Raw genomic sequence first — 115343 nt, forward strand, 5'->3', positions numbered from 1 at the left:
TCTTGAAAAATTGACTTAATTGTTGGGAGCATTGTTCTGCTAACACGCCCGATGTTATCTCAACTTTATGGTTCATTCCTGGATGCTGCAAAATATCAATAAATGAACCCGCGGCTCCAGTTTTTAAATCAGACGCACCATAAACGACTCTTTTTACTCGACTATGTATAATTGCTCCCGCACACATCACACAAGGTTCTAACGTAATGTAGAGTGTTGCATCAAGTAAACGATAATTTTCCAAATGCTTTCCCCCTTTGCGCAATGCCATTATTTCGGCATGTGCAGTAGGGTCGTTATCAATAATCGAGCGATTCCATCCTTTAGCAATGATTTTATTATCAACGACTAATACAGCACCAACCGGAATTTCACCTATCTCTTGGGCTTTTTGGGCTTGCTCAATCGCTTTATTCATCCAATAAATATCATCTTTAATTTCTTTCACAAGGATATCTCTTTATTATCGTATAGCAGCGTATTGTACCCTGTTTTCTATTGATAACTAAAGATATCACATTGATTTCTTTATTATGACAATATGACCGTTTAGCCTTAGCCCGCTCGAGATTCTGTTACTAATTTAATCGCCAATACACCTAAAATAGTTGCCATAAACCAACGTTGAATAAGAGCCCAGCTAGGCCTGTTAATAAAGAAGCTCGCAATAGATCCGGCAGCCACAACAATCAAAGCATTCACTGTAATACTAATAATAATTTGAATACTACCTAACACTAATGATTGATTTAAAACGCTACCATTATCAATGGTAATAAATTGAGGCAGCAGTGATAAATACATCAGTGCGATTTTGGGATTTAGTAAATTGGTAACAAATCCCATAACAAAGAGTTTTGTGGTATTACCTGACAGAAGCCTCTTGGGATGAAAAATAGAATGTCCACCGGGCTTAATTGATTGCCAAGCGATGTAAATCAGATAAATGGCGCCACAAATTTTTAAGGTATCGTATGCATAAGGCACTGCCATAAAAATAGCAGTAATACCAAATGCCGCTAATAACATATAAAATACATAACCAACAGCGACACCAAATAGCGAAATAAACCCCGCTTTTTTACCTTGTGATATTGAGCGAGAAATAAGGTAAATCATATTCGGGCCCGGCGTTAACACCAATCCCAATGATAAAAGCGCAAATGTCCACATATTAAACAGCGTTGGCATAGATATCCCCTTATTGTTATTGCCATTATTTAACATCAATAACAAAGTGATATGTGTGTTTACTACCACAAAATATGCCTATAATAAAAAATATTTTTTTACAGCTGATCTGCTATTTTACGGCAAGCAGGATAAATGTTACTCTTGTGAGGTTTTTACTCTGCAAAATATACATCTATTAAATAGAACCACTAACAATGCAGAAGTTTAAGATAAATAAATAAATGCAATAACTAATTTGTATTAGCAATAATTCTACATGTAACATATAAGTGCAAGATATAAGTTACTGAAATTTAATAATTTATATACTAAGTGACTGATATGGCTTTACTCATTACGAAGAAATGCATCAACTGCGATATGTGCGAACCAGAGTGCCCTAATGATGCTATTTCAATGGGGGATGAGATATATGAAATTAATCCTGATCTTTGCACAGAATGCGTAGGCCATTACGATAAGCCAACTTGCCAGTCGGTTTGTCCTATTACCAATACGATCATTACTGACCCAACTCATACTGAAACTCAAGATGCGCTCTGGGAAAAATTTGTTTTAATTTATCACTCAGACAAGATCTAACCCGTCATATATAAAAATGATAAATTACGGGCGATAAATTTAAGATGGTTATTATTTCAGAGTGACTGTTGATAGTTACTGCTAAGCGTTACTTCTCTAAAATAACCGTTGCACAGGCATAACGTTGTTCATCTGCCAATGTGACATGAATAGAATTTATCCCCGCTTTATCTGCCATCTCTTTAGCCACCGCTAAAAAATGTAATGTGGGTTTTCCTAGTTTATCATTGCGCACTTCAAAATGATTAAACGCTAAACCTAAACGAATTCCTGTTCCTAATGCTTTTGCTGCGGCTTCTTTTACTGCAAAACGTTTAGCAAGAAAACGAATCGGTTGCTTATGTGATTGGTAGATTTCCCACTCACTTTCAGTGAGAATACGCCGAGCAAGGCGTTCACCAGAACGCCCTATTATTTCTTCGATACGAGATATCTCAACGATATCCATACCAATGCCAACAATAGCCATTAACGACGCGCTTCTCGCATTAAGCGTTTCATTTCTTCAACTGCTGACGCTAATCCGCTAAATACCGCCCTACCAATAATCGCATGGCCAATATTCAATTCATAAAGCTCAGGTAATGCAGCAATACGCTGCACGTTATGATAATGCAAACCATGACCAGCATTCACTTTCAGGCCTTTAGATGCAGCATAAGTCACAGCGTCGCGAATACGCATAAACTCTTTATCTTGTTCCATTTCATCTTCAGCATCTGCATAAGCACCCGTATGAATTTCAATAAAAGGAGCGCCGACACGATCTGCTGCGTTAATTTGCTCATGGTCAGGATCGATAAAAAGAGAAACTTTAATACCAGCAAGTGATAAACGTTTAATCGCATCAGCTATTTTAGCTTCATTGCCAACAACATCTAAACCGCCTTCAGTAGTTACTTCTTGGCGTTTTTCAGGTACTAAACAGCAAAAATCAGGTTGAGTTTGGCAAGCAATCTCAATCATCTCTTCTGTTACTGCCATTTCCAGATTTAATCTTGTTTGGACAGTTTGGCTTATCAACATTAAGTCACGATCAGTGATGTGGCGTCTGTCTTCACGTAAGTGAATAGTGATACCATCTGCACCCGCTTGTTCCGCGATAAAAGCGGCTTGAACAGGATCGGGGTACGTTGTGCCACGGGCATTACGAAGGGTGGCGATATGGTCTATATTAACGCCAAGTAGAATATCAGACATGCTCTTCTCCTGAAAAATAACGTTGCATTACCATAGTTTACACATTCTATAGAGAAGAAAAAGACAATATTATTGATCCGCGATTAACACCTTTTTTTTCGGTGCTCTTTTAATGGCAAATTGCCTAAAAAGTTCTCTACTCTTTAATGGTTTTCCACCTAAATAAGGCTTTAATGCCATACGTGTAAATCGTTTAGCCGCTTTTAATGTGTCTAAAGTAGGAAATTCGCGACTTGCCAAGGATTTTAATTCAAATCCAGTAAAACTATTATGATCAACGACTAAACTCGCAATAAAACCTTTTTCTTCACGATAACGATAAGTCATTGTATCAGCAACTGGCTCGCCACTTCCTGCGCAATGCAGAAAATCTAAGCCATAACCAAGTTGCGCAAGTAATGCCAGCTCAAAGCGTCTTAATGCCGCTTCAGGAGTGGTTTCACTTGCAGCAAGAATTTGTAAACAAGAAAGGTATTCAAAAAAAAGGACACTATAAGAAGTGCCATTTTCTAATACGCGAGAGAGTAACTCATTAAGATACAGACCACTGTAAAGAACAGTGCCTGAAAGAGGTAGTGCTAAAGAGATTGGCTCTGCATCACGTAGAGTTTTTACTTCTCCTCGCCCACTCCAACGAATGAGCAAAGGAGTAAAAGGTTGAAGTGCGCCTTTTAAAGGTGAGCGTTTACCGCGTGCGCCTTTAGACAAAATGCGAACTCGTCCTTCATTTTCAGTGAAAAAATCCAGTAATAGACTCGTTTCACTGTAAGGACGAGCATGGATAACAAATGCACGTTGCCAGCCATCCACTTCAGTTACCTATTTTAAATCGTCCACATAGCCAAGGCTACGTAACGCACGTTCATCATCAGCCCAACCCGCTTTTACTTTCACCCAAAGTTCTAAATGCACTTTGTTTTCAAATAAATTTTCCATATCCATACGGGCTTCCGTACCGATTTTCTTGATTTTAACGCCTTGATTACCGATAACCATTTTTTTCTGGCCTTCACGTTCAACCAGAATTAATCCATGAATATCATAGCCACCACGAGCATTAGTAACAAATTGTTCAATCTCAACCGTGACAGAATAAGGTAATTCTTCACCTAGAAAACGCATCAGTTTTTCACGAATAATTTCTGACGCCATAAAGCGTTGAGAACGGTCAGTAATATAATCTTCAGGAAAATGATGTGTTGCTTCAGGAAGACATTTACGCACTATTTTCGCAATAGTATCAACGTTCATATCTTTTTCTGCACTGATTGGAACAACATCAAGAAAATCCATTTGTTGGCTTAAAAAGCCAATGTGAGGCAGTAGCTTGGTTTTATCAACCACGTTATCTACTTTATTGATCGCCAATAAAACAGGACAACGTAATGATTTCAGCTTATTTACGACCATTTCATCGTCTGCAGTCCAGTTAGTTCCTTCAACTACAAAGATAACGAGTTCTACATCGCCGATAGAACTACTTGCTGCACGATTCATTAAACGGTTAATTGCACGCTTTTCTTCAATGTGCAATCCCGGTGTATCGACGTAAATTGCCTGATATGCACCATCAGTATCAATACCCATGATACGGTGACGCGTAGTTTGAGGTTTACGTGACGTAATAGAGACTTTCTGCCCCAGTAATTGGTTCAGTAGTGTTGATTTTCCCACATTTGGGCGACCAACTATCGCAATAAATCCGCAATAGGTTTGTTCTTCGCTCATTCAAGCTCCAGTTGTATTAATGCCTGTTCAGCAGCGGCTTGTTCAGCTTTACGACGGCTTGTACCCATCCCCTTTACAGGTTGCTCGATGCCGCTTATCTGACAATGGATCGTAAACTCTTGATCATGGGCTTCACCACGAACCTGTACCACAACATAAGCAGGTAATGGTAAATGACGCCCTTGCAGATATTCCTGCAAACGAGTTTTAGGATCTTTTTGCTTATCGCCGGGGCTGATTTCAGCCAAGCGATTCTCATACCATTTTAAAATGATATTTTCGATGTTTTGAATATCACTATCGAGGAAAATTGCACCAATTAATGCTTCAACAGTATCAGCAAGAATAGATTCACGGCGGTAACCGCCACTTTTTAATTCACCCGGACCTAAGCGTAAACATTCACCTAATTCAAATTCACGAGCTAACTCAGCAAGTGTATTTCCGCGAACAAGGGTTGCTCTCATGCGGCTCATATCGCCCTCATCAACACGAGGAAAACGATGATAAAGCGCATTTGCAATAACATAACTTAGAATTGAATCACCTAAAAATTCTAAGCGTTCATTATGTTTACTGCTAGCACTACGATGCGTTAATGCCTGTAGTAATAATTCATTTTGTGTAAAAGTATAACCCAGTTTTTTTTGTAACTGGTTTACGAGTAAAGTATTCATGTGCGATCAATTTCCATTACTTAATTTGAAGCACACGCAACAAATCTGTTTAAATCAACGGGAAAAATTATCGGGTTGGATAACAGAACTGTTGCGTTTGCACTGGCTCCTGTTTATTACAGGAGCCAATCATGTTTAAAGAAGTGACATATTCTACACTGAGATAAATCGGAATGCTGTAGCTATTTTGTTAATAATTACTTTATGCCGCCAATACGGCTAAAACGAATACCCGTTGGCCATTCATTCTCTTGTTTTTCAAAGCTCATCCAGATAGTTGTTGCCTTACCAACTAGATTTTGCTCAGGAACAAATCCCCAGAAACGGCTATCAGAACTACCATCTCGATTGTCACCCATCATAAAATAATGACCATCCGGTACTATCCATGTGCCTACAGGTAAGCCCGGTTGGATAAATTCAGGCATCGTCATATCACCAGGAATAGTCATAATACGGTGTGATACTTTACCAATTGTTTCTACTCGCTCTTCTTGGCGGAATTGCGTCGCAGTAGAAATAGGATCTTCAATTGGAATAGATTTCATACCATTAATACGTTGACCACCCGGCACATTTTGTAAAAGCAGAGTCCACTCGCTCGGATAAGCAGTACCATAAGTCACTGAAATCTCATCGTTACACATTGCTTTATCACAATTAGGGTAAATATGTACTTTTTTAGCCATCATGTCATAAACAATTTTATCACCTGGTAGACCAATAACACGCTTAATAAAATCAGTAGAAGGATCTCGTGGATATTTGAAAACAGCAATATCACCACGTTTTGGCTTCCCTGTATTTATTAAGGTTGTTTGTGTAATGGGATCTTTTAGCCCATAAGCAAATTTTTCAACCAAGATGAAATCACCAACCAATAAGGTTGGCATCATTGAACGAGAAGGTATCTGAAACGGCTCATACACAAATGAACGCAGAATCAAAACAATAATCAATACAGGGAACAGAGAAGCAAGGGTCTCAATCCAACTTGGCTTATTGATTGATTTTGCTAACTCTTGCTGATCCCCACTGCCTTTCGCCATCTCTTGAAAGCGCTTTAATTTTGCCATACGAGCAGGTTTAAGCTTAAAGCGCTCAATTCCCCAAAGAATGCCCGTAATTAGCGTTGCCAGTGTTAGGATCAAGGCAAACGTGTTAGCCATGTTTTCTCCTTAAATTATTTATCTTTACCAACATGAAGAATGGCTAAGAACGCTTCCTGTGGTAACTCTACGTTACCTATTTGTTTCATGCGTTTTTTACCATCTTTCTGTTTCTGTAATAGTTTTTTCTTACGGCTAACGTCACCACCATAGCATTTAGCTAATACGTTTTTACGTAGCTGCTTAACCGTTGAACGAGCAATAATATGGTTACCAATAGCAGCTTGAATAGCGATATCAAACTGTTGGCGTGGAATAAATTCTTTCATTTTTTCCACTAAGTCACGGCCACGGTAAGGCGCATTATCACTATGGGTGATAAGAGCTAAAGCATCGACTCGGTCACCATTAATCAAGACATCAACACGAACCATGTTTGAGCCTTGGAAACGAATAAAGTTGTAGTCTAAAGAAGCATAACCACGAGATGTCGACTTTAAGCGGTCAAAGAAATCAAGCACTACTTCAGCCATCGGTATTTCATAGGTTAGTGAAACTTGATTACCATGATAGACCATATTTGTTTGCACACCGCGTTTTTCAATACATAAGGTAATAACGTTACCTAAGTATTCTTGCGGCAGTAACATATGACACTCAGCAATAGGTTCTCTAATCTCTTCAATATTATTCAGTGGTGGCAGCTTAGATGGACTATCTACCAATACAATTTCACCACTAGTTAATTCAACTTCATAAACTACTGTTGGCGCGGTTGTAATCAGGTCGAGATCATATTCGCGTTCTAGACGCTCTTGAATGATCTCCATATGTAAAAGGCCTAAGAATCCACAACGGAAACCAAATCCTAATGCAGTAGAGCTTTCTGGCTCATAAAATAATGATGCGTCGTTAAGACTTAATTTACCTAATGCATCACGGAAAGACTCATAATCGTCAGAACTAATCGGGAACAATCCCGCATAAACCTGAGGTTTTACTTTTTTAAAGCCCGGTAGTGGTTTATCCGCCGATTTTTGTGCCGAAGTTAAAGTATCACCAACTGGAGCCCCTAAAATATCTTTAATACCACAGACAACCCAGCCTACTTCGCCACAATTTAATGACGTAGTATCTACTTGTTTTGGTGTAAAAATACCAATGCGGTCAATGTTATAAACTTGTCCCGTACTCATTACTTTAATTTTATCACCCTTGGAAACTTTACCGTTTTTAACACGGATAAGTGAAACAACACCAAGGTAATTATCAAACCAAGAGTCAATAATCAGTGCTTGTAATGGTGCTTCAGGGTCACCTTCTGGTGCTGGGATCTCTTTGACCAAACGCTCAATAACTTCTTTAACACCAACACCTGTTTTGGCAGAACAACGCACAGCATCTGTTGCATCAATACCAACAATGTCTTCAATTTCTTCAGCGACACGTTCTGGCTCTGCAGCAGGTAAGTCAATTTTGTTTAATACGGGTACGACTGTTAAATCCATATCCATCGCGGTATAACAGTTTGCTAAGGTTTGAGCTTCAACCCCTTGCCCCGCATCCACAACTAATAAAGCACCTTCACAAGCAGCAAGAGAACGAGAAACTTCATAAGAGAAGTCAACGTGGCCTGGGGTATCAATAAAGTTAAGCTGATAAACTTCACCATCATCAGCTGTAAAATTTAGTGTGACACTTTGCGCTTTAATAGTGATACCACGTTCACGCTCAAGATCCATAGAATCAAGAACCTGCGCAGCCATTTCACGATCAGTTAAGCCACCACAAATTTGAATAATTCGATCTGATAATGTCGATTTACCGTGGTCAATATGCGCGATAATGGAAAAGTTACGTATGTTTTTCATTCTGAAATTATTTTTCTCTGTTGCCTTGCTCTATAAATCTAGCTTTGGATACATTCATGAACACAAAGCGAAAACTCTATATTGCAGATGAGTTATGATTGATGACGCATTCTACACACTAGAGACATTATACTCAAAGAAACGTTCATCAAACACAAACATTTACGCTAAGAGTTACATTTATTTGTAATTTTTTGTTGATGTTTTACAGATATAAAGAATGATTGATTTATAAGAAATAGAAGATAAATAACAAAAAAACAAATTAAAAAGGGGCACTAGCCCCATTTTATAGAAAATAGTTATTATTCTTGATATTGAATTTTTAACTCATTAGGTGGAAGCCCTATTTGTAGAATAACAGGCTCAAAACCTTCGTCTTTACTCCACAGCGTTGCCACTTTTTTGGCCAGTAAAAAACCTATTACACCACCAACAAGCCCACTACAAAAAATAGCAAACTCGCTAGAAAACCAAAGAGTCGAAATGCCTGCAACAATAAATAACCCCAGCAATGGTGTTAAGTAAACTAACATCGCAGAAAGCAATAAGTTATTTTCCGGAATACCGACTTCTACTTTTTGTCCTTCAACTAAAGGTTGCTCAACAGGCAGCTCCAACTGATGTACAGTTTCAGGACCGATTTTATTAAGTAAATAAGAGCCGCAAGCAGCGCGAGCCTGACAACTACCGCATCCCGCAGAAGAACCATAACGTAATAAAGCTCGCCCCTCATGCCAATGTATGACGGTTGCCCACTCTTTAACCATAATTTACACCTGCTACTTTTTCGTAAAAACAACGCTATTTGCTATATTTTGCGCCGTAGAAAATGGTAATTGACCAATAAAGGTTATCTCTTTTCCTTCTTTGTCATAGGTATAAATAGTATTACGACCATACCTTAATAATTTATCACGTTCGAGGGAATTTGCTTGGTGCCCACTTTTATTCACATAAATAGAGAAATCAAATAATCCATCGCTAAATAAAATTGACTCGCTAAATTCAGTCTCAGAAATTTGATGATTACTACGTTTAACTTCTTTAAACCCTTCAGGTAACGCCGTTACAGACCAGCTATATGTGTTCTCTTTTGCTTTAGGCACAAGAAGCAATGGTGGCATATTCACCGCTCGTAACGCACTTAATGCAGTGACAATATCTTTATCATTTTGATTTGCAGTAATTACCCTAAACTGCTCAATTACATCACTATTTTTATCTAAAAGATCAACTCGTAGTGGTAAATACCTGACTTCATCAATAAATAAAACATAATCATAACGATCATTATTTTTTGATAGTACTCGCACAACACGACTCGAGATATCTCCAATATGAGTTCTACCGCCATCAATGAAATTATAATATTCAGATAATTCATTGAAATCTTGATAAATTATTGACGGAATATAATCGACGATATGATCATTTCTTAAACTAAAAGCATCTAAACCAGGTTCGAAATAGCTGATTTCATCACCACGCTGAACAATTTCACGTCGTGTGCTATCCATTTGCATTAACTGTGCAAGTGGTTCTCCATCAAGCAATGTATGACGATAACGAATGGGAACAATACCTTGAGAATTGATATTGATAAAAGATAATTCATAGGTAGAGGTCTGAGCTGTATTACCCATCTTTTGCAACAAAGCCTCGACACTACCTGTTTGAGGTTGTGCCAAGGCTTGTATTGACATCGATAGGCTGCCCACCAGCAATGTGGTAGATAACCATGATATTTTCATTACGACTGTTTTATTCCTACAGGTTAGGATTTTTCACACTGTTACTTTTGCAGCTGTTGCTGAGCAGATCCCTGCATCTCTGCTGTCGCTTCATTTTGTGGTGCATTATAAATACGACGGTCTAACTCATATTGTTGCAACATCAAACCAAGACGCTGATTACGCTCTTGTAAACGTGTTTGTTGCTCACGGCCAAGGTTATCATTTTGAAGATTTAAACTTACTGGCGCACCACTGCCCATAATAGGTTGCGTGTTGAATACAGGTGAATCAACTTGGAAATCGTCAGAACTACTATTTCCGTTATATTGCTGAACACCAACAATAACAGCCAATGATACACAAGCCGCGACCCCGATTTGAGTCAACTGACTTGCCCAAGGACGTAATGTCTGTAAGAAAGAGTGCTGACGCCATTGTGATGGCGCAGGTTGCTGTTCTCTTGGTTGTTCAGGACTTATGCGGACTGGCTCATTTTCAAGTGCTAAAGCAACGCGACTCGCGATATCAAAGTGAATCACTTCACTAACATCACCCCGCATTGTGTCTCGAACTAAATGGTAACGTTGCCATGTGTCTTTCATTGAATCATCATGCGCTATCGAACCAATAAGTTCTTTATCAAGAACTTCGCCATCCATAAATGCAGAAAGTTTCTCTTTTTGCATGTAAAAGTACCCTTCAGTCAATGATGGTTCACCCATGATTATAAATCTTGTATCAATGGTTGAACCTTATTATCAATAGCTTCTCTCGCCCTAAAAATACGTGAACGTACTGTTCCGACTGGGCAATCCATAATGACCGCTATCTCTTCATAGCTCAGTCCGTCAAGTTCCCGAAGCGTTATAGCAACCCTTAAATCTTCAGGTAATGACTCTATGGTGTGAAAAACTACTCGCCGTAACTCTTCAGACAACATTAAGTTCTCAGGGTTCGAAATTTCTTTTAATGCATTTGATGTTTCAAAGTTTTCAACATCACTTGCATCTAAATCATTTGAAGGCGGACGTCGCCCTTGCGCAACCAGATAATTTTTTGCCGTATTTACTGCAATACGATAAAGCCATGTATAAAAAGCACTGTCGCCACGAAAAGAACCGATAGCACGATAAGCTTTAATAAAGGCTTCTTGCGAAACATCTGGTACATCACCCTGAGGTACATAACGGGAAATCAGGCTTGCTACCTTGTGTTGATAGCGGATAACCAATAAATTAAATGAATTTTGGTCACCTTTTTGTACCCGTTCAACCAACATTTGGTCCGTTAACTGCTCGCTCATTAGAGATGGACTCTCCCGAAGTCAAGCTTCGCACTATTTATTGATGACTCCGTCATGTTACTCTCGTTATTCCTTCTCGTTTTTATGAGCTACAGGACTTGGAGTATGAAAATAGTATGAAGTTCAATTCAATCATTATTATAAGAGATGAATCACAAAAAAATCGTTGTTGTAATCACCAACCAAAATGCAATTTGCCAATAAAAACACGACAACACAATGATATAATTAAAAAATATACTTTTATTTACAACAATATATAAAATCTTAAATAAGGTAATAATAAATATACTTTAGTAATATAAATAAAAATCTGTTACCCATGTTCGAAACTCATCTGTGTAATGACCGTCGCTATTACGAATAATAAGCTCATCAATACTACAGTTTATTGTTTCTCGGTTTTGTCGCTGAAATGCTAATAATATACGATGATAAGGTTTATCCGCACTATCTTTAACATTGACTCGATTAACTAAAACCCACTCTTTTTTTTGTGCTATTTCAATAAATTGCTCGCCAATAAAATAAGGCAAGACCACACAAAAAACACCATTTTCAGTAATCAGTGCTTGAGCGCTGTCAAGCAATCCGTCATGAGTCAATGTTTTGGTATAACGTGCTTGTTCTCGCACATCATCACGGCACGCAACAGCAGGCTCAAAATAAGGAGGATTACTTACTATTAAATCATAACTTTTATCTGTTTGCTGAGCATAATGATAAATATCACAATGATGAATATGAATAAGAGGATCCCACAATGATCCTTGCGCATTCTCCATTGCCTGTAAAGCTGCTTGTTCATCAAGTTCAATACCGTCAATAAACTCTGCTTGAACCGCTCGTTGAGCAAGCATCAAAGTAATAAGCCCGCTACCAGTTCCAATATCCAGTATTGTTTTTACTCCTTCGATAGGTGCCCATGCTCCAAGCAAAACGCCATCAGTACCCACTTTCATTGCACATTTATCATGAGCAACAAAAAATTGTTTAAAGGTAAAGCCACCTTTACGTAACCCTTCTTTTTTTACTTTTTTATGATTCATTTATTTACTCTGTTTATTCTTATAGCTTTCTCTTTATCCATCCTTATCATTCCATGTCATTGGAAAAGAGATATATGGTAAGATAGTGCTTTATCTTGTCGCTATCTTAACATTAATATTTTTGTATACGTGTCTGGTTATTTACATTAAGCCCAAAAACATCGAATACCATTAGCAATCTCTATTATATAATGTGATAGCGGTAAATCCTCTGGCTTTTAGCGGGGGATAATGTCAAAATCCGCGCCCTAAACAGAGGTATACAATGACAGCCACTACATTTTCCAGTCTTGAACTTGATGAAAGTTTATTGACCGCACTAGAAGAAAAAGGATATCACCGTCCTACCGTAATTCAGGCAAGCGCCATTCCAGCAGCAATGGACGGCCGTGATATTTTAGGTTCTGCACCAACAGGTACAGGTAAAACTGCGGCATTCTTATTACCAGCAATTCAACACTTGCTTGATTATCCTCGTAAGAAATCAGGCCCGCCACGTATTCTTATTTTGACACCAACTCGTGAACTAGCAATGCAAGTTGCAGATCAAGCAAAAGAATTAAGTGCGCACACACATTTAGACATCGCAACCATTACTGGCGGTGTTGCTTATATGAATCACGCTGAAGTATTTAGCGAAAACCAAGATATTGTTGTTGCAACAACAGGACGCTTATTACAATACATCAAAGAAGAAAACTTTGATTGCCGCGCTGTTGAAATACTCATTTTAGATGAAGCAGACCGTATGTTAGATATGGGCTTTGCTAACGATATCGAAACTATCGCGGGAGAAACACGCTGGCGTAAACAGACTCTACTGTTTTCAGCAACCCTCGAAGGCAATGCTATTGTTGATTTTGCACAACGTATCCTGAATGAACCTGTTGAATTAAACGCCGATCCATCTCGTCGTGAACGTAAAAAAATCCAACAGTTTTATTATCATGCCGATAATGTTGAGCATAAAACAGCATTACTCGCACACTTACTCAAACAAGAAGATGTCAAAAAATCCGTCGTTTTTGTTCGTAAAAGAGAGCGAGTAAGAGAGCTGGTCACCGCATTAGAAAAGCAAGGTATAAAATCAAGCTACCTTGAAGGTGAAATGGCACAAACACAGCGTACTGATGCCATTAAACGCTTAGAATCAGGTCAGATGAATGTACTTGTTGCAACTGATGTTGCTTCTCGTGGACTTGACTTAGACGATATCACCCACGTATTTAACTTTGACTTACCACGTACAGCCGATGTTTATTTGCACCGCATAGGTCGAACTGCTCGTGCAGGACGTAAAGGTATTGCGATTTCATTGGTAGAAGCTCACGACTATCCATTACTGGGTAAAATTGGTCGTTATGTGCAAGAACCCATTAAATACCGTGTTGTTGCAGAGCTACGCCCTGAGACTAAAGCACCGGCTGAAAAGACCTCGTTTAAACCGTCTAAAAAAGTGCTTGCTAAACGCAAAGCCAAAAAAGACGAAGAGAAAAAAGCCCCTAAAGTTAAAGTGCGTACTCGTGATCGCAAAAATGTTGGTAAACGCCGCAAAGCATCTAACGAAGTTTCAGCAAAAGAGGCTACTGTCGTAACCAAACAAAATACTGAAACAGAGTAAGTTTACAACTAAGTAACTCAATTACCTCTTATTAAAAGCCGTAACTATTCAATAGCTACGGCTTTTTTATTACTTACTATTACGTCAATAAAAATTAATCGACATATTAAAACGTAAAAAACCCGATATTATTCATATCGGGTTTTATTTAGACTGATAGCTATTTGCTATTATTGTGCAGTAAATTACAGACTTTCTGTGAAAGTACGAGTAATTACATCACGTTGTTGTTCTGGAGTCAGTGAGTTAAAACGTACTGCATAACCAGAAACACGAATAGTCAGCTGAGGATATTTCTCAGGATTATTTACAGCGTCTTCCAATGTTTCTCGGCTTAATACGTTAACGTTAAGATGCTGACCACCTTCAACACGTACAACAGGTTTAGATTCAACCGGTACTTCACGGTACTCGATATCACCTAGCTCTTTACGGTTAATCACTTGGCCTTCTTCAAAGCCTTTTTTAGCACAGATGCAACGAGCTTCGCCGTTCTCATCATCTAATAACCAGAAAGAATGTAATAAATCGTCGTTATCTGCTTTAGTAATTTGGATACCAGTAATCATTTCGACCTCCATCATGGGCACAAAATCAAATTCCGAACTCGTATCAGAACTTGGGTATTTGGTCTAACCAATGTTTCTTCTTACTTATATACCAGTATAAATAGCGTTATTCTTTGATTAATATCAATAAAATTCATAAGTGTTTTATGGATGCAAGCGCAAAGTCTTGTTTTAAATCAATAATCACTTTCTGTGTATTTGAAATTTTTTTGTAAATTTCCAAAAAAAAGTTGAAGAAGTAATAAGTTTTAATTTTTATGCGGGATTGTTTTCTTTCCACTTCTGAAGTCGGTAAGCTTAGTAATAAGATATCAATAAGGATTTTATATTATGACTACACCACTAACCTGGCACGATGTTATCGGAACCGAAAAAGAAAAACCGTATTTTCTGCAAATATTGACACAGGTCTCACAGCAACGAGAAGCAGGGAAGATAATTTATCCACCACAAGAAGATATTTTTAATGCTTTTCGCTTCACACCTTTTAATAACGTTAATGTGGTTATTTTAGGGCAAGACCCTTACCACGGTCCTAATCAAGCTCATGGTCTCTCTTTTTCTGTACGTCCAGGCGTGCCAGCCCCCCCTTCATTAGTAAATATGTATAAAGAATTAGAAAAAGAATATCCTGATTTCAAACGCCCTAATCATGGTTATTTGGAAAGTTGGGCACAACAAGGTGTTCTACTACTCAATACCGTATTAACTGTTGAAAAAGGCCAAGCACATTCTCATGCTAATTTTGGCTGGGAAATTTTTACTGATGCTGTTATTGAACAAATCAATCAACGCAGAGAAGGTGTTGTTTTCTTACTTTGGGGGGCTCATGCTCAGAAAAAAGGTCGTTTTATTGATACAGACAAACATTTTGTCTTAAAAGCACCGCACCCATCACCATTATCGGCTCATAGAGGTTTTTTAGGCTGTGGCCATTTCAAACAAACAAACGACATACTACAGCAACAAGGCCGAACCCCAATTAATTGGTTTTTAGATCCCATCGCTTAATAGCTACAGCCGCACAATATTAAGATCATAGATATTGTGCGGCTTTATTCATTGATATTATTTAGAAACAATAACCATAGCTGGACGTAATAAACGACCGTTTAAGGTATATCCTTTCTGCATGACATCAACAACATGATTAGCATCATGAGCTGGGCTATCAATTAATGTCATCGCTTGGTGTACTTCAGGGTTAAAGACCACATTTTTTTCGTCAACCACTTCAATACCAAACTTATGAACAGCATCTAAGAATGATTTTAAGGTTAACTCTAAACCTTCAATCATTGGTTTTAACTGTTCATTGTCGTGATCAGCGGCAGATAATGCACGCTCTAAGTTATCTAGTACTGGCAATAACTCATTAGAAAACTTTTCAAGTGCAAATTTATGCGCCTTTTCGACATCTTGTTGTGTACGACGACGAATATTTTCTACTTCAGCTTGAGCGCGGATCATCGCTTCACGTTCTGTTTTTTGCGATAATTGCAGTTGCTCTTCTAAATCAGCAACACGCGCTAACGCAACAACTAACTCGGCTTGTGCATCAAAGTCAGCCTGAGTTTCTTCTGTTGTTGCTTGTTCTTTCGGCTCATTCATTGCAGATTCCATTCCTTCATTTTCTTTTGAGACTTGCTCTTCATGTACATTTTGTTCTTTACTACTCATGAACATCTCCGCGTAGTTTTAGTATTCATCTTCATATTTAGTTTATTATGGGGATCAATAAACGGGTTTCAAGGAATTGGCGCAAAACGAGGGTAAAAAAATGCCAGATAATACCGTAACGGAAGAAAAACACTTTAAATGCATTGGCATTGTCGGACATCCCCGCCATCCTGAAGCACTTTCAACTCATGAAATGCTTTATCATTGGCTTAAAGATAAAGACTATGAGGTCATCATTGACACTCAAGTGGCTCAAGAGCTAAAGCTTGAAAATGCATGGATGGGCGATTTAACCCAAGTTGGTAAAGCCGCAGACCTTGTTATTGTTGTTGGTGGTGATGGTAATATGTTAGGCGCTGCTCGTGTATTGTCACGTTATAATATCAAAGTTATTGGTGTTAATCGGGGTAATTTAGGCTTTTTGACTGACCTTGATCCTGATAATGCCTTACAACAACTTACCGATGTATTAGCAGGCCATTACCGTGAAGAAAAACGTTTTTTACTTGAAGCTCGCGTTTGTGCGGCAGGAGAAAGAACACGCATAGGCACAGCTATTAACGAAGTTGTTCTTCATCCCGGAAAAGTCGCTCATATGATTGAATTTGAGGTCTATATTGACGACCGTTTTGCCTTTTCACAACGTTCTGATGGCTTAATTATTGCGACACCGACAGGCTCTACTGCCTATTCACTTTCAGCTGGAGGCCCTATTCTTACACCAAACCTTGATGCAATTGCTTTAGTGCCTATGTTTCCACACACCCTATCAGCTCGCCCTTTAGTTATTAGCAGCGATAGCCAAATTCGGTTGAAATTTTCTCAAACCAATATCGATTATGAAGTCAGTTGCGATAGCCAATTAGTTTTACCTATTAAAGAAGGTGACGAAGTCATTATTAAACGTAGCCGGCAAAAACTAAATTTAGTACACCCTAATGATTATAATTATTTTAATACTCTCAGTTCAAAATTAGGCTGGTCAAAAAAAATGTTCTGATTTTTGTGCCTCACTACTTTACTGTATAAAAAACCAGTTTATACTGTATGCAATTACAGTTATGTTTTTATACACAGGAGAGGCACTATGCTGACTCAATTAACTATTAGTCATTTTGCCATAGTCCGTGAACTTGAAATCGATTTCTCTGGTGGAATGACCACAATTACAGGTGAAACAGGCGCAGGTAAATCTATCGCAATAGATGCTTTGGGTTTATGTCTAGGAAACCGTGGTGATGCTAATATGGTGCGCTCTGGAGCTACCAGAGCCGATTTATGTGCGCGCTTTTCACTCTCCGATACACCATCAGCGAAAAAATGGTTAGAAGAACATCACCTTGATGATCATAACGAATGTCTACTCAGACGAACTATCTCTACCGATGGCCGTTCTCGTGGTTTTATTAACGGTACCTCAGTACCACTCTCTCAATTACGAGAACTCGGTTCGCTGCTCATTCAAATTCATGGCCAACATGCTCACCAACAATTATTAGAGCCTCGTTATCAAAAACACCTTCTTGATATTTATGCTAATGAACCCGCATTACTGAAAAAAATGAAGTTGTCTTACCAAACATGGCACCAAAGCTGCCAAACTTTAGCTGCGTTTCAGCAACAATCATTAGAACGAGAAGCGAGGCAACAGCTTATTGATTACCATTTAAAAGAACTTAATGAGTTTCAACCTATTCAAGGCGAATATCCAGAATTAGATCAAGAATATAAACGACTATCAAACTGTGGGCAGTTTTTGAGTTTAAGCCAAAATAGCTTACAAATTTTAAGCGAAAATGAAGAACAAAATATTCTTAGTATGCTTAACCTCGTTAAACACGAAATAACAGAGCTGACCTCAATGGAGAGCCAATTTAATTCGTTACTTGATATGCTAGAAGATGCCACTATCCAAATTAGCGAAGTAAGTGATGAACTACGCCATTACAGTGATAAATTAGAAATGGATCCTAATCGTCTCTTTGAGCTTGAAAAACGTATCGCAAAATATATTAGTTTGTCTCGCAAACACAGAGTCACGCCAGAAGAACTGTATGAGCTCCACCAGCAACTTATTGAAGAAAAAAATGCACTATTACGCCAGAACGATGATTGCGAGATATTAATTGAACAAGTAAAGCACGACCATATTGCTGCATTAGAAGTTGCCAAAGAACTACATCAAGTACGCCAGCAATACGCAAATGAACTAAGCAAACTAATCACAAATAGTATGCACCAACTATCAATGCCTCATGGTTATTTGACTGTCGATACTTTTTTTGATGACACATCACTACAAATTGATGGTGCAACCAAAGTTGAATTTAATGTCACAACCAACCCAGGACAACCACATCAAGCGCTTTCAAAAGTGGCATCTGGTGGTGAGCTTTCGCGTATCGCATTAGCAATCCAAGTGATTACTGCAAAAAAAATGGACACACCAGCACTTATTTTTGATGAAGTTGATGTCGGTATTAGTGGCCCTACAGCAGCAATTGTTGGTAAATTATTACGTGAACTTGGTGAATCAACGCAAGTTATGTGTGTAACCCACTTACCTCAAGTTGCAGGCTGTGGTCATCAGCACTATTTTGTAAATAAAGAAACAAACGGTGAAGAAACAGAAACCTCTATGAAACTGTTATCTAAAAAAGAGCGTCTTCAAGAGTTGGCTCGTTTATTAGCAGGCAGCGAAGTAACAAAAAACACCTTAGCAAATGCAAAAGATTTGTTGGCAGCGTAACGATTAACAAACTTTTATTGATATTTAAGGTCATAGGCAGAGCGTGAAAGGTTTTCAATTGCTGCGTTGTCGATTATCATCGTCACTATGACCCTAAAAGGAATGTAATAACCATGCGTTTTAAACTGTTAAAAGTTGCCGCTTTATCTTTAGTCGTAATGACTTCAGGTTGCTCTATGTTTGAGAGACTGGTTTATCACCCAGATATCAATCAGGGAAATTATTTAACGCCAGCTGAAGTTGCAAAAGTTCAGCAAGGAATGACACAACAGCAGGTTCAATTTGCCCTTGGCACACCAATGCTTAAAGATCCTTTCGGAAGCCAAATTTGGTATTATGTTTTCCGTGAAGAACCTGGCCATGAAAAAGTACGCCAAGAAACGCTCACTTTGACTTTTGATAGCAATGGCATTCTGACGAAGATAGAAAAACAAGGAAATATGCCAAGTTTTTCAAATCAGGCAGGCAAAGAGTAATATTTAAACGATAGTAATCGGCAAAATGAATTGCACCCCATACGTTAATTAACGATGGGGTGTGTTTTATTGCAGATAATTAATTATTTAATCAATAAAACTAAAACACAGAACACCACTAACAAAAGCATTATTACAATAATCTATTACTCTGCTTTTTGGCGTGCTTTTTCTGCGCGTTTACGGCGCATTTCTTTAGGATCTGCTATTAATGGGCGATAGATTTCAACTCGATCTCCCTCTCTCACATTATCCGTCAATTTAGCAGGGCGACTATAAACGCCTACTTTATTCTTTTTTAAATCAATATCATTACAAATCATTAAGATATTTGATGCGATAATGGCATCTTCAACAGTATCCCCTTCTGTTAATTCAACAGGGATAAGATACTGTTTATCTGGTAACGCATAAGTTACCTCGACCCATATTTTAGTCACGATAGATCTCTTTCGCTCGTTGAGTAAATGCCTGCACCATATTATTGGTTAATTCTTTAAAAATACGACCAAAGGCTAACTCAACTAATTTATTTGTGAACTCAAAGTCTAACTGAAACTCGACCTTACAAGCATTATCATCTAATGCGGTAAATACCCATCCTCCCGTGAGTTTACGAAAGGGGCCATCAACAAGACGCATATCAACTCGTTCATTTGTCTTTAAAAAATTATGGGTAGTAAATGTTTTACTGATACCCGCTTTAGAGACCTGAACTGATGCAATCATTTCTTCTGGTGTGCTTTTGATCAGTTTACTTCCAACGCATCCTGGTAGAAAATCAGGATAAGTGAGAACATCATTCACCAGTATAAACATTTGCTCTGCGCTAAAAGGGACTAGAGCAGATCGGCTAATCTGAGGCATAGTTATTCCTGTACGACAACACTGTGTGGGATCATATCATTGAACAGTGGCTAAATAAAAATCTAATGGAATATAGCTCAATTTTTATGCAATTGAAAAGAAAACAGTCGGTTAAATGATTTCTTTCTGTTGCTCATACGGTATAATGTGGACATTATGACAAAGAAAAAATCACACAAACCTGGTTCTGCGACTATTGCGCTAAATAAACGTGCTCGCCATGAATATTTCATCGAAGATGAGATAGAAGCGGGTCTGTCGTTACAAGGCTGGGAAGTTAAATCACTGCGTGCGGGTAAAGCAAACATCAGTGATAGCTACGTTGTTATGCGTGATGGCGAAGCTTATCTTTTTGGTGCCAATATCACACCGTTGAATGTTGCATCAAGCCATGTAGTTTGTGATCCAACACGTACTCGTAAACTGTTATTAAAACAACGCGAACTTGATTCACTTTATGGTCAAATAAACCGTGATGGTTACACCGTTGTTGCTCTTTCGCTTTATTGGAAGAATGCGTGGTGTAAAATTAAGGTTGGTGTTGCTAAAGGTAAGAAAGACCACGATAAGCGAGACACGATCAAAGATCGTGAGTGGAAATTAGACAAAGCAAGAATTATGAAAAATGCTAATCGCTAAATCACGTTAAGTACTAGCTATTACAAGTATTTTTCTGATATACTTGCGTTTATCAACTTGGGGCTGATTCTGGATTCGACGGAATTTGCGAAACCCAAGGTGCATGCCGAGGGGCGGTTGGCCTCGTAAAAAGCCGCAAAAAGATAGTCGCAAACGACAATCAGTACGAAGCACTAGCAGCTTAATAACCTGCTTAGAGCCCTCTCTCCCTAGCCTCCGCTCTTAGGACGGGGATCAAGAGAGGTCAAACCCAAAAGAGATCGCGTGGAAACCTAGCTTGGGGTTGAAGCGTTAAATATAATCAAGCTAGCTTATTTGTGGCGTGTCTGTTCGCAGCAAGTAAGTGAAATTAAAGACAGACTAAGCATGTAGTGCCGCGGATGTAGGAATTTCGGACGGGGGTTCAAATCCCCCCAGCTCCACCAAATATAATATCATTGATGTTCAGTGATGATTAAAAAAGCCTTCAATATCATAGTTGAAGGCTTTTTTTATGTGTGTTAATGGTCAGTTATGCTCAGTGACAAGCAAATTTTTTAGTTATACGCCTTTTAGTTATATCCCTTATGTATAACTAAAAGGCGTATAACTATATGGCGCGTACAACAGTACCACTCAGTGATACCAAGCTTAAATCAGCAAAACCCAAAGATAAAGATTATACGCTGCAAGATGGAAATGGCTTATATCTGCTAATCAAAACAGCTGGATCAAAAATATGGCGCTTTAACTACTACCGCCCTATAACCAAGAAACGAGTACTTATCAGCTTTGGTAGCTATCCTACAGTTAGCCTTTTAGATGCTCGGCTTAAACGTGAAAACGCACGAGAGCTTCTAGCTAAAAATATAGATCCACAAGAACACAAAAAAGCTGAAGAACAACGCCTATTTGAAGAAAAAAATAATACTTTTGAAAAAATAGCTCAGCAGTGGTTCGAAATCAAAAGTAAATCTAGTTTGCAAGAATCAACCTTGAAAGACATTTGGCGTTCTCTTGAGTTACATGTCCTCCCTCATGTTGGTGATATAGCAATAGCTGATTTAAAAGCCCGCCACTTTATTAGCGCATTAGAACCTTTAAAAGCACAAGGCAAACTAGAATCATTTAAACGAGTAGCGCAACGCATTAATGAAGTGATGTTTTATGCTGTGAATGTGGGCTATCTTGATGCTAATCCTGCTGCAAAAATTACCGCCGCTTTTGAAAACCCAGTTGTAAAAAACATACCTGCATTAAAACCTGATCAGCTTCCTGAATTGATGGCTGCAATCCAAGGAGTCAACATTGAGCGACAAACTTATTGTTTACTGCAATGGCAATTATTAACTATGACTCGCCCAGCCGAAGCGGCATGGTGTGAGATCGATCTCGATAATAAGCTTTGGACTATCCCACCAGCAAGAATGAAGATGAAAAGAGAACATATCATTCCTCTCTCTCCTCAAGCATTGGCAATATTAGAAACTATGAAACCTATAAGCGGTCATAGGGAACACATTTTTCCCAGTATGAAATCACCACACACTAAACCAATGAATAGCCAAACAGTTAATGCGGCTATCAAGCGTGTTGGCTTTGCAGGTCGCCTTGTAGCACATGGATTCCGTTCAATTGCATCAACTGCATTAAATGAGCATGGATTTCAACCTGATGTGATTGAAGCAGCTTTAGCCCATATAGATAGCAATGAGGTAAGACGTGCTTATAACAGAGCTATTTATCTTGAACAAAGGCGTGAAATGATGGATTGGTGGGGAGAGTTTGTTAATAAGGCAATCAATAAACGTTAGTGCACAATTAAATTTAATTGTCTGTTTTGTGCCAGGAGCGGACCTTACTAAGTTCACACAACATTGATTATTGAAGATTAGGTCAGAAATATATACGTTATTTTGCTAATTTGTTACGTTAGAACACCGCACTGCACAAAGTAAAAAATAAGGAATAATATGACTCGGAGTGAAATAAACGTCTGGGATGTGAGACGAGGCACCAATAGTCCTCGAGTTGAGGAGATTCGATCTGAAGCTCAGCGCGACCTTTCTCGATTGATTCACTCGTCTCCTTTCAGACGATTGCAATCCAAGACACAGGTTCTTGGTCTGGGTGAAAGTGATTTCTACCGCACACGACTGACTCATTCTATGGAAGTCGCCCAAATCGGTTCAGGTCTTCTTGCTAAGCTGAAAATAAAATATAAAGGTAAAGAGGAAGAGCAATTTTTACCAGATAACGATCTGATGCAAGCAGTATGTCTCGCACATGATATTGGACATCCTCCATTTGGTCACGGCGGTGAGGTAGCTCTTAACTACTGTATGCTGGATTACGGTGGTTTTGAAGGAAACGGCCAGACGCTTCGCATTCTCTCGAAACTAGATAAGTATACCTTAGAACACGGACTCGATCCTACACGCAGACTTCTGCTAGGCATACTGAAATATCCGGTTAAATACTCGGATCTAGTGGTTAAAAAAGACAGTATCCCGGCCACTATCGGATCGCCGAACTGGCTCTTTAAGTCATCTGATTTTAAACCTCCAAAATGCTATCTAGATTCAGAATGCGATATTGTAGAATTTGCTCTCTCACCATTTACTGAACAGGATCGGAGGCTTTTTACTTCCGTTGAATATGGTCAAACCAAATCCGATCATAAAAAAGCTTCTTATAAAGCTCTCGATACAACCATCATGGATCTTGCCGATGAAATTTCGTATTCGCTGCACGATTTGGAGGATGCTATTTCTCTCGGAATGGTGACACGAGCAATGTGGATGGAGCATTTCAGTGGACATGAAACCCTATTTACTGACTGCCATGGAAAAACATTTGCCGGAACATGCGAATCTGTCGCGGATAGCCTTTTTGGTAAAAGTTACAAGAGAAAAGAGTGCATCGGGATGCTAGTTCACCTGATGATTACAAGTGTTGAGCTGAATACAAAGAATGCAGCATTCGAATGTGGCATGCTCAAATATAATGCGGTCCTTCCGGATGCGGTCGAAGCACTAAGGTTGAAAATTTTCAAACTGGTCAAAAACAAAGTAATTAAGCATGAAAATGTACAGCAGCTTGAATTCAAGGGACAAAAGTTGATTGTTGAGCTTTTCGGTGTACTGGCTAACGATCCGTGTCGGTTTCTACCTGCCTCAACGAGGGAAATTTACGATCAGCAGATTAGCTTAGGCGAGAAGGCTGGTATGCGAGTCATTTGCGACTATGTTTCAGGGATGACTGATGACTATGCAACAAAGCTTTATGAGAAAATCCTTATTCCACGTAAAGGGTCTATTTTTGACCATCTCTGACGCGGCAAGAATGATGCTCTGAGTTCAATTGACCTATAAACATTAACCAAGGCATCTACCAGGGGGATATCAAATCCCCCCATTCTGAATTTGTTCGTGCAGAATCGGTGAACGTTCTCATCTGAGCGTTAAGCGCCAGTAATCGTTGATCTATACTGTTCAATAATACACCTTAATATCAGCAGCGTCTTACTCCGTTATGAGAACAATCGCGAACTTCCGCTCTTCGCTCATAGCAGACTACTACCCTATTAAATTTGACGCAGATATAATTAATATCACTCAAATAGCCTAAAGCCAATGTAACAAAGGCCTTCCAGAAATAACTAGAAGACCTTTAATATAATACCTTACTGATTGAACAGTTAACTTACAACATCTACTTTCAAGCAGTAACGGCGGCTCAATTTCACACCATTAACCTTACACTGACGAGTGCTTTTGCCTTGGGCATCAGTCAGTAACTTCCCTTCTGAGACCAACTGATTAATCACTGATTTTTTGTTCCCAATAATATTATTATTAAAAAATAATGGGTTTACAGCTGCATAATGTTCTCCCTTGATTTTTAAAACAATAACATCTAAGTTATTTAGCTCGTCCTTGTCGACTAGACTCTTTTTCGGTTTGCAGGGATTTTTCAATGTATCTAATAGCTTTTGAGTGAAAACAACCTTTTTAATAGGGTTTTGATCTATAGCTTTCAGATAACAATGTGTAATTCCATCAAAAACTTCCTTCTCAGTAAAGGGGAGAACCTTAGTTTTAATACCTAGGATCCCACTTGCGTATGCTAAGGCAAAACGAGTAGCTATGCGTTTTTCTAATCCATTAGAACCTACACCATTCTTCTCTAAGAATTCGGCAATATAATCTTTGAGCTTATTAGTAATGTACTCATAGGACTTTTGATTGACCTTTGCCAGTATCTTCCATACGAATGCATCCCCAGCTGTACCATAATAGTTATTGCAATTTTCTTTCAAACCTTCTGCATATTCAGCAGATGACGATACACCTTCAGGTAATGAACTAAAAATACCCATATCATTATCACAATCAACAGGAACATCTATGAATCGAGCTATTTCACCATTCTTACGACTCATTAGACCAGAGCTGGCATGTTGACTTAAAGCTTCTTCTCCATTGCTTAAAGCGACTAATTGCCAACTTGCCGAACGTTCTTGATAGATATGACTTCTTGACTTACCAGTACCAGAACCAAGCATATACACAAACTTTTGCATTTTTTGGGCGGCAGCTTGGCGATTAGAGTCTATTAAAATAAGTTCGTCAGTCAATAATAAACCATGATTACGAGACTCCGCTTGCTGCTCAAATGCAGCCTCAGTTATATTCCAATCAAGAATGTATGAGGAGTCTCCAAATACAGAAGCTGCTGATTCTAACATTGTACTTTTCCCAGAAGAACTCTCACCATGAGCATGAAATCCTCCTGATTCTATTTTTGTAAAATAAATGCACATGCCAGCAAAAGCTGAACATAAGCCAAGCATAATATAAGGACTATATTTAGCAGTTTCTGCTACCTTATTCTTCCATTGTTCCAATGTCCCTTTAGCCTGACATGAGTAATACCGTTATTCACTGAATTATCATTGGATACACAATCCCTAGAATACCGTTGCTTGATTCAGGCTATCGTCTGGCAGCGTATTGTAGTCTGGGTTGAAGAAATCGAGATCGAGAGCGGTACAACCAATATATTGAAATCTGTTTCTCCGTTTGAATACCTGATTGATACCCACAGCGATGACATTTATCAGGATACGCTCCGCAACAACGCCAGTTCTTACCGTTTTCTTGCTACGTTGCGCCCTGAAACCCCATTGGATGTGCTACGGCAACATGGGCGCATTAGCTATCAACCCTGCTGGAAGCTACCTCGTATAGTACAGGAAGAATGGCAAGGCTTATGGGTACCGAATGAGGCTGGCTGGGAAAGTCTATGTGAAGAAAATATTCATCAGCCAAGAGGGATTGGTGAGTGGCCTGACTTACCCAATAAAAGCATGAAACCGTTGGTGCATGGGCTGCAAGATATAAATAACCGAGTATAACCACATTAATATTTAGAGGAATAATGTGAAATATTCATTACTAGTCATTGCCACTGTAACCATATTCTTATCAACAGCACATGCTGCAAATTCACCTTTCCAAAATCCCGCAGAATACAAAAGCAAACATGGAATACTAGAAATAACACCAAGCCAAAATGATGCGCCAAAGTTCGATTTCCAGATTAATGCCAATGTTGATATGTATGTCTGCGAAGCTGAAGGCACAGCCTATATTACAGAAAGAGACATCTCGTCAAATACTTGGAATGCTACAGCGCTAGTCAGCACAGATAGTGACTATGGAGACCAATATTGTAAAATGGAGTTTTCTATGGATAAATCAGGAAAGATAGCAATCAAAACAAATTTTGGTTGCTCGGCTCAATGCGGTATAGGGGCTGTCGAGGCAATGGATGATACATACAAAAAATAACCTTCTTGAGATAACACTAAGTAAATAATGTAATAAATACATTACGATAAATAAGCGATTTAAATTACAGTCTCTGGGAGCATTTTGCTCCCTATATTCAACACTAGCTATGGTAAGTCTATATTTTCTCTAAGTGATTAACTTGACTCTTACTGATAAAAATGGACTTCTTAACCTAAAATTCTTATTGCTAAATTAATCAGATAAGGCTGGTAAAAAGACTTTCCTCAATGGCACAAGCAATTTAGTCTCAATATCAACATGCTCATAATATTCAATCAAAGTGCGAACTAAATCATCGAGAGTCCAAAGAGATAACGGAATTTTTGATCGTTCAGCTTCGTAACGTGCATCCTTTGTAAAGCCGCCAGTACTGACATATAAGCCACGATCATCGTGATGACGCCCACCGATAAATCCTCTTAAATCTTGACTGCCTATTTGCCCTTTGCGATGCTTAACTTCAACCACAATTCTTGGGTTTTCAAATCCAAAACCGTCAGGTGATGCGATAATATCTTTGCCTCTATCTGAGCCACTATTTGGCGAAACTTGGGTTTTATATCCCATCCCACGCAGAATACCGGCAACTAATAATTCCATTTCATCTGCATCAAGGGTAATTATTTTATCTTTAATACGTTCTAACGCTTGAATTTCCATATCCTTTAATGGATCAGATACAATTTCTTCATCGTCTATATTTGAAATATTAGCGTTTTTTCCGCTTTCAGATAATGGTTTATTACTCAATAAGTCTTTCACTGCAAAATCAGGAAGTTTAAAAACGGTCAATGTAGAACCTAGGGTATTTTTGGTTTTAGTTGATAAGGTATCCCGATCAATCTCATCAGTATTCCATTTAATCTGACGCGCAATTCCCATCCCCATAGAACAAAGATCAGCACGGTATTGAAACTCAGAAACAACCTGCCCTAATAAATAGGTACGGTTAGCAGGTGAATAAGTGATTACCCAATCGCTAACTTTAATTTCATTAACAAAACGCCATACTTGAGATGCACCAGAACGCGCTGTACCAAGTTTCGTTGCTGGGTCTACTTGACGGTATAATTTCAGTATCTCTTTTCTTGATTGCCCTATTTTCAATAATGGTGCTAAGCCAGACCAGCCTAAACCAACCAGTTCTTTTTCTCGAAAATCATCATATAACTTCCCTGAATCACCACGTACCATCCACATTTTATGACTCATTAATCTATTCCTGCGTTAAAGATAAATCGGTTAAAGTAAAACCCACTAATTTGATTTCAACAATTCATTCGATAGCAGCTCCGCTTGTGCCAAGACAGTTTCTGTTGCCAATGCAGACATATCAGGCGGATAGCCATAACGGTTAAGTAACCGTTTAACGATAACGCGTATTTTTGCTCTTGCAGACTCTTTGATAGTCCAATCTAATGTGACGTTATTACGGATCATTTCAGTTAGTACAACCGCTAATTCCCTTAGTTTTGATTTTCCGATTAGTTCTTGAGCACTATCATTTTCAGCCACAGCCGTATAGAAAGCATATTCATAAGGTGATAAATTCAGGGCATTCGCTTCGGTATCAACCTTATTGATATCTTTCGCTAATTTAATTAGCTCATCAATAACTTCAGCTGCCGTCAAAATTTTATTTTGATAGCTTTTAATCGCCCCAGTGAGCATATCCATCAATTTTTTACCTTGAATAACGCTCATTTTTGTTCGCACATTGATTTCATCTGCTAACAATTTTTTCAAGGTTTCCAACGCGATGTTTTTATGTTGATAATCCTGCATCTCCATTAAAAAGTCATCCGAAAGGATCGATATATCTGGTTTTTTAATCCCCGCAGCATCAAATACATCGACTACCGTATCAGTCACTAAGGCTTGATCAATAGTCTGTTTAACGCGAACTTCCATGCAGTCATCACCGATAATGCCACTTCCTCCAGTTGAATCAAACTTGTTCAATCTGGCTTTTACCGCTTGGAAAAAGGCTATTTCAGGTGCTACCTCCATCGCTTCAGAGTGTGGCGTTGCTAATGCAAAGGCTTGAGATAAAGCGGTTACCGCTGTTAAAAAACGCACTTTTCCCTGACCTTCATCAATCCCTAAAATAAAATCTTCTGCTTCTAAAATAATGGCTAATTTACGAGATGTGGATGCGGTAAAATATTCACGATAATCAAAACCAAAGAGCATTCCGTCAAGGATGTCTAATTTCTCTTTCATTACCTCAACGGCTTTTTCTTGGGTAAGTGCAGGATCACCTTTACCACCCGCATCTGAGTAAAATGATAATGCTGATTTTAAATCCGCCGCAATTCCCAAATAATCGACAACCAAGCCACCTGATTTATCTTTATAGACTCGGTTAACACGGGCAATCGCCTGCATTAGGTTGTGCCCTTTCATCGGTTTATCGATGTATAACGTGTGCATACTCGGTGCATCAAACCCCGTTAACCACATATCACGCACAATGACTAATTTCAGCTTATCATCTTCATCTTTCATGCGATTAGCGAGTACTTGCCTGTCTTTCTTCGTCGTATAGTGTTTCGCTATATCAGGGCCATCAGATGCGGAAGACGTCATCACGACCTTAATCACACCATCATTGAGATCATCACTGTGCCACTCAGGTTTGAGTGCCACGATTTCCTCATACAATGCCGCAGCAATCCGACGTGACATAGCAACGATCATGCCTTTACCGTGATCCGCATTCGCCACTAACCGTTCTTCAAAGTGAGTGACTAAATCTTTAGCGATCACTTTAATACGCTCTTTACTGCCAATAATACTTTCAACTCGCGCCCATTTAGCCCGTTGTTGTTGCGTCAACGTTAGATCTTCATCAGTGAAACCTTCATCAAACGCCTCGATCAGTTCACGGCCTTCATCGCTAATTTGGACTTTTGCTAAACGGCTTTCATAGTAAATAGGCACTGTTGCCCCATCTTCTACAGCCTGAGCAATATCATAGATATCAACATAATTACCAAATACCGCGGGAGTATTTACATCTGTTTTTTCAATAGGCGTGCCCGTAAAGCCTAAGTAAGTCGCATTTGGTAAAGCATCACGCATATATTTGGCAAAGCCATAAACGGTGCGCTTACCGACAACATTACCCTGCTCATCTTTCACATCCACTTCTTTTGCGGAAAAACCATATTGAGAACGATGTGCCTCGTCAGCAATGACAATAATATTGCTACGATCAGAAAGTAATTCATAAACACTACTGCCATCATCAGGTTGGAACTTTTGAATAGTGGTAAATATCACGCCACCTGAGCCAACTTTCAGCAATTCTTTTAATTCTTCTCGATTTTCAGCTTGTTTCGGGGTTTGACGTAACAGTTGTACCGCAGAAGAGAAAGTACCAAATAATTGGTCGTCTAAATCATTACGGTCAGTGATCACCACAACCGTTGGGTTATCGAGGGCTAAAACAATCTTACCTGTATAAAACACCATTGAGAGGGATTTACCCGAACCTTGGGTATGCCATACCACCCCCGCTTTTCTATCGCCTGCTTTTTGTTCTAAAACAAGGTGCTGTTGGCTTCTGCCTTGTTGTCGTAGCGCCACTTCCGCAGAAGGTGAATTCGCATTGACATTCGAGGCGCGAATGGTCGAAAGAACCGCCGCATTCACCGCATAGTATTGGTGATAGGCAGCCATTTTTTTGACGGTTTTAATCGAAATGATACCGTTGTTATCTTCCTGTTTGCTGGATTCAAACACGATAAAATAGCGGATCATATCTAGTAGCGTAACGGGATTAAGCAAGCCTTGAATTAACACTTCCAGCTGTGGCTGAGTATTTTTTGCCTCAGTCATGCCATTATGGGTTTTCCATGCCATAAAGCGGCTAAAATCGGCAAAAATAGTCCCTGATTTTGCCTCTAATCCATCAGAAAGCACGCTAAAGGCATTGTAAGTAAATAATGAAGGGATTTGTTGCTGATAGGTTTTAATTTGATTATATGCCCCTTCAATGGTGGCATTTTCATCAATCGCATTTTTTAGTTCAATCACGACCAAGGGTAAACCATTAATATAGATAATCACATCAGGGCGACGCTCTTTGCGATCTTCCCGAATAGTGACCTGATTAACCACTAGAAACTCATTATTATCAGGCTGATTAAAATCCACCAGCCACACATATTCCCCTTGAGTATTGCCATCTTTACTGACTTCAATGTTAATACCTTCTGTCAATAAACGATGAAAACTCAGGTTATTTGCCATTAAATCAGGCGAGTTAATTTGTGTGACTTGTTTTAAGGCTTCCTCACATTTATCTTGTGTTAAATGCGGGTTTAAGCGTTGTATCGCTTCTAATACTTTTTGCTGAAGAATGACTTGCTGATAAGCTCGTAGAGGTTTAACACCTGACGGCTCAATATCAGGACCATACACATATTCATAACCTAGGGCTTGTAACTGCTCAATGGCCATAATTTCAATATCGGATTCTGTCATTTTTGACATTATTTTGTCATCCTTTAGCAAAAGGGAATAAAAAAAGCAGCGCCAAAGGTACGCTGCCTAATTCGATTATTGTTTTATTTCTTCTGGTGTATAGTTAACGCGCACTTCTCCACTCATTAATTTAGGGAGTAACGTGTCACGAAGGTTTTCTAGGGTTTGGATTTGCTTTTGATTTTGATTAATTTTATTCCACATTGCTCCCACAACATTATGATAATCATTTAATTTTTCTTTAGGAGGCAATGCGAATGATACATTTCCAATATCTTCAGGTTTCAATGATGGATAAGTCGATGTAGAACCTTCAGCTATAGAATGCAAATATTCAGTCATATCTTCGGATGTTAATAAATAATAGACAAAATATGGTGTAATCGTGTCACAAGTTATCGTACAAAATCCCGTTGATACCACTAAATTTGCTTCAGGTTTAAAGCAAAAACCATAATGACACTGGTCAGGTCTTACTGTTGAAATTAATATATCAAGATGTTGGACTAATCTTTTAGCTCGACTAGGTGCCTCTGATAGAATTAATGGTTTCAACTCACTAATATAGCCTTTCGTCAGAGAGCTTGTATCTAAATATAGAATACTTTGGTGATCATATTTTTTAGTTATCGAGCTTTTATTTAATGTTACAAAATGACTAACTTTAACCTCTTCCCAATCGTCCTGCACTTCCTCTACAAACCACTGACGAAAAAGGGTTTCAGCCATTGATTCTAAGGTTTTATTTTGACGATGGAGTAAGTCTATTTTGTCATCTAATGAGGAGAGAACTGAGGCAATAGCTTTTTGTTCTTGAACACACGGGATAAATAGTTCAAGATTCTCTATATCAGATTTAGATATATTAGCCTGATTAGCACTCCCTGATGATTGATTCGCTAAATACTCATGCACCGATTCATCTTTTAAATAATAATAAATGAAATCATCTATAGATAACGTGGGTAGTGAAGATATTTTTGCTACACGTTGATTTATATATAATTGTTGATTTATTTTCTGTTTAGATACGGCCCCAACAACTTGAGTAAGTGCTTGTGGGTGATTTCCAGTCATAGCAATAAGTATATCTCCTTTTACTGAAATATACTTACTTAGTTTTTTATCAGTTTTATGGTATTGAACATTATCTAAATTAACATCTCCATTAGCAACATTTCTTATCTTTACTACGGGTAATGAACCTTCTGAGAAAACATTACTAAAGTTTATAGACTTAAAAGCATAACCATTAGTAATTTCAACTATTTTCCCTAATAACGTTTTATGCCACTCACTCATATCATCACCTTTGCCAAATTCTCAGCAATTGCTTGATTAAGTTTTGCTTCTTCTTCTAATTGTGCTTCAAACTCGGCTTTTAGTGCGGTAAAACGCTCTTTAAAATCAAAATCATCCTCTTCATCAGCAAGACCCACATAGCGACCTGGTGTTAGCACATAATCCAGCTCAGCCACTTTCTCGATAGCGACAGAAGCACAAAAGCCCGCAACATCTTCATATTCGCCACCTTTATTACGCCAATTATGATAGGTATCTGAAATCAGTTTAATATCTTCATCCGATAACACTTTAGTGCGGCGATTAATTAAATGACCAAGATTACGTGCATCAATAAACAGAATTTCATCACTGCGATCTTGATAAACCGAAGAGTTATTACGATCACGGCGCATAAACCATAATGCAGCAGGGATCTGCGTATTTAAGAATAACTTAGCAGGCAAATTAACTATGCAATCAATCACGTTAGCATCTTTGACTAATGCCGCACGGATATCGCCTTCACCGGAGGTTTTCGAAGTTAACGCCCCTTTAGCCAGCACAACACCCGCTTGCCCCTTTGGTGACAAGTGGTATAAGAAATGCTGCATCCACGCAAAGTTTGCATTCCCTGCTGGTGGAATACCATTTTGCCAACGGGCATCTTTACGTAATTGTTCGCCAGACCAATCAGAAACGTTGAACGGCGGGTTCGCAATAATAAAATCCGCACGTAAATCTTTATGGGCATCATTTAAAAACGAGCCTTCATTGTTCCATTTTACTTGCTCAGAGTTAATACCACGAATAGCCAAGTTCATTTTCGCCAAACGCCATGTGGTTTGGTTAGACTCTTGACCATAAATAGAAATGTTATCAATATTCCCTTGGTGGGATTCAACAAATTTTTCTGATTGAACAAACATACCGCCAGAGCCACAGCACGGGTCAAAAATACGCCCTTCATAGGGTTCTAACATGTTAACAAGTAAGGAAACTATCGATTTCGGCGTATAGAACTGACCACCCTGTTTACCTTCTGCTAATGCAAATTCACCTAAGAAATACTCAAAGACATGCCCTAGCACATCCGCAGAGCGTGATTTAGCATCACCTAGTGCAATATCTCCCACAAGGTCAATTAACTCACCGAGTACCGTTGCATCAAGATTTTGACGTGCATAAACCTTTGGTAATACCCCTTTTAATTGCGGGTTATCTTCTTCAATGGCTTCCATAGCGTCATCGACCAATTTACCGATATTGGGCTGTTTTGCATTATTGAGTAAATTTGTCCAACGTGCTTTTTCAGGCACAAAGAACACATTGTAAGCAAGATACTCATCACTATCTTCGGGATCTGCCCCTGCAAACTCGCCTTGACCCGCTTTAAGCTTTTCATAGTGAGACTCAAATGAATCAGAAATATACTTTAAGAATATTAATCCCAGTACAACATGCTTGTATTCTGCTGCATCAATATTCTTACGCAATTTATCAGCGGCTTTCCACAGGATAACTTCTAACGGTTCAGATTTGGTTTCTTTCGGTTTTTTAGCCATTGTTCCATTACTTACATCAGTAAAAATAATGGAACTATTGTTACCGATTTATAGCCAGAAATCTAATAGAACAGGCTGATAACTTGCGATAGTTATCAAAAGGATGGATTATCAGCAAATGTCATGTTTAATACTTCAACACTGCTTTCAAATTATGAGTATTAGATAATAATTTTTTCTCAATATCTCTTGAGGCAATAACTGCATCAAGCTACTATGACTAATCATTTTCTCTTTCAAAAATCACACTAAACTTACCGTTAAAAGGCTCACTTTTCTGCGTAGCTCTACACTCTATTTATTTCCACTCAATGTCTATAGCATAAACTTGTAGTTATACGTTTAGTTATACATAAATTTCATTAAAATAAAATGTAATTAAAAATCAATTAAGTAGATATCAGATTCAACTTACGCCAGCCCACCAAAATTCTCCATCAATGATTACCAGAGTCATTTGATGAAGTTCAAAAAAACTCGTAAGGCGAAAGCTCTACGAGTTTTTTTGTATCTGCAATTTGTCAAAAAATCCAAGCTAGTAGTTACTTTTTCTCGATACCTTATAAAACATTATTATTTTTGATATAGCTAAACACAATGGAACATCAAAAATAGTAAGAAAAACCAACCCGTTATCAGTAAAAAGATCAATGCAGCTAAGCTCGAACAAAGTGATTATGTTCTCTATAATAATGATGAGCTAGAGAGCTATTGGTTAAATTTAATGGCAGTAAGCTATGGTCATTTCGCTACATTCGCTCACTCACTAAAAAGCGGAGCTAAAAAGAGCTTTGCTTCTTACCCTGCCGTCAACCTTGCTAATACACGTAGTTATCGCCTTGAAGCAAGAACGAAAACGCCGCTCACTAAACAGATAGACCCACAGTTCACTAGAAAGAGCAAACTCACAACATGTTAAAAGCGAAGGGAAAATATCTTTTAACTTGTCATCTTTTATTTGGTATTGCAAAAAAGCAAGATTCAATTGCATCTAACTCTTGGGGGAAAGCTGGGCTCCGATATGTAAATAAATAGTCGAACCACCACACCAGATCCCCCCCAAATAATAATCTGTTTTAATTAGATAACTTAGAATATCGACTCTATTCCAGTTAATACAGATCACCCCAACTGATATTTTTTAAAATTCTCGGCTTGTTCCAGCACATTTTTATACACTTCGTCATTGGCCACTGGCGGAAAACCATAGCGGTGTAATAACAGAATCAAATCAACTTTCAATTTGGCCTTAATATCATCACGGTTACTCCAATCCGGATACTGAGTGCTGTCATCAACAATCAGCTTCATATCCTTTGCAAGTGCCAACATTTTGTCGTCATCATAGGTAAAATCGTATTTCTGGCACATATGCAGCAAAATATCGAGAAAGGCCTTCTCTTCCATATCGATACCAATATCCTCAAACGACATCATTTCTGCCTTAATGTCATAAATCATATCGGCCATTTGCTGCGTGAAATCATCGAACTCTTCACCATTAAGTACATCATTTTCTTTGCGTTGATTGTACTGCTCCACTAACGCTTGGAATCGCTTAGAAAAATTAATCCCTTGCAGTTGGTTGATCTTTTGAAAATCACTAATGGCTTTCTGTAGCATCTTTTGCAGCAGTTGCATTTTAGTGTTTGGCAACTTGATTTTATTGATGCGCGCCATGTACTCATCATCAAAAATGTCGATGGTTTCCGCTTTGTCGTCCCCTAAAGTAAAAATCTCTTCTACCCCTTCGGCTTTGAGGGCTTCAGCTATCATTTCACGCACTTTTTGGTTCATCTGCGCCGTATCAGGCGCATCGCCTTTGGTTAATTTGTAGACAATGGAACGGACTGCCAAATAAAAATGGATATGCTCACGTTCATCTTGAGCTATCTCTTCACTGCCAACACAAACATCATAAGCCGCTTTCAATCGCTTCACTAATCCCATAAAGCGCAGTTCAACTTTCTTGGTTTGCAGAACAAATTCAGCCGCCCTATTAAGGCAGTCTAATTGCAGCGTTGGCGAGCCTGAAAAGTAATCACAGCTATCAAATTTATGGAATACTTGAGAAAGCAAGTTGAGGTGATTACGTACTTCGACGATGGATTGCTGAATATCTTCAAAGTTAGATTTGTCAGCCTTCGAGTACATCGCCAGCGCCATATTCATACGGCTCTTAATCCCAATATAATCAACAACCAATCCCTTTTTTTTCCCTTCAAAACGGCGATTCACGCGGGAAATAGTTTGAATAAGGTTATGCTTTTGCAACGGCTTATCGATATAAATAGTATCCAACTCTGGCACATCAAAGCCCGTCAGCCACATATCCACCACTATCGCTATCTTGAAGTTAGATTTTGGATTTTTAAATTGCTTATCTAACTCTCTGCGGTAATCTTTCGTCCCTAATAGATTGTACATGGTCTCTTGATCATCTTTCCCTCGGGTCATCACCATATTAACCCTCGGCAAACGCATCAATTCGCTTTTTTCTTGCTCAGATAGAGAAACGCCGTCTATTGCCTGTTTCGCTTCAAACCACTCTGGACGTTGTAATTTCAGGCTCTGATAAAACGCATAAGCTATTTCACGACTAGCGCAAACCATCATCGCTTTCTCTTTGATGGTCGATCCTTCTTCCACTCGTTTTTCATAATGTTGAGCAAAATCTTTCGCTAGCGCATCAATACGGTCAGGATCACCCAGAATAGAGTTCATATTGGCTGTGGCTTTTTTGCTCTCTTCTATCTGATATTCGCTAGTGCCTTGCGCCTCACACTCTTGGTAATAGCGTTCGATTTCTTCTAATTTGCTGTTATCAAGCGCGATTTTAGCCGCACGTCCTTCGTACACAATGCGTACTGTGATTTCATCATTTACCGACTCAGTCATGGTATAGCTATCGATGGTTTCCCCGAACACATCTAGCGTGGCATCAATAGGCGTGCCGGTAAAGCCGACGTAAGTGGCATTAGGCAATGAATCATGCAGGTATTTAGCAAAGCCGTAAGACTTTTTAACCGTGCCGTCTTGTTGGTTAATTGTGATTTTTTGGTCAAGGTTAATTTGGCTACGGTGGGCTTCATCAGAGATACAGATAATATTACTGCGCTCAGACAGCAATTGAATATCTTCGGTAAATTTATGAATAGTGGTCAGGAACACCCCACCACTAGCACGCCCTGCGAGCTTATCGCGCAAATCTTGTCGGCTTGATACTGGCTCAATAATGTCATCACCAATAAATTTAGTGGCATTACAAAATTGTTTCGCCAGCTGTTCGTCAAGATCAGTACGATCAGTAATTAAAATGATGGTAGGGCTGGAAAAATCGATGCTTTTCATCAATAGGCGCGTCAAAAATTGCATGGTGTAACTTTTGCCACAGCCTGTTGCACCGAAGTAGGTGCCCCCTTTCCCACTTCCGCCGATATTTTCACCAGCTGCAATAATCTGCTTACGCTCTTTTTTAATGTTGTAATACAGCTTACGGGCAGCATAATACTGCGGATAACGGCAGCACACTTTCACTTCATACTTGCTAGTATCTGGAAAAAAAATAAAGTTCTTCAGTACATCCAGCAAACGAACGGGATGGAATAACCCTTCTATCAGGGTATACAGACCATTGATACCTTGTTTTTCCGTTGATTCGTTGCCGTTGACTTTGCGCCATGCGTAATAGAATTCATAAGAGGCAAATAGGTTGCCCATTTTGTTATTCACGCCATCGCTAAGAATACACAGGGCGTTATAAACAAATAGTTTAGGAATATCACGACGATAGCGAACGCAAAGCTGTGTCCATGCATCAAACAAAGTTGCCTCTTCACCACGCACTGCCGATTTGAATTCAAACACCACCAGCGGTAACCCATTGACGTATAAAATTGCATCAGGGATACGTAGTTGTACCCCACCGTCTCGGGCTTGCCCTTCTATTTCTAATTGGTTAACTAACCGATAGCGGTTATTATCTGCCTCTGGTGCGACTTCGTTCTGCGAAAACAGCCTAGCTAACTGGCTTGGTAACGCTTGGGTATCCATCAGTTCGATATACAGGTCTTTTTGCTTGCGGTCTTCACGCTTAAGTAAAAAGCCATTACTAAGCCAATGGCAGAAAATTTTGTTGCTTTGGTATAGATCACTGGCAGGCAACGCCTGTAGCTGATGTATAATTGAGTTAATTTCACCTTCTGTGATGCCATCCTCTTGATACTGACTAGCGAGATACTGACGTAAGTCATCCACTATCAACACTTCGCTATTGTCTTTGCGCGGGATGGTGTTGCCAGTAAAATGCGGATAGCAAAGCTGGCCTGCATTATTTGCATGTTGTCCTAGCAGTTCAATAATCGCCTGCTCCAGCTTAGCTTCGGTGAAAATATAGCTCATATCAGTGGCTTCTTATTTGTTTTATAAATTGTTTTTTATCGCGTTTTTTAATTAAGCTAGTTTAATTGATTAGATAAGAAAAACCGCCTCACAACAATAAAAATGTGAAGCGGTCGAATGAATTAAATAAGCGTTTCTTCTGGAATGTCTATTTTTAACTCACTTAATGATAGCTCGCCAGAGATTAGTTTGGGGAGAAGTGTATCGCGGAGTTTTTCTAACCCCACCCTTTCTTTCGTATTTAACGTTACTTTATTAAGATAACTTTTAATTGTAACTGTATAATTCTCAATCACCTGAGTATCAGGTATAACCATTGAGATACTCTTAAACGTTTTCTTACTGATTTCAGCAAAAGTTGTACCACCAGCGATCCCTTTAATTTCATCCATCGAAGAATTCAACCAATAAAGGATATATTCCTGTGAAAGCCTTTTTGCTGTAGTAATTGCAATATATCCCTGATTAATCGCAACTGGAATTTTTGCCATGGTAAGGTAGCCAATAGGTGCTCGTGAAGACATCAATACCGTATTGATGGGAAGTAATCCAGATGTGATTTTTCTTAGCCCAAGTTCAGTGATTTTCCGCTCAGTATCGAGCATTATTTTCTCTTGGCTACCTGAAAGATCTTTTGGAGATGTCCAGTGAATATTCCCCCGCTCCCAAAACTCTGGATTTGCAGTGCTTGGTGTGGAACCACCTTTTACAATAAGTTCATCATCTACTGTTGATACTTCCCACCCCTTCGGCACCCATCCCCCAAGCCCTAATGTAGGCTCTGCACATTCTTCAAAAGCATTAGGAAATAACTGCCGAATATCCTCTGGTAACGGTTTAAAATTATCACTTTCTCGCACAGCTTTACGCACTTCAACTCGGCGTAGTAATTCTTCAGAGAAAGCTAAATCCTGCTCAAAAAAGCCTGTATCGAGTGCATTATCGATAACAGGGTCAAAATCTACAAACCATGATTTAAATAAGGTCTGAGCCATTTGCTCTAGGGTTTGATTGATTTGGCAGTTGAGGGTGATTTTATCATCGAGATTTTTCAAAATGGCAGCAATCTTTGCCTGTTCCATTTTTGGTGGGTAAGATATTTCAAGTCTCCCGATCATTCCATTATTGAGGCTTGCGCGTGTTGACATAGTTGAAAATGCAAGCATCGCTTGTCTAAATATAGAACTGCGCAGGTAATACCCTACATATTCTGGTAATAATTCACTCTGCTGAGTAGGGCGAAGACGCTTACAAAAACCATTGAACGTTGCGTTTTCATAATCTTTAAGAGCCACAGAACTCATCCCTAGTTCATGCATTGTTTCGCTAGTCCGCGTTAAAAACACATCACCACGTTTAACAGAACAATTTTCACGTTCCTTGTCATTAGACTGCACTAGGTCACCGAGTTTATCAGGAGTAAAATAATTATAAAAAACATCTTTGAATGTCAGAAATGGATATCCACTCCCAAAGTCCTTTGCTGGCTTAGATAAACCTGAACGAATCTCATAATGTTCAAGTAATTTAGTTGTTTTCCACTCACTCCCCATAACCCAGCGCCTCCATATTTTTACGGATAGCCTTATCTAACTCAGCGGCTTCATCCATCTGGCGATAAAGGGTTTGGGTCAGTTTCTGCATCTTGGTTTCAAAAGGAATACCATCATCCTCAATATCCGCAGCCCCCACATAACGCCCCGGGGTTAATACAAAATCATTGGATTTGATATCGTCAAGGGTGGCAACCTTGCAAAAACCTGCCCTATCTTGATACTGCTCAACACTGATTTCTTTAGCTGTTATACGACGTTTCAGTTCGCTTTCACTACTGCGCCATGCGTGGAAGGTATCGGCGATAGTGGCGATATCTTCCGCTGTAAGCTCTTTTTGGGTACGGCTGATCATAGTGCCAAGGTTACGGGCGTCGATAAACAAGGTTTCCCCTTGGCGGTCACGATAGCCATATTTGGCACTCGCTTGCTTACTTTTGCTGATAAACCACAAGCAAACGGGGATTTGCGTGGTAAAAAACAACTGACCAGGTAAGGCAATCATGCATTCAATGCGATCATCTTCAATCAGTTTTTGGCGAATTTCCCCTTCACCACTGGTGTTCGAGCTCATCGAACCATTAGCTAACACAAACCCTGCAACACCGTCTTCACTAAGCTTAGACAATATATGCAAAATCCACGCATAGTTAGCATTTCCCGTCGGCGGGGTGCGGAAACCAGCAAAACGTGGGTCATTGGTTAATTCTGCGTCATTACGCCAATCTTTTAAGTTAAACGGCGGATTCGCCATAATAAAGTCGGCTTTCAGATCAGGGTGCTGATCGGCAAAAAAGGTATCCGCAGGGCGTTCCCCTAAGTTGCCCGTAAGCCCCCTCACCGCCAAGTTCATTTTTGCCAGTTTATAGGTGGTACTGGTCAACTCCTGCCCATAAATCGCAATATCTTTACTTTTACCTTGGTGACTTTCCACAAACTTCAACGATTGTACAAACATACCACCCGAGCCACAGCACGGGTCATAGACCTTACCTTGATAAGGTTCCAACATTTCAGCCAGCAATGTTACTACCGATTTCGGGGTATAAAACTCACCACCGCCTTTACCCTCGCTGGCAGCAAATCGTCCTAAGAAATATTCGTAAACGCGACCCACAAGATCCTCTTCCCCTACCCCACACTCCGAGGCAAGAGTATTGATGTTTTCAATGCTGTCGATAAGTGAAGCGAGCTTTTTAGGCTCTAACCCTTGGCGGGAGAAATAGTTATCAGGTAAAGCGCCCGTTAGCGATGCGTTGCTTTTTTCGATAGTGGATAAAGCCGTATCAATAATGACTGCAATATCATCTTGCTTTGCACGCTCTTGGACATAAGACCAACGGGACTGTTGCGGTAAAAAGAAAACGTTATCTTGTTGATAAAAAACATCCATATCAACAAAGGCTTCCTGACCATTAGCAATTAACTGGCTACGTTTAGCTTCGAATTTATCACTGATAAATTTCAAGAACACCAAACTGAGTACCACATGCTTATATTCGGAAGACTCAACACTGCCACGCAGTTGATTAGCCGTATCCCAAAGGGTTTCTTCAAAGCCTTTACTTGGTTTCTTAGCGGGTGATTTAGCCATGTAAATAGATTCTCTTTTTTTATTAGTCATTATCGCAGAGCACGGGTTAAGGGCTAAGTTAGCGCGGATTATTTTTATGCCAACTGCCGATAAAATATGCAAAATAGGTTTAGATAGGATTATCTCATAAAATCAGGAAGGTTTGGGCTGCTAAAACTAAAATTGTATCAGCCTTTTTTAACGCAGTATTAAACAGTACCCAATACTACTGCATTCGCAGCTGAATATAAGCCTAGTTAAGTTAAGTAAAGGAGGAGAAAACGGGTCATCAACAATATATAAATCAATAACGTCAGTATTTGTTATAAACTATACCATTCCTGTATTTTTCTGAGTTTTTAAGTTTTTAAGTTTTTAAGTTTTTAAGTTTTTAAGTTTTTAAGTTTTTAAGTTTTTAAGTTTTTAAGTTTTTAAGTTTTTAAGTTTTTAAGTTTTTAAGTTTTTAAGTTTTTAAGTTTTTAAGTTTTTAAGTTTTTAAGTTTTTAAGTTTAGAGCACCAATGCAAAGTAATTTCCATCGTTCAGTATCAATTTCTTTTATTTATATACCGTAGTCACATAGTCCAAATCGACTAATGCTTGGTGATGTATTTCATATTTAACAAAAATTCAGATCTTCACGAAATAGATAGCAAGCACATTATTTTATTTATGAATTAAATTTATATGCGCTATCAAAAGCCCATATAAGATAGCTGACGGGTACATCTTGCCATAGCAAGAGAATGGCGAGATGCGGTCAATCGATATGGGGGTGATGTGGTCGTTATCCATTTACCTAAAATTGGCATTAAAGGAAATACCTATTTTCTTTTTTCAGATCTGAACAATATTCAAATTGCTCATTTAATTAGCCAGTTTCTTGAGCAAAAAAATCCACAGTAATTCACTTCTATTATGAGCAGAACCCATTATTTATGAATTCTGTTCATAAACCCTAGAAAACTAGGGCCTCTAATCTAATCAATAAATCTACGCTATGCTTTATTCCAACAAGGATAAAAGGAGCACATTATGCAAACGGTTAAGTTAAACAATGGGATTGAAATACCGCTGTTAGGCTTTGGTGTCTTTCAAATGACAGATGCGGCCGAGTGTGAACGCGCTGTACTTGACGCTCTTGAAACAGGCTATCGATTAATTGATACCGCAGCATCTTATCAAAATGAGACTCAAGTCGGAAACGCACTCAAGCACAGCGCAATAGCGCGAAAAGATTTATTTATAACCACAAAATTGTGGCTACAAGATACCAACTATGAAGGCGCGAAGGCGCAATTTGAGCGCTCATTAAACCGCCTGCAACTCGATTATGTAGACCTCTATCTTATCCACCAGCCTTATGGCGATGTCCACGGTGCATGGCGTGCAATGGAAGAGCTCTATCAAGCAGGGAAAATCCGAGCGATAGGTGTCAGTAATTTTCATCCTGATAGATTGGCTGATCTTATTGCGTTTAATAAAGTGATACCCGCAGTCAACCAAATCGAAGTTAACCCATTTAATCAGCAACTACATGCTGTGCCGTGGATGAAAAGTAAAAATATCCAGCCAGAAGCTTGGGCGCCTTTTGCTGAAGGTAAAAATGGATTATTTCAGCATCCCAAATTAACGGCTATCGGTGAAAAATACGCCAAGAGTGTTGGACAAGTCGTTCTACGCTGGTTATTTCAACGTGGGGTTGTGTCACTGGCTAAATCAGTTCGTAAAACCAGAATGGAAGACAATATAAACATCCTGGATTTCACTCTAACCGATGATGAAATGCTGCAAATCACGGCAATGGATACTGCAACAAGTGCATTTTTCTCACATCGCAACCCTGCGATGGTCGAATGGCTTACTAACCGCAAGATAGATGTGTAGTCATACCAACAATTTCTAGTTAATTATCAGGATATTAATCATGAAAAAACGTTTTCTCGGTAATTCAGATCTTGAGGTTTCTGCGCTTGGATTGGGTTGTATGGGGCTAAGTCATGGTTATGGTCCAGCCACAGATAAACACCAAGCCATTGAATTACTTCGTGCAGCAGTAGAACGTGGGGTGACTTTTTTTGATACCGCAGAAGTCTATGGACCATTTTTAAATGAGGAAGTGGTAGGTGAAGCATTAAAACCTTTTAGAGATAGCGTCGTTATTGCGACAAAATTTGGTTTTAACTGCAGTAATGAAAACAAACAACAGCTTTTAAATAGCCGTCCAGAACATATTCGTAAAGCCGTCGAAGGTTCATTACGTCGGCTCAAAACTGACGTTATCGACCTACTGTATCAACACCGTGTTGACCCTGATGTACCGATTGAAGATGTGGCAGGTACAATAAAAGATTTAATTTCAGAAGGTAAGGTAAAATATTTCGGTCTCTCTGAAGCTAGCGCGCAAACAATTCGCAGGGCACACGCCATTGAGCCTGTCACTGCACTGCAAAGCGAATATTCTCTTTGGTAGCGCGAGCCTGAAGATGAAATATTACCTGTGCTCGAAGAATTAGGCATTGGATTTGTGCCCTTTAGCCCATTAGGGAAAGGATTTTTAACGGGTGCAATTAGCGCAAATACCACATTCAACGACGATGATTTTCGTAGCAAAGTCCCACGCTTCAACCCAGAAGCTTTAGAGGCGAATGCACAACTGGTCACTCTGTTAGCAGACCTCGCTAGCCAGAAAGGCGTCACTTCAGCACAAATCGCGCTGGCTTGGCTATTGGCACAAAAGCCGTGGATTGTGCCTATTCCGGGTACAACGAAACTACATCGTTTAGAAGAGAATTTAAGTGCCGTAGATATCATACTCACTGAGAATGATTTGCAAAAAATTGCTCACGCATTAGAAGCAGTAAAAATTATCGGGGAACGTTATCCCGCAGCGTTACAAGCACTGATTAATCGCTAAATACATCTTAGGTTGGTGGCCGCCAATTCATTTATCTCACACTGCCAACCTTTATTTCTCATTTTCACTCACTATAACGCAGCTCATCAATCAATAATGCAAACGCGGGAGGATGCTGTTTGCGACTCGGATAATAAAGGTAATAACCTGAAAACGTCGGACACCAATCGCGCAAAACTTGAATAAGATCTCCTGATTTTACTGCACTTTGAATGGTATCTTCAGGGACACAAGCTACACCAAACCCAGACAGCGCTGCATCAATTCGCTCAGATAATAAATTAAAGGTTAATTGTCCCTCTACTCTTACTCGTAACGATTTGCCCTCTTTTTCAAACTCCCAATGATATAACCCTCCTGCGGTAGGAAGACGCATATTGATGCAGCGATGATGCTGTAACTCATGAGGGGTTTGCGGTATGCCTTGAGATTCAAAATAACTTGGTGAGCCAACAATCGCTAAGCGCATATCAGGACCAATCCTAATAGCGACCATGTCCTTATCAACACTTTCCCCCAAACGTACACCCGCATCAAAACCGCCATCGACAATATCAACAAATCCATTATCAACGACCCGTTCGACATTAACATCGGGGTATGTACGCAGAAAAGGTTTGAGTTTAGGCCAAAGAAGACTACGTGCTGCATGCTCGCCCGCTGAAAGACGGATATTGCCAGATGCTGTGCCATTCAGCTGAATGATAGCCTCTAATTTATGACTAAGATCAGTCAGTTGAGGTTCAAGGCAGGCAATCATCTTTTCGCCCATTTCTGTAGCAGCAACACTTCGTGTTGTTCGTGTTAATAGTCGTGTGTTTAAACGCTCTTCCAATGTTTTAACTGCATGACTCAGTGCTGATTGAGAAACACCCAGTTTAGCTGCCGCTTTGGTAAAACTTCTTTCCTTTGCAACAGCAAAAAAAATTTGTAACTCATTAAAGTTATCTTTTAGCACAATGTATTCCTTAATATAGCTTTAAATTTTGTATCCTTTCTAGCAAACCACAGAATGCCTGAGTGTTATTTTTCTACATTTTATATATTTCGGTAATAGCTACTCCGTAGCAGCGTAGTAAGCTTGTTCATATAAATAGATAGCTGAAGTACAGAGTTGCTATATCGCCCTGCAATCACTGAATGACACAAAGATCCTTTATTTTCTGGTGATCAGATGCGGCTTTTATTTCACGATGACATAGTCATAATCAAATCTCCTAAATATAAGAGTTTTAATTATACTTTTGTCCTGAAAGAGCAAAAAACTGAAGTTTAGATAATTATTTATACTATGTATTTTCGCGTTAATTTTAATTCTTTCACTGCAAAGTGTGGATAAAACCGCCATTGAAATTTGGTATCTAAAACAGAATCGATGCGATAATCAACAGCAAGTAAACGTGAAGGATAAATTGTAGCGTTCAATTTGCCTTAAACCTTAAATTAGGCACTAATAATCAAACTATCTAAAAATTTTAGGTAATTATACTGCAATAAGTCCTATTTTATGAAGATATTAGAAATATTAAGATGTTCAAGGAGACGAAGAAACGTATAATGGAAAAACTCATGGTAAAAATATCAGCATTTTCATTGAAAAACGAAGATAACTTTGAACTAAACTCAACATATTGTTGAAATAACGCCAAACCACAAAAATAGCGAGAATCTAAGGATATAAAGGGCATGACGATAAAGAATAAAAAAATAAAGATAACCATACTTATCGTTATAATAATGGTGTTATCTGCTGGATTTATTTTATCTCACTCTTCTGAACATGAGATATTAGAAGGCATTGTTGATACAGATGAAATCAATATCACAAGTAAAGTCACAGCAAGAGTTGATAGTCTGCATGTCAAAGAAGGAGATAGCATTCATAAAGGACAATCCTTAGTCAGCTTATATGACAGACAAACCACTGAAAATGCGCTACAGACAAAAGAAGCGCTAGCTGCGGCTATAGCTAATCAGGATAAAGCATATAATGGGGAACGCTCAGAGTACATTGAATCATTAAAAGCCAACTGGATCAGTGCTCAAGCGGATGAAAAAAACCTCAAAATAACCACTGATCGAGTGGTAAAACTTTATGAAAAGAGCAAAGCCGTCTCGACCCAAGAGCGCGATGATGCCATTGCCAAATATAATGTTGCTAAGCAGAAAACAAATGCTGCCTATGAGCAATATATGCAAGCTAACCGAGGTAACCGAGCAGAAGACATTCGCATTGCAGATGCTAACGTAAATGCAGCTAAAGCCGCGTTTGAATCAGCGAATTCACTAGTCAGCGAACTCAGTGTTCTCTCAAATAACGAGGGAGAAATTGCCAAGCGTTTTGCCAATCAAGGTGAGCTGGTTTCTGCGGGTAAGCCAATATTCAGTATGATTGATTTAAACAATCTATGGGTAACCGTTAATTTACGTGAAGATCGTTTCAACGCATTAAAAATAGGTGATGTGATTGAAGGAACTATTCCTGCACTGAAAGATCAAACGGCGAAATTTGAAGTGTTTTTTATTAATCCCAAAGGTAATTTTGCCACCTGGCGAGCAACTCGTCAGTCAAGCGGTTATGACGTCAGAACATTTGAAGTACGGTTACATCCTATAGATAAAATCGAAGGAATGCGTCCGGGTATGTCTGTTATTTTTGATTGGCCTATTGGTAATGATTAAAAATACCTTTTCGAAATTTTCAGCTTCATTGATAGATGAAATTAACTTCATCTATCATGATCGCTATATGAAAATTTTACTGTTTATTGTGCCGATATTTTTGTTAATTTTTGTCAGCGCAATGTTCAGTAATGGTGTGCCTGAAAAGATACCCGTCGCACTGGTAGATCATGATCATTCCTCATTAAGCCGAGAAATAATCAGGAATATTGAAGCATCAAAAAGTATTGAGCTAATCGAAACACCGATAAATGTTACACAAGCTCAACGCTTGATGAAAAGCATGAAAATCTATGCATTTATCGAGATACCAAGCGGTGCATCGGGTTCAATTCTCCGCCAAGATGATAATGCGGTAGTCATTCGCTATAACGGGCAATTCCGGTCAACGGGTAATGCCGCCTCTAACGGATTACAATCAGCAGCAAGTGATGCCTTTAGCTCACTTAAAGACAGGAAACTATTAGGCGTTGAGCATAAAGGTGCGAGTGACCTATCGCTAAACATACAAGTGGTTAATATCAGCAATCCACAAAATAGCTACGAAAGATTCTTAACGCCAATTGCAATACCCGTGTTGCTAAGTATAGTTCTGAGTAGTGCTGTAATTTGTGCTATCGGACGTTTTTTTGAAAATGATAAACTCTACGCCAGTTGGGTAAATAAAAGCAGAGCCTGCCTATCAATTCAGATTATTGCTCGCATCCTACCCTATATAGCCATTATTTTTCTCTGGAACTTAATATATAACGTCTGGCAAACAGTGGGACGAGGCTGGCCAATTTTAGGTAATTCATGGATTTTAATGCTGGCGATATTTATGCTGTGTCTTCTTACTGCATCTATTGCCATTATGTTTATCTCAATAACACGAGGCGTACTCACCGCATTAAGTATTTCAACGGTATATACTAGTGCTGCATTAACCTACTCTGATGGCACACTATCTATTTTGAATGCCAATGGCTGGGCTCAGTTTTGGAGTAACTTTCAGCCATTTACTCACTATTATCGCATACAGCTTGAGCAAGTTAATCTTGGTAGCGATATTACAACAAGCCTTCACCAATTTGGTATTTTGTCACTTTATATCATCATACCTCTAGCTGTTTCTTTTATCCTGTTGGGTAAACACAAAGATAAACAGTTACCCGCTGCGTTCCAAGAAAATATAAATTTTAATGGTATTACACAAAGCTTTATCAGAACTCTGACATCAATAAAAAGATCTCAGCCTATATTTTCAACGGCTGTTATGTCATTAATTCTCTACAGTATCTTCTACCCTAGTGCTTATAAAGCGCAGGTTAACCTCAAACTCCCTGTCGCAGTTGTCGATTTTGATCAATCATCCTTATCACGTAACTTAATCGATAATCTACAAACCACCCGTGAAATTGATGTCACTCATGTTGATAGCTCTTTGTCTAATGCATTAAATTTATTGCGCAATAGAAAAGTTTCTGCCGTGATAACTATCGATAATGATTTTAAAAATAATCTTATCCGAGGTGGAGATGCAGGGGTTGATATACACCTATCCGGTGGCTATATGGCTGTGGCAGCAGATCTGAGGTTGGCCGTAACTAATGCAATAAGCTCTACGACAGATGTCAATAGATTAGCACCACAAGCCACTAATAATATTATCTCGCTTCCGCTATATAACCCTACGTTAGGATACGAATCTTTTATTATGCCACTGGTGTTTATTATCATACTTCAACAAACACTTATTTTTGCTAGTTCTATGCTCATTGCACTACGCAACAGCATGGGTTTAAGCAAAATAAATGTATCACAGTTTATTGGAACATTTTTTGGCTTGTTTATCGTTGGCTTTTTCGGGGCAATATTTGTGTTTGGTTGGGTTTATTACTTACAAGGATATCCCAACGAAGGTAATATATTTTTGCAGCTCTATCTGATTATTCTGTTTTCTGCTGCTGTAAGTTCAATGGGTATGTTACTTGGTAGTTTTATGGATAATATTAATCGCCCTATGCAAATTCTATCTGCTACTTCGATGGTTATTTTTTATGCCTCAGGCGCCTCGTTCCCTACGTTTAATATGCCTGGCTGGGTTGTGACAACGATGGAAATCTTCCCTTCGAGTACAATGGTGAGTGGATTTACCATGCTAAACTCTCAGGATGCGAATATCCAAGAGTTAATACCGGTGATCATAAAAATAACGTTGTTAGCAACTATATTATTTTTACTGGCAATGTATCGGCTGGTTTGGCGGACACCCAAAGTCGCCTGATATTACTCAGCGCTGATGATTTAGCTAGCTATATTCTTTAACCAAAAAACACACTAATTTACTCCACTTATTGATTATATTAGAGGCTAATATAATCAATAAAGCTGCGCTATTATTTATATCAGTAAACAATTATGTTATTAACTAATTCATTCAGGTTAACCGATGATTAAAAGCGACAAATCATTACGAAGGACATAACTAAAAATGTATTTTTCTTACACCAAACCCCGGTGATAGTTGCCCAGTGTTTTTCCGTATTCTTTAGTCGAGCATCCTATATCATATCCACCTTATTTATTTTATAAATAATAAAGTTAACGTAAAAATTAATATTAAATAGTTATTTAAAGAGTTTAAGGTAATAACAATGAAAATACTCTTAATTGAAGATCATCAAAAAACAGCGAGTTGGGTTAAAAAAGGACTAGAGGAAGCGGGATATACTATTGATACCATAAGTGATGGTCGAGATGGCCTTTATTTGGCGTTAGAAAATGATTATGACTTGGTTATTCTCGATATTATGCTGCCTGGTATGGATGGTTGGAATATTTTAAAAATATTACGCACATCAAAATCTGTTCCTGTGATTTGTTTAACAGCAAGAGATGCCGTAGGTGATCGAGTAAAAGGATTAGAATTAGGAGCAAATGATTATTTAGTAAAACCATTTTCATTTTCAGAATTATTGGCCAGAGTTAAAAATCAATTACGAGTACAAAAAAATATTTCACCCATTATTGAGATTGCGGATCTAAAAATTAATTTGTCTCGCCATGACGTTGAGCGCAATGGTATACAAATCCCAATGACACGCCAAGAATATTCTTTATTACTATTTTTTGCTTTACACATTAATGAAATATTACCAAGAACATTGATTGCAAGTGAGATTTGGGGAATTAATTTTGACAGTGACACAAATATTGTAGATGTTGCTATTCGCCGTTTACGAAAAAAAATTGATGATGGTTTTGATATTAAATTAATCGAAACGGTTAGAGGCATGGGTTATAGACTAAATGGGATCAATAATGAAAAAAAAATCATTGAGATTTAAGATTATTTCTTTATTTATCATACTGATGGTTGTAAATGCAGGGTTTATGGCTTTAACGCTTTATCAATCACTCAAAAATGAATTAATATCCCGTGATAATACCTTACTGGTAAACCGAGCAGATCAATTAGCTAAATTAATTAATAGCGGAATTGATATCCAAACTTTACCAATCTATTTCCAGCGTATGATGGATATGCAGCAAGATATTATTTATATTACCGATGCCCACAATAAAATTTTGGTTGATACTAACTCAGATATCCTATTTTCAAATCACCTGAAAACTGTTGATGTGCAAAATATAGATTTAAACGCAGTTACCTATTGGGAAACAACATCAGGTGTACCTGTTTCTGCCATTAGCTTTACAATAGAGTCACCAATAGGCGCATTAAATGTGGTGATAGCTAAAGCTTCCTTTGTTCGGATCAGTATGCTAAGTGAATACTTAAGTAAAATCATCGTCATCTCATTAGCGTCTATTTTATTTATGGGAATACTAAGCTTCTGGTTAATTAAACATGGACTGAGTGATATCCGTTTTCTTAGCCAAATTACGGCTAAAACAGATATATATACTCTTAACCAAAAAATAAATATTTCACGACTACCTAATGAGCTTAAAAGCTTGGGGGAATCATTAAATATAATGAGGGAAAGGCTAAAAAATGATTTTATAAAACTAACTCAACTAGCAGATGACTTAGCCCATGAACTTAGAACGCCCATTAATGCAATAAAAGTTCAAAATGAAATTATGTTACAACACTCTCGCTCCACTGAGGAATATCAATCAATTATTATTAGTAATATTGAAGAATTAGATAAACTGGCAAAAATTATCGAAAATGTTTTATTTATAGCCCGAGCTGAAAATAAAAACATTATATTAAATAAAGAAAATCTGGCTTTATCAGACCTGATCGATAAAGTTTATAATCTATTTTCATTTTATGCCGAAGAAAAAAATATTGAGCTATTAAAAGAACCAACAACATTAGTCATCAACGCAGATCATCTGCTACTTACTCGCATATTAATGAATTTAATTTCAAATGCGATTAAGTATTCACCTGTTAATACACAAATAACTACTCAATGTAAAAAAGAACATAATCAACTCGTTATTTGCATAAGTAATGTTGGAGAAGAGTTGAATCCACATGAACAGATATTTACGCGTTTTTGGCGTGGTGATAATGCAAGAACAACGGACGGAAATGGTTTAGGTCTGTCGATAGTACAAGCAATTATGACATTGCATGGAGGTAAAGTGAGTTATCAGTATATAGACGGACACAATCTATTTTATTTAACTTTCCCATGCTAAATACGTCACATGACAAAATTGTCATCATAATGTCAGCTTTTTTTTAAAATATCTCAGCATAATGAGCTTATTAATCGAATAGACTTTTTAAGGATCTATACGTTTTTTAATTATGCAGAGGTAACATAATGAAAAAAAATAGAAAAAGTAACCTATCAGAGATTACACCTGAATCTATCTTTATGATGAAACGACGAAATTTACTAAAATTATTAGGCGTTGGAGCAGCAGGGATAGCCGTCTCATCGGTTGTAAAAGCGGATTTATTTTCATGGTTTTCTGAAGATAACAAGCCTACAACGCTCAAGTCACCTTATAAAGACTTACAATTTATTCAACCGAATGAATACAAATCTTCATTACCATTAACTCCTGAAGATAAAGTAACGGGATATAACAACTTTTATGAGTTTGGTCTTAATAAATCTGATCCTGCCGAATATGCACATACAATGAATACAGATGAGTGGACATTAACCATTGATGGTGAAGTAAACCGACCACTCACCTTAAATTTAGATGATATTAATCATAAATTTCAATTAGAAGAACGTATCTACCGTATGCGCTGCGTTGAAGCGTGGTCTATGGTGATCCCTTGGGTAGGATTTCCATTAGCAAGTTTACTTTCTTTGGCTGAGCCCACTAGCCGAGCAAAATATGTTGCCTTTGAAACACGTTACGCACCACAGGAAATGCGAGGACAAAATAGTCGCTTTATTGGTGGTGGTTTACAATACCCTTATGTTGAAGGATTGAGATTAGATGAAGCAATCAATCCCCTCACCTTATTAGCAACAGGGGTATATGGAAAATCACTACCAAATCAGAATGGTGCACCAATTCGCCTGGTTGTTCCTTGGAAATATGGCTTTAAAGGGATTAAATCCATTGTCAGAATTCGTCTAACAGAATCAATACCACCAACAACATGGAATCTTTCAGCACCAAATGAATATGGTTTTTATGCCAATGTTAATCCGGATGTTAGCCATCCTCGTTGGTCGCAAGCAACAGAACGATTTATTGGTGCCGGTGGTTTAGGTCAAGTCACCAGACAACCAACATTATTGTTCAATGGTTATAGCGAGCAAGTAGCGCATTTATATAAAGGGTTAGATCTACGGAGAAATTTTTAATGCAACCACAACATGGAATAGACGTTAAGTTATTAAAAACCATATTCCATCTTATTGGTTTATTGGCTTTTATTTGGCTTATTTATGCTCTCTATAATCAACAATTCAGCGCAGATCCTGCAAAAGACATTCAGCATTTCACAGGGATCACCGCATTACGTTTATTGATTCTATTAGCGCTAATCCCTATGGCTGCCGATTACTTAAAATTAAACGCATTATTTCAGGTAAGAAAACTATTAGGATTATGGTGTTTTTTTTGGGCGAGTTTACATTTAACGAGCTATTTATTACTGGAAATCGGTTGGGAAAATATGGCTCTCTTTTTTAATGAGGTTTTTTCCCGAACTTATCTAATTATAGGCACCATATGTTGGGTAATTTTATTCTTGATGGCTATCAGCTCATTCAAATGGTTACAAATAAAATTTAACAAGTGGTGGAAAAAAATACATAGTCTGTTTTATCCACTTTTGCTATTAGTTTGTATTCATTACCTTTTATCGTTGAAAACACTAACACCAGAACCTATTATTTACTTATTAATGATTGGGATCACCTATTTTTATCGTTTTTTGCAACAAAAAAACAAGAAATAAAATAACGAGTTTTAGTGTATGGAATAAATAACATCTCAGGTAATAACTTATTTAATCTCAGTGAGTAAAAATATTTTTTATTATATAAAAATGATTAAAAAACATCACACCATCTATATAAACATAAAATCACAAATTAAAGTAAGGTATCAAAAATAAAAGTAGAATTATTAATCATTAAAAACCAATAAAATGCATTTATCACGATAAAGTGATTATAAAGTGTAAACACAATTCTCTGAAACTCCATTTAACCCTTGTTGTCTCTGTTCAAATAAAACGCTTTTACCCCCTTCTTCATTTCGGATTATTTTTAAAATATAAATACTATCAAAGTCACTACTTTTCCACTTCGGAATTAAATCAGGGTCTCCACCTTCTTGCTTCATTATCTCTTTAGTCACTTTAACTAAATTATCATGTTCCCATGCAATAAAAATAACTGTATTTTCATATTGGTTACTCAATAATTCTTCTTTCAACCCTTTTATTTCTTTTGCATGAAAATTAAGGTGAATAGGTAGTGAGACTCGAATTGCCGTTGGCGTTATTGTTTGCAAAGAACGTAATGAATTACCTAACTTACTCTGCTTAGGTGCAGCGGCAAACAGTGCATTAGGTTTACCAAATTGATTAATAAGTACATCTGGCAGAGATAAAGCACGGTTTAAACCTTTGCAGGTTAATTGCCCGCTGTCATTATCCGGTTTCTCACCATGTCTTACAAAAACAAGTGTTTGTTCTGAATATGCCATATGACTAAATCCTAAAATCAGTAAGCTAAAAAAAATAACTATTTTACGCATCTATTTTTGCCTTTATACGAATTAACAGTCGTTTTATCTTATTATTTTCTTATACACAATATACAGCATGCTTACTTTTACAAAAGTTAAAAATAGAAAAGACAGTATCTATCTAAATGTTACCTTTATATTATGCCAAAATTATTAAAACTAATTAGCTACAAATAAGTTGTTGTCATCCTCATGCTAGTGGAATCCCCATTAATTACAGATGCTGTTGCTAGATGAGTATAATCAATTGCTAAAAAGCATTAGACCAATCATCAAATTGTCCTTTTATCATGACCCAGTAACACTTCAATTTGCATATTTTTGTTATGGATATCGGCGATGACACCTCAGTTCATACCAGGAGTACATTTTTTGGCTCTCTAATGTGCCGTCATTTTTTAAATGAAAGAGTCAAAAAGTATCGAAGCAGCTCTTGTACAAAAAAACAACTACCATTTTTACATATATATTTACTATAAATTATCTAATTAACTGATAAAGTTTTCACCCTTATCGAAAAAGATAAAAAATATATCTAAAGGAACTTTGAGGTAAAAATCATTTTTCTTTTTTTTACACGCCATTGTGTGTTTAATTAATATACAAAAGACAAAGGCCGTACCCCGATTTGAACCTTCTAACATGATTTAAATTGCTATAGCTTCAATACTACTTCAGTGATTATGTTACTCTTTTTTTTCAAAAAAGAGACTACCATCTCAAATGTTAAATCCTAAAACATCGCTAACATAAGCGCCGATATTTTTTATCAACTAATAATATAAATTAGAGTATAAAACACAGCAATATGACGCATTTTTTTACCCTTTAGTTACATTGCCACAGTGAATTATTATTAGAGCAAACAACATATTTTTGATGATTTACCATCAACCAGCGAGAATGTAAGAAAAACTCACTGTGAAAATAAAACCATCATGCAAAAAGCATCTTATAGAAGAAAATAATATCGGTACGTAACTAATGGATTTTTTCCTTACTTATGTTCTAAACTTAAATAAATAACCATAAGACCAGATTAAAAATCAAAAAAGCAATAATACTGATACAAGATAGATAAATCGATATCGCTTTTCTACAAATAAGCATCATATATGAAAAGTGAATTTATTAAACAATTGAAATATCATTCATAGGAATTTAAAATAAATAAATAGAAAAAAATTACTAATAAAAAAGTATAAATAAAAATAGCTAAAACTTCGTTTTTTAGTAAAAAAACAATACAAAAGAATAGTAATTAAAAAAAAACACGATCAATATGATAATTTTTCATTTCAAAATTTACATAAACAACCTACTTATAATGCTGATTTGTAATACAAATAAAGCATCTCTCAACGCTAGCATTTTAGCCACCTAAGCGCGATAGCGACCTCCATCACTGATGCTAAAAGAACGTTTTAATTATTTAAACAATAAATATAAATTTAGTAAAATTGTATAATTCACTTTATATTATCATTTAAAACAGAATTAAATAAATTTAAAACATTAATAATGAAAATATAATATCTATAGGCCTAATTCAAAGTAAAGCTTATTAAAAACCTTCACAGAAATTATCATAATTAACAAACAAAAAAATAATATTTTTAAAGGTAAAACAGTAGTAATAATTATAAATACATTAAAATATGATATTAAAAACAACAGTCAAATATAAAAATAAAAAATCTATAATTTAAAAAACACTGATAAAACAGAGAGATTTTAATAAAAAAAATGGCTTTAACATTTTAATAGTTAATTTTTTATAATTTTATAAATTAACTTAAAATCAAGTTTATAACTTAAATATATTATTAAAAAACAACGCTAAAAAGCTGCTTTACGACCAATATAAACCCACAAAAACACATTAAAAAAACTTATCAAATAGATATATGAAAAAAGAATTTTCAAAACAGAAAAAGCTTTTTTTTACTTAGTGTGTCCATAAAGTTATCGCGATGAAAAGAATAATGCTGTACTTTTTTTCATCTAAATCAATATTTGCAACAACATTAATAACTCAATTACATTGATGAAAGTCAAAAAACCAGCCAATTAATAACCAAATCATAACAAAAAAGGATTTTTTTTATATTTGTCACACAATTGGCTTTATTCTATTACATCTCTTCAAATATTCCCTACAATAGCCAACTTATCAAACCTAACAATCTCCTGTGTAATTATTACGAGCATTGTTTAGTTAGGTAACTATCTTTTTTTACTTATAGTTTATCGTTTCAGCAAAGTAGAGCATTAATAAAACCGAGTACCCTACACAATAAATAAATGACCAACTTATAGTTTTGCCGACGCAGTAATAAACGATAAAAATTGCAAACTTAAGGATAAAAATAACATGTCAGACTATCTATCATTTTTATTGGGAATAGTTCCTTTGGCTGTTCTGATTTTTATGATATTAAAGATGAAATCTGCAGTTCACCATGCAGTACTTGTCTCTTTAGCTATCTCTGTCGTTCTTGCTATTTTCCATTGGAACAACACCCTCCAATTTGCCTCAATGTCTGTGCTTTATGGTGCAGTGAAAGGATTGTGGCCGATAATCATCGTTATTCTTGCCGCTATTTACAGTTATAACTTAATGTTAAAAACCGGTGGCATGGAAGTTTTAAAAAATGTGCTAGCAGGCATCAGTGATGATAAGCGTGTGCAAGTGCTGCTTATTTCATGGTGTTTTGGTGGTTTTCTAGAAGCAGTTGCAGGGTATGGTACTGCGGTTGCTATTCCTATCGGCATTTTAATTGCATTAGGATTTGATCCATTTAAAGCGGCTGTTGCTTCTTTAGTTGCCAACACCGTACCTACAGCATTTGGTGCGGTAGGGATCCCTGTTTCTATTCTTGCGCAAAATACCGGGCTTGATGTCCTGATTTTAAGTAAAACGATTATTATTCAGCTGGGATTATTTAATATCTTGCTGCCGTTCGTCATTGTTGCGATAGCCGGTGGTGGAATTAAAGCAATTAAAGGTGTGGTATTTATCACGCTGATGTGTGGTATTAGTACTCTTATTCCACAATATATCGTCGCCGCCAATTTAGGTGCAGAGTTGCCTGCTTTTGCTGGTAGTTTAGTAAGCCTTGTTGTTGTTGTTTGCCTGGCTAAATGCATGAAAGGTAAAAATAACAAAAATAAAAATACTAAAAAGTACAGCGCAAAAGAACTGCTGACAGCAAGTTCTATCTATTTATTCACTTTTATTTTTATTCTTGCTTGTTCACCACTGTTCCCAACACTACAAAGTGCAGCTGGTGCTATCTCTACAAAAATTCCATTTGTATTAAGTGATTCACAAACTGAATATCAAACTATTGCTTGGTTAAGCACACCGGGTGTGTTGATTATTCTAGCGAGCTTTGTGGGAGGAACAATTCAAGGAGCCAGCGTTTCAACGTTGATTTCAGTATTAGTTCAAACCACTATCCAACTAAAAAATTCCATTATTGCCATTATGGCGATAGTTGCGATGGCAACTGTTATGGATTTCAGTGGCATGATAGGCAGTATTGCTGAAACACTGGTCGATTTAACCGGCTCTGGTTTTATCTTTATTGCGCCAGTGATTGGTGCATTGGGAACCTTTGTAACCGGTAGTGACACCAACTCTAACGTGCTGTTTGGTAAGTTACAAACCAGTGCGGCGGCCAAACTCAATATCGACCCATTCATTCTTGCCGCTGCAAATACCTCGGGTGCAACCGGCGGTAAGATGATCTCTCCTCAAAGTATTGCGATAGCGGTTTCTGCGACCAAAATGGATGGCCAAAGTAGTGCCATTATGCGTGAAACCCTAAAATATTGTATCGCTTACATTGTTATTCTTGGGGCAAAAATTGGCATTATTTATCACCTAATGAATTAACTGATAAAGAGAAGTGAGTTCTTAATTTACTCACTTCTCATTAATAAATAACACAGTAAAAAGAATTTTATTTTAAGTAAAAATGACAACATCTGAGCGATGTTATGGAGTTCAATTAATGAAAGTTAATTTTTATGCGACCTGCCTTGGGGATGTGCTGAAGGCGGATTCAGCAAGAGATACCGTATTGCTACTCGAAAAGCTAGGTTGCGAAGTACTATTTCAAGAACGCCAAGGTTGCTGTGGTCAGCCTGCTTTAAATAGTGGCTATGTAAATAGTGCAAAACCGGCAATGAAATCCTTAATTGAAACATTGGAAGTCAATGATTACCCGATAATTTCACCCGCGGGATCTTGTACTTATGCCATTAAAGGTTATCCGACTTATCTTGCTGATGAGCCACAATGGGCATTACGCGCACAAGGTGTCGCAGACCGATTAATCGACTTAACCAGCTTTATTGTCAACAAATTAGGCATTGTTGATGTAGGTGCACGCCTTCCAGGAAAAGCCGTTTATCATCCATCGTGCAGTTTAACGCGAAAATTGGGCGTTGTAAGTGAGCCATTAACTCTACTAAAACATGTTGAAGGGCTTGAAATGCTGCCTTTTGCCAACTCCGAAACCTGCTGCGGCTTTGGCGGTACATTCTCCGTTAAGATGTCTGAAATCTCAGGTGAGATGGTAACTGAGAAAGTTAAACATATCATGGAAGTGAGTCCTGACTATGTTATTGGTGCTGATACCAGCTGCTTAATTAACATACAGGGGCGTTTAAACCGTGAAAAACGCCCTGTAAAAGTGCTGCATATTGCACAAGTATTAATGAGCCAATAAGGAAGCCCACTATGTCGATTAAAACCAGTGATATAGATTTCAGACCCCGCCTAGAACATGAGATGAAAGATACTATCATGCGTAATGCTGTTGTCATGGCGCAAGAACGTATCGGAGCTAACCGTGAAATTATGGTTAAGGAGTTGGGCAATTGGGAAGAATGGCGAGATCGTGCTGAACAAATTCGTAATCATGTGCTTGAAAATCTTGATGCTTATCTCTATCAATTATCAGAAAAAGTAACCGAAAACGGTGGCCATGTCTATTTTGCCAAAACCGCTGAAGATGCTTCTCGTTATATTTGCGAAGTAGCCAAAAAGAAAAATGCCAAAAAGATAGTCAAATCTAAGTCGATGGTGACTGAAGAGATAGGCATGAACAAAGCCTTACAAAATGAAGGCATTGAAATTATCGAAACCGATCTTGGTGAATATATTCTTCAAGTGGATAACGATCCACCATCACATATCGTCGTGCCTGCAATTCATAAAGATCGTTACCAAATTCGTAAAGTATTGAATGAAAAGCTGGGTTATGAAGGCAGCGAAAATCCTGAAGATATTACACTGTTTATTCGTCAACGTATTCGCCAAGATTTCCTCTCTGCCGATATTGGTGTAACAGGCTGTAACTTTGCTGTTGCTGAAACAGGTTCTGTTTGTTTAGTCACCAATGAAGGTAATGCGCGTATGACAACGACATTACCAAAAACCCATATTGCCGTAATGGGAATGGAGCGTATTGCGCCAACATTTGAAGAAGTGGATCCGCTTATTACTATGCTATGCCGTAGTGCGGTGGGCTCACGACTCACCAGTTATAACACATGGGTAACAGGCCCCCGAGAAGCGGGTAACGTTGATGGCCCAGAAGAGTTCCATCTAGTTATTGTAGATAATGGCCGTTCTAAAATTTTAGGTTCGCAGTTTAGAGATATTTTACGTTGCATCCGCTGTGGTGCTTGTTTAAATACCTGCCCTGCTTACCGTAATATTGGTGGTCACGCTTATGGCTCTATTTATCCAGGCCCAATTGGTGCCGTTATCTCTCCTTTATTAGGCGGATATGAAGATTTTCATGATCTCCCTTATGCCTGCTCACTGTGCAATGCCTGTAATGTCGTTTGTCCCGTTAAAATTCCTTTAGCGCAGTTAATTTTAAAACATCGCCGAGTTATGGCAGAAGGCGGTTTAACACCAAAAGCTGAGCGTCGCGTAACCGGTATGTTTAACTACCTAAATGCACATCCTACATTATGGAAAGTGGGCATGAATGTCGGTGCAAAAATGGCAGGCTTAATGATCAAAAAAGGCACTACGCCAATTAAGATCAGCGTATTAAACGATTGGATGGCGTCAAGAGATCTTCCAGAACCTGATGGCTATAGTTTCCGTAGTTGGTTTAAACGCCATAAAGCAGAAGGAAAAAAATAACATGTTAAATGAACAAAATCGTAATGAATTTCTGCAAACTATTGCTCAACAATTAGGTCGTCCTGTTGCACATACACCACAGCCTCAGCCAACGCCTGTTAATGATTTAGCAAAAACGCGGTTGGCAAATCTATCACAAGATGAGCTATGCAACGCATTTACCGAGTTCGCACAAACACAAATGGTGAAATGTGTCGTTACTAAACCCAATGATCTCATTAATAGCCTCATTGAATTATGTGAAAGTTATGATTGTCAGGGTTCAGTGGTGATGAGTGGTGATCAACGTTTACATGATCTTGGTGTCACTCAGGCCATGAGTGAAAAATATGAAACCTATGTTTGGGATCCACAATTAGGTTATGACAACATTACTCATGCTGAAAGATCGCAAATTGGTATTGTTTTTGCTGAAGCTGGATTAACAGAATCAGGGGGGATCGTATTATTTTCATCTCCTGAAAAAGGACGTTCAGTCAGTTTATTGCCAGAAACATCAATTGTGATCCTGCGTAAAAGCGATATTTTACCTCGTGTTGCACAAATTGCAGAACGTCTGCATAAAATGGCGCAAGATGGTATTAGAATGCCTTCATGTATTAACTTAATTGGTGGTGCAAGTTCAACTGCTGATATTGAACTGATAAAAGTATGGGGCGTTCATGGCCCTGTTCATGCCGCTTATCTTATTATTGAAGATTGTTAATAACATATAAAATCAGTTAATTACAACAATAACGTTAACAAGCAAACTAAGGTCATGGTCAAAGGATTGGCCTATTAATATAAAAGACGCCAAATAAAGGCGTCTTTTTATTATTGCGATCTTATCATTGTAGCTAGGTATTGACATATCAGCGGCGTGATTAATTTTCTAACAATACTTTTGCTCGCCATTGATTAAGTTTAACTTCACAAGCTAACAAAACATCACCAGCCCCTGTTCCCCCCATCACTAATGATGATTGACGTTGGCACTCAGCACTTCTAAATTTTATAAAATGCTCTTGTGAACTCACCAATGCTTCTATCGCACTTTTTACTGCAACAGAGTCGATATCTTCAAGATCACTTTTACTTTTTTCATAAATCAAATTCATTTGCCGCTCTGAAAGTTTTAATTCATCTAATAAACAAGTCTGAATTTCTGTTCTAGGTGCTTGTGAGGTTAATTCATAACATTTTGTTAGAGGATCACTTGCTACTTGAGCAATAGAAGAAAAAGAGAGAAAACTCACCATGAATAAACTGCAAGAAATAATAAATGCACTCACTTTCATGCTAACTCCCAATGATAAAATATTAAATAATGAAACTATTATTAGCCTAAAGTATAAATTAATATTTACCACTGCTATTAATGCGATACAACAAAAATAGGATATATCGTATCTCAAAATAAAAAGAATATTGCGCAGTAATAATATAAAGAAATTATTATCAATTCTCTTTTTTATCAAAAGATAACATTTAAGAATGATATCAAGGGATTATTATTGATAAAAAAGAGGATAAAAGTGAATTTTTTGTGATTAACACTTAATTTATGATAAAAAGTGAAAAAAGCATTTTTATCAGTTCTTATTACAATTTAAATCGTCTGATTATTTTAACTTAAGCTAATAGAAAAATATCTTTTTTTGCAGTAATCTCACCGTCTTCATTTAGGTATTTTTGCCTTAATCATTACCAATGGTATTGCCAACATGTTCTACAAATTGACTCCTATTATTTTATTGATTATTTCAAATATTTTTATGACCTTTGCTTGGTATGGTCACCTTAAATATGGGAATAAACCTTTAATTATTGTTATTATTTTAAGCTGGCTAATCGCTTTTGTTGAATACTGTTTTGCTGTACCCGCTAATAGAATAGGCCATAATTACTACAGTGCAGCTGAATTAAAAACGATTCAAGAAGTCATTACTTTAACTATTTTTGCTATTTTTTCGGTTACTTACTTAGGTGAAAACTTCACGTTAAACCATTTTATTGGCTTTCTTTTAATTGGTGCCGGCGCTTTATTTATTTTTAAAGGTCCTTTTTAAAATAACTAAATAAACGAAGAAATAATTACTCGTTTTATTGCTATCCCAGCTACTTTTTTTATCTATTAACCTCATGATAAAAATGAGGTTTTTTTGTACTTTCCATATAGTCAATCGATTAATTTTAGTACAGCCCACTCTTTTTATACGCTATAAATAAGATTACAACATCGTTTATCATTAAGTCATATAATTTGCTTAATTAGTTTATATAAAATAATAGACTGCTTTAGTATAAATATAGTTGCCTCAAACCAGACTTTCCTCTTGAAAAAACATTTTCACTCAGCGCATAATGTACTCTCTTAAGAGAAGCATTGTTTCTCTGTCTTTTTATTGCCTCTCTTAAATAAATGCGCTGTTAAAGCGCCCCTTTGTTACTTTAACGTCAGATAAAATGGTATCTGGTATGAGCAAACAGTCTAACGATTTTATTTATATGCAGGATAATCCCTGTATGCATTGTGGTGCTTGTTGCGCCTATTTTAGAGTCTCTTTCTATTGGGCAGAAATGGTCAGCGGCGGCGGTGTTGTTCCTGATGAATTAACAGAACCACTCACACCATTTTTATCTTGTATGAAAGGCACGAATGAAAAGAAACCTCGTTGTGCAAAACTGGTTGGGGAAGTAGGTGAATGTGTGAGTTGTACTATCTATGAACAGCGCCCTTCACCTTGCCGTGAGTTTAATCAGTCCTGGGTTAATGGCGTGCAAAATGAGGCTTGTGATCGTGCAAGAGCTGCTTATGGTCTTCCACCATTAACCAGAACCGAGCTACCACATTCAGCATAATACATCAGAGGGGTTAGCCCCTCCTGATCCATCAAGATCACACTATTAGACTTATTTTAATAAAAACAAGAAAAACCACGAAAAATATCATTATAAAATAATATGTTAGTTTGACTTTGCGTTTAAAACATCTAGTATAGATAGTAATCGAGTAATAATGTGTATTTAGTGAGGTTTTTTATTTAAAAATAGTCGTTATCTTGGAGGGCATTATGATTAGTAGCTCTTTTTTTATCCTTTTTTTATCTTTCATCTGTTCTATCGCCGTCGTTAGTATGTTACTAGGTGGCTTAGAGGATTAATTATGAATATTTCTGATGAAAATATTCTTCCCCAGCAATAACGCCCATACTCAATTTATTAAAAAAGTGTATGGGCGATTATTTAATTCTCTATTTATCAGATAACTAAATTATCCATTTATTATCTAAAGTTGATAATTCAGTTTTATTTTTTAAATTAAACTAAGCTTTCAATCTATATTTTACTTGCTTATTTTTACTTATCGTTTTTAATCACTATTTTAATAACTATAGTGTCCTGTTATTTTCCACGAAAACAAAACATCCTCAGCCACTTGCCCAAAACCGATATTGTGCATTACCAAATAGCGTTTGTTATCACGACTTTTACTATCCACCACAATACCAATATGAGGTCGCCCATTATCTAAACGCCAACTAACAATATCCCCAGGAAGATAATCAGCCGCATTTTTAGTTATTGGTTTTACTTTTCCTTTGCGTGAAAAAAACACCTCTAAATTAGGCACTCTTCGGTGATCAATATTAGTATCAGGTTTTGTTAATCCCCACATACGATGACTAGGGTAAGCAGAAAAATGGGCTTTTATATCTTCATGTAGTAATTTTTGTAAATCGATACCAACACCTCGATAACTACGAATAACCACATCACTACACACCCCATAATTTTCAGGCACATCGCCATTAGGGTAATCTATCTTACGATAAGCGGGATCGTAAAAAACAGCACTTGGTAAATTGCTCGCATGTTCCACCAGCTGTTTATTTTGTTCAGGTGTTAACGCTTGAGCATTAGAAAAAGGTATAAAAAATAATGCAGATAAAAGAGGTGCGATGATTTTCAATAGTGAGTCTCCATGCAAGTTAGGTGTCCATAATTATTTATTGTGTATTATTAGCAATGATAATTAGCTAAGTAGACTAACAAAAAAATGAGCGAACTCTTAATTATTAAGAATAAAAAAACCGAGCCCTCTTTTACAAGATAAGCTCGGTATAAAATAAACAAGAAAGAGAGAGATAAAAGCTAAAAATAGGTTAGTTCAATACAATATGACTCTTACGACGTAAGCTTGCGAAGAGCATATAAACAGCCGTTGCTAATAACACAACAAAAAAGAAGTTCATAATACCGTCATTCGCCTGAGACATAAAAATACCTGCGCCTAATGGGCCTATTGCTGAGCCAATGCTATAGCTCAATAACATAATTTGTGTAATAGCAACGATATAACTCGCATTTACATGGTCACACGCCAAAGTAATTGCGATAGGATAAAGTGCAAAAGAAGACATTCCTAACAATCCCAGAGCAACAATTAGCACTATATAATCGTTAGACAAATAGGTTATTCCCATTGCAAACACACCAACTAAACACATCATTGCTAATAACAATGTCTTGCTCATTATCACTGACAATTTACTAATAATAGGCTGAACAACCATTCCACCTAAAATAATGGCAGCCATTAATACACCGATTTGATCGGTAGTAAATTGTCCTTGATTTAATGCTAGCGGCATCATCCCATAGATACTGCCCATCACTACACCAGAAACCATACAGCCCACTAAAGCGGCTTTATTTAAACGGCTTATCTGTTTTAATGACAAACTTTTATGTACATGTCCTTGTGGCTGCCCTTGTTTAAAAAACAACGGAGGTAATACCGCGATTAATAACAGCGCTAATACCGCCATAAAAGGAATAGTACCCTGAGTACCAATTGTACCAATCGCTAATTGCCCCAATGTTGTGCCACCATAAAGCGAGGTCATATAAAAGCCCAAGCGTTTAGCTCGTTCTTTAGGATTATCACCAATTAATAGCCATGATTCGACAACAACAAAAATACCTGCAACCGCCATACCGCCGATAAAGCGCGATACCATCCATACTGATAAATAAGGCAACAACGGTAATATACTGACAGTTAATGCCAGTAATAATAAAAATACAACGAATGAAAGACGATGCCCTATTCTTGCAATAATAGGTTCTATCATCACTGAACCTATTAATAATCCAATAAAATAAATACTTGCTAACCAGCTAGCATAAAGAGTATCAAACCCAAAACTATCCATTGATAGTGGTATTAAACTCATTAAATAGCCTGATGCGATAGCAAATACCGTTAACCCAGCTACAGGTACTAATGTACCGTCGCCTTTGCGTACCAAAGTAGTGTTCTGTTTCACTACCCTCGTCTCCACACTCAAACGGTTGATAATGCGCTGCTTTTTCGATGCCAGATATTGGCAAAACGTTCATCTAGGAAAGATGATTGTTTTCATGATAAAAGCAGTGGATGGCGTCCCTAATTTCAGGAGACGCGAATATAGCTTGTTACTCAGCACAAATAAAATTATAAAATCTAATGCCAGAAAATAATTTTATTTATCCTATAAGTTATTATCGCCTTTTCTTGCGAAAAGAATAGCCTCTCTAGCAATTTTATTTTTATAAAAATAAAATTAATTCTATATTAATAATATTACGATAAAATACGGAGATAAGATTAATCATTATCCTACCGTTATAAGATAGGATAATGACAAATAAACTATTACAATCAATTACTCTGCACTATAACTAATCGCCGTTTTAATGGCGTCTGGGATAGAACCGCCATGTGTCTTTCCAGCAAAAAGCTGAAAATCACACTGTTTCCCTGCTTCAGATAAATAATGACATAATTGGCGAGGCGTTAGCCAACTACTGCGACCTTTATGATTTTGCTGTTGCTCTTGATTCATTTTGGAAAGATCGGGAGTTTCTTCTTTTTCGCCAAGGGTAATAGTCACTGAAATATCATTAGGAATAACTTGCCATTTCTCTTTAGCTATCCATTCCCCTTTTCCCCACCATAATGATGGGCTTGCCGCAGTATAATGCTGGAAAGTCTCAGGGTGATTCAATAAAACATATAGCGTAAACACCCCTCCAAAAGAGTGACCAAATAATGAACGTTTAGTAATGGTTAAATTAGCTGTTTCGATTTGATTATCTGCATAAGGTTTTACCTGCGTTAGAATAAACTGGTAAAAACGCTCCGCATTACCACCTTGTTTAAACTCATCTCCTGTTACTTCTGGCGTATAATCACGCGTACGCTCAGGAATAAAATAAGCTTGATCACCAACATAGCCAATACTAACAATAACAGGTAACGGCATACTATTTTGTTCAACGATTTCATTAACTATTAATGGAAATTGCGCATTACCATCAACCGAATAAAGTAGCGAGGTTTTTGTTGTTGCTTTAGGAATAGCAAGGAAAATACGATATTGTTCGCCTTGATAATCCATCTCTTTTTCGGTTATTTGATAATATTCTTGAACCTGAGGATTTATTTCTGGAACCTCCTGATTAGGTCTTGCTTGTACTAAAGAGGACAACATAATCATTCCACATAAGATGAGTATTCGCATAAGTCAGATACACTGTAAGTAATAAGAAAAGCGTAATCGTCAATAATATAATCAGATATAGCGGTAAAAAATAAACCTCATGTATAACATGAGGTTTATTTAAATCGAATAAAATTAGAAGCTATATTTTACATTGGCCCAATAACGACGACCTTCATCAACAACCCAGTTGCCGCCTTTGTCATTTACTGCGGGACCTGTTTCATCGGTAATATTTAATACAGCCAAATTAAACAGCGTATTTTTATTAATGTTATATGTCATACCTAAATCAAATGTGGTGTAACCACTACGATAACGCGCACCCGTAAAACCATTACGTTGTGCAGCCCATATCTGCTTACCTGTATAAGCCGTATTTGCGTAGAAGCTCATATCTTCATTAAAATCCCAATCCACTCGTGCATTCGCGCTGTGTTTTGGTGTCATATCCAATGGATAACCTTTTAATGACTCACCTGAACCTAATTTCTCATCATCACTTTTACGTTTTGAATTGATATAAGTGTAATTAGCATTTACACGCCAATCTTCAGCAATAGGGAATGCAATTGCCGTTTCTATCCCTTTAATATTCGCTTTACCTACATTATCGTACTGATAAAGTTTTAAGCCTGTGATTGGATCTATTTCACCCGTATCGTAATTAGTCAGTTTGTCTTTAAATTCAGTATTAAAGAATGTCAAACTGGCTGTAATACCATCGCCATTGTCATAACCAATACCAATCTCTTCACTTACAGAGGTTTCAGGTTTTAAATCACGATTACCATACATAATCGCACGACCTTTTTCTGTTGAAGTACCGTATTCAGGGCTTAATTCACGTAAACTCGGGGCTTTAAAGGCTTTAGCTATTCCCCCTTTTAACGTAAATTCATCGGTTAAATGATAAACAGCATAAGCTCTTGGATTCCAATGATTACCATAATATTCATGATCATCAAGACGTAACCCACCAGTTAAGGCTAAATTATCAGTGACACTATATTCATTTTCAATAAACAGAGCTTTTTGATCAGCCGTTACTGTTGATTGTTTGATTTCATCTTTACCAAGAGAAGATTCATCTTTTAAGCGAGCATATTGATATTGACCACCAAAGGTCATCACATTATCAGGTAAGAATGCTGTGAATTTGGCATCAAATACCGTGTTGGTGATTTCAGGGCGACGATCTTCATAAAACTCATGACGATCTTTCGTCTTTTCATCAATCTCTTCTGTTTTAGTGATACGTTTAGTCTGTTCTTGATAAACGCTTAATTCAGAATGCAAGATATCCATCTGATTTTTATATGTTAAAGCCCAATGATTGCGGTCATTATTGGTCTCTAGCATTTTATTTTCATCAGCTTTACCACCACGGATAGTAAATTCACTCATCGATTTGCCGGGTGTGGTTGTGCGCTGTTGTGTAGTACGACCCGCTTCTAATAAAAATGTCTGGTTATCTGTTGGGGTAAAAGCCAATTTCGCAGTAATATTTTTATTATCATTTCTGCCTTGACCGTAAGTAATTTTATCTTCAGCTCGTAAATAACCACCACCATAAAGCTGTAAGCCTAATTTATCTTCGATAAGTGGTCCTGAGAGATAAAAATCACCATTAATAGAATCACCTGCATCGCGATTATGTTGAATAGTTCCCCCCACACCAATAGAGCCATGCCACTCTTTAGTTATAGGTTTTGTAATAATATTAATTACCCCGCCCATCGCATCAGAACCATACAGTGATGACATAGGTCCGCGAATAACTTCAATTCGTTCTATGGCTTCAACGGGTGGAATAAATCCCCCTTCATAACCACCACTTCCATTTGGACGTGATTCACGGCTATTTTGACGTTTGCCATCCACCATAATCAGTGTGTAGTCACCCGGTAAACCGCGAATTGTAATTTCTTGTTTGTTCGCATTACCGTTAACACTCACACCTTCAACACCTTTAACCGCATCAGCAAGATCATGAACGGGTTTTTTGGCAAGTTGTTCTTTGCTAATAACAGTGATACTTGCTGGTGCATCGGTGAGTTGCTGTGCAAAGCCGGAGGCTGAAACAACCAATCTTTCCTCTTTGTTTTCTTGTGCATAGAGAGGATAAGAGGCGGCAAAAATACAGGCTGCTAAAAGGCCTATTTTATAATTCATAATAATTCCCTGAGATTAAAACGATTATATAAATGAGAATTATTAATATTATCTTAATCAATTATTGATGAGAATGATTTTCTTTATCTATTAACTATTTTTTTTTAATCTACATCAAAGCAAATTTACGCAATTGTTGATAACTCAAGGAATTTATCACTCAGTGCTCACAAAAAAGAGCAAGCGACTTAGCCACTTGCCCTTTTCTTGTAGGGGATTATTTCGGTTCTAATAATTACCAGAAGACGGCATACAACACACAAAGAATAATCATGATGATATAAGAGGAAATATTAAATCCACTTTGTGTTTTAAAGGTTGTATCAGTCAGCGCAATAGCACCAACGCTATCATCTGTTTTAGTTGAAGTTAAACTCACTAAACCAATCACCACCGTGGTAAAGATAAAGGTGTACATCATCTGGTCAAGGAATGGCATACCTAATGGCATTAGTTTTAAGAATAACGCAAAAGGAATGGATAATACGACCCCCATAATGGCTCCTTTTGCATTGGTTTTTTTCCAAAACAGACCTAACAAGAATACAGCTAAAATTCCTGGACTCACTAAGCCAGTATATTCTTGAATATATTGGAATGCCTGATCGATGCCGCCTAATAGTGGTGCGATAAAACAAGCAATAATCAATGCGACTACAGCACTAATACGTCCCACATTAACTAAGCGAGTTTCTGATGCTTTTGGCCCCACATATTCTTTGTAGATATCCATCGTGAAAATAGTCGCGATAGAGTTAAGCATTGAAGCTAATGAAGAAACAATAGCAGCCGCCAATGCAGCAAATACCAAGCCTTTTGCACCAACAGGTAAGAATTGAGTTAACCAAGGATAAGCTTTATCAGCTTGCCCCATTGTTGGAATATGCTCTTGAGCCATTGTTCCTAAGCCTGCCATTAATTCAGGATTAGTCGTAATAACAAATGCAGCGATCCCCGGCACTACCACTAAAATAGGCACAATTAATTTTAAGAAAGCGGCAAAAACTAAACCTTTTTGAGCTTCATTAATAGATTTAGCGGCTAACGCGCGTTGAATGATATATTGGTTAAAACCCCAATAATAAAGATTAGCAACCCATAACCCACCGATAAGCACAGCGATACCTGGTAAGTTCATAAACTGCGGATTTTCTTTTTCTAAAATCATTTTAAAGTGGTCAGGAGCAGCCGCGGTCATTTTCGCTAAGCCTTCTGTTATACCTCCATCACCACCGATATAACTTACCGCTAATATTGTCGTAAACAAGCCCCCTAAAATAAGGAAAAAGACTTGTACCACATCCGTCCAAGCTACAGCCGAAAGACCACCATAAAGAGAATAGACCACGGCAAATAGGGCAAGGCCCACTATTGCATACATCATTGGCACACCAAGAATAGTTTCTAATGCCAATGAACCTAAATAAAGAACTGAAGTTAAGTTAACGAAAATAAATAACGCCAGCCAAAATACCGCTAGGATCGTTTTTAAATTACGACTTTTAAAGCGGTTTTCGACAAATTCAGGAATGGTGTAAATCCCTTTTTCGATAAATACAGGTAAAAAGTATTTAGCAACAATAATTAGCGTAAGAGCCGCCATCCATTCATAAGAAGCGATCGCTAAACCAATAGAAAAGCCAGAACCAGACATACCAATAAATTGTTCTGCTGAAATATTAGCGGCAATCAACGAAGAACCAATTGCCCACCAAGGCAGTGTTTTACCTGCAAGAAAGTAATCTTTGGTTCCTTTTTTTTCACCATTTTTAGTACGAGAGACCCATAATCCCACACTAATAATGATCACAACATAGAGGGCAAAGATTGCATAATCTATTGTGCTTAATCCAACACCTTCTGTATGCATAATATTATCCTTTCAGACCCAGAGTAAGATAGAGAAGGAACAAATGTAAACGTTTCCACACTCTTTTTCCGTTACTCTCTTCACAAATTCATCGAGAATGTTACGAATATGCATTACAAAATAGTAAAACAAACGATTACGTCACATAAAAACAGAAATAGTCTGATGAAAAAACTATTTTTATAACTATATTTGGATGTTTAAAAAGACAGAATAATAAAGACAAACAAGAACAACACCAATAAATTGATAACGATTACAATTTATAATTGTATAATAACAAAGTACTTTTATATTGATGATATTGAAGATATGCAAAGGAAAATAAAAAGGAGATATGGTTTCTAATCACAAATCTCACGACTAGAAACCACTGAATAAAAAGAAAACTAAAAAGTAATTAGCTTTATGACTGATTTAGATGGCTTAAATTAAATACTGAATTTCTCTGTACAAGTGTTGGCGAAAAAATACGCTGTTTTTGTTCTAATATTTCACCGCGAGAAAGTCGAATTGCCAGTGTTGCCGCTTGTTCTGCCATCATTTGAACAGGATAACGCACTGTAGTTAAGCGAGGATGAATATAACGAGCAATTAATACATCATCAAAACCAATTACTGATATTTTTTCAGGAACTGGAATTTCATTTTCATCTAATACCGATAAAGCACCCGCAGCCATAAAATCGTTGTAAGCGACCACCGCCGTAAAATCTATTGATTTAGTTAAAAGATGTGTCATGGCTTTTTCACCACCCTCACCTTCAGGTTCACCATATTCAATATAACTGGTTGGTAAGTCGATTTTATATGCGGCTAAAGCAGCTTTATATCCAGCAAGTCGTTGAGCGGTATCTTCAATATTATGAGTTGACGAAATATAAGCTATTTTACTATGGCCTTGTCTAATAAGGTGTTCTGTCGCCATCCAGGCACCTTTATAATTATCAAGAGCAACACAGCGTTGTGCTATTTCCGGAATAAAACGATTAATAAGCACCATGCTTTTAACTTCATTGGCGTAAGCGAGCAATTCATCATCACCTAATGCTTTAGAGTGGATAACTAAACCATCGCAACGGCTATTAATTAGAAGCTCGATTGATTGGCGCTCATCTTGTGCATCATGATAGCCATTACAAACTAAAATATGTTTTCCCGCATCTCTGGCAACATTATCAACGGCTTTAACCAATGTACCAAAAAAGGGATCTGACACATCATGTACCAGCACACCTAAAGTTTGCGTACTTTGATTAACCAATGCTCTTGCCGCTGCGTTAGGGCGATATCCTAATTTTTGCATCGCGGTATTCACAACATCTATTGAAGCACGGCTTGCTTTTGGCGAGTTATTAATGACTCGCGATACCGTTGCAACAGAAACACCCGCTTCTTTTGCTACATCCTTGATAGTCGCCATATACACCTCATAAGGTCACCCTTATTTCACCACCAAGGAATAACCTGAAATTTAATCTGAATACAAAAAAAGTTCGCTATAAAAGCATTGGTAGGGATTATCAGTGAAGTTTGGAAATTTAAAAAGCAAAAAGATCAAATAAGTGATGAAAAGGAAAGCGTTTACACTTTCCTCTCTTATTTACTGATAAAACTTATAGATTGTTTGGCTATTCCATTGCTGATTAGCAGGAAGGATCCCTTGGCTATCACCCCATTCAGGGTGATTTGGCCCGTCAGGAAAATATTGAGTCTCTAATGCGAGTCCCGAATAATTGCCATAACGACGACTTTTTCCCTTTGTTTCAGCCAAGAAATTAGCAGTATAAAATTGAACTGATGGCATAGTTGTCATCACATCCATTTTTAATTCACCTTCAGGCGAAATTACAGTGGCAATGACTGTTTTCCCATCCGTTTTTTGTTTATCTAAAACAAAAGCATGATCATAACCATGAGCCGCTTTTTGACACTCATCGGTCATAAAATCTCGCCCGACTCGCTTTAATTTACGAAAATCAAAACTGGTTCCAGTCACATCAACGAACTCACCCGTTGGGATATTACCAGCACCATTTTTTAAATAATGATTTGCGGATATAAATACATCATGCTCAAGTGCAGTACGTAAAGTATGCTCACCGGCAAGATTAAAATAAGCATGATTAGTTAAACTAAGTGGCGTTGATTTATCACTTATCGCTTGATAATTAATAAAAACTTCATTGTTATCCGTTAACATATAGGTCACAGAAACATCAACATTACCCGGAAATCCTTGATCACCATCGGGAGATTTTAATGTAAAAGTGACAGATTGCGCTGATTTTGCAGCAATATTCCAGCGGCGACGACTAAAATTATGTTTTCCTCCATGAAGTGTATTTTCACCTTCATTGGCAGCAATAACATACTGCTTTTCTGCTAATGAAAATGTACTTCCCGCAATGCGATTGGCAAAACGTCCTACAGTAGCACCCATATATGCGGTTTGTAGTTTGTGGGCGTTCATATCAGGTGAGCCTAATAGCACATCTCGACGAACACCATTCACAGGAACAATACAAGTTAGCCATGTCGCTCCTATATCCATAATAGAAATGGACATACCAAGGCGATTTTTTAAAGTGACTATCTCCGCAGGCAACCCATCCCACGCTGGATGAGCCGTCATTTGTTCAGGTTCAAAAAAACGAATATCATTAGCTGCCATTACTTTGCCTCCGTATAGCCCGCTCCTTGGCTTGCAGAGCAGACATAAATAGTTTCTTTTAACCCTGTTTTTGCCTGATATTGTGATACAACAGCTTCGGTGACCTTACTAACCAAATCAGGTGTGACTAATGCAACCACACAACCACCAAATCCGCCTCCCGTCATTCTAGCGCCACCTTGTTCGCCAATAACCGATTTAATAATATCGACGAGAACATCAACTTCAGGCACCGTAATTTCAAAATCATCACGCATTGATTGATGAGACAGTGCCATCAGCTGACTTAACACAGGTAAATTACCTTGGCGTAAAGCATCAGCCGCAAGTAATGTGCGATCATTTTCAGTAATAACATGGCGAGCACGACGATATACCACATCGCTCATTATCGCTTTTTTAACCAATAAATCATCTAATGATGCATCTCTTAAAGCCGTTACATTTAATATTTTTGCAGCTTCTTCACACTGTTGGCGACGCGTGTTGTATTCACTATCCACTAAACCACGCTTTTTATTACTATTAATAATCATCACCACAATATCTTCAGGCATGGTGACGGCTGTCGTGTCTAAAGAACGACAATCAATTAAAAGTGCATGATTTTCTTCACCACACGCCGAAATAAGCTGATCCATAATGCCACAGTTACAACCAACAAATTGGTTTTCTGCTTTTTGACCATTTAATGCAATAGCCTTTTGACTAATAGGAAGCTGATAAAGTGTTTTAACTGTTTGTCCAATAGCAACTTCTAATGCAGCTGAAGAACTGAGTCCCGCACCTTGTGGAACATTACCTGATATAGCAATATCCATACCCTGAAAATGGTAATTGTCTTGCTGTAAAAAATGAATTACGCCACGAATATAATTAGCCCACATTTTATCAGCCAAAAATTCGATGGGAGAATCAAGATTAAATTGATCTGTTTCATCTTGATAATCGACAGCAATAACACGAACAATACCGTCAGTGCGTTTTGCCGCAGCAACCACCATTTGATAATTAATGGCACAAGGAAGAACAAAACCATCGTTATAATCAGTATGTTCACCAATCAGATTAACTCTTCCCGGCGCTTGTATAAAATGGGTTGGTGTATAACCAAAAGCGGCCGAAAATGAGCGAGTCACATTATTAATAAGTGCCTGCATAATAGTTCCTCAACTTAAAATTAAGTAATAATAATCCGTTACATCACAATTAATGAGATGCACTCTTTTATCTGTTTAATCATCAAATAATCGCGCTAATTAAAACTGAAGTTAATTAGGTTTCTGGCAGAATTAGGACTGTTTTTTATAATGAATATCGCTCAATTGACGTAAGTTAGCAGCGGCTTGTTCTGGTGTTAGATCTCTTTGCGTTTCAGCTAACATTTCGTATCCCACCATAAACTTACGCACACTAGCTGAGCGCAATAAAGGGGGGTAATAAAGAGCATGTAATTGCCAATGATCGATATTTTCACCATCATTAAAAAATGGTGCAAAATGCCATCCCATTGAATAAGGAAAGGAACAATGAAAAAGGTTGTCATATCGACTCGTTAACTTTTTCATTGCTAATGCCAGATCATCTCGCTGTATATCGGTTAATTCGCTCATTCTACGAATATGCGTTTTAGGTAATAGCATAGTTTCATAAGGCCAAGCCGCCCAATAAGGTACAACTGCAATCCAATACTCAGTTTCAACAACAGTACGGCTTCCATCTTTAATCTCAGCATTAACATAATCGATTAATAAATTGCTGCCTCGCTGATTAAAGTAATTACGTAAGTAGTGATCTTTACGCGCTAATTCATTAGGTAAAAAATCACTTGCCCAAATTTGTCCATGAGGATGAGGTTGAGAACACCCCATTGTTTCACCCTTATTTTCAAACACTTGAACCCAGAGATATTCTTTACTTAATTCTTCTATTTGGCTATCCCATGTATCAACGACTTTACGTAATTGGTTAACAGGTAATTCAGGAATAGTTTTTCCATGATCAGGCGAAAAGCAGATAACTCGACTAATACCTCTAACAGATTGAGTCTGAAATAAAGGATTATCAGAAGGTGCTACATTATATTCATCAGACAATAACGCGGAGTGATCGTTATTAAACACATAAGTATCTTTGTAATCAGGATTTTTATCACCTGAAACTCGCATATTATTAGGACACAAATAACAATGTGGATCATAAGAGGGAAGTGTCGCTATCTGAGGTTTTTCATCTTTGCCATTCCAAGGTCGTTTCGCTCTATGTGGTGAAACTAAAACCCACTGACCCGTAAGTGGATTATAACGACGATGAGGATGTTCAACAGGATCAAAAATCAGTTTCGACATAATCTTCTCTCTTATTTATTAGTGATTATCCGATAGCATTTAATCGCTTATTTCAGATAACCATTTGGATTTTTTGATTGCCAACGCCAAGCATCTGCAGCCATATCATCAATAGAACGGATTGCTTTCCATTTTAAATCTGCGGCTGCTTTCGCAGGGCTTGACCAGCACTCAGCAATATCACCAGGACGACGAGGTTGCAGTTCATAAGGAATATCTTTGCCACTGGCTTTGCGGAACGCTTCAATCATTTCAATAACGCTAGTACCATTACCTGTACCCAAGTTATAAATATGCAAACCCGCTTTCTTACCCAGTGCATTTAGTGCAGCAATATGACCATCAGCCAAATCCATCACATGAATGTAATCGCGAACACCGGTACCATCTTTAGTCGGATAGTCACTACCAAACACAGCAACTTTTTCACGACGACCAATAGCAACCTGAGCGATATAAGGCGTTAAGTTGTTTGGAATACCTTTAGGATCTTCCCCCATAGAGCCAGATGGATGAGCCCCTACTGGGTTAAAATAACGTAATAAGCTAATTGACCAGCTTTCATCAGCAACATATAAATCAGATAAAATACGCTCTACCATATATTTACTGGTGCCATATGGATTGGTTGTGCCACCCACAGGTGAGTCTTCAGTAATAGGTACTGTTTGTGGATCACCATAAACGGTTGCAGATGAACTAAAAATAATGCTTTTTACACCCGCGTCACGCATACAACGCACTAAAACTAAAGTGCCATTCACGTTATTGTCATAATATTCAATTGGTTTTTGAACCGACTCACCCACGGATTTTAATCCTGCAAAGTGAATAACGGATTGAATTGTATGCTGAGCAAAAATTGATGCTAATAATTTGTCATCGCGAATATCACCGTTGTAGAACAGTGGACGTTTTCCTGTGAGTGCCTCAACTCTATTAAGCACTTCTTCATTGGCATTACTTAAGTTATCCAGAATAATTGGCGTCATTCCTGCTTCAATCATTTGTACGCAAGTATGGCTTCCGATATATCCCATTCCACCTGTGACTAGTATTTCCACATTCACCTCTTTTCATTCATTTCAAAGGAAAGCTAAAGACGGTTTCTGCTCATTGACAATGAGTTTAACAAGATCAACAAAGTATTTTCGTGATCAAACCGACATTTAGTGTAAACGTTTACACTCATTTCCTGTTATTTAAGATAATAAAAAATAATTTTTATATCAGTATTACAATAGACTGGGCATCTTAATGAAAAATCGTTTATTTTTACTATCGTATTTATCACAATAAAAAAGAGAACGATTACATCTCATTTAATGCGCTAATAATCTGATAAAACTGACATTACTTGGGTTTTATCATACCTTATTAACACCCCTTGTAATATGTATAAGAGGGCTGAGAATATTCTCAATAACAATTGTTAAAAAAATAAATCGTATCAAGCCTTATAACCCCTTCCGTTAGGAGAACATAATGAAACCGATAGTCGTGCTTTATCAAGACCTACCAGAAGACTTACAGCAAAAATTAGCAAGTTTTGCTGAAATAAAACAATTTCGTTCACTCTCTTTTGACTCGGCGGACTTTTGTACTGCACTAGCTAATGCTTCTGGACTATTAGGTGCTGGTGGAAATATAGATAAACACTTTATCGAACAAGCACCTAACTTAAAGGCGGTTTCAACCATCTCTGTTGGCTATGATAATATTGATGTGCAAGCCCTCACTGAGCGCAACATTAAGTTGATGCATACTCCGACTGTACTTACTGACACCGTTGCTGACACTATGATGGCACTTGTATTATCTGTTTCAAGACGCATTCCTGAACTCGCTGATAATATTAAGCAAGGCTTATGGTTAAAAGGAATTACACCTGATTGGTATGGCACTGATGTTCATCATAAAACCATGGGGATTATTGGTATGGGTCGTATTGGTAAAGCGTTAGCCAAACGCGCTCATTTTGGTTTTGATATGAAAATTCTTTATCAATCTCGAACTGAATATGCAGAAGTAAATGATCGTTTTAATGCAACTTATTGCTCATTAGAAACATTATTGCAGCAGTCAGATTTTGTGTGTATCACACTTCCTTTAACCGCAGAAACGCACCATTTAATCAGCAAAGCGCAATTTTCATTAATGAAACCAGACTCCTATTTAATTAATGCAGGTCGAGGTGCAGTGGTTGATGAAAAAGCCTTAATAACAGCGCTAGAGCAAAAAGAAATTGCTGGAGCAGGATTAGATGTATTTGAAAAAGAGCCGCTTTCTGCTTCATCACCATTATTAGCGATGAAAAATGTCGTGGCTGTTCCACATATTGGATCGGCAACCAAAGAAACGCGTTATGCAATGGCACAATGCGCAGTGGATAATTTAATTGCCGCATTAAAAGATAAAGTAAAAGAGAATTGTGTTAATTTTTAATCGAATAGAATATCTCAATTAATTTATTCTAGATAAGAAAAAGGTAATGAATATATTACATTACCTTTTATTGATTACACTCAATCTCAATGAATTAAGCCGGATCCACGTGCGCCATAACACTTAATATCTGTTTATTTTGCAAAACTTTATTACGTGCTTTAACAACTATGTCATGGCTTTCTTTAACGGTTAATTCCCCTGCAACCTCTATATGGACATCAACTAAGAAATAATCCCCTGCGCGGCGTGTTTTTAAATCATGAATACCTTTAACACCCGGAGTGCTCTCCAATATATTGGTTATCTCCGCTAGCGTTTCTTCATCGGCGCCTCTATCCATTAAATCTTGCAGTGCTTGATAAGTAAAACGCCAACCCATTCGACCAACAAAAATACCCACAATAAGTGCTGCTAACGGATCAAAAAATTTAAATCCTGCAAGACTTCCGATAATACCAATAGCGACAACCAAAGAGGATGCTGCATCAGAACGTGCATGCCATGCATTAGCGACAAGCATATTTGAATCAACTCGTTTCGCTACACGTAGCATATAACGAAATAGTCCTTCTTTAGCAGCTAATGCTAATAACGCAACATATAAAGCAATACTGTGAACTTCCGGAATAGCCGAAGGATCAAACATTTTATGTATTGCTGATACCACCATACCTAAGCCAACAATTAATAAAATAGTTCCCAAAATCAGTGAAGCTGCATTTTCATAACGAAAATGCCCATAAGGGTGATCAGCATCGGGTTGCTTCTGGCTCCCTTTATTAGCAATCAGTACCACAAAGTCGGCAATCAGGTCAGACAGTGAGTGAATTCCGTCAGCAATTAAGCCCTGAGAGTGTGAAAAAAAACCAATCGCTATTTGCCAAATAGATAAAATGATATTAACGAAAACGCTAACTAGCGTGCTTTTTTTTGCCGCTTTAAACTTTTCTAACTGGCTATTATCAGCCAGATCTAACTCAATATCATCAATGTGATTATGTGTCATAGTGATTATCTTATTCTGTTTTAAATAGCCTACTCTATTAACAGGTGAAAAATAGAGTTCCATAGGTTATTTCAGGATCCATAACTCATTGGTGAGGATAAAGGACGACTCTGAATAACAATCCTGTTTAGGGACTAAGATTGCTGTCCAGACATCATATTGAGATGTCATTCTTTATTAATATGCCATATTTAGACCTTATTGTCTTTAATTTTTATCAATAAAATCCTATAGATACAGAACAATAATATAATTGATAATCATTCTTTTATTCATTTTGTATTGATAGATAATATTAATTATAGGCGACTTTAAAAAAATGTATTTATATCTATACTGTCAAAGAGTTAAGTCGTAAGCTAATTTAGGTCGTATTAATTTAGTGATTGTTATTTTATTATTTTAAAGCGTGGAAGTAATCATTCTCACTATTATTTAGAACACAGATCACAGCTATTTTTTTATATTAAGCGATAATAGAAGATATCCTTTGACTAACATTAAGTGAGGTTTGTAATGTACAAAAAAATTCTAGTTCCAATCGATATTTTAGAAGACGAACTGTCTCAGGAACTGATCTCCCATATTGAACAAATTGCAAAGGTTGGTAAGCCAGAGATCCACTTCCTCACTGTTATTCCTAATGCTGAACTTTTCTTTGGTATCGAGTTTGCAGCTATTCCTGAAAAATTTAAAGATTCATCAGAACGTACTCGCCTTGCCTTTATCGCTCTGCAAGAAATGATTAAAGATACTAAAATTCCTGATGAGCAAATTGTTTGCAATGTGGGTATTGGTAACGCAAAAGATGAAATCTTAGAATATGCTCGTCACATTGATGCGGACTTAATTGCAATAGCTTCACATCGACCTAACGTTTCATCTTATTTATTAGGTTCGACGGCGTCATCAATTGTACGTCATGCTAAAATGTCAGTACTTGTTATCAGATAACATAAAAAAAGCCCTCTGATTATACAAAGGGCTTTATTTTTTTTCGCTATATTATTAGCCTAATTGAATTCTATTTTTTTACAGAATCTTGCACTGCATCAGCAGCAGACCAAATACGATATTTAACATCAACACCAGTAGGTGCGTAAACAACGATAGGCAATTTACTGTTATAACGGATAAAAGCGTCTTGTCCCATATTTGCCTGAACAAATTCTGCTTTTTTCGTATTATCAAGGCATCCCATCATCGTCGACATTGGGCCACTTAAATCGCCGACGACATAATAGTCATAACCCCAACCTTCTAAATCTTTTTTATCTAGCTCAGCGCCAAACCATTGGCGATTACAATCTACCATTGACTCTTTACCAACAATTAATTCGACTTGGTAATTACTCTCGTTATCTTTTTTCTCTAGTTCTATAACATGGCGTACTTGATTGTCTTGTGCTTTTGGATAAGGTGCTACTTTTTCTAAACCATCAACTGCTTGAGCGCAAGCAGATAAAGACATTGCTGCAACTAAAGTTAAAATTACTTTATTCATCATTTTCTCCATTTTACAGCGATATCACGCTGATAATAATTTAGCTTAGATGTTTCTATTAATAATCATCTTACAACTAATATTTTTATTAGTTGAATGCTAACACCTTAGCAGATATCACTATGAGAGGATAATTCCGAATAATTTTTTAAAAGAAAATAGCTCTTATTCTAATGAAATGTAAATTTGTGATATATCACCGTGCAGACAATCGCTCAATGATTATACTGAAATAGAGATCCCAATTTCTCTTTTTAGGAGGTTATATGTTCTCAGATCAACAAACTTTAGTTGCTCAGTTAAAAGATAGCAATCCTCGCTTTCAAGCCCTCTTTGATAAACATAATCGGTTGGATCAAGAAATAGCTAAATTAGAAGGACCTAATGGTGCAGGCTATAATGATGAAGTGGTAAAACTAAAAAAAGAAAAGCTTCATTTAAAAGATGAAATGCAGAAGTTACTTCAACAAGCTGAAAAATAATCAGTATTTAAAAGCGATGGCATTATGTCATCGCTTTTATGATTAAAAACAAAGTTACTCACAGTAAAAGATGCATAATTAATATATCTTTATTTTTAGGATGCTAATTATGTCTTCTATACATGGCCATGAAGTTTTGCATTTTATCTTATCGTCTGAAACCGCATTCACAAAAGAATCGTTAATAGAAGCAATTCACCAACAATTTGGCAATGACTCACTTTTTCATACTTGTTCAGCTGAAAATATGACTGCATCTCAGCTTGTGGATTTTTTAGAAAGGAAAGGTAAGTTCATTCCTGCTGAAGGTGGATTCACAACCAGTGAAAGTAAGATTTGTCGCCACTAGTTTTATAAATTGCCAGTGATTTATTTTGAAAATAATTTATTACTGGCAATTTTCTTAATCTATTTTTATATCACTTTATTCGTCGTCTGTTTGTAACCAGCTGTCGTCTTCCCAAACACCCTGAATAAGTTCCATAATATGCTCATGTTTAGTTTCATCTTTTACACCTGTAACTTGAATTGAATTCATACTGCTAAAAGCGATACGATATTGCATATCAGGATATTCTGGAGTGATTTTTTTTCTTAGTTCGAGCTCTAACAGCGGAAATAATGACTCTGTAATTTTAGATTGCTTACTAAATAGAATTTCCACACGCATGGTTTTCACCGTTCAAAAACAAATAAACTGTATATAAATACAGTATTATATTCTAAGAAAAAAGAAAAGTGTTTTTAATAAAAAAATTCACTTTATTTCACTAAATAAGTTTTTAGCATCATACAGGCACAAGTGATAAGATGCATAATAAATGCAACATATTATTTAGAGAGAAAAATATGTCAGGTAAAAGAATTCACCGAGAGAAAAAGACAATTCAAAAAATGGTTTTGCTTTATGCCCGCAACCACCCTGAACCTGAACAAAACTATTATCAGCAGCTTATTGATTACTCTTACAACCGATTAGATAAGTGTCGTTATGGCGAAGAAAAGCCAGCATGTAAACAGTGTCCAATTCATTGTTATCAACCCATAAAAAGAGAGACAATGAAACAAATTATGCGTTGGGCAGGGCCTAGAATGCTAATTTATCACCCAATTCTAGCGATTAGACATCTTATTGATGATAAAAAGCCTATTCCCCCATTACCTGTTAAACGTAGTTCTACACGTTCGACGGAAAAATAAAATCCTGTTTACTTAGCTTATATAATACATGCTCAGCTAAAGGATGCCCTTTATCTAATGCTGGATGTAAAAAGTATTCAGTTTCGGTCATACCCAGCTTTTTCATAACGCCTTGCGAAGGTATATTTGATATTGCGGTAAATGCGACTACTTCGTTAAGAAATAACTGCTCAAAAGCAAATTTTAATACCGCTATTGCTGCTTCATAGGTATAACCTTTACGCCAATGTGTTTTTGCAATACGCCAACCAATTTCAACACAAGGGTTAAAAGGTAATACTGCTTGAGGAATATTAAGTCCGACAAAACCGATAAACTCTTCAGTCTCTTTTAATTCCACAGCCCAAAGTCCCCAGCCATTTTGCTGAATAAATTTATCTTTAATCATCTCAACGAGTTTATCACTTTCAGCCTGCGTTAATACCGAAGGAAAATAGCGCATTACATCAACATCAGAATTAATATGATAAAAAAATGGCGCTTTATCACTTTCACGCCATTTTCGCAGTTGTAGTCGGGGAGTTTCTAATTTCAACGTTATTCTCTTTTTATTCGCTCTAAGACAATAATGATAAAATAGAATAAATAGCAAACGATGAAAAGAAAAAGGGTCTTTTATTTTTTATTTTCTTTAAGTGGCATTTCTACTGGCGCTACATCTTTCTCTTTATTAGTATGGGTACCTTCTTTAATAGAAACGACTCGCTGTTGAGCAACGGCTTTAGCTTGATGCTCTACCTGTTCTGATTGTCCGGTGAAAATACCACCACGTTTAATCGACATGCTGCCGCAACGACTTGTACCACGCAATTCACCATGTTCCAAAATATCTAAGTTATTAGCTGCACAAATTCCTTTAACAAAACCATCAATAATAATATCTGGCGCTGCTAATTCACCTTCAACTTGACCTGCATGCATAACTCGGATCACACCATCTTTTACATTGATATTTCCAGCGACTTTTCCCCATATTTGGATATCACCTTCAACATTAATATCACCTTGAAATACCGAGCCCTTGGCAATAATGGTATACAGGCGTTGTTCTGGCATCGGTTTTTTCTCTTCAGTAATTACTGTAGTAATTGGCTCCGCAGCTTTTGGTATTTCAGTTTTACGACTAAACATAGCTGTTTTTTTTAACCTCAAAGTCATAGAATAAATAATAATGCTAAAAATTAGGATAAGGATAATCAAAAACTCGCCCGCTATTTTGTAACGCCAAAAAGCAATTAATGCGATAACCCAAATAACCCATATCCCGCTAAATATAATATTTTGCTGTGTTCGCTTATTATCCATAATTAGCTGCAACTCTACCTCCCTGACAATAAATACACTAATGCATTCACTATATTAATAAATAATCATCAAATATAATTGCAGTAATAGGGCCACTATTTCTATTCAGTTTATTGGTTTGCTTTTAGAAAAAATTAACGTCATAGATAATATTAATAGCTTAATTTTTAATAGCTTAGATTTAAATTTGATTTTCGTAACATTATTAATCTTTTATTGATTGTCGCTTTTTATGTAAAATTAACATCTATTTATCAATCGTAATATTCACCCAAGAAATCATTCAAAAAAACTCATCATTTAAAATATTTTTTTATTAGGGAGGAATATAAGTTAAATTAAAAAAATATGAGATCAACGTCACGTAATGAAAAATTTAATCTATTTTAAATAGATTTTTTTGATAAATTACTCCGTCTACAAAATATGCTTTTGCCTATTATTATTTATTTTTTCGTGTAATTAAAATAAATGTTCATAATTTAAATTTGGAAAGCAATACATTAGCATCAAATTTTAAAAGTTATCGACAAAAAGATCACGAATAAAAGATACAAATGAAACAATAAAGTAATGAATTATAAACTTATGGTTTTATTTTTAATTGTTAATTATTTAAAGTATTTCACTTATATTTATTTACAATAACCAATTATATTTTAACTAAATTGAAATAAATCACATTTTATCTAAGCTCTTTATTTCTATAATTTATAGCTGAATATTTTACACTGTAAAGAAATTAATCATCCATAACTTATTGTAATTAAATTAGTTTAGCCATTCATATAATATCTGTAAATAATAAGTTACAAATTTTCATGACTATATCATTTTATTTTTTTCCATTAAATTTGGCTTAATTAATTTTTTTTTGCAATTCATTAAAAATGACATTAAATTAAGAAAAATCACTTATCTTAAATCACCAATGGTTATATCGATGTCTAATATCTAAAAAAAAACCACATTAGAATAAAGAAAACATTCTCTTTTTTATTTTTAATAACGGTACAATAATAAAAAGACAGTTTTTTAAAACTCTCTATTTATTAATTTTTAAAATATAGTGATACTTATAAAATAAATTTTGGGCGAAAAATGAATACAATACAATGCAGTGAAAATAATCTAAATGATTGTGCTATTCAAAAAAAAACTTATTTATATCCACAATATCAAATATTAGAAAGTGATCAAAAAGCTTTATATCTTATAAGAAAGAATGCGCTCATATTACAAAACTGTACCGATACAGTTTTGGTAGAACAAGACCAAGTACTTTTCCTGCAACAGGGAAATTATACAATAAAAACACAAAATGCTGAGCCTTGTGAAACAATCTATATTCCACTGCCTGATGATTTTTTAAGAAATTTCATGTCAAAGTACAGTGATATTCTTAGTAATATAGAACGAGATGAAACTTTTTCTTCAGCTTTTATTTGCTTTCAAGACTCCCCTCTTATTCATTTTTGCAATAATGGTTTTGAATATTTATTTTCTCAAGATTGTCCTAATACTTTTACCCAATTACGTATTGAAGAACTTTTAATCTTATTACTCTCGACAGAACAAGGCTCTGACCTTATGGCATTATTACGCCAATTAAGCCATCGCCAAGTTGACCGCTTACAAATTTTCATGGAAAAAAACCATTTAAAAAATTGGAAATTAAAACAATTTGCTCGTGAGTTTGGTATGGGACTAACCACATTTAAAGAGTTGTTCAGCCATGTTTATGGTACATCACCAAGAACATGGATATGTGAAAGAAGAATTATTTACGCACACCAGCTATTACTAACCACTGAAATGAGTATTGTGGATATTTCAATGGAGTCCGGTTTCTCTAGCCAATCTTACTTCACACAAAGTTATCATCGTCGCTTCAACATGACACCAAGCAAAGCACGAAATCTCAAGTTGAAATTATAAAAAATACAGACGAATATCATAATATAAAAAATCTATTCATCGTTAGAATACTTGAAATTTATCCTTACGAGAGAGTAAATATTATGATAAAAAACAATCAGCACCATTATTACCGTGATCTAGATTCACTAAAAAAAATAATGGCTAATAATGATATGAAAACTGTAGATAATTTATTTAATCTTCAGTTTTCTTCATTTTTTAACGACGAAGATGTTAATGAAAAACAGATAAAAGTCTTATCGCGCCTTTTATGTCGAGAAGATTTAGATAGCCTGTTGCAATCAACCTGGTTTTTACGAAAAAAACATTGCTCGGTTGAAATGTCAAAAAATGATATTAGAGATATTATCGAATTAGCTCGTGTTTCAAGCCTTTCATCTGATAATTCCTTACCTTTAGATATAAAATGGAATGATTCTCTTGATGCTACAGTGAACATCACAGAACACCTGCGCCTTATTCAATCTGTAATCAAACCTCTTTTTATTTGGTGGGTTAACCATATCGCTCCACAGTTATTCTCTCTTTATAAAATAAAAAGAGATTTGGAGTTACAAATTAATCAATGTAATAACATTAAGCTATTTGAAGAAAAACAACCATCAAATAATGCTGATTCTTTTTTATCTTTAGATGATATTAATATAAAACTAGATGCAGATAAGGTAAGACTAATGCTTATCGAAGATTTATTAAGCAAAGAGTTAAAAATACTTTTAGATGCATGGAAAATCGAACCTATTTTTACTGTTGAAATAAAAAATACTCGAGAATATATTCAAGCTATTTATCCACACTCAGAGATCTTAAAGCCACTTTGGGATATATTAAAAACAATTCCTGAACATCACGATAATTGTCAAAAATTAAAAGATTGGCTACTTGAAAGGTCACTATGTTTAAATAATGATAATTTTTTATGGCGTGAATAACGACTCAGCTCATCTAAACCCAAAGGAATAGAAGAGCTGATATTCTCGAAGGCTATTTAATTTCTAATATTTCAACAGTCACAATAGACATAGACTCGGGTGGTATTTGACCCGGAACACCATTTTTACCATAACCACCACCAGGCTTAATATAGATTTTAGCTTTACCATTGATACCTGCCTTAGCAATAAAGGTATTCAATGGTAGTGGTAACTGACGATAAGGCAAAATAAGCGGATTAGACTTATCATAATTGAGTGTTACCGTACCATCTGTAAGCTCTTCATGCATAACGAAAACTACCGTCTTATTCGAAATAGAATCAACCGGTTTACCCTGTTTTAATATTTTAAAGTAGGTGTTGTCATCATACTGAATATAATTTTGTTTTTGTATATCCGAAAGAATCGTTTTATTTCGCTGAGCATTATCTTTTCCAATAATGGAATACGCATATGCAAGTTGTCCTGAGATCATTTGCCCTTCACCCATCACTTTTTCTAGTTGTTCTTTGAGTGATTTATTTTCTTTTTGGATACTCGTTGTATCAGTATTCGTTTTGACTAATTCTGCTTCTTTCGCTTTTAGTTGCTCATTTAATTTTAACTCTTTCTCTTCCAGAGTTTTGGTTAACACACGTTGAGCTTCAAGCTGTTTAGTAACATCAATAAGCTCTTTTTGGGCATTTGTTAATGTACTTTCTTGCTGTTTAACTTGTGCAGTAGATTCGGCTTGTTGTTGTTTCAATGAAGCAATTAATTGCGTATTTTCTGTGTTCTGTTGTTCTGACTGAGCTTTTGCTTGTTCTAATTGCGTTGCTAATTTATTAATAGCATCCTGTTTTTCAGCAAATTGTTTTTCTAATAAAGCATACGCTTTTTCATTCTCTATTTTGCTCACATTTAACTGAGCAATAGCAATATTACTTTCTTTATATTGATTATCTAATGCCTGATATTTGGCCGTTAAATCACTTTGTGCTTTTTCTAATTTAGTAATCAAATTATTTTTATCAGCGACTAAAGTTTCAATGGCTTTTTCGCCAGCAGATAATCCTTTTTTGAGATCTGCTAATTCTTTTACTTTACTGTCTAGCTGTAGTTTTAGCTCAGGAATAACCTTTAGTTTTTCATCTGCGTCTGCATTTTGCTGTTGAGCTAATAATAATGATTTATTAATTTTCTCTTGTTCTTGCTGACTCTTAGCTAATTGAGTTTTTAACTGCGTAATTTCTTGTAATTGATTATCAACTTGTTGCTTATTTTCTTGCTGAGTTTGTGTTAGTAACGCTTGATTATCTGCTAGTTTTTTAGCAACATCTTCACGCTCAGCAGTAATGTTTAATATTAAGCTTTGAAGTCTTTCGAGTTCTTTTTGAGCTGTATTATCTTTTAATAAAGTCTGAGCTTGTGCATATTGAGCTTGCACATTCTCTTTTTCTTTTTCGACTTGAGCAAATTTAGCTTGTACTTCAGTTAACTGATTAGTGAGTTTATTCTGCTCATTCTGTACTGATTCTAAAGTTGCTTGTAATTTTTCTATTTCTTTATCTTTTAATGCCTGTAATCTAGCAATCTCTTGATCTTTCTGCTCATCATTTTGATTGAATAACTGTTGAGCTTGTACATATTGTCCTTGTATATCTTCTTTTTCTTTCTCTACTTTAACCAACAATGCTTGTCTTTCGTTTAATTGGTTAGTTAATTTTTCATGCTCATTCATGATATCTGTTAATGAGCTTTGTAACTTATCAATCTCTTTCTTAGCCGTATCGTCTTTTAATAAAGCTTGCGCTTGTGCATATTGTGACTGAATTAGCTCTTTTTCTTTTTCAAGATCTGCCGCTTTTATTTCTAAGTCTTTGAGTACATCTTTTTGTGACTCAAATTCTTGTTGTAGCTTTACAAACTCATTATTTTTTTCTGTTGAAGCCAATAATGTTTTTTCTTTTTCTGCAAGTTGTTCAGCTAAGGAATTACGCTCTTTTTCCGTCTTATCTAACTCAGTTTGCAGATGAGTAACCGTCTCTTTTAGAGTGTTATCTTTTAATAGATCATTTGCCAGCACCAGTTTTTTTTCTGTTTGCGTTAATTCTGTTTGTAATTGCTGAATTTGTGCATTGGCATGTAAGAGTTTTTCAGAATACTGGGCAATAACACTTGCTTGCTCAGTAAACTGTTTATGTAATGTTTGATATTTCTCTTTCGTGGTTGCTAGTCTATTTAATAACTCTTTATTAAACAGAGGTTGCTTGTGATCAAGCAAAGAACGATTAAATTGATAAGCAAAATGGAATGGAATAGCTGTAATTGAATAAAATGCACCAGGGAAAATATCTAACAGTGCATTTTCATTACGTGATTGTTTTGGAAAACGCGCACCAGTATAAAGATCAAGTGGATTATAAACAGTCGGTTTATTGCTATAACTATATCGATTTAAGTCGTCAGCTGAAAACTGTGGCTTAATAGGAACGAAAGAAAGTAATGGTGTTAAATAACGAGTGTAGTCGTTATTTATTTTAGCATAATCAATTTGAGGTACAGGACAGTTTTCAGACAACGTGATATCAGGTGTACCATTGGGCACTATCACCTGATTATCTGTTTTATTAACTGTTGGCTGCGTTACTTTTGATTCTGTTTTTATTTGTTGAGACTTGGCGGTTGCAGTATTTGCCCCTCTTACCTGTCCCGTTCTTGATGAAGATGAATTAACAGCAGATGGTTTAGGATCAACTTTTAGTGGTTTCTGAGGCTCTTGAGTTTCAAAATAACGGTCAAAGTCTTCAATAACAGAATTAAACTCATTATTAGCAAATGACAAAGCCGGAAACAACATAAAAGCAAGACAAACACTCTGCTTTAATTTCATGATTATTATTCACCTAGTTTTTTCAATGTCGAATTCACTGACATTACAGAGAGATAGCGAACTTTCGCACACAATACTTCCGTCTTCGACTCAATACTCATTCTTAAAAGATCTAAGCTATCTTTGCTTGCTGTACCTTGAACACTACGGTACATCGCATTGATTTCACTAATTTCCTTAAATGCCCCCATCATTGATTGATAATCTGAGGGAGAAAATGTTTTTAAGGAGTCAAGTTGCTTGATACAAGTACTTTGTGGTGCTAATCCTAATTTTTGTGTATCTAAACCACTATTTTCCGATCCTAAAGTAGGTGTCATGGAAATAGGTTGTGCCGCTGCGGTTGGCTGTGTAGTCGTATTAGGCGCAGGATTTTGTGCCGATACTGGCGCTGATGTTTGGGCTGGCGTCTCAACGGGTTGGCTTTGTGATGACCAAACACACCCTGATAAAGCAATAGTGCTAGTTGCCATAAACACAGCAAGAACATTCTTTTTATATTTTAATAAGGACATCATTTTTCCTTAATTCCGATCAGACTTAAATAAGAGCGTATGAGTTGTCGCATTTTAAGCCATTTTATTATAATTTTCTATTACCTACTGCATACTAAATAAATAAGCCGAAGCCTTAGGTAGCAACGAGCAACCTTGTTGTTTTGTTTGTTTATGCTTAAAACACAACATACATCACACAAAAAACATCAAAAAATGAATACAACCTTTATTTAGTAAATAATATTATCTTTTTTTTAGCCTGTGATTAAGTTTTTCTTGAGAAAAGGATACCAGATAATAATAAAAATAATAATACTAAATTTATCATTTATTTACGTATTTTACGTGTATTTTCTTTATTTAATTTTTATTGCTGTTTCTTATTATCAGGATAATATCAGAATACGAATATCAAAAATGTAATTGATTTTCGTTTTATCCTTCAATATAGGAGAACTAAAATGAGTAGTTTTAAAATTGGTATTGTTGTTGGAAGTTTAAGAAAAGACTCGTACAATAAACAAACAGCAAATGCACTCATCCCGCTATTTCCAAAAGACTTTACATTTCAGTTTCTCGATATAGGCATTCTTCCTCTCTATAATCAAGATGATGATAATAGTACTCCAGAAGCTGTAATACATTTCAAGCAACAAATAAAAGAGTGCCAAGGTATTATTTTTGTTACCCCCGAATATAACCGTTCTGTTCCAGGTGTACTTAAAAACGCACTAGACCAAGCATCACGACCTTATGGGACTAACGCATGGGATAATATCCCTGCTGGTATTATCGGTGTTTCCATTGGTAATATCAGTACTGCTATCGCTCAACAACATTTACGCAACTCTTTATCCTTCTTAAATATGCCAACATTAAACCAACCTGAATGCTTTTTAAAATGGTATGACGGTATGGTTGAAAATGGGCATTTTTCAGAAAAAAGTGCTAATTTTATGCAACATTGGGTTGATGCTTATGTCGCTTTTGTTAAGCACAATCAGAAATAAAAAATAAATAAAACGAGCCTAGTAATCTACTATTAAGTTATTAGGTTCGTTTTCTAATTACGACTAAGTAATGATATTTAATCTACTCGATAGCGAAATAACTTATTTAATTTCTGCTGTTATCATTTGTTTGTTTTTCTACTTTAAAAATAAATAGGCTGCTATACAAATGATAATAGCTAACTTTTTTATCCATAATTAACAATCAAAAAAAGATGATTCCTGTTTTTAGTTATAATTGAATCATCGCTATATCCAAAAAATAGCCAAAACCAAAAAGTATCCATAGGATCAAAAATGACTACTCTATGATTTTTATGTAAACACAATAGCAATCAAAAAATTAAAAATGCAAATTAGAAAATAGGGTAAATGTTTGATAGTTATTTTTTTGTTAATTGATATTAATTTAAAGTATTAGGTATAATGTGCGATATATCTCTAAATAATATAACTCCCTAATTGTGATAGACGAAAAATTTACCTATATTACCAATCCATTAAATACGGACAGGTAAATCATGGATAAAAACTTAAAAGAAATCGAATGTGAGATCGCTGCACTAAAGATTGTCATAAAATCTTTACTTTCTACTTTAAGTGACAAGCAGCGGCGCGATATGTTAGGCAATATATCCTTAGTCATTGAAGATACTTCAAGCAAATATCCGCAGCTTAATGAGGTTATCAATCTTACTGAACAATATGTAAAAAAACTTACTCAGGCTTAATTCTATTTTTATCATTATTGGTAAAATAAAAATTAATTTTTATATGGGATGTATACCCAAGCATCCTATCTATGTTTTAAAATCTTCTTATAATTTAATTTCTCATATTTATTATCACCCTAAGCTAAATTTATTCAATCAAAACTTTCTAGCAAAAAATTCGTTTATCTCATCCTAAATTTAAATAATTTTTCATTCTAATTTAATAAATTTAACTTAAAAATCACCTTCTTACTTTCTACAACACTTTTCCCTTGGAATTATTTAAATAATTAATTACTATGCAAAATAAATATTCCTACAGCAGAAGAAAAACAAGATCCTTGAGGTTCTTATGGAAAAAAAAGTCATCAATATCGAGTATGAGGTTGCCGCTTTAAAGGTCGTTTTAAAGTCTCTCTTGCTAACCTTAACAACTAAACAGAAAGAATTGGTTATTCGAGATATTGATAAAACTATCAATACAGCTTATGTTAATCATCCACATCATAAGGATGTAATAAATAAAACAGAACAATATATAAAGAAAATGCTCTAGAATTCTGGCGCTATATTTTTAGTATCATCAATAATTATCTTTATAATCGCTATGATTCTATATTAGCGCCCGTTGTAAATCATTTTTCATTTCACCAATCAAACATCATCATTGATTGATTGATGAACTAATTAAATAATATATCTCAGCTAAGCTAAAAAATTTTTTAATATAGATTAATCAATAATTAAAATAAGGGTAGAAGATTTCTACTGCTAATAGAAAAAGAGTGTTCCCCTTTTATATTAAGATTAGTTTATATAGTTTTAAATAATATTTTATTGATACCACACATCGATACTCAATCAGCGATCAAGTTAGTAGTTCGAAGATAATCATATAAATTTTTATCCGTTAATTTAAGACATAAAGCTAATTTCGCATTTAGATTGTTAAATATAATGTGTCTAATGAGTAAAGACCTACTACCTAGACACATTTTTAAATTTTATTCTACTGCTATAAATTAACTGTGATTAGCAATATTGAATTTTTGCACGGATAGCTGTAAACCTTCAGTTTGCTGCTCTAATGAAACAGCAGCAGCTGAAACCTGTTCAACTAATGAAGCATTTTGCTGAGTAACTCCATCCATTTGAGTTATTGCAACACTTACTTGTGCAATGCCTTTACTTTGCTCTTCTGATGCAATACTGATTTGCTTCATTATTGTGGTTACTTGATTAACCCCAATTAGGATCTCTTCCATAGTTGATTCCATATCATTGACGAGTTTGGTTCCCTGATTAACTCGTAACGCAGAATCAGTAATTAATACTTCTATTTCTTTCGCAGCTTTAGCACTATCCGCAGCTAAATTGCGCACTTCATTCGCGACAACCATAAATCCTCGCCCATGCGCACCGGCTCTAGCCGCTTCAACCGAGGCATTTAATGCTAATATATTGGTTTGAAAAGCTATTTTATTAATAACATGAATAATATCTGCAATTTTCTTTGAGCTATCATAAATTCCATCCATAGTTGTAGCTACCGATTCAGCTAATGTATTTCCACGCGCGACCGTTGTTGAAGCAATATCAGCAAGCCCACTGGCTTGATAAGTATGTTCCATATTCTGATTCACCGCGGCAGTAATTTGTTCCATACTCGCGGCTGTCTCTTCTAATGCTGTAGCTTGTTCTTCTGTTCGAGAGGCAAGATCGTTATTTCCTTTTGCTATTTCAGATGCTCCACGATAAATGCTTTCACTTCCCATACGAATAGTACTTACCGCGTCGTGTAAACTATTTTGCATCTCCATTAATAATGGAATCAATCTACCGGCACAATTATCACCAAATGGCTTAAGTGAATGGCTTAGATCACCTTGAGTAATTTTTATAAAATGCTGGCGAATACTTTCTAATGGCTTTGTAACATAACCACTAAATAGCGATCAGTTAGAATTAAAATTATCACGCCTAAAATAACACTAATCAAAATTACCTTTTGAGTTAAGCTAATCAACTCATCAACTCATCAACTTCTAAAATAGTATTATCAATTTTAATATTGGCAATGTGGTTAAAATTTTCAGTTACTGTACCTAATTCTCGACTTAATGCAGGAGTAATATTTTTTGCATGATGTTCATATTCAGCAATAGTGCCGTTTCTTGCTAGATACATTTGACGTTTAACCCCTTGTTCAAAAAGGGATTGCCAAACAGTCATCAATTCTTGAGAAACTTTTTCATCCATTGGGCCTGGAGAAACAGATTTCATATATTCTAGCTGTTTTTCCATATTATTCATGGCTATTTGTGAAGGTGTAAAATCAACTTCTTTACCTGCTGCTTTTTGCTCGATAACTCGATTTAAACGAGTCACAAATCGAAAATACTGATCATTTCCCTGACTTAACGCTGCCATTTGTTTTATTATTTGATTATCGGCTTGATTACCTTTAGATATCTGCGATAAAGACCATGCACTATATGCACTCACACCACCAAATATCAAACATAACAAACCAAGTATCACTAACATCATTAGACGAATAGTAATATTGCGAAGTTTCTGCATTTAATTTCTCAACTGACAAGATAAAGTAATCCCAATAGGGGCTAATCTATTCTTATCGTCACTTTTTCAATTAATTTTAATTTTTTACTAATATTTTTTATAAATTAGTTTTTTATTTTTTATACGCAGAAAGAGTTAGTACTGAGAAGCAAAAGTGTTACTTATATAACAGTTTTTTAAACGATATAAAAAAATAGACAATCACTTTAAAATCATATAGTTACTATAAAAATCACAAAGGTGATTAATAAAGGAAGTTTAAGATATTTTATTTATATTTTATTTATATAGTTTTTATCAAGAATATGTAAATTTTAGGGGAATTGAATGAGATTTACTTGGAGCGGGCGAAGGGAATCGAACCCTCGTATAGAGCTTGGGAAGCTCTCGTTCTGCCATTGAACTACGCCCGCAGTCGCATTTTTAGATTATACGCCCACTGACTTGAACAGCAATCCCTCGATAATTTAAATGCTTATTTTATCACCAAAAATAGCATAACCTATGGTTATTAAAAGTAAAAAAGCCACCTTACAGGTGGCTCCATGAGTATTTAATCACTCAATAATAATTACGCTTGTGATGATTTACTCGGACGCATTGCTGGGAATAAAATAACATCACGAATAGTATGACTATTAGTAAATAGCATTACCATGCGGTCGATACCAATACCTAAGCCCGCCGTTGGTGGTAAACCGTGTTCTAATGCAGTGATATAGTCATGGTCAAAGAACATTGCTTCGGCATCACCCGCTTCTTTTTGGCGCACTTGCTCTTCAAAGCGTTCTGCTTGGTCTTGTGCATCATTAAGCTCTGAGAAACCATTACCGATTTCACGACCACCAATAAAGAATTCAAAGCGGTCAGTGATAAATGGATTATCATCATTACGACGTGCCAGTGGCGAAACTTCTGCCGGATATTCAATGATAAAAGTAGGTTGAATTAAATGGCTTTCAGCTACTTCTTCAAAAATCTCACACTGAACACGACCTAAGCCCCAGCTTTTCTCAATTTTAATACCTAGTGATTGAGCAATAGCAACTGCTTTATCCATATCATCAAGATCAGCCATTACGGTTTCTGGACGATATTTGCAGATAGCTTCTTTCATGGTGAGTTTTTCAAATGGTTTACCAAAATCAAACTCTTCATCACCATATTTCACTAATGATGAACCAAGAACATTTTGAGTTAATGTACGGAATAACTCTTCAGTTAATTCAATCAGATCACGGTAATCGGCATACGCCATATAGAGTTCCATCATAGTGAACTCTGGGTTATGTCGTGGTGATACACCTTCGTTACGGAAGTTACGGTTGATTTCAAATACGCGATCAAAACCACCTACAACCAAACGTTTTAAATACAGTTCTGGTGCAATACGCAGATACATATCAATATCTAGCGCATTATGGTGAGTGATAAATGGACGCGCACTTGCTCCACCAGGGATGGTTTGCATCATCGGTGTTTCAACTTCCATAAAACCTTTATTCACCATAAATTGGCGAATACCCGCCATAACTTGTGAACGAATTTGGAAAGTTTTACGTGACTCATCATTAGATATCAGGTCTAAGTAACGCTGGCGATAACGCATTTCTTGGTCAGCTAAACCGTGGAATTTATCCGGTAAAGGACGCAGCGCTTTAGTCAATAAACGCACTTCGTGACAGTGAATACTTAATTCACCTGTTTTCGTTTTGAAAACACGACCACGAGCACCTAAAATATCGCCAAGATCCCATTTTTTAAACTGCTCGTTATAAATGCCTTCTGGCAGATCATCACGAGAGACATAAAGCTGAATACGACCACCCATGTCTTGCAATGTAGCGAAAGATGCTTTACCCATAATGCGGCGAGTCATCATACGACCTGCAATTGCAACTTCTACATTCGCTGCGTCTAACTCTTCTGCGCTCATTGCATCATATTTTTGATGTAATTCGTCAGACATTGCATCTCTGCGAAAATCGTTTGGGAATGCGTTACCATTACTACGTAAAGTAGATAATTTTTCGCGGCGTGTTTGCAGTTCGTTATTTAAATCAGGTGCCTGCTCCGCACCTTGTTGCTGTTGCGACATGTTTTTCCTCACAGGCCCGCTTTTAAGCTAGCTTCAATAAATTTATCAAGATCACCATCTAATACAGCTTGTGTATTGCGTGTTTCCACGCCGGTGCGTAAGTCTTTAATACGCGAATCATCGAGGACATAAGAGCGGATTTGGCTACCCCAGCCAATATCTGATTTATTATCTTCCATAACTTGCTTATCTGCATTTTTCTTTTGCATTTCCAGCTCATACAACTTTGCTTTCATCTGTTTCATTGCCTGATCTTTATTCTTATGTTGAGAGCGATCATTTTGGCATTGAGTGACTAAACCGGTAGGAACATGGGTAATACGTACCGCTGATTCTGTTTTATTGACATGCTGACCACCAGCACCAGAAGCACGGTAAACGTCGATACGTAAATCGGCTGGATTAATTTCAATATCAATATCGTCATCAACTTCAGGATAAATAAATGCAGAGCTAAATGAAGTATGACGACGACCACCTGAGTCAAATGGACTTTTACGGACAAGGCGGTGAACGCCTGTTTCTGTACGTAACCAACCATATGCATATTCACCAATGATCTTAATTGTTGCAGATTTTAAGCCAGCAACGTCACCATCTGACTCTTCAATAATCTCAGTTTTAAAACCCCTAGACTCAGCCCAACGTAAATACATACGCATCAGCATACTTGCCCAGTCTTGTGCTTCTGTACCGCCAGAACCCGCTTGTAAATCTAAATAACAAGATGCGCTATCATATTCACCAGAGAACATGCGACGAAATTCTAATTGTTCTAGCTTTTGATTTAATACATTTAATTCTGCGACAGCTTCGTTGAAGGTTTCTTCATCGTCAGCCTCAACAGCGAGTTCAAGTAAACCAGAAACATCTTCTAGTCCTTGATCGAGTTGATCAATAGTTTCTACTATTGCCTCAAGAGATGAACGCTCTTTACCTAATGCTTGCGCCCTTTCTGGCTCATTCCAGACATCAGGTTGTTCTAACTCTGCGTTAACTTCTTCTAAACGCTCTTTCTTGGCATCATAGTCAAAGATACCCCCTGAGGATGTGCGTTCGTTGCGACACTTCCTCGATTTGGTGTTTTACTGGATTGATTTCAAACATGCTTTTTCGTCTTTATGTTGTTTTTAAAAACAATTGGAATAAATTTTGAACCGCATATTGTAACGGATCTATCAGTGGGTTTATAGCATTTATATTCAATTGTCTATGGGATTGTCACAACGCTTTCTGCTCTGCTGTTTATGTCAGCAAATATCGTTATTTTATCAATATTAACAAGGCCAAATATGCTCAACTAAAAGCTGAGGATTACGCTGACCTCTAAACTCGTTAATATCTAGTCGATAAGCAATTTCAACCATTTTGATACTGTTATCAGGCCATACATTTCTATCAATATTAAATGCAATAGCATCTATTAGTAAGTGGCTATTTAATGGCTGAAGTATCATTTTCAAATGTTTTTCCCCTACAATCCGAGGTTTTAATAACTGAAATTTACCATCAAACAACGGCTCTGGAAATGCTTGTCCCCAAGGCCCCGCTTCTCGCAACATTTCAGCAGTAGGCAAGGTTAATTGGCTGTCTGTTAACTCACCATCAGATAAAATCACACCTTGCAGTTGTTCTTTCGAAACAAGCTCTGCCATTAATGATGAAAAGTGTTGTTGAAAAAGAGTAAATTTATCTTCTTCTAATGAAAGCCCTGCCGCCATTGCATGACCACCAAATTTCACCATCAAACCTGGGTTTAAGGTATTTAGTCTTTCTAGTGCATCCCTTAAATGTACACCATGAATAGAACGACCAGAGCCTTTTAACAAGCCATCACCACTCGGTGCAAAAGCAATAACAGGACGATGCAATTTTTCTTTAATTCGAGAAGCTAATATCCCGACCACACCTTGGTGCCACTCAGGATGATAAATCGCTAATCCATTAGGTAAATCATGTTGAGTTCCCATAAATTGGCGAAATATCGTTGAAGCCTCTTCTTGCATTCCAGCTTCTATTTCACGACGCGTTTGATTTAACCCATCAAGTTCATTCGCAATTTCGCGTGCGGTGCCAATATCATCGGTTAATAAAAGCGCCACGCCAACCGACATATCATCAAGGCGCCCCGCTGCGTTTAATCGAGGCCCTAAAGAAAAACCAAAATCACTACTCACAAGTTGGGATAATTCTTTACGAGAAACTTCTGTCAGCGCTTTAATACCCGCACAACAATGCCCAGCTCTCACTCGACGTAACCCTTCATAAACAAAAATACGATTGTTTTCATCTAATGGCACCACATCAGCAACCGTTCCTAATGCGACTAAATCAAGAAAATCAGCCATATTAGGACGTTTTAACTTCTGCTGTTCAAACCACCCTTGTTTTTCAAGTTCGGCTCTCAGTGCTGTCATCAGATAAAAAGTCACCCCAACACCAGCTAACGATTTAGAAAGAAAAGCACAATCATCAAGATTAGGGTTAATAATGGCATCTGCAGCTGGCAGCGATTGCCCTGGCAAATGGTGATCGGTAACCAGTACACGAATACCATGTTCATGAGCAACATCAACACCTTCAAAAGAAGAAATACCATTATCTACAGTGATAATGAGCTCTGCGCCTTTTTTCGCCACATCATGAACGACTTGCGGGCTTAATCCATAACCATCATCAAAACGATTAGGAATATGATAACTCACTTGCTGATATCCCATCTGGCGCATTACTTTTATTGCCAGTGCAGTACTGGTTGCGCCATCAGCATCAAAATCACCAACAATCACAATTTTTAATTGTCGCTTTAGTGCATCAATTAATAACTCAATCGCAGTGTCAATTCCTGTTAACGATTGATAATGCAGTAGACCTTTTAAGCTTCTTTCTAATTGCGAATCTGAGGTGATTCCCCTATTCGCATAAATTTGCCGCAACAGTGGATCTAAACTTTCTGGCAATTGTGTTGATTGAGCAGCACGACGGAGTAATTTGGGTTCGATAGTGACCATAACGCGTTATTACTTCTCTTCTTTATCAAGTAGTTCAATTAAATCTTTAGCAGAAATATATCCACCATAAATACTCGCATTAGGTAAAATAATGGCGGGTGTGCCTTGGATCCCCATCATTGTGCCTAATTTAAAATGCTCATTGATATTAATTTTTTTGCATTCATCGATAGGGACAATGGCATCACCTTTAAATGCACTATCTAATGATTTTTTAGGAAAACCACTACACCAAACTGCATTCATCTGTTTGCTAACTGCATTATTGCTAACGCCATTACGAGGAAAGGCTAAATAACGAACAGTAATACCTTGCTTGTTTAACTCTGGAACTTCTTGATGTAATTTTTTGCAATAAGGGCAACTAATATCAGTAAAGATAGTTATAATATGGCGTTCATTACGGGCTTTATAAACAATCATTTCATTCTTTAGTGAATCCACTTTTTTCATGACTATCTGATTTGCAATACTCACTGGTTCACCATTACTAATATTATAAATAGGTCCTGCGGTTAAATATTTACCATCATCAGTAATATAAAAAATACCTTTATCAGAAAGTACCGCGTTTAATCCAACAATGGGCGTTGGTTGAATACTTTCGGCTTTGATTTGCATTTTTGCAAGTTGCTCTTCTATTGAATTGTTGTCTGCTAAAACAGGCATTGATACCAAACTCAATAATATAGGCAACCATAGCATTTTCTTTTTCATTCTAATTCCTATTCTAAGCCTATAACTAGAGGCTAACCCCTTGGGTGATGCTGCTGATGAAGCGTTTTCAATCGCTCAGTAGCAACATGGGTATAAATCTGTGTTGTAGAGAGATCACTATGACCCAATAACATCTGTACAACGCGCAAGTCTGCGCCATGATTTAAAAGATGTGTTGCAAATGCGTGTCTCAATACATGGGGTGATAACTTTTCGCTATCTATTCCTGCAATCACTGCATAATGTTTTATACGATGCCAAAAGGTTTGTCGTGTCATTTTCTGCCCTCTTAAACTGGGGAAGACAATGTCATCTGTTTTTCCTTGCATCAGTGTCGGTCTTCCATATTGCAGATATTGTTCAAGCCAGTAAATAGCTTCTTCGCCTAAAGGAACTAAGCGTTCTTTATCACCTTTACCAATAACACGTAGCACACCTTGTCTTAAACTAATATCAGGTAGAGATAATCCGACTAATTCAGAAACTCGCAAACCACAAGCATAAAGAACTTCAAGCATGGCTTTATCACGCAACTCAATGGGTTCATCAATGCAAGGTGCGTTAAGTAAATCTTCAATTTGTCGCTCACTTAAATCTTTAGGAAGTCGTTTGGGTAGTTTAGGTGTTGATAACAGTGCGCTAGGATCATCCAACCGTAACTTTTCACGATAAAGATATTGAAATAACCGACGCATTGTACTTAGCAAACGCGCCGCACTACTGGCTTTATATCCTTCATCAAGTCGAACAGCGAGAAAAGATTGAAGATCTAATGTTGTTACAGATAGCCAATCTAGCTGATTTTTATCTAACCATTGACCTAATGCTTGTAAATCTAACCGATAGGAACTTAGGGTGTTTTCAGATAATCCTTGTTCTAGCCAAATATTATCTAAAAATTGCTCAATAATGAGATCAGTTTTGTCTTTTACGCTTGTTGTATGCGTTGTTGGTTGTTTTACGTCACTCACAGACATTCCCCTTATGTTGCTATACAAGCTTTACATTATGCCTCATCAAAAAAGTTTTCTGGTACAATAGTGTCCTTTATTGGCAAAAATATCTTAAAACTTTCATGAAAATTGGTCTATTTTACGGTTCCAGCACCTGTTACACCGAAATGGCGGCAGAAAAAATTCGTGACATTCTCGGTGAGGAGTTTGTTGACCTCTATAATGTCCAAGAGTGTGATATTACGCTTATGGAACAGTACGACATTCTTATTTTAGGCATTCCAACTTGGGATTTTGGCGAAATTCAAGAGGATTGGCTAAATATTTGGGAAGTTCTGCCTACACTAAATTTAAAAGACAAACTAATTGCCATGTATGGCATGGGCGATCAGGTCGATTACAGCGAATGGTTTCTTGATGCACTAGGTATGCTTTATCATCATTTATTACCAAGCGGCGTTAAATTTATCGGTTTTTGGCCTGTTGAAGGTTATGAATTTGTCAGCCCTAAACCGTTGTCTAATGATGGTAAATATTTTGTTGGTTTAGCACTGGATGATGTAAACCAATTTGAAGAAACCGACGAACGTTTATCACAATGGTGTATGCAAGTTTTACGTGAAGTTGAAGAAAACCTGTAAATTTATCAAGCTCAAAATTTAAAAATAAGTACATGTTTTCATTTTTATTAACACCATAATTTTAAGCCCAATGATTTACCTACCAATGCCCAGTATTTAAATATCTGGGTATTGCATTAATAATTGAGAAAAATTTCGCCATTCACATTCGGGCATACTATCAAAAGCCACCCAGAGCGTTATCTTTTTTTTATTTAAAATAGAGGTTAATGTTATTTTAGTACCAAATCGGCTTATCCACGGTTGCTTAGTTAATTGCCATTCGTGAAGTTTCCATTGAATACGATTTCCATTAAGTAAAACTAAATCACCTTTGATCTTACTAATGTTTTTTTGAGTAAAATACCAACTCGCTATCAGTAAAAGTAACAGAGGAACCCAAATATAAATAAAATCGGCAGGCCAAGGGTAAAGTAAAAGCGCTATTTCAAAAGCAACATAGACGCCGGTTGAAAATAGCTGTGTAAACCAAGAAACGGTGAGATGCGATTTCCATAAAATCACGAGTTATTTCAACTCCGCATAATAAATAATGAAGCAATTAATGTATTCTAAAATAATAATACACGCTTTATTATAAAACTTCTTTGTTCCATTTAAAAATATCTGTTAGCTATTATTTTTTGTTTTTCATTATATTTATACTCTTTAAGAGGTTAATAAAAAAGAAAATTGAATTCGATACAATAAACTATACCGTCATCTGATTAAAATAATCATAACTTATCGGCTAAAAACAAAGAAAAAATAGTGATAAAAAAGAAGGTTGAACTTCATTTTCTAGAGATTACACGCAATTTTTTGATTATAAAGAATGCTATTTCATTAAAATATTATAAGTCTATTGTTTCTGTCACAAGTTTCTGTTTATACAAAGCAAAACACCCTTATTTTAAAAATAAAGGCGTTCTTTTATTATGTTGTTTTTATAATCTATTTATTATCGATACTTATCAACAATATCAGCCATTCTTGCTTTATTACGCTCTTGAATTAATTTAACAATATAATAAAGTTTATCGTCTTCAGGACGACCATGGTTCATTAACCAGTTGAATAAATCGGGATCAGCGCACTCTAGTAAGCGAACAAACAGCGCTTTATCATCATCAGATAGCGTATCATACTCGTTTTCGAAAAAAGGCATGATGGAAATGTCTAGTTCGCGCATTCCGCGACGGCATGCCCAGTGAATTCGTGCTTTGTTCTCTATATCGATAGTCATACTCTGCTCTTTGCATTGTTCAAATCAAGAAATACCACTATTTCTTCCTGCCTTTGATGATAGTCTTATCATGAAATTTTTAACATCAAAATGATCACAGTTTGACGGTTTAATCTCAATATCTTTTCTCAGCAACCCTTTGAACGTAAATAGTTTGTTATTTATAAATATTTTTTCTGTGCTCTATAAATAATAATGACTTGCATTGTCTTGTGACTCTTTTACCATAAACAACAATATTTGATTAATAAAATGGCTGGTGATGTCATGACTCAAAATTCTATTCAAACTAAACGCCCTCATGCAGCAATCAATCTACCGTTAACACTGATTTCTTTAGATGAGTGGTCACTGATAACAGCAACCGGCGCTGATAGTGAAAAATATCTACAAGGTCAATTAACTGCCGATATTGCAGCATTACCGGCAACAGAACACACTTTGGCTGCGCACTGTGAAGCAAAAGGTAAAATGTGGAGCACACTGCGCTTTTTCCACCAGCAAGAAGGGTTTGCTTATATATTGCGTAAAAATGTCGCGCAAAAGCAGTTGAGCGAGTTAAAAAAATACGCCGTATTTTCAAAGATAACCTTAGTGGAAAAAACGGATGCCGTATTATTAGGGCTTGCAGGACAAGGCGCAGCACAAGCTTTAGCAGAATTTTTCCCAGTAATTCCTCGTAAAGCTAATGAAGTGGTTCATCACGAAGGCTCTTACTTGCTGCAATTACCTTTACCTATCGAGCGTTTTTTAATTGTCACGGATGAAGATACAGCAAGAACGCTCGCTACCACACTAAACGCAGAAGCCAGCAATAGCGAACAATGGTTAGCGCTTGATATTGAAGCCGGATATCCCGTTATTGACACACCTAACATTGAGCAATTTTTACCACAGGCGACCAACTTACAAGCTCTGCCACATAGTATTTGCTTTAAAAAGGGCTGTTATACGGGTCAAGAAATGGTATCCCGAGCAAAATTTAGAGGGGCAAATAAACGTGCTATGTATTTATTATCTGGTGGTGGTACTGAATTACCAGAAATAGGTGGCAGTGTAGAGTGGCAATTAGGCGAAGATAAATGGCGTAAAACAGGCACTGTATTAAGTGCTGTTCGTATGGCTGATAATACTATTATTGCCGAAGTTGTGATGAACAATGATATGGAAGCTGACAGTGTTTTTCGCGTTCAAGGCGATAACATCAGCAAACTATCTATTAAACCATTACCTTATTCTTTAGACGAAGAATAATACTTATTTCAACACGAACGGATTTTTATGACTCAATTACCTAATGGGGCTTTTGGCCCCTTTTCCGATACCATCAACTTTATTATTGAATTAGACAAACTCAAACGCGTTTATCGTAAAAACAACGTATTAGATAATAGCCGCTCTGAAAATACGGCTGAGCATAGCTGGCATTTCGCCGTAGCTGCCATGAGCTTTCAGCCTTATGCCGGTGACATTGATATTGGTCGCGCTATTCAATTGGCATTAGTTCACGATATTGTTGAAATAGATGCAGGTGACGTGATGGTATATGACGTTGCAGCTCGTGAAGCGGTAAAAGAGCAAGAGCAAAAAGCAGCAAGACGTATTTTCTCTTTATTACCATCACCTCAAAGTGAGTATTTTCTGAATTTATGGCTGGAATATGACGCAGCTGAAACGCCAGAATCTCAATTTGCTAATATTCTTGATCGCACCATGCCAATGCTAATGAACTTACATAACGAAGGTCAAAGCTGGGTAGAAAATAATATTCGCTTAGAGCAAGTATTAGCACGCAATCTGTTTATTGAAGAACAGTGGCCTGAATTCTGGCAATATCTCTACCCGCAGTTATTAGCAGCAAAAGAGAAAGGTTGGCTGAAGTAAGAGTCTGAAATAACGTTCTTTCATTAATGATAAAAAAATACCGATGGTTAACCCATCGGTATTTTATTTAAGAATATTGCTAGATTAAAAGCTTATTCGTAATCGCTAATTGGCGCACATGAACAGTGTAAATGGCGATCACCATAAACATCATCAAGACGTTTTACTGCCGGCCAATATTTATTGCTTTTAGTCGCCTCACTTGGGAATACCGCACATTCACGGCTATAACTATGTGGCCACTCTTGTACTAATTCATATTGCGTATGTGGCGCATTCACTAATGGGTTATCATCTATCGGCCAAATGCCTTTATCAACCTGTGTTATTTCTGCACGAATCGAAAGCAGTGCTTCAATAAAGCGATCAATTTCAACTTTACTTTCAGACTCTGTCGGCTCAATCATTAAAGTACCCGCAACAGGGAAAGACATCGTTGGTGCGTGGAATCCATAATCGATTAAACGTTTAGCAACATCCATTTCACTAATACCGAAGTTCGCTTTTAGTGGACGAATATCAATAATACATTCATGAGCAACATAGCCATCAGCACCAGCATAAAGAATGTCGTAATCTTTTTTCAGGCGTTGAGCAATATAGTTCGCATTTAAAATGGCCACTTGGCTGGCTTGTTTAAGCCCTTCAGCGCCCATCATGCGTATATACATCCAACTAATAGGTAAGATAGATGCGCTACCAAATTGGGCAGCTGAAACAGCACCTTGTGTCGTGACATGTTCCATTTCTACAACAGAGTGCCCTGGTACAAAAGGCGCTAAGTGCGATTTCACACCGATAGGCCCCATACCTGGACCACCACCGCCATGAGGAATACAGAAAGTTTTATGTAAATTAAGATGAGACACATCAGAACCAATAAAGCCTGGTGTTGTGATCCCTACCTGCGCATTCATATTTGCGCCATCAAGATAAACTTGTCCACCATATTGATGAATAATGTCACAAACTTCGCGGATACCTTCCTCATAAACACCATGAGTAGATGGATAAGTCACCATTACACAAGAAAGCTCAGTTTGATGTTTTTCGGCTTTAGCTTTTAAATCTGCAATATCAATATTTCCGTTGTCATCACACCCCACAACGACCACTGTCATTCCTGCCATATGCGCAGATGCTGGATTTGTACCATGAGCTGAACTAGGAATTAGACAAATATGACGCTCACCTTCGCCACGGCTTTGGTGATAACGGCGGATAGCTAATAATCCTGCATATTCACCTTGCGCTCCTGAATTTGGCTGCATACACATAGCATCGTAGCCAGTTAGTGCTGCTAACCATGTAGAGAGCTGTTCAATCATTATCTGATAGCCTTTAGCTTGATAAGGCGGGCAGAACGGATGAAGCTCAGTAAATTCAGGCCACGTAATTGGGATCATCTCAGCAGCAGCATTAAGTTTCATCGTACAAGAGCCTAATGGGATCATGGCTTGATTTAACGCTAAGTCTTTATTTTCTAAACGATGCATATAACGCATCATTTCCGTTTCACTGTGATAATTATGGAAATTCTCATGAGTTAACACAGTATCATTACGCAGCATTGATGTAGGAATAGAGCTAGATGATGATGCAACTTTTGCGTCTAATGTATCAATATCAACGCCAAGTGCTTTACCGCTAATAATTTCTATCAGTACGAGGACATCTTCACGCGTTGTTTTTTCGCTTAATGTTACCCCCACTGCACCCGCAATATCTGTACGTAAATTAATTTCAGCATCTTTAGCTCGTTGTAATACACCCGCTTTATCAGCTGTTTCAACGGCTAAAGTATCAAACCAAGTTTGATGACGTAACGTCATGCCATTTTGTTTTAAACCTGCGGCTAAAATATCCGTTAAACGATGAATACGTTGTGCGATTTTTTTCAGTCCTTCTGGACCATGATAAACCGCATACATTGCAGCAATATTGGCCAGCAGCACTTGTGATGTACAAATATTAGAATTGGCTTTTTCTCGACGAATATGTTGTTCGCGGGTTTGCATTGCCATTCGTAATGCACGATTACCTGCTGCATCACGAGATACACCAATAATCCGTCCTGGCATGGCACGTTTATATTCATCACGACAAGCAAAGAATGCCGCGTGAGGCCCACCATAACCCATAGGTACGCCAAAACGCTGCGCTGAACCTAAAACAATATCAGCACCTTGATGCCCCGGTGCCGTTAATACCACCAGCGCCATTAAATCAGCAGCAACACTGGTAATAATTTTACGATTTTTTAATTCAGCTAATAATTTACTGTAATCATGCAGTTCGCCAGTTGTGCCAACTTGCTGCAATAGCACACCAAACACGCCTTCAAGTTCTAATACTTTTTCTGCTTTATCAACAATAACTTCAAAACCAAAGGTATCAGCACGTGTTTTCACGACATCTAATGTTTGTGGATGAACATCATCTGAAACAAAAAAACGCTCTGCATTTTTTAGTTTGCTTACACGTTTTGCCATTGCCATTGCTTCCGCAGCAGCAGTTGCTTCATCAAGTAATGAGGCTGAAGCTAAATCCATTCCAGTGTAATCAATAGTGACTTGTTGGAAGTTTAACAGTGATTCAAGACGTCCTTGAGAAACCTCTGGTTGATAAGGCGTATAAGCAGTGTACCAACCCGGATTTTCTAATAAATTACGTAAAATCACCGGCGGAAGTACAGAAGGTGCATATCCCATACCAATATAAGAAGTGAAACGTTTATTTTTGCTGGCGATAGCTTTTAATTCAGCTAAGGCAACTTGTTCTGTCGCCCCTTCGCCTACATCAGGTGGCGTAGCTAATTGAATATTATCAGGAACAATTTTTTTAGTTAATTCATTCAAAGAAGAGACACCAACAGCACTGAGCATCTCTTTAATTTGTTCTGGGGATGAACCGATATGGCGACGAATAAACTCATCACGATATTCTAATTGATGTAAAGTCTGTGTCATTGCGAGTAATTTCCTGAATTTCACTGTGGATTTATAAACAATTGTGTGATTAACAATTGCTTAATAGACAAAGAAAAACGCCCCGTCATATGATGGACGAGGCGTTGTTTTTACTCTTCGTTATCTACCAACTCTTGATAGCCTTCGGCACTGAGTAAGTCATTTAATTCGCTTTCATTATTAGCTTTAATGCGAAATAACCACCCTTCACCATATGGCGCACTGTTTACTCGCTCAGGAGAACCCTCTAACTCTTCGTTTACAGCAATAATTTCACCCGATAATGGCGAATAAATATCAGAAGCTGCTTTTACTGATTCAGCAACTGCACAATCTTCGCCTGCGTTCACTTCTCTACCGACTTCAGGTAAATCGACAAACACCATATCACCTAAAAGCTCTTGTGCATGTTCAGAAATGCCCACAGTGTATTCACCATTGCCTTCAGAACGAACCCATTCATGAGATTGTGCGTATTTTAATTCACTCGGTATTTGACTCATTGACCATACTCTCCATTGAAAATAGTTATGCGTGTTATACCAATGCTTTACCAGAACGAACAAATCCTGGCTTCACAACTTCGACTGGCATTTCACGATTACGCATTAATACAATTGCGCTATCTTTAATACTTGCAGGAACTCTTGCTAATGCAATGCTAAAGCCTAATGTTGGCGAGAAAGTTCCACTAGTCACAATACCTTCTTGGATTTCTCCATTATCGTCAGTAAAGTGAACTGCTGTACCTGCTCGTAACACACCTTTTTCTCGCATCACTAAACCCACAAGTTTATCTGTGCCTGTTGCGCGTAATTTTTCTAATGCTTCTCTACCAATAAACTGACGATCCTCAGGTGCCCATGCTATCGTCCAACCCATATTAGCTTCGAGAGGATTGATTGTTTCATCCATCTCTTGGCTATAAAGATTCATTCCCGCTTCTAAACGTAATGTATCTCTTGCACCTAATCCCGCAGGTTTTACGCCCACAGCTAATAACTTGCGCCAAAAATCAACAGCCTGTTCTTTTGGCATGGCGATTTCATAGCCTGCTTCACCGGTATAACCCGTTGTAGCGATAAATAACTCATCAAGTTGTACGCCATAAAATGGCTTCATGGCTGAAACAACTTGGCGTTGTTGTTCGGTTAATAAACTTTGGACTTTTTCTTGTGCATGAGGGCCTTGAACAGCAATTAAAGCAAGATCGTCACGCACTTGAATATCGACGGCATAATCTTTGGCATGTTCTGTTATCCATGCGAGGTCTTTTTCGCGCGTTGCTGAGTTCACCACAAGGCGATAGAAGGTTTTATCAAAGTAATAAACGATAAGGTCATCAATAACACCACCTGATGCATTAAGCATTCCGGTATAAAGCGCCTTGCCTTTTTCGGTGAGTTTAGCGATATCGTTCGCTAATAAATAACGCAGAAAATCATGAACTTGAGCACCATGTAAATCTACAATGGTCATATGAGAAACATCAAACATACCTGCATCGCGACGTACAATATGGTGTTCATCAAGTTGAGAGCCATAATGTAACGGCATCATCCACCCATGAAAATCCACCATACGAGCACCGCAAGCTACGTGCTCATCATATAACGGAGTCTGTTTTGCCATTCTTCCCTCTTTCTACTTTTACTTTAGATTATTCAGAGAACGCATATTGTTAAATATAAAATAGAACCTGATTAAAAATCATAGAATTAACTAGTAAGTTAAATTAATTTTTAAACATACATTTAACAATCATGAGCAATTAACGTACAACGCAAACGATACCATCCCCTTGAACTTAGCATTATGAGAAAAAATAAACCATAAGTTAAAATAGGGTATTGCCGTTCTTAATGATAAGGGAGAGCTATAAGTATGCAGAACTAATGATTGTAAATATGCGGTTCAACACTCATTTTTAGTGAAGAATTACTGAAAAAGGGGAGGTATCACAAAGAATAGGCTGAAAAAATAGATTTTTTTAGTTCTATTTCTTCAGCTAGATATAAGTAAAAGTAATGTGAAACAAGAGATAAATTAGATTTTTTCAACTGAAGTGGAATTTTTATCACTTAGCCATTCAGGTAAATCAGAAATGCCCATTGCTTGCTCAAGCAACTTAGGTTTTACGCCTGGTAAACTATCTGCTAACGAAAGCCCTATATCTCTTACTAATTTTTTAACTGGGTTATTGCCAGCAAAAAGCTCTCTAAATCCTTGCATACTAGCCAACATAACCGCAGCCGCATGTTTACGACGTCGTTCAAAACGTCTCAAATAGAGATATTCACCAAAATCTTTGCCTTCTGCTTTCAGGCGTCTAATTTCACCAATTAATTCGGCCACATCCATAAAACCAAGATTAACACCTTGTCCTGCTAAAGGATGAATTGTATGAGCCGCATCACCTAATAGCGCTAAGCGAGGAGCCGCAAATTGACGAGCATAACGGCCTGTTAGCGGTATTGTCATACGTTCGCTGATTAACTCACATTGTCCTAAGCGCATATCAAAAGTAACACCTAGTGTACGCTCAAATAAGGTTTTATCGGCATTTTTATATTCTTGCGCCAGATTTGCGGGTAAAGACCAAACAATAGAACTTGTTTGTGGGTCTGATAGTGGTAAAAACGCTAAAATACCTTCACCATGAAAGACTTGGCGAGCGATATTTTCATGAGGTTGTTCAGTACGAATAGTAGAAACTAATGCGTGATGTTCATAATCCCAAAAAGTCAGTGGAATATCTGCATTTTTACGCAGCCAAGAGTTGGCACCATCAGCACCAACGACTAATCTTGCGGTAAGCATCTCACCATCATTGAGCGTAATAAAAGCATCATTTTCCCCCCACACTACACGTTCAATTTGAGTGGGCGAGTAAAATGTAATATCACTGTGACTTTCGCATTTTTGCCAAAGTACTTCGCGAATTAAATGGTTCTCAATGATAGAACCTAGGTGAGTAAATCCCTCTTTTTGAGCCGAGAATTGAATGCGACCAAAGCTGTCTTTATCCCACACTTCCATACCTTGATAAGGTGTTGCTCGTAATGCATTAAGGTTTTCCCATACACCTAATTTTTTAAGCAATAATTCACTTGCAGTATTAATTGCTGATACCCGTAATGCAAAATCATCTTGCGGGTGAAAATGTTCTGTTACTGGATGATTTTCTATTATCGCTATACGTAAACCACACCCGTGTAATCCGCAGGCTAATGCAAGCCCTACCATTCCACCACCAGCAATAACAACATCAAATGATTTCATAATAAAAGTATCCTAAAAACAATTATACTTAGTCAGTCCAACCTAAGGTTTGGTGTGCCAATCTGTTACGTAAAGCAGGAACAAGCTCCATTGCCATTAAGCCAAGATTGCGAGATATAATTAAAGGCATACAACGGTTAGCGAATACTTTAACTAGCCCATCAGTGATCCCGATAGTTTCTTCTCTATCGTTTTGGCGCAACTGTTGATATTGAGATAGCACTTGGTAACTCCCAATATCAGCACCAGAATTAATTGCCTTAGTTAATGTATTCGCCAATGTCATCACATCTCGTAGACCGAGATTAAAACCTTGCCCAGCAATTGGATGAAGCGTTTGTGATGCATTTCCGACTAAAGCAAGGCGGTGGCTGATAATCTGATTGGCTTTCTGTAATGCGAGAGGATAACTATTACGCTTGCCTATATGCTCAATGCGCCCTAATCGCCAACCAAAATCACGCTGTAAACGGGTTATGATTGTTTTATCATCCCATTTGGCTATTTCAGCCTGTTTTTCCATGGGATGACACCATACTAGTGAGCTACGTCCTTCACTCATTGGTAGCATCGCCAATGGTCCAAATTCTGTAAAGCGTTCAAACGCTTTACCTTGCGGGTCAATTTCTGTTTTTACATTAGCAATCACCGCGACTTGCTCATAAGGTTCGCGTTGCCGTTGGATATGGCATTGATGTGCTATTGCCGAATAAGTCCCATCGGCGGCGACTAATAAATCACCTTTTAACCGAGTGCCATCATTAAGAGTGACTTCAACGGAGTCAATATCGCGATGAACATACTCAACTTTTGCTGGACAATATAATTGAATATTGGGCTGTTTTTTTAATTGAGCAAAAAGCTGGCGACCCGCATCGTGTAGCTCTATTACATAGCCTAAAGCAGAAATAGCATAGTCTTGTGCACTTATATTCACAAAACCACAATGCCCTTTATCAGAAACATGAACATGATTAATTGGTGTAACAAAAGATTTGAGCGTTGACCAAATACCAATTTGATCTAACCGCTTTGCTGTGCCGTGAGCCAATGCGATAGCTCTGGCATCAAATCCCGGATGACCTTTATCAGGCTCTGACGTTTCAATTAACGATATCGAAATTTTATCTTTATTTAGTGCAGAAAGCGCGAGCGCAAGTGTTGCACCCGCCATTCCACCACCAACGATAATCACGTTCATGTGGATATTAGCCTTAAATTTTTCCTGCCATGAGAGCTTCAATTTCATCAGGATCTTTAACCACAGAGGCGGTAAGATTTTCATTACCCGTTTCTGCAATTAAAATATCATCCTCGATACGAATACCAATACCTCGATATTCCTGAGGAACATCTGCATCAGGTGCGATATAAAGACCGGGTTCAATGGTGAGTACCATTCTTGGCTCTAAAATACGGTCACGTTCAACGCCATAATGCCCAACATCATGAACATCAAGCCCTAACCAATGACTTAGACTGTGCATAAAGAAGCGCTGATAAGCTTTAGTTTCGATCAAATGTTCGATTTCACCGTGCATAATGCCCAGTTTAACTAGTCCCTCAACCATGATATACACCACATGTTCAGTGACTTCTTTGATACTTGTACCAGGTTTGTACAATTCGAGAGAAACATTGAGTGATTTTAAAACAATCTCGTAAATTTCACGTTGTTGACGCGTAAATTTACCATTAACAGGGAATGTGCGTGTAATATCACCAGCGTAACCTTCATATTCACATCCTGCATCAATCAGAACCAAATCCCCATCACGCATTTTGGTTTCATTTTCGGTGTAGTGCAAAATACAGCCATTTTCACCGCTGCCCACAATGCTGTTATAAGAGGGGAAACGTGCGCCATGAGAAACAAACTCATGCTCAATCTCACCTTGAAGCTGATACTCATACATACCTGGCTTACATTTTTGCATTGCACGCGTATGTGCTAATGCAGAAATTTCACCGGCTTTACGCATTAAGTCAATTTCAATATCAGTTTTAAATAGACGCAGTTCATGAACTATTGGACGCCAATCAACAAGTGTTTGTGGTGCTTTTAAATTACGCCGAGAGCCTTTTCTTAAAGTATCTAAAGCGTTAAAGACAATTTCATCCGCAAAAGCATATTCACCCTGCGCATGATAAACAACATCCAATCCATTAAGTAATTGATATAGCTGATCAGCAACATCTTCATAAGGTAACGCTTTATCAATTCCTAGTTTCTCAGGTGCCGCATCTTGACCAAGCCGGCGACCAAACCAGATTTCCGCAGTAAGATCTCTAACGCGATTAAAGAGAACACTGTGATTATGAGTTTCATCACTTTTAATCAGTACAAGAATGGCTTCTGGCTCACTAAAACCAGTTAGATAAAGAAAATCACTATGCTGACGATAAGGATATTCACTATCAGCGTTGCGCTGCGCTGTTGGTGCAGCAAAAAAGATAGCCGCACTAGCAGGTTTCATCTGTGCCAATAACGCCTGACGACGGGATAAAAATTCTTGCTTATTCATACCCTCTCCTGTCTTTCTTTTATCTTTATGATTATCTAATTAATGGTGTGATTATTAATGTAATATACGTTGGTCATCTTGTTCATTACTTTCCTTGCCTTTTGGTGTAACAAAAGTAATGTAGCAAAGCTGAACAGATACTTTTACATATTCGGTGACTTCTTCAAGCGCATCTTCAAGCTCTTCTTGATTTTCCTCTTCGTCATAACCTAGTTCACCAATATTGCGTAAGTCAGTAATAACTTCGAGAAGTTCTTTATGATCAGATAATTTAGGCTGTGCAACGCCAAGACCTAAAAGAAAATGATTTACCCAACCAGCAAGGGCATCTGCTCTTAAAAAAACAGAATCTGATTCTGCTGGAAGTAACATCGAAAAGTTAAATACACTGTCATCGAGCTGTTCATAAGTCACATGATAAAGAGCTTCAAGTTGGTCTAATAACGTTTTAGAAAACGCTAAACCTTCGTTAGTAAGATCATGTAACAGCGTTTTCCAGCTACTATCGCGAACAGCACCACAAATAAACCCTGTTATCAACCCATGCATTTCAGCAGTAGTTAAAGGAACAGAGTGCTGCTGTAATAAGGTATCAATAGACTGATAACTCGGTAATGTATTTTGTTTTGACATAGAATAAAGGTCGCATTTAGGGGAATAGTTCAAGATATGCTACCATCAATAGAAGTCGCTGTACTAGTTAAGCTATGTTAATCATTGGAATTTTTGCAGTAATAGCGTTTAATACAGCGTTATAACCGTATACACTACTAACTACGTAGCACAGATTTTATGTCAGGAAGGAATCATGTCCGCACAACCCGTTGAACTTCAAATTTTTGGGCGATCATTACGTGTTAACTGCCCACCAGAACAAAGAGATGCTTTACTGGCTTCTGCTGCTGAACTTGAACAACGATTACAAGATCTCAAAGAACGCAGTGGTGTTTCGAATACAGAGCACTTGATTTTTATAGTGGCATTAAATATGAGCCATGAGTTGGCAGAAGAAAAGTTAAAAACCAGAGACTATGCCTACAATATGGAAGAGAAAATAAAAATGCTACAACAGTCCATTGAACAAGCTTTACACGATCAAGGCAAGCACCATGATCGCACTTTTTCAACTGCGAAGTAGATTTGTTCAGAAAGCACGCGTACACCACGAAATTAACAGATAATAGGTTGCTTTCTACAATTAAAATAATACAATAGTTCATAGATAGG

Annotated in this window: 98 protein-coding genes, 1 tRNA gene, 1 other RNA gene and 4 pseudogenes; 42 read left to right on the top strand and 62 right to left on the bottom strand. The window is 37.0% G+C overall.

What is annotated here, in order from left to right:
• Both tadA and M997_RS13370 read right to left on the bottom strand, forming a co-directional pair.
• Positions 1–448: tRNA adenosine(34) deaminase TadA (gene tadA / locus M997_RS13365; protein WP_064720604.1), on the bottom strand; the 448-nt coding region annotated here is incomplete at its 3' end.
• A 107-nt stretch (positions 449–555) separates the two neighbouring features.
• The gene (locus M997_RS13370) at positions 556–1191 is read right to left on the bottom strand and encodes a LysE family translocator (protein ID WP_064720605.1); all 636 of its coding nucleotides are present in this window, start codon (positions 1189–1191) and stop codon (positions 556–558) included.
• A 324-nt stretch (positions 1192–1515) separates the two neighbouring features.
• Between M997_RS13370 and M997_RS13375 the strand changes: the two genes are divergently transcribed.
• Positions 1516–1776, top strand: coding sequence for a YfhL family 4Fe-4S dicluster ferredoxin (locus M997_RS13375; RefSeq protein ID WP_064720606.1), 261 nt, complete (start codon positions 1516–1518; stop codon positions 1774–1776).
• Positions 1777–1864: 88 nt separating this feature from the next.
• Here the strand turns inward: M997_RS13375 and acpS are convergent, their stop codons facing one another.
• The 12 genes from acpS to trmN all read right to left on the bottom strand — a co-directional run bounded on the left by acpS (position 1865) and on the right by trmN (position 12449).
• Positions 1865–2245, bottom strand: coding sequence for a holo-ACP synthase (gene acpS / locus M997_RS13380; RefSeq protein WP_064720607.1), 381 nt, complete (start codon positions 2243–2245; stop codon positions 1865–1867).
• Positions 2245–2976, bottom strand: a complete 732-nt coding sequence (gene pdxJ / locus M997_RS13385) for a pyridoxine 5'-phosphate synthase (protein WP_064720608.1) — start codon at positions 2974–2976, stop codon at positions 2245–2247. The genes acpS and pdxJ overlap by 1 nt, the downstream gene beginning before the upstream one ends.
• A 69-nt stretch (positions 2977–3045) precedes the next feature.
• A complete protein-coding gene (recO, locus tag M997_RS13390; protein ID WP_064720609.1) occupies positions 3046–3786 on the bottom strand; it encodes a DNA repair protein RecO in 741 nt (246 codons plus the stop codon).
• A gap of 9 nt (positions 3787–3795) precedes the next feature.
• Entirely contained in the window at positions 3796–4704 is a 909-nt protein-coding gene (era, locus tag M997_RS13395; RefSeq protein WP_064720610.1) for a GTPase Era, read from the bottom strand.
• Positions 4701–5381 (bottom strand): ribonuclease III, encoded by a 681-nt coding sequence (gene rnc, locus M997_RS13400; RefSeq protein ID WP_064720611.1) that lies wholly within the window; start codon positions 5379–5381, stop codon positions 4701–4703. The genes era and rnc overlap by 4 nt, the downstream gene beginning before the upstream one ends.
• Before the next feature lie 197 nt (positions 5382–5578).
• Complete coding sequence (gene lepB / locus M997_RS13405; RefSeq protein WP_064720612.1) at positions 5579–6550, bottom strand: signal peptidase I; 972 nt, start codon at positions 6548–6550, stop codon at positions 5579–5581.
• Positions 6551–6564: 14 nt separating this feature from the next.
• Positions 6565–8361, bottom strand: coding sequence for a translation elongation factor 4 (gene lepA / locus M997_RS13410; RefSeq protein ID WP_064720613.1), 1797 nt, complete (start codon positions 8359–8361; stop codon positions 6565–6567).
• Positions 8362–8666: 305 nt separating this feature from the next.
• Positions 8667–9131, bottom strand: a complete 465-nt coding sequence (gene rseC / locus M997_RS13415) for a SoxR-reducing system protein RseC (RefSeq protein WP_064720614.1) — start codon at positions 9129–9131, stop codon at positions 8667–8669.
• A 12-nt stretch (positions 9132–9143) separates the two neighbouring features.
• Positions 9144–10115, bottom strand: a complete 972-nt coding sequence (gene rseB / locus M997_RS13420; RefSeq protein WP_064720615.1) for a sigma-E factor regulatory protein RseB — start codon at positions 10113–10115, stop codon at positions 9144–9146.
• 41 nt (positions 10116–10156) lie between these two features.
• The gene (gene rseA / locus M997_RS13425) at positions 10157–10783 is read right to left on the bottom strand and encodes an anti-sigma-E factor RseA (protein WP_244212922.1); all 627 of its coding nucleotides are present in this window, start codon (positions 10781–10783) and stop codon (positions 10157–10159) included.
• Between the two features lie 38 nt (positions 10784–10821).
• The gene (gene rpoE / locus M997_RS13430) at positions 10822–11400 is read right to left on the bottom strand and encodes an RNA polymerase sigma factor RpoE (protein ID WP_064720617.1); all 579 of its coding nucleotides are present in this window, start codon (positions 11398–11400) and stop codon (positions 10822–10824) included.
• 293 nt (positions 11401–11693) lie between these two features.
• Positions 11694–12449, bottom strand: coding sequence for a tRNA(1)(Val) (adenine(37)-N(6))-methyltransferase TrmN (gene trmN, locus M997_RS13435; RefSeq protein WP_064720618.1), 756 nt, complete (start codon positions 12447–12449; stop codon positions 11694–11696).
• Between the two features lie 265 nt (positions 12450–12714).
• Between trmN and srmB the strand changes: the two genes are divergently transcribed.
• Positions 12715–14070 (top strand): ATP-dependent RNA helicase SrmB, encoded by a 1356-nt coding sequence (gene srmB, locus M997_RS13440; RefSeq protein ID WP_064720619.1) that lies wholly within the window; start codon positions 12715–12717, stop codon positions 14068–14070.
• A gap of 185 nt (positions 14071–14255) precedes the next feature.
• On the opposite strand, the gene grcA is transcribed toward srmB, so the two are convergent.
• Positions 14256–14639: an autonomous glycyl radical cofactor GrcA gene (grcA, locus tag M997_RS13445; protein ID WP_064720620.1), complete on the bottom strand. Its 384-nt coding sequence runs from the start codon at positions 14637–14639 to the stop codon at positions 14256–14258.
• Between the two features lie 330 nt (positions 14640–14969).
• Between grcA and ung the strand changes: the two genes are divergently transcribed.
• A complete protein-coding gene (ung, locus tag M997_RS13450) occupies positions 14970–15650 on the top strand; it encodes a uracil-DNA glycosylase (RefSeq protein ID WP_064720621.1) in 681 nt (226 codons plus the stop codon).
• Between the two features lie 57 nt (positions 15651–15707).
• Here ung and grpE read toward each other — a convergent pair whose 3' ends face one another.
• Entirely contained in the window at positions 15708–16319 is a 612-nt protein-coding gene (gene grpE / locus M997_RS13455) for a nucleotide exchange factor GrpE (RefSeq protein ID WP_064720622.1), read from the bottom strand.
• A 100-nt stretch (positions 16320–16419) separates the two neighbouring features.
• Here grpE and nadK point away from each other — a divergent pair, with 100 nt between their 5' ends.
• The 3 genes from nadK to bamE all read left to right on the top strand — a co-directional run bounded on the left by nadK (position 16420) and on the right by bamE (position 19544).
• Entirely contained in the window at positions 16420–17319 is a 900-nt protein-coding gene (gene nadK, locus M997_RS13460) for an NAD(+) kinase (RefSeq protein ID WP_064720623.1), read from the top strand.
• 87 nt (positions 17320–17406) lie between these two features.
• Positions 17407–19068 carry a DNA repair protein RecN gene (gene recN / locus M997_RS13465; protein ID WP_064720624.1) on the top strand — a complete coding sequence of 554 codons (1662 nt, stop codon included), beginning with the start codon at positions 17407–17409 and terminating at the stop codon, positions 19066–19068.
• Positions 19069–19181: 113 nt separating this feature from the next.
• On the top strand, positions 19182–19544 hold the full coding sequence (gene bamE / locus M997_RS13470) for an outer membrane protein assembly factor BamE (protein WP_064720625.1): 363 nt from the start codon (positions 19182–19184) through the stop codon (positions 19542–19544).
• A 146-nt stretch (positions 19545–19690) separates the two neighbouring features.
• On the opposite strand, the gene M997_RS13475 is transcribed toward bamE, so the two are convergent.
• Entirely contained in the window at positions 19691–19984 is a 294-nt protein-coding gene (locus M997_RS13475; RefSeq protein ID WP_064720626.1) for an RnfH family protein, read from the bottom strand.
• Positions 19977–20411, bottom strand: coding sequence for an SRPBCC family protein (locus M997_RS13480; RefSeq protein WP_064720627.1), 435 nt, complete (start codon positions 20409–20411; stop codon positions 19977–19979). The genes M997_RS13475 and M997_RS13480 overlap by 8 nt, the downstream gene beginning before the upstream one ends.
• 156 nt (positions 20412–20567) lie before the next feature.
• Between M997_RS13480 and smpB the strand changes: the two genes are divergently transcribed.
• The 4 genes from smpB to M997_RS13500 all read left to right on the top strand — a co-directional run bounded on the left by smpB (position 20568) and on the right by M997_RS13500 (position 24364).
• Positions 20568–21050, top strand: a complete 483-nt coding sequence (gene smpB / locus M997_RS13485) for an SsrA-binding protein SmpB (protein ID WP_064720628.1) — start codon at positions 20568–20570, stop codon at positions 21048–21050.
• A 59-nt stretch (positions 21051–21109) separates the two neighbouring features.
• Positions 21110–21475: a transfer-messenger RNA gene (ssrA, locus tag M997_RS13490) on the top strand.
• Between the two features lie 168 nt (positions 21476–21643).
• Positions 21644–22843: an integrase domain-containing protein gene (locus M997_RS13495; protein ID WP_064720629.1), complete on the top strand. Its 1200-nt coding sequence runs from the start codon at positions 21644–21646 to the stop codon at positions 22841–22843.
• A 159-nt stretch (positions 22844–23002) separates the two neighbouring features.
• Positions 23003–24364 carry an anti-phage deoxyguanosine triphosphatase gene (locus M997_RS13500; protein WP_064720630.1) on the top strand — a complete coding sequence of 454 codons (1362 nt, stop codon included), beginning with the start codon at positions 23003–23005 and terminating at the stop codon, positions 24362–24364.
• 365 nt (positions 24365–24729) lie between these two features.
• Here M997_RS13500 and M997_RS13505 read toward each other — a convergent pair.
• Positions 24730–25941: pseudogene (locus M997_RS13505) on the bottom strand (DUF927 domain-containing protein); the annotation flags it as partial.
• A gap of 153 nt (positions 25942–26094) precedes the next feature.
• Between M997_RS13505 and M997_RS13510 the strand changes: the two are divergent.
• Together M997_RS13510 and M997_RS13515 are read left to right on the top strand one after the other, a co-directional pair.
• Entirely contained in the window at positions 26095–26448 is a 354-nt protein-coding gene (locus M997_RS13510) for a hypothetical protein (RefSeq protein WP_064720814.1), read from the top strand.
• A 25-nt stretch (positions 26449–26473) separates the two neighbouring features.
• Positions 26474–26884 (top strand): hypothetical protein, encoded by a 411-nt coding sequence (locus tag M997_RS13515; protein WP_064720632.1) that lies wholly within the window; start codon positions 26474–26476, stop codon positions 26882–26884.
• Positions 26885–27079: 195 nt separating this feature from the next.
• Here the strand turns inward: M997_RS13515 and M997_RS13520 are convergent, their stop codons facing one another.
• From M997_RS13520 to M997_RS13535, 4 genes are all read right to left on the bottom strand, one after another.
• Positions 27080–28099, bottom strand: coding sequence for a restriction endonuclease (locus M997_RS13520; protein WP_064720633.1), 1020 nt, complete (start codon positions 28097–28099; stop codon positions 27080–27082).
• A 45-nt stretch (positions 28100–28144) separates the two neighbouring features.
• Entirely contained in the window at positions 28145–31387 is a 3243-nt protein-coding gene (locus tag M997_RS13525; protein ID WP_064720634.1) for a type I restriction endonuclease subunit R, read from the bottom strand.
• 66 nt (positions 31388–31453) lie between these two features.
• Positions 31454–32680, bottom strand: coding sequence for a restriction endonuclease subunit S (locus M997_RS13530; protein WP_064720635.1), 1227 nt, complete (start codon positions 32678–32680; stop codon positions 31454–31456).
• A complete protein-coding gene (locus M997_RS13535) occupies positions 32677–34224 on the bottom strand; it encodes a type I restriction-modification system subunit M (RefSeq protein ID WP_064720636.1) in 1548 nt (515 codons plus the stop codon). Before M997_RS13535 ends, M997_RS13530 begins: the two co-directional genes overlap by 4 nt.
• A 724-nt stretch (positions 34225–34948) precedes the next feature.
• Here M997_RS13535 and M997_RS17800 point away from each other — a divergent pair.
• Positions 34949–35143, top strand: coding sequence for a hypothetical protein (locus tag M997_RS17800; RefSeq protein ID WP_064720637.1), 195 nt, complete (start codon positions 34949–34951; stop codon positions 35141–35143).
• Between the two features lie 203 nt (positions 35144–35346).
• Here the strand turns inward: M997_RS17800 and M997_RS13545 are convergent, their stop codons facing one another.
• From M997_RS13545 to M997_RS13555, 3 genes are all read right to left on the bottom strand, one after another.
• Entirely contained in the window at positions 35347–38625 is a 3279-nt protein-coding gene (locus tag M997_RS13545; protein WP_064720638.1) for a type I restriction endonuclease subunit R, read from the bottom strand.
• Positions 38626–38747: 122 nt separating this feature from the next.
• Positions 38748–40178, bottom strand: coding sequence for a restriction endonuclease subunit S (locus tag M997_RS13550; protein WP_064720639.1), 1431 nt, complete (start codon positions 40176–40178; stop codon positions 38748–38750).
• Positions 40168–41772, bottom strand: a complete 1605-nt coding sequence (locus M997_RS13555; protein WP_064720640.1) for a type I restriction-modification system subunit M — start codon at positions 41770–41772, stop codon at positions 40168–40170. Before M997_RS13555 ends, M997_RS13550 begins: the two co-directional genes overlap by 11 nt.
• A gap of 698 nt (positions 41773–42470) precedes the next feature.
• Here M997_RS13555 and M997_RS17265 point away from each other — a divergent pair.
• The 3 genes and pseudogenes from M997_RS17265 to M997_RS13565 form a co-directional block, all read left to right on the top strand.
• Positions 42471–42656 (top strand): annotated as a pseudogene (locus tag M997_RS17265) (alpha/beta hydrolase); the annotation flags it as partial.
• A gap of 129 nt (positions 42657–42785) precedes the next feature.
• Positions 42786–43637, top strand: a complete 852-nt coding sequence (locus M997_RS13560) for an aldo/keto reductase (RefSeq protein WP_064720641.1) — start codon at positions 42786–42788, stop codon at positions 43635–43637.
• Between the two features lie 40 nt (positions 43638–43677).
• Positions 43678–44667, top strand: a pseudogene (locus tag M997_RS13565) (aldo/keto reductase).
• Between the two features lie 64 nt (positions 44668–44731).
• Here the strand turns inward: M997_RS13565 and M997_RS13570 are convergent.
• Entirely contained in the window at positions 44732–45625 is an 894-nt protein-coding gene (locus M997_RS13570) for a LysR family transcriptional regulator (protein WP_064720642.1), read from the bottom strand.
• Positions 45626–46353: 728 nt separating this feature from the next.
• Here M997_RS13570 and M997_RS13575 point away from each other — a divergent pair.
• The 6 genes from M997_RS13575 (at position 46354) to M997_RS13600 (ending at position 53749) form a co-directional block, all read left to right on the top strand.
• Positions 46354–47349: an HlyD family secretion protein gene (locus M997_RS13575; RefSeq protein WP_064720643.1), complete on the top strand. Its 996-nt coding sequence runs from the start codon at positions 46354–46356 to the stop codon at positions 47347–47349.
• A gap of 67 nt (positions 47350–47416) precedes the next feature.
• Complete coding sequence (locus M997_RS13580; RefSeq protein ID WP_239994689.1) at positions 47417–49615, top strand: ABC transporter permease; 2199 nt, start codon at positions 47417–47419, stop codon at positions 49613–49615.
• 370 nt (positions 49616–49985) lie between these two features.
• Positions 49986–50678 carry a response regulator transcription factor HprR gene (hprR, locus tag M997_RS13585; protein ID WP_064720645.1) on the top strand — a complete coding sequence of 231 codons (693 nt, stop codon included), beginning with the start codon at positions 49986–49988 and terminating at the stop codon, positions 50676–50678.
• On the top strand, positions 50653–52011 hold the full coding sequence (locus tag M997_RS13590; RefSeq protein ID WP_064720646.1) for a heavy metal sensor histidine kinase: 1359 nt from the start codon (positions 50653–50655) through the stop codon (positions 52009–52011). The genes hprR and M997_RS13590 overlap by 26 nt, the downstream gene beginning before the upstream one ends.
• 128 nt (positions 52012–52139) lie before the next feature.
• A complete protein-coding gene (msrP, locus tag M997_RS13595; RefSeq protein WP_064720647.1) occupies positions 52140–53150 on the top strand; it encodes a protein-methionine-sulfoxide reductase catalytic subunit MsrP in 1011 nt (336 codons plus the stop codon).
• Positions 53150–53749, top strand: coding sequence for a protein-methionine-sulfoxide reductase heme-binding subunit MsrQ (locus tag M997_RS13600; RefSeq protein WP_064720648.1), 600 nt, complete (start codon positions 53150–53152; stop codon positions 53747–53749). Before msrP ends, M997_RS13600 begins: the two co-directional genes overlap by 1 nt.
• 215 nt (positions 53750–53964) lie before the next feature.
• On the opposite strand, the gene M997_RS13605 is transcribed toward M997_RS13600, so the two are convergent.
• Complete coding sequence (locus M997_RS13605) at positions 53965–54555, bottom strand: histidine phosphatase family protein (RefSeq protein ID WP_064720649.1); 591 nt, start codon at positions 54553–54555, stop codon at positions 53965–53967.
• A gap of 2365 nt (positions 54556–56920) precedes the next feature.
• Between M997_RS13605 and M997_RS13610 the strand changes: the two genes are divergently transcribed.
• The 4 genes from M997_RS13610 to M997_RS13625 all read left to right on the top strand — a co-directional run bounded on the left by M997_RS13610 (position 56921) and on the right by M997_RS13625 (position 61424).
• Positions 56921–58447, top strand: coding sequence for an L-lactate permease (locus M997_RS13610; protein WP_064720650.1), 1527 nt, complete (start codon positions 56921–56923; stop codon positions 58445–58447).
• 118 nt (positions 58448–58565) lie between these two features.
• Positions 58566–59285 carry a (Fe-S)-binding protein gene (locus M997_RS13615; protein ID WP_064720651.1) on the top strand — a complete coding sequence of 240 codons (720 nt, stop codon included), beginning with the start codon at positions 58566–58568 and terminating at the stop codon, positions 59283–59285.
• Positions 59286–59296: 11 nt separating this feature from the next.
• Positions 59297–60718 (top strand): LutB/LldF family L-lactate oxidation iron-sulfur protein, encoded by a 1422-nt coding sequence (locus tag M997_RS13620; RefSeq protein ID WP_064720653.1) that lies wholly within the window; start codon positions 59297–59299, stop codon positions 60716–60718.
• A 1-nt stretch (position 60719) separates the two neighbouring features.
• The gene (locus tag M997_RS13625) at positions 60720–61424 is read left to right on the top strand and encodes a LutC/YkgG family protein (RefSeq protein ID WP_064720655.1); all 705 of its coding nucleotides are present in this window, start codon (positions 60720–60722) and stop codon (positions 61422–61424) included.
• Between the two features lie 160 nt (positions 61425–61584).
• Here the strand turns inward: M997_RS13625 and umoC are convergent, their stop codons facing one another.
• The gene (gene umoC, locus M997_RS13630) at positions 61585–61998 is read right to left on the bottom strand and encodes a lysozyme inhibitor LprI family protein (protein ID WP_064720657.1); all 414 of its coding nucleotides are present in this window, start codon (positions 61996–61998) and stop codon (positions 61585–61587) included.
• Between the two features lie 426 nt (positions 61999–62424).
• Between umoC and M997_RS13635 the strand changes: the two genes are divergently transcribed.
• Positions 62425–62769, top strand: a complete 345-nt coding sequence (locus tag M997_RS13635; protein ID WP_064720659.1) for a DMT family protein — start codon at positions 62425–62427, stop codon at positions 62767–62769.
• A gap of 409 nt (positions 62770–63178) precedes the next feature.
• Positions 63179–63562: a YkgJ family cysteine cluster protein gene (locus M997_RS13640; protein ID WP_064720660.1), complete on the top strand. Its 384-nt coding sequence runs from the start codon at positions 63179–63181 to the stop codon at positions 63560–63562.
• Positions 63563–64085: 523 nt separating this feature from the next.
• On the opposite strand, the gene M997_RS13645 is transcribed toward M997_RS13640, so the two are convergent.
• The 10 genes from M997_RS13645 to galE all read right to left on the bottom strand — a co-directional run bounded on the left by M997_RS13645 (position 64086) and on the right by galE (position 77379).
• The gene (locus M997_RS13645; protein ID WP_239994690.1) at positions 64086–64586 is read right to left on the bottom strand and encodes a DUF1287 domain-containing protein; all 501 of its coding nucleotides are present in this window, start codon (positions 64584–64586) and stop codon (positions 64086–64088) included.
• 280 nt (positions 64587–64866) lie between these two features.
• Positions 64867–66033 carry an MFS transporter gene (locus M997_RS13650; protein WP_064720662.1) on the bottom strand — a complete coding sequence of 389 codons (1167 nt, stop codon included), beginning with the start codon at positions 66031–66033 and terminating at the stop codon, positions 64867–64869.
• A 378-nt stretch (positions 66034–66411) separates the two neighbouring features.
• Complete coding sequence (locus M997_RS13655; RefSeq protein WP_064720663.1) at positions 66412–67269, bottom strand: alpha/beta hydrolase; 858 nt, start codon at positions 67267–67269, stop codon at positions 66412–66414.
• 114 nt (positions 67270–67383) lie between these two features.
• Complete coding sequence (locus tag M997_RS13660) at positions 67384–69423, bottom strand: IreA family TonB-dependent siderophore receptor (protein WP_064720664.1); 2040 nt, start codon at positions 69421–69423, stop codon at positions 67384–67386.
• Positions 69424–69658: 235 nt separating this feature from the next.
• Positions 69659–71293, bottom strand: coding sequence for a sodium/sugar symporter (locus M997_RS13665; RefSeq protein WP_064720665.1), 1635 nt, complete (start codon positions 71291–71293; stop codon positions 69659–69661).
• A gap of 406 nt (positions 71294–71699) precedes the next feature.
• Positions 71700–72716 carry a substrate-binding domain-containing protein gene (locus M997_RS13670; RefSeq protein WP_064720666.1) on the bottom strand — a complete coding sequence of 339 codons (1017 nt, stop codon included), beginning with the start codon at positions 72714–72716 and terminating at the stop codon, positions 71700–71702.
• 180 nt (positions 72717–72896) lie between these two features.
• Positions 72897–73967: a galactose-1-epimerase gene (galM, locus tag M997_RS13675; protein WP_064720667.1), complete on the bottom strand. Its 1071-nt coding sequence runs from the start codon at positions 73965–73967 to the stop codon at positions 72897–72899.
• Entirely contained in the window at positions 73967–75127 is a 1161-nt protein-coding gene (gene galK, locus M997_RS13680) for a galactokinase (protein WP_064720668.1), read from the bottom strand. Before galK ends, galM begins: the two co-directional genes overlap by 1 nt.
• Before the next feature lie 132 nt (positions 75128–75259).
• Positions 75260–76315 carry a UDP-glucose--hexose-1-phosphate uridylyltransferase gene (locus M997_RS13685; RefSeq protein WP_064720669.1) on the bottom strand — a complete coding sequence of 352 codons (1056 nt, stop codon included), beginning with the start codon at positions 76313–76315 and terminating at the stop codon, positions 75260–75262.
• Positions 76316–76362: 47 nt separating this feature from the next.
• Positions 76363–77379 (bottom strand): UDP-glucose 4-epimerase GalE, encoded by a 1017-nt coding sequence (gene galE, locus M997_RS13690; protein ID WP_064720670.1) that lies wholly within the window; start codon positions 77377–77379, stop codon positions 76363–76365.
• Positions 77380–77800: 421 nt separating this feature from the next.
• Here galE and ghrB point away from each other — a divergent pair, with 421 nt between their 5' ends.
• The gene (ghrB, locus tag M997_RS13695; RefSeq protein WP_064720671.1) at positions 77801–78760 is read left to right on the top strand and encodes a glyoxylate/hydroxypyruvate reductase GhrB; all 960 of its coding nucleotides are present in this window, start codon (positions 77801–77803) and stop codon (positions 78758–78760) included.
• A gap of 94 nt (positions 78761–78854) precedes the next feature.
• On the opposite strand, the gene M997_RS13700 is transcribed toward ghrB, so the two are convergent.
• Entirely contained in the window at positions 78855–79769 is a 915-nt protein-coding gene (locus M997_RS13700) for a cation diffusion facilitator family transporter (RefSeq protein WP_064720672.1), read from the bottom strand.
• A gap of 516 nt (positions 79770–80285) precedes the next feature.
• Between M997_RS13700 and M997_RS13705 the strand changes: the two genes are divergently transcribed.
• Complete coding sequence (locus M997_RS13705) at positions 80286–80723, top strand: universal stress protein (protein WP_064720673.1); 438 nt, start codon at positions 80286–80288, stop codon at positions 80721–80723.
• Positions 80724–80793: 70 nt separating this feature from the next.
• Here the strand turns inward: M997_RS13705 and eco are convergent, their stop codons facing one another.
• A complete protein-coding gene (gene eco, locus M997_RS13710) occupies positions 80794–81273 on the bottom strand; it encodes a serine protease inhibitor ecotin (protein WP_064720674.1) in 480 nt (159 codons plus the stop codon).
• A 266-nt stretch (positions 81274–81539) separates the two neighbouring features.
• Between eco and M997_RS13715 the strand changes: the two genes are divergently transcribed.
• The gene (locus M997_RS13715; RefSeq protein WP_064720675.1) at positions 81540–81755 is read left to right on the top strand and encodes a DUF465 domain-containing protein; all 216 of its coding nucleotides are present in this window, start codon (positions 81540–81542) and stop codon (positions 81753–81755) included.
• A 109-nt stretch (positions 81756–81864) separates the two neighbouring features.
• Positions 81865–82104: a YecH family metal-binding protein gene (locus M997_RS13720; protein WP_064720676.1), complete on the top strand. Its 240-nt coding sequence runs from the start codon at positions 81865–81867 to the stop codon at positions 82102–82104.
• Between the two features lie 75 nt (positions 82105–82179).
• Here the strand turns inward: M997_RS13720 and M997_RS13725 are convergent, their stop codons facing one another.
• Complete coding sequence (locus M997_RS13725) at positions 82180–82425, bottom strand: DinI-like family protein (RefSeq protein ID WP_064720677.1); 246 nt, start codon at positions 82423–82425, stop codon at positions 82180–82182.
• Positions 82426–82604: 179 nt separating this feature from the next.
• Here M997_RS13725 and M997_RS13730 point away from each other — a divergent pair, with 179 nt between their 5' ends.
• On the top strand, positions 82605–82955 hold the full coding sequence (locus tag M997_RS13730; RefSeq protein ID WP_064720678.1) for a nitrous oxide-stimulated promoter family protein: 351 nt from the start codon (positions 82605–82607) through the stop codon (positions 82953–82955).
• Here M997_RS13730 and M997_RS13735 read toward each other — a convergent pair.
• On the bottom strand, positions 82933–83490 hold the full coding sequence (locus M997_RS13735; protein WP_064720679.1) for a GNAT family N-acetyltransferase: 558 nt from the start codon (positions 83488–83490) through the stop codon (positions 82933–82935). The genes M997_RS13730 and M997_RS13735 overlap by 23 nt on opposite strands.
• Positions 83491–83570: 80 nt before the next feature.
• On the bottom strand, positions 83571–84260 hold the full coding sequence (locus M997_RS13740) for a bactofilin family protein (protein ID WP_064720680.1): 690 nt from the start codon (positions 84258–84260) through the stop codon (positions 83571–83573).
• 1101 nt (positions 84261–85361) lie between these two features.
• Here M997_RS13740 and M997_RS13745 point away from each other — a divergent pair.
• Both M997_RS13745 and M997_RS13750 read left to right on the top strand, forming a co-directional pair.
• The gene (locus M997_RS13745) at positions 85362–86198 is read left to right on the top strand and encodes a helix-turn-helix transcriptional regulator (protein ID WP_064720681.1); all 837 of its coding nucleotides are present in this window, start codon (positions 85362–85364) and stop codon (positions 86196–86198) included.
• An 83-nt stretch (positions 86199–86281) separates the two neighbouring features.
• Positions 86282–87133 carry a T3SS regulon anti-activator ExsD domain-containing protein gene (locus M997_RS13750; RefSeq protein ID WP_064720682.1) on the top strand — a complete coding sequence of 284 codons (852 nt, stop codon included), beginning with the start codon at positions 86282–86284 and terminating at the stop codon, positions 87131–87133.
• Positions 87134–87185: 52 nt separating this feature from the next.
• Here the strand turns inward: M997_RS13750 and M997_RS17355 are convergent, their stop codons facing one another.
• Complete coding sequence (locus M997_RS17355; RefSeq protein WP_082918450.1) at positions 87186–90008, bottom strand: hypothetical protein; 2823 nt, start codon at positions 90006–90008, stop codon at positions 87186–87188.
• A gap of 5 nt (positions 90009–90013) precedes the next feature.
• Positions 90014–90526, bottom strand: coding sequence for a hypothetical protein (locus M997_RS13760; protein ID WP_064720683.1), 513 nt, complete (start codon positions 90524–90526; stop codon positions 90014–90016).
• A gap of 440 nt (positions 90527–90966) precedes the next feature.
• Between M997_RS13760 and M997_RS13765 the strand changes: the two genes are divergently transcribed.
• From M997_RS13765 to M997_RS13775, 3 genes are all read left to right on the top strand, one after another.
• The gene (locus tag M997_RS13765) at positions 90967–91515 is read left to right on the top strand and encodes an NADPH-dependent FMN reductase (protein WP_064720684.1); all 549 of its coding nucleotides are present in this window, start codon (positions 90967–90969) and stop codon (positions 91513–91515) included.
• Between the two features lie 521 nt (positions 91516–92036).
• Entirely contained in the window at positions 92037–92246 is a 210-nt protein-coding gene (locus M997_RS13770) for a sigma-S stabilization anti-adapter protein IraP (protein ID WP_064720685.1), read from the top strand.
• A gap of 334 nt (positions 92247–92580) precedes the next feature.
• Entirely contained in the window at positions 92581–92784 is a 204-nt protein-coding gene (locus M997_RS13775) for a hypothetical protein (RefSeq protein WP_064720686.1), read from the top strand.
• 466 nt (positions 92785–93250) lie between these two features.
• Here the strand turns inward: M997_RS13775 and M997_RS13780 are convergent.
• From M997_RS13780 to xerD, 7 genes and pseudogenes are all read right to left on the bottom strand, one after another.
• Positions 93251–94811, bottom strand: a pseudogene (locus tag M997_RS13780) (methyl-accepting chemotaxis protein).
• Between the two features lie 339 nt (positions 94812–95150).
• Positions 95151–95224 (bottom strand) — tRNA-Gly (locus M997_RS13785).
• Between the two features lie 158 nt (positions 95225–95382).
• Positions 95383–96909 (bottom strand): lysine--tRNA ligase, encoded by a 1527-nt coding sequence (gene lysS, locus M997_RS13790; protein ID WP_064720687.1) that lies wholly within the window; start codon positions 96907–96909, stop codon positions 95383–95385.
• Between the two features lie 8 nt (positions 96910–96917).
• Positions 96918–98016 (bottom strand): peptide chain release factor 2 gene (gene prfB / locus M997_RS13795; RefSeq protein WP_109406130.1). Its coding sequence is split into 2 segments (ribosomal slippage): positions 96918–97940 and positions 97942–98016, totalling 1098 coding nucleotides; the frame shifts between segments, so codons are not numbered across the junction.
• 170 nt (positions 98017–98186) lie between these two features.
• The gene (gene recJ, locus M997_RS13800; RefSeq protein WP_064720689.1) at positions 98187–99920 is read right to left on the bottom strand and encodes a single-stranded-DNA-specific exonuclease RecJ; all 1734 of its coding nucleotides are present in this window, start codon (positions 99918–99920) and stop codon (positions 98187–98189) included.
• A gap of 9 nt (positions 99921–99929) precedes the next feature.
• Positions 99930–100637, bottom strand: a complete 708-nt coding sequence (gene dsbC / locus M997_RS13805) for a bifunctional protein-disulfide isomerase/oxidoreductase DsbC (RefSeq protein WP_064720690.1) — start codon at positions 100635–100637, stop codon at positions 99930–99932.
• Positions 100638–100669: 32 nt separating this feature from the next.
• A complete protein-coding gene (gene xerD / locus M997_RS13810; RefSeq protein WP_420874845.1) occupies positions 100670–101608 on the bottom strand; it encodes a site-specific tyrosine recombinase XerD in 939 nt (312 codons plus the stop codon).
• 104 nt (positions 101609–101712) lie between these two features.
• Here xerD and fldB point away from each other — a divergent pair, with 104 nt between their 5' ends.
• A complete protein-coding gene (gene fldB, locus M997_RS13815) occupies positions 101713–102231 on the top strand; it encodes a flavodoxin FldB (RefSeq protein ID WP_064720692.1) in 519 nt (172 codons plus the stop codon).
• 96 nt (positions 102232–102327) lie between these two features.
• Here the strand turns inward: fldB and M997_RS13820 are convergent, their stop codons facing one another.
• Both M997_RS13820 and sdhE read right to left on the bottom strand, forming a co-directional pair.
• Positions 102328–102735 (bottom strand): protein YgfX, encoded by a 408-nt coding sequence (locus M997_RS13820; RefSeq protein ID WP_064720693.1) that lies wholly within the window; start codon positions 102733–102735, stop codon positions 102328–102330.
• A 436-nt stretch (positions 102736–103171) separates the two neighbouring features.
• Positions 103172–103450 (bottom strand): FAD assembly factor SdhE, encoded by a 279-nt coding sequence (gene sdhE / locus M997_RS13825; protein WP_064720816.1) that lies wholly within the window; start codon positions 103448–103450, stop codon positions 103172–103174.
• 273 nt (positions 103451–103723) lie between these two features.
• Here sdhE and ygfZ point away from each other — a divergent pair, with 273 nt between their 5' ends.
• Together ygfZ and M997_RS13835 are read left to right on the top strand one after the other, a co-directional pair.
• Positions 103724–104710: a tRNA-modifying protein YgfZ gene (gene ygfZ / locus M997_RS13830; protein WP_064720817.1), complete on the top strand. Its 987-nt coding sequence runs from the start codon at positions 103724–103726 to the stop codon at positions 104708–104710.
• A 27-nt stretch (positions 104711–104737) separates the two neighbouring features.
• Entirely contained in the window at positions 104738–105340 is a 603-nt protein-coding gene (locus tag M997_RS13835; RefSeq protein WP_064720694.1) for an HD domain-containing protein, read from the top strand.
• 92 nt (positions 105341–105432) lie between these two features.
• On the opposite strand, the gene gcvP is transcribed toward M997_RS13835, so the two are convergent.
• The 7 genes from gcvP to M997_RS13870 all read right to left on the bottom strand — a co-directional run bounded on the left by gcvP (position 105433) and on the right by M997_RS13870 (position 114749).
• The gene (gcvP, locus tag M997_RS13840) at positions 105433–108309 is read right to left on the bottom strand and encodes an aminomethyl-transferring glycine dehydrogenase (protein ID WP_064720695.1); all 2877 of its coding nucleotides are present in this window, start codon (positions 108307–108309) and stop codon (positions 105433–105435) included.
• 110 nt (positions 108310–108419) lie between these two features.
• A complete protein-coding gene (gene gcvH, locus M997_RS13845) occupies positions 108420–108812 on the bottom strand; it encodes a glycine cleavage system protein GcvH (RefSeq protein ID WP_064720696.1) in 393 nt (130 codons plus the stop codon).
• Positions 108813–108846: 34 nt separating this feature from the next.
• The gene (gene gcvT, locus M997_RS13850) at positions 108847–109941 is read right to left on the bottom strand and encodes a glycine cleavage system aminomethyltransferase GcvT (protein WP_064720697.1); all 1095 of its coding nucleotides are present in this window, start codon (positions 109939–109941) and stop codon (positions 108847–108849) included.
• Between the two features lie 414 nt (positions 109942–110355).
• A complete protein-coding gene (ubiI, locus tag M997_RS13855) occupies positions 110356–111591 on the bottom strand; it encodes an FAD-dependent 2-octaprenylphenol hydroxylase (RefSeq protein ID WP_064720698.1) in 1236 nt (411 codons plus the stop codon).
• A 28-nt stretch (positions 111592–111619) separates the two neighbouring features.
• Positions 111620–112792 carry a 2-octaprenyl-6-methoxyphenyl hydroxylase gene (gene ubiH, locus M997_RS13860; RefSeq protein WP_064720699.1) on the bottom strand — a complete coding sequence of 391 codons (1173 nt, stop codon included), beginning with the start codon at positions 112790–112792 and terminating at the stop codon, positions 111620–111622.
• Between the two features lie 13 nt (positions 112793–112805).
• Positions 112806–114116 carry a Xaa-Pro aminopeptidase gene (gene pepP / locus M997_RS13865; RefSeq protein ID WP_064720700.1) on the bottom strand — a complete coding sequence of 437 codons (1311 nt, stop codon included), beginning with the start codon at positions 114114–114116 and terminating at the stop codon, positions 112806–112808.
• A gap of 54 nt (positions 114117–114170) precedes the next feature.
• Positions 114171–114749 (bottom strand): YecA/YgfB family protein, encoded by a 579-nt coding sequence (locus M997_RS13870; protein ID WP_064720701.1) that lies wholly within the window; start codon positions 114747–114749, stop codon positions 114171–114173.
• Between the two features lie 175 nt (positions 114750–114924).
• Here M997_RS13870 and zapA point away from each other — a divergent pair, with 175 nt between their 5' ends.
• The gene (gene zapA / locus M997_RS13875; RefSeq protein WP_064720702.1) at positions 114925–115254 is read left to right on the top strand and encodes a cell division protein ZapA; all 330 of its coding nucleotides are present in this window, start codon (positions 114925–114927) and stop codon (positions 115252–115254) included.
• Positions 115255–115343 lie beyond the last annotated feature (89 nt).

It is taken from the genome of Proteus hauseri ATCC 700826 (genome assembly GCF_001654965.1).
Taxonomy (GTDB): Bacteria; Pseudomonadota; Gammaproteobacteria; order Enterobacterales; family Enterobacteriaceae; genus Proteus; species Proteus hauseri.

Coding starts and splice junctions, on each gene's coding strand:
- M997_RS13370 (WP_064720605.1), bottom strand. CDS start 1,191: ATGCCAACGCTGTTTAATATGTGGACATTTGCGCTTTTATCATTGGGA.
- M997_RS13375 (WP_064720606.1), top strand. CDS start 1,516: ATGGCTTTACTCATTACGAAGAAATGCATCAACTGCGATATGTGCGAA.
- acpS (WP_064720607.1), bottom strand. CDS start 2,245: ATGGCTATTGTTGGCATTGGTATGGATATCGTTGAGATATCTCGTATC.
- pdxJ (WP_064720608.1), bottom strand. CDS start 2,976: ATGTCTGATATTCTACTTGGCGTTAATATAGACCATATCGCCACCCTT.
- era (WP_064720610.1), bottom strand. CDS start 4,704: ATGAGCGAAGAACAAACCTATTGCGGATTTATTGCGATAGTTGGTCGC.
- rnc (WP_064720611.1), bottom strand. CDS start 5,381: ATGAATACTTTACTCGTAAACCAGTTACAAAAAAAACTGGGTTATACT.
- lepB (WP_064720612.1), bottom strand. CDS start 6,550: ATGGCTAACACGTTTGCCTTGATCCTAACACTGGCAACGCTAATTACG.
- lepA (WP_064720613.1), bottom strand. CDS start 8,361: ATGAAAAACATACGTAACTTTTCCATTATCGCGCATATTGACCACGGT.
- rseC (WP_064720614.1), bottom strand. CDS start 9,131: ATGGTTAAAGAGTGGGCAACCGTCATACATTGGCATGAGGGGCGAGCT.
- rseB (WP_064720615.1), bottom strand. CDS start 10,115: ATGAAAATATCATGGTTATCTACCACATTGCTGGTGGGCAGCCTATCG.
- rseA (WP_244212922.1), bottom strand. CDS start 10,783: ATGCAAAAAGAGAAACTTTCTGCATTTATGGATGGCGAAGTTCTTGAT.
- rpoE (WP_064720617.1), bottom strand. CDS start 11,400: ATGAGCGAGCAGTTAACGGACCAAATGTTGGTTGAACGGGTACAAAAA.
- trmN (WP_064720618.1), bottom strand. CDS start 12,449: ATGAATCATAAAAAAGTAAAAAAAGAAGGGTTACGTAAAGGTGGCTTT.
- srmB (WP_064720619.1), top strand. CDS start 12,715: ATGACAGCCACTACATTTTCCAGTCTTGAACTTGATGAAAGTTTATTG.
- grcA (WP_064720620.1), bottom strand. CDS start 14,639: ATGATTACTGGTATCCAAATTACTAAAGCAGATAACGACGATTTATTA.
- ung (WP_064720621.1), top strand. CDS start 14,970: ATGACTACACCACTAACCTGGCACGATGTTATCGGAACCGAAAAAGAA.
- grpE (WP_064720622.1), bottom strand. CDS start 16,319: ATGAGTAGTAAAGAACAAAATGTACATGAAGAGCAAGTCTCAAAAGAA.
- nadK (WP_064720623.1), top strand. CDS start 16,420: ATGCCAGATAATACCGTAACGGAAGAAAAACACTTTAAATGCATTGGC.
- recN (WP_064720624.1), top strand. CDS start 17,407: ATGCTGACTCAATTAACTATTAGTCATTTTGCCATAGTCCGTGAACTT.
- bamE (WP_064720625.1), top strand. CDS start 19,182: ATGCGTTTTAAACTGTTAAAAGTTGCCGCTTTATCTTTAGTCGTAATG.
- M997_RS13480 (WP_064720627.1), bottom strand. CDS start 20,411: ATGCCTCAGATTAGCCGATCTGCTCTAGTCCCTTTTAGCGCAGAGCAA.
- smpB (WP_064720628.1), top strand. CDS start 20,568: ATGACAAAGAAAAAATCACACAAACCTGGTTCTGCGACTATTGCGCTA.
- M997_RS13495 (WP_064720629.1), top strand. CDS start 21,644: ATGGCGCGTACAACAGTACCACTCAGTGATACCAAGCTTAAATCAGCA.
- M997_RS13500 (WP_064720630.1), top strand. CDS start 23,003: ATGACTCGGAGTGAAATAAACGTCTGGGATGTGAGACGAGGCACCAAT.
- M997_RS13520 (WP_064720633.1), bottom strand. CDS start 28,099: ATGAGTCATAAAATGTGGATGGTACGTGGTGATTCAGGGAAGTTATAT.
- M997_RS13525 (WP_064720634.1), bottom strand. CDS start 31,387: ATGTCAAAAATGACAGAATCCGATATTGAAATTATGGCCATTGAGCAG.
- M997_RS13530 (WP_064720635.1), bottom strand. CDS start 32,680: ATGAGTGAGTGGCATAAAACGTTATTAGGGAAAATAGTTGAAATTACT.
- M997_RS13535 (WP_064720636.1), bottom strand. CDS start 34,224: ATGGCTAAAAAACCGAAAGAAACCAAATCTGAACCGTTAGAAGTTATC.
- M997_RS17800 (WP_064720637.1), top strand. CDS start 34,949: ATGGCAGTAAGCTATGGTCATTTCGCTACATTCGCTCACTCACTAAAA.
- M997_RS13545 (WP_064720638.1), bottom strand. CDS start 38,625: ATGAGCTATATTTTCACCGAAGCTAAGCTGGAGCAGGCGATTATTGAA.
- M997_RS13550 (WP_064720639.1), bottom strand. CDS start 40,178: ATGGGGAGTGAGTGGAAAACAACTAAATTACTTGAACATTATGAGATT.
- M997_RS13555 (WP_064720640.1), bottom strand. CDS start 41,772: ATGGCTAAATCACCCGCTAAGAAACCAAGTAAAGGCTTTGAAGAAACC.
- M997_RS13560 (WP_064720641.1), top strand. CDS start 42,786: ATGCAAACGGTTAAGTTAAACAATGGGATTGAAATACCGCTGTTAGGC.
- M997_RS13575 (WP_064720643.1), top strand. CDS start 46,354: ATGACGATAAAGAATAAAAAAATAAAGATAACCATACTTATCGTTATA.
- M997_RS13580 (WP_239994689.1), top strand. CDS start 47,417: ATGAAAATTTTACTGTTTATTGTGCCGATATTTTTGTTAATTTTTGTC.
- hprR (WP_064720645.1), top strand. CDS start 49,986: ATGAAAATACTCTTAATTGAAGATCATCAAAAAACAGCGAGTTGGGTT.
- M997_RS13590 (WP_064720646.1), top strand. CDS start 50,653: ATGAAAAAAAAATCATTGAGATTTAAGATTATTTCTTTATTTATCATA.
- msrP (WP_064720647.1), top strand. CDS start 52,140: ATGAAAAAAAATAGAAAAAGTAACCTATCAGAGATTACACCTGAATCT.
- M997_RS13600 (WP_064720648.1), top strand. CDS start 53,150: ATGCAACCACAACATGGAATAGACGTTAAGTTATTAAAAACCATATTC.
- M997_RS13605 (WP_064720649.1), bottom strand. CDS start 54,555: ATGCGTAAAATAGTTATTTTTTTTAGCTTACTGATTTTAGGATTTAGT.
- M997_RS13610 (WP_064720650.1), top strand. CDS start 56,921: ATGTCAGACTATCTATCATTTTTATTGGGAATAGTTCCTTTGGCTGTT.
- M997_RS13615 (WP_064720651.1), top strand. CDS start 58,566: ATGAAAGTTAATTTTTATGCGACCTGCCTTGGGGATGTGCTGAAGGCG.
- M997_RS13620 (WP_064720653.1), top strand. CDS start 59,297: ATGTCGATTAAAACCAGTGATATAGATTTCAGACCCCGCCTAGAACAT.
- M997_RS13625 (WP_064720655.1), top strand. CDS start 60,720: ATGTTAAATGAACAAAATCGTAATGAATTTCTGCAAACTATTGCTCAA.
- umoC (WP_064720657.1), bottom strand. CDS start 61,998: ATGAAAGTGAGTGCATTTATTATTTCTTGCAGTTTATTCATGGTGAGT.
- M997_RS13635 (WP_064720659.1), top strand. CDS start 62,425: ATGTTCTACAAATTGACTCCTATTATTTTATTGATTATTTCAAATATT.
- M997_RS13640 (WP_064720660.1), top strand. CDS start 63,179: ATGAGCAAACAGTCTAACGATTTTATTTATATGCAGGATAATCCCTGT.
- M997_RS13655 (WP_064720663.1), bottom strand. CDS start 67,269: ATGCGAATACTCATCTTATGTGGAATGATTATGTTGTCCTCTTTAGTA.
- M997_RS13660 (WP_064720664.1), bottom strand. CDS start 69,423: ATGAATTATAAAATAGGCCTTTTAGCAGCCTGTATTTTTGCCGCCTCT.
- M997_RS13665 (WP_064720665.1), bottom strand. CDS start 71,293: ATGCATACAGAAGGTGTTGGATTAAGCACAATAGATTATGCAATCTTT.
- M997_RS13670 (WP_064720666.1), bottom strand. CDS start 72,716: ATGGCGACTATCAAGGATGTAGCAAAAGAAGCGGGTGTTTCTGTTGCA.
- galM (WP_064720667.1), bottom strand. CDS start 73,967: ATGGCAGCTAATGATATTCGTTTTTTTGAACCTGAACAAATGACGGCT.
- galK (WP_064720668.1), bottom strand. CDS start 75,127: ATGCAGGCACTTATTAATAATGTGACTCGCTCATTTTCGGCCGCTTTT.
- M997_RS13685 (WP_064720669.1), bottom strand. CDS start 76,315: ATGTCGAAACTGATTTTTGATCCTGTTGAACATCCTCATCGTCGTTAT.
- ghrB (WP_064720671.1), top strand. CDS start 77,801: ATGAAACCGATAGTCGTGCTTTATCAAGACCTACCAGAAGACTTACAG.
- M997_RS13700 (WP_064720672.1), bottom strand. CDS start 79,769: ATGACACATAATCACATTGATGATATTGAGTTAGATCTGGCTGATAAT.
- M997_RS13705 (WP_064720673.1), top strand. CDS start 80,286: ATGTACAAAAAAATTCTAGTTCCAATCGATATTTTAGAAGACGAACTG.
- eco (WP_064720674.1), bottom strand. CDS start 81,273: ATGAATAAAGTAATTTTAACTTTAGTTGCAGCAATGTCTTTATCTGCT.
- M997_RS13715 (WP_064720675.1), top strand. CDS start 81,540: ATGTTCTCAGATCAACAAACTTTAGTTGCTCAGTTAAAAGATAGCAAT.
- M997_RS13720 (WP_064720676.1), top strand. CDS start 81,865: ATGTCTTCTATACATGGCCATGAAGTTTTGCATTTTATCTTATCGTCT.
- M997_RS13725 (WP_064720677.1), bottom strand. CDS start 82,425: ATGCGTGTGGAAATTCTATTTAGTAAGCAATCTAAAATTACAGAGTCA.
- M997_RS13730 (WP_064720678.1), top strand. CDS start 82,605: ATGTCAGGTAAAAGAATTCACCGAGAGAAAAAGACAATTCAAAAAATG.
- M997_RS13740 (WP_064720680.1), bottom strand. CDS start 84,260: ATGGATAATAAGCGAACACAGCAAAATATTATATTTAGCGGGATATGG.
- M997_RS13745 (WP_064720681.1), top strand. CDS start 85,362: ATGAATACAATACAATGCAGTGAAAATAATCTAAATGATTGTGCTATT.
- M997_RS13750 (WP_064720682.1), top strand. CDS start 86,282: ATGATAAAAAACAATCAGCACCATTATTACCGTGATCTAGATTCACTA.
- M997_RS17355 (WP_082918450.1), bottom strand. CDS start 90,008: ATGAAATTAAAGCAGAGTGTTTGTCTTGCTTTTATGTTGTTTCCGGCT.
- M997_RS13760 (WP_064720683.1), bottom strand. CDS start 90,526: ATGATGTCCTTATTAAAATATAAAAAGAATGTTCTTGCTGTGTTTATG.
- M997_RS13765 (WP_064720684.1), top strand. CDS start 90,967: ATGAGTAGTTTTAAAATTGGTATTGTTGTTGGAAGTTTAAGAAAAGAC.
- M997_RS13770 (WP_064720685.1), top strand. CDS start 92,037: ATGGATAAAAACTTAAAAGAAATCGAATGTGAGATCGCTGCACTAAAG.
- M997_RS13775 (WP_064720686.1), top strand. CDS start 92,581: ATGGAAAAAAAAGTCATCAATATCGAGTATGAGGTTGCCGCTTTAAAG.
- lysS (WP_064720687.1), bottom strand. CDS start 96,909: ATGTCGCAACAGCAACAAGGTGCGGAGCAGGCACCTGATTTAAATAAC.
- recJ (WP_064720689.1), bottom strand. CDS start 99,920: ATGGTCACTATCGAACCCAAATTACTCCGTCGTGCTGCTCAATCAACA.
- dsbC (WP_064720690.1), bottom strand. CDS start 100,637: ATGAAAAAGAAAATGCTATGGTTGCCTATATTATTGAGTTTGGTATCA.
- fldB (WP_064720692.1), top strand. CDS start 101,713: ATGAAAATTGGTCTATTTTACGGTTCCAGCACCTGTTACACCGAAATG.
- ygfZ (WP_064720817.1), top strand. CDS start 103,724: ATGACTCAAAATTCTATTCAAACTAAACGCCCTCATGCAGCAATCAAT.
- M997_RS13835 (WP_064720694.1), top strand. CDS start 104,738: ATGACTCAATTACCTAATGGGGCTTTTGGCCCCTTTTCCGATACCATC.
- gcvP (WP_064720695.1), bottom strand. CDS start 108,309: ATGACACAGACTTTACATCAATTAGAATATCGTGATGAGTTTATTCGT.
- gcvH (WP_064720696.1), bottom strand. CDS start 108,812: ATGAGTCAAATACCGAGTGAATTAAAATACGCACAATCTCATGAATGG.
- gcvT (WP_064720697.1), bottom strand. CDS start 109,941: ATGGCAAAACAGACTCCGTTATATGATGAGCACGTAGCTTGCGGTGCT.
- ubiI (WP_064720698.1), bottom strand. CDS start 111,591: ATGAAATCATTTGATGTTGTTATTGCTGGTGGTGGAATGGTAGGGCTT.
- ubiH (WP_064720699.1), bottom strand. CDS start 112,792: ATGAACGTGATTATCGTTGGTGGTGGAATGGCGGGTGCAACACTTGCG.
- pepP (WP_064720700.1), bottom strand. CDS start 114,116: ATGAATAAGCAAGAATTTTTATCCCGTCGTCAGGCGTTATTGGCACAG.
- M997_RS13870 (WP_064720701.1), bottom strand. CDS start 114,749: ATGTCAAAACAAAATACATTACCGAGTTATCAGTCTATTGATACCTTA.
- zapA (WP_064720702.1), top strand. CDS start 114,925: ATGTCCGCACAACCCGTTGAACTTCAAATTTTTGGGCGATCATTACGT.